The sequence below is a fragment of the Phenylobacterium sp. genome (assembly GCF_031360265.1).
GTDB lineage: Bacteria > Pseudomonadota > Alphaproteobacteria > Caulobacterales > Caulobacteraceae > Phenylobacterium.
The window spans coordinates 1-83,920 of sequence record NZ_JANMBF010000012.1; the positions used below are offsets into that span (position 1 = coordinate 1).

At 69.9% G+C, this 83,920-nt stretch carries 86 protein-coding genes, 2 tRNA genes and 2 pseudogenes; 37 read left to right on the top strand and 53 right to left on the bottom strand.

The genetic code is table 11. The features are described from left to right. Window positions 1-42: 42 nt before the first annotated feature. Complete coding sequence (locus tag RMN86_RS00585; RefSeq protein WP_309603879.1) at window positions 43-963, bottom strand: thioesterase family protein; 921 nt, start codon at window positions 961-963, stop codon at window positions 43-45. Between the two features lie 154 nt (window positions 964-1,117). Here RMN86_RS00585 and RMN86_RS00590 point away from each other — a divergent pair, with 154 nt between their 5' ends. Both RMN86_RS00590 and RMN86_RS00595 read left to right on the top strand, forming a co-directional pair. Continuing rightward, complete coding sequence (locus RMN86_RS00590; RefSeq protein WP_309603880.1) at window positions 1,118-1,948, top strand: cytochrome b/b6 domain-containing protein; 831 nt, start codon at window positions 1,118-1,120, stop codon at window positions 1,946-1,948. Beyond that, complete coding sequence (locus RMN86_RS00595; protein ID WP_309603881.1) at window positions 1,945-2,721, top strand: molybdopterin-dependent oxidoreductase; 777 nt, start codon at window positions 1,945-1,947, stop codon at window positions 2,719-2,721. The genes RMN86_RS00590 and RMN86_RS00595 overlap by 4 nt, the downstream gene beginning before the upstream one ends. Window positions 2,722-2,743: 22 nt before the next feature. On the opposite strand, the gene RMN86_RS00600 is transcribed toward RMN86_RS00595, so the two are convergent. After that, window positions 2,744-4,909, bottom strand: a complete 2,166-nt coding sequence (locus RMN86_RS00600) for a primosomal protein N' (RefSeq protein WP_309603882.1) — start codon at window positions 4,907-4,909, stop codon at window positions 2,744-2,746. 77 nt (window positions 4,910-4,986) lie between these two features. On the opposite strand from RMN86_RS00600, the gene fsa reads away from it, so the two are divergent. Genes fsa through RMN86_RS00615 form a run of 3 tightly spaced genes read left to right on the top strand, consistent with a single transcriptional unit; the run spans window position 4,987 to window position 7,309 of the window. Next, window positions 4,987-5,640 (top strand): fructose-6-phosphate aldolase, encoded by a 654-nt coding sequence (gene fsa, locus RMN86_RS00605; RefSeq protein ID WP_309603883.1) that lies wholly within the window; start codon window positions 4,987-4,989, stop codon window positions 5,638-5,640. 60 nt (window positions 5,641-5,700) lie between these two features. After that, window positions 5,701-6,384: a DUF484 family protein gene (locus RMN86_RS00610; protein WP_309603884.1), complete on the top strand. Its 684-nt coding sequence runs from the start codon at window positions 5,701-5,703 to the stop codon at window positions 6,382-6,384. Between the two features lie 10 nt (window positions 6,385-6,394). Further along, window positions 6,395-7,309, top strand: coding sequence for a tyrosine recombinase XerC (locus tag RMN86_RS00615; protein ID WP_309603885.1), 915 nt, complete (start codon window positions 6,395-6,397; stop codon window positions 7,307-7,309). 10 nt (window positions 7,310-7,319) lie between these two features. Here the strand turns inward: RMN86_RS00615 and RMN86_RS00620 are convergent, their stop codons facing one another. From RMN86_RS00620 to RMN86_RS00675, 12 genes are all read right to left on the bottom strand, one after another. Next, window positions 7,320-8,423 carry an oxidoreductase family protein gene (locus RMN86_RS00620; protein WP_309603886.1) on the bottom strand — a complete coding sequence of 368 codons (1,104 nt, stop codon included), beginning with the start codon at window positions 8,421-8,423 and terminating at the stop codon, window positions 7,320-7,322. Window positions 8,424-8,488: 65 nt separating this feature from the next. Continuing rightward, a complete protein-coding gene (locus RMN86_RS00625; protein WP_309603887.1) occupies window positions 8,489-9,055 on the bottom strand; it encodes a histidine phosphatase family protein in 567 nt (188 codons plus the stop codon). Between the two features lie 73 nt (window positions 9,056-9,128). Continuing rightward, window positions 9,129-9,416: a hypothetical protein gene (locus RMN86_RS00630; protein WP_309603888.1), complete on the bottom strand. Its 288-nt coding sequence runs from the start codon at window positions 9,414-9,416 to the stop codon at window positions 9,129-9,131. A 56-nt stretch (window positions 9,417-9,472) separates the two neighbouring features. Beyond that, the gene (locus RMN86_RS00635) at window positions 9,473-9,895 is read right to left on the bottom strand and encodes a GNAT family N-acetyltransferase (RefSeq protein ID WP_309603889.1); all 423 of its coding nucleotides are present in this window, start codon (window positions 9,893-9,895) and stop codon (window positions 9,473-9,475) included. Between the two features lie 10 nt (window positions 9,896-9,905). Continuing rightward, window positions 9,906-11,315 (bottom strand): dihydrolipoyl dehydrogenase, encoded by a 1,410-nt coding sequence (lpdA, locus tag RMN86_RS00640; protein WP_309603890.1) that lies wholly within the window; start codon window positions 11,313-11,315, stop codon window positions 9,906-9,908. A 65-nt stretch (window positions 11,316-11,380) separates the two neighbouring features. Next, a complete protein-coding gene (locus tag RMN86_RS00645) occupies window positions 11,381-11,839 on the bottom strand; it encodes a hypothetical protein (RefSeq protein ID WP_309603891.1) in 459 nt (152 codons plus the stop codon). Window positions 11,840-12,057: 218 nt separating this feature from the next. Continuing rightward, the gene (odhB, locus tag RMN86_RS00650) at window positions 12,058-13,287 is read right to left on the bottom strand and encodes a 2-oxoglutarate dehydrogenase complex dihydrolipoyllysine-residue succinyltransferase (RefSeq protein WP_309603892.1); all 1,230 of its coding nucleotides are present in this window, start codon (window positions 13,285-13,287) and stop codon (window positions 12,058-12,060) included. Between the two features lie 36 nt (window positions 13,288-13,323). Then, window positions 13,324-16,275 carry a 2-oxoglutarate dehydrogenase E1 component gene (locus tag RMN86_RS00655; protein ID WP_309603893.1) on the bottom strand — a complete coding sequence of 984 codons (2,952 nt, stop codon included), beginning with the start codon at window positions 16,273-16,275 and terminating at the stop codon, window positions 13,324-13,326. An 82-nt stretch (window positions 16,276-16,357) separates the two neighbouring features. Further along, window positions 16,358-17,236, bottom strand: a complete 879-nt coding sequence (gene sucD, locus RMN86_RS00660) for a succinate--CoA ligase subunit alpha (RefSeq protein WP_309603894.1) — start codon at window positions 17,234-17,236, stop codon at window positions 16,358-16,360. A gap of 3 nt (window positions 17,237-17,239) precedes the next feature. Continuing rightward, the gene (gene sucC / locus RMN86_RS00665) at window positions 17,240-18,439 is read right to left on the bottom strand and encodes an ADP-forming succinate--CoA ligase subunit beta (protein ID WP_309603895.1); all 1,200 of its coding nucleotides are present in this window, start codon (window positions 18,437-18,439) and stop codon (window positions 17,240-17,242) included. A 97-nt stretch (window positions 18,440-18,536) separates the two neighbouring features. Beyond that, on the bottom strand, window positions 18,537-19,391 hold the full coding sequence (locus RMN86_RS00670) for a hypothetical protein (protein WP_309603896.1): 855 nt from the start codon (window positions 19,389-19,391) through the stop codon (window positions 18,537-18,539). Next, window positions 19,388-22,768: a glycosyltransferase gene (locus tag RMN86_RS00675; RefSeq protein WP_309603897.1), complete on the bottom strand. Its 3,381-nt coding sequence runs from the start codon at window positions 22,766-22,768 to the stop codon at window positions 19,388-19,390. Before RMN86_RS00675 ends, RMN86_RS00670 begins: the two co-directional genes overlap by 4 nt. 156 nt (window positions 22,769-22,924) lie before the next feature. On the opposite strand from RMN86_RS00675, the gene RMN86_RS00680 reads away from it, so the two are divergent. Beyond that, entirely contained in the window at window positions 22,925-23,692 is a 768-nt protein-coding gene (locus RMN86_RS00680) for a LytTR family DNA-binding domain-containing protein (RefSeq protein WP_309603898.1), read from the top strand. 42 nt (window positions 23,693-23,734) lie between these two features. Continuing rightward, on the top strand, window positions 23,735-24,613 hold the full coding sequence (locus tag RMN86_RS00685) for a MaoC/PaaZ C-terminal domain-containing protein (RefSeq protein WP_309603899.1): 879 nt from the start codon (window positions 23,735-23,737) through the stop codon (window positions 24,611-24,613). Here the strand turns inward: RMN86_RS00685 and RMN86_RS00690 are convergent. Together RMN86_RS00690 and RMN86_RS00695 are read right to left on the bottom strand one after the other, a co-directional pair. Next, a complete protein-coding gene (locus tag RMN86_RS00690) occupies window positions 24,597-25,151 on the bottom strand; it encodes a GNAT family N-acetyltransferase (RefSeq protein ID WP_309603900.1) in 555 nt (184 codons plus the stop codon). The genes RMN86_RS00685 and RMN86_RS00690 overlap by 17 nt on opposite strands. A 6-nt stretch (window positions 25,152-25,157) precedes the next feature. After that, window positions 25,158-26,141, bottom strand: coding sequence for a malate dehydrogenase (locus RMN86_RS00695; protein ID WP_309603901.1), 984 nt, complete (start codon window positions 26,139-26,141; stop codon window positions 25,158-25,160). Window positions 26,142-26,667: 526 nt separating this feature from the next. On the opposite strand from RMN86_RS00695, the gene RMN86_RS00700 reads away from it, so the two are divergent. Further along, entirely contained in the window at window positions 26,668-27,993 is a 1,326-nt protein-coding gene (locus RMN86_RS00700; protein ID WP_309603902.1) for an acyl-CoA dehydrogenase family protein, read from the top strand. A gap of 205 nt (window positions 27,994-28,198) precedes the next feature. On the opposite strand, the gene rimM is transcribed toward RMN86_RS00700, so the two are convergent. The 3 genes and pseudogenes from rimM to ffh all read right to left on the bottom strand — a co-directional run bounded on the left by rimM (window position 28,199) and on the right by ffh (window position 30,875). Continuing rightward, complete coding sequence (gene rimM / locus RMN86_RS00705; protein WP_309603903.1) at window positions 28,199-28,705, bottom strand: ribosome maturation factor RimM; 507 nt, start codon at window positions 28,703-28,705, stop codon at window positions 28,199-28,201. Window positions 28,706-28,719: 14 nt separating this feature from the next. Next, window positions 28,720-29,328: pseudogene (rpsP, locus tag RMN86_RS00710) on the bottom strand (30S ribosomal protein S16). A 23-nt stretch (window positions 29,329-29,351) separates the two neighbouring features. Continuing rightward, window positions 29,352-30,875 carry a signal recognition particle protein gene (ffh, locus tag RMN86_RS00715; RefSeq protein WP_309603904.1) on the bottom strand — a complete coding sequence of 508 codons (1,524 nt, stop codon included), beginning with the start codon at window positions 30,873-30,875 and terminating at the stop codon, window positions 29,352-29,354. A 339-nt stretch (window positions 30,876-31,214) separates the two neighbouring features. Here ffh and RMN86_RS00720 point away from each other — a divergent pair, with 339 nt between their 5' ends. The 4 genes from RMN86_RS00720 to RMN86_RS00735 all read left to right on the top strand — a co-directional run bounded on the left by RMN86_RS00720 (window position 31,215) and on the right by RMN86_RS00735 (window position 33,954). Further along, window positions 31,215-31,793, top strand: a complete 579-nt coding sequence (locus RMN86_RS00720; RefSeq protein WP_309603905.1) for a methylated-DNA--[protein]-cysteine S-methyltransferase — start codon at window positions 31,215-31,217, stop codon at window positions 31,791-31,793. A 49-nt stretch (window positions 31,794-31,842) separates the two neighbouring features. Further along, a complete protein-coding gene (locus tag RMN86_RS00725; RefSeq protein ID WP_309603906.1) occupies window positions 31,843-32,694 on the top strand; it encodes an aspartate/glutamate racemase family protein in 852 nt (283 codons plus the stop codon). Window positions 32,695-32,704: 10 nt separating this feature from the next. Further along, window positions 32,705-33,229: an SRPBCC family protein gene (locus RMN86_RS00730; RefSeq protein WP_309603907.1), complete on the top strand. Its 525-nt coding sequence runs from the start codon at window positions 32,705-32,707 to the stop codon at window positions 33,227-33,229. A 146-nt stretch (window positions 33,230-33,375) separates the two neighbouring features. Then, window positions 33,376-33,954 (top strand): PadR family transcriptional regulator, encoded by a 579-nt coding sequence (locus RMN86_RS00735; protein ID WP_309603908.1) that lies wholly within the window; start codon window positions 33,376-33,378, stop codon window positions 33,952-33,954. A gap of 3 nt (window positions 33,955-33,957) precedes the next feature. Here the strand turns inward: RMN86_RS00735 and RMN86_RS00740 are convergent, their stop codons facing one another. Then, a complete protein-coding gene (locus RMN86_RS00740; RefSeq protein WP_309603909.1) occupies window positions 33,958-36,033 on the bottom strand; it encodes a prolyl oligopeptidase family serine peptidase in 2,076 nt (691 codons plus the stop codon). Between the two features lie 81 nt (window positions 36,034-36,114). Between RMN86_RS00740 and dapF the strand changes: the two genes are divergently transcribed. The 4 genes from dapF (at window position 36,115) to RMN86_RS00760 (ending at window position 39,826) form a co-directional block, all read left to right on the top strand. Beyond that, window positions 36,115-36,954 carry a diaminopimelate epimerase gene (gene dapF, locus RMN86_RS00745; protein ID WP_309603910.1) on the top strand — a complete coding sequence of 280 codons (840 nt, stop codon included), beginning with the start codon at window positions 36,115-36,117 and terminating at the stop codon, window positions 36,952-36,954. Further along, entirely contained in the window at window positions 36,951-38,300 is a 1,350-nt protein-coding gene (mtaB, locus tag RMN86_RS00750) for a tRNA (N(6)-L-threonylcarbamoyladenosine(37)-C(2))-methylthiotransferase MtaB (RefSeq protein ID WP_309603911.1), read from the top strand. The genes dapF and mtaB overlap by 4 nt, the downstream gene beginning before the upstream one ends. Window positions 38,301-38,366: 66 nt before the next feature. After that, window positions 38,367-38,600: an aa3-type cytochrome c oxidase subunit IV gene (locus RMN86_RS00755; protein ID WP_309603912.1), complete on the top strand. Its 234-nt coding sequence runs from the start codon at window positions 38,367-38,369 to the stop codon at window positions 38,598-38,600. Between the two features lie 92 nt (window positions 38,601-38,692). Beyond that, window positions 38,693-39,826: a Re/Si-specific NAD(P)(+) transhydrogenase subunit alpha gene (locus RMN86_RS00760; RefSeq protein WP_309603913.1), complete on the top strand. Its 1,134-nt coding sequence runs from the start codon at window positions 38,693-38,695 to the stop codon at window positions 39,824-39,826. Window positions 39,827-39,842: 16 nt separating this feature from the next. Here RMN86_RS00760 and RMN86_RS00765 read toward each other — a convergent pair. Continuing rightward, window positions 39,843-39,952: pseudogene (locus RMN86_RS00765) on the bottom strand (hypothetical protein); the annotation flags it as partial. Between the two features lie 21 nt (window positions 39,953-39,973). Here RMN86_RS00765 and RMN86_RS00770 point away from each other — a divergent pair. The 5 genes from RMN86_RS00770 (at window position 39,974) to RMN86_RS00790 (ending at window position 43,375) form a co-directional block, all read left to right on the top strand. After that, entirely contained in the window at window positions 39,974-40,315 is a 342-nt protein-coding gene (locus RMN86_RS00770) for a proton-translocating transhydrogenase family protein (RefSeq protein ID WP_309603914.1), read from the top strand. Window positions 40,316-40,412: 97 nt separating this feature from the next. Then, window positions 40,413-40,709, top strand: coding sequence for a nucleotidyltransferase family protein (locus RMN86_RS18110; RefSeq protein ID WP_405041292.1), 297 nt, complete (start codon window positions 40,413-40,415; stop codon window positions 40,707-40,709). Between the two features lie 29 nt (window positions 40,710-40,738). Next, complete coding sequence (locus RMN86_RS00780; protein ID WP_309603916.1) at window positions 40,739-41,050, top strand: HepT-like ribonuclease domain-containing protein; 312 nt, start codon at window positions 40,739-40,741, stop codon at window positions 41,048-41,050. Next, window positions 41,047-42,465, top strand: coding sequence for an NAD(P)(+) transhydrogenase (Re/Si-specific) subunit beta (locus tag RMN86_RS00785; protein WP_309603917.1), 1,419 nt, complete (start codon window positions 41,047-41,049; stop codon window positions 42,463-42,465). The genes RMN86_RS00780 and RMN86_RS00785 overlap by 4 nt, the downstream gene beginning before the upstream one ends. Window positions 42,466-42,508: 43 nt before the next feature. Next, complete coding sequence (locus tag RMN86_RS00790; RefSeq protein ID WP_309603918.1) at window positions 42,509-43,375, top strand: alpha/beta hydrolase; 867 nt, start codon at window positions 42,509-42,511, stop codon at window positions 43,373-43,375. Here the strand turns inward: RMN86_RS00790 and tilS are convergent. The 12 genes from tilS to ruvC form a co-directional block, all read right to left on the bottom strand. After that, window positions 43,372-44,583 (bottom strand): tRNA lysidine(34) synthetase TilS, encoded by a 1,212-nt coding sequence (gene tilS / locus RMN86_RS00795; protein WP_309603919.1) that lies wholly within the window; start codon window positions 44,581-44,583, stop codon window positions 43,372-43,374. The two genes, RMN86_RS00790 and tilS, sit on opposite strands and share 4 nt — an antisense overlap. Beyond that, window positions 44,574-45,428: a tol-pal system protein YbgF gene (gene ybgF, locus RMN86_RS00800; RefSeq protein ID WP_309603920.1), complete on the bottom strand. Its 855-nt coding sequence runs from the start codon at window positions 45,426-45,428 to the stop codon at window positions 44,574-44,576. The genes tilS and ybgF overlap by 10 nt, the downstream gene beginning before the upstream one ends. Continuing rightward, window positions 45,425-45,997: a peptidoglycan-associated lipoprotein Pal gene (gene pal / locus RMN86_RS00805; RefSeq protein WP_309603921.1), complete on the bottom strand. Its 573-nt coding sequence runs from the start codon at window positions 45,995-45,997 to the stop codon at window positions 45,425-45,427. Before pal ends, ybgF begins: the two co-directional genes overlap by 4 nt. 73 nt (window positions 45,998-46,070) lie before the next feature. Continuing rightward, complete coding sequence (gene tolB / locus RMN86_RS00810) at window positions 46,071-47,375, bottom strand: Tol-Pal system beta propeller repeat protein TolB (protein ID WP_309603922.1); 1,305 nt, start codon at window positions 47,373-47,375, stop codon at window positions 46,071-46,073. After that, complete coding sequence (locus tag RMN86_RS00815) at window positions 47,375-48,169, bottom strand: energy transducer TonB (RefSeq protein ID WP_309603923.1); 795 nt, start codon at window positions 48,167-48,169, stop codon at window positions 47,375-47,377. Before RMN86_RS00815 ends, tolB begins: the two co-directional genes overlap by 1 nt. Beyond that, window positions 48,166-48,648, bottom strand: coding sequence for an ExbD/TolR family protein (locus RMN86_RS00820; protein WP_309603924.1), 483 nt, complete (start codon window positions 48,646-48,648; stop codon window positions 48,166-48,168). Before RMN86_RS00820 ends, RMN86_RS00815 begins: the two co-directional genes overlap by 4 nt. 3 nt (window positions 48,649-48,651) lie before the next feature. Then, window positions 48,652-49,353, bottom strand: coding sequence for a protein TolQ (gene tolQ / locus RMN86_RS00825; protein ID WP_309603925.1), 702 nt, complete (start codon window positions 49,351-49,353; stop codon window positions 48,652-48,654). Between the two features lie 62 nt (window positions 49,354-49,415). Next, complete coding sequence (locus RMN86_RS00830) at window positions 49,416-49,880, bottom strand: YbgC/FadM family acyl-CoA thioesterase (RefSeq protein WP_309603926.1); 465 nt, start codon at window positions 49,878-49,880, stop codon at window positions 49,416-49,418. Further along, a complete protein-coding gene (gene ruvB, locus RMN86_RS00835; protein ID WP_309603927.1) occupies window positions 49,873-50,910 on the bottom strand; it encodes a Holliday junction branch migration DNA helicase RuvB in 1,038 nt (345 codons plus the stop codon). The genes RMN86_RS00830 and ruvB overlap by 8 nt, the downstream gene beginning before the upstream one ends. Window positions 50,911-51,086: 176 nt before the next feature. Then, the gene (gene ruvA, locus RMN86_RS00840; RefSeq protein ID WP_309603928.1) at window positions 51,087-51,698 is read right to left on the bottom strand and encodes a Holliday junction branch migration protein RuvA; all 612 of its coding nucleotides are present in this window, start codon (window positions 51,696-51,698) and stop codon (window positions 51,087-51,089) included. A gap of 211 nt (window positions 51,699-51,909) precedes the next feature. Then, window positions 51,910-52,491: a TMEM175 family protein gene (locus RMN86_RS00845; protein ID WP_309603929.1), complete on the bottom strand. Its 582-nt coding sequence runs from the start codon at window positions 52,489-52,491 to the stop codon at window positions 51,910-51,912. Between the two features lie 129 nt (window positions 52,492-52,620). Continuing rightward, a complete protein-coding gene (ruvC, locus tag RMN86_RS00850) occupies window positions 52,621-53,133 on the bottom strand; it encodes a crossover junction endodeoxyribonuclease RuvC (protein WP_309603930.1) in 513 nt (170 codons plus the stop codon). Between the two features lie 217 nt (window positions 53,134-53,350). Between ruvC and RMN86_RS00855 the strand changes: the two genes are divergently transcribed. Both RMN86_RS00855 and RMN86_RS00860 read left to right on the top strand, forming a co-directional pair. Continuing rightward, window positions 53,351-54,055 (top strand): hypothetical protein, encoded by a 705-nt coding sequence (locus RMN86_RS00855; RefSeq protein ID WP_309603931.1) that lies wholly within the window; start codon window positions 53,351-53,353, stop codon window positions 54,053-54,055. A gap of 213 nt (window positions 54,056-54,268) precedes the next feature. Further along, a complete protein-coding gene (locus RMN86_RS00860; protein ID WP_309603932.1) occupies window positions 54,269-54,577 on the top strand; it encodes a helix-turn-helix transcriptional regulator in 309 nt (102 codons plus the stop codon). A 41-nt stretch (window positions 54,578-54,618) separates the two neighbouring features. On the opposite strand, the gene RMN86_RS00865 is transcribed toward RMN86_RS00860, so the two are convergent. From RMN86_RS00865 to RMN86_RS00875, 3 genes are all read right to left on the bottom strand, one after another. Continuing rightward, entirely contained in the window at window positions 54,619-54,987 is a 369-nt protein-coding gene (locus RMN86_RS00865) for an EthD domain-containing protein (protein WP_309603933.1), read from the bottom strand. 86 nt (window positions 54,988-55,073) lie between these two features. Next, on the bottom strand, window positions 55,074-55,769 hold the full coding sequence (locus tag RMN86_RS00870) for a PEPxxWA-CTERM sorting domain-containing protein (RefSeq protein WP_309603934.1): 696 nt from the start codon (window positions 55,767-55,769) through the stop codon (window positions 55,074-55,076). A 240-nt stretch (window positions 55,770-56,009) separates the two neighbouring features. After that, a complete protein-coding gene (locus RMN86_RS00875; protein ID WP_309603935.1) occupies window positions 56,010-56,216 on the bottom strand; it encodes a hypothetical protein in 207 nt (68 codons plus the stop codon). A 238-nt stretch (window positions 56,217-56,454) separates the two neighbouring features. Between RMN86_RS00875 and RMN86_RS00880 the strand changes: the two genes are divergently transcribed. Then, window positions 56,455-58,014 (top strand): AMP-binding protein, encoded by a 1,560-nt coding sequence (locus tag RMN86_RS00880; protein ID WP_309603936.1) that lies wholly within the window; start codon window positions 56,455-56,457, stop codon window positions 58,012-58,014. On the opposite strand, the gene RMN86_RS00885 is transcribed toward RMN86_RS00880, so the two are convergent. After that, complete coding sequence (locus tag RMN86_RS00885) at window positions 58,011-58,196, bottom strand: hypothetical protein (protein ID WP_309603937.1); 186 nt, start codon at window positions 58,194-58,196, stop codon at window positions 58,011-58,013. The genes RMN86_RS00880 and RMN86_RS00885 overlap by 4 nt on opposite strands. An 86-nt stretch (window positions 58,197-58,282) precedes the next feature. On the opposite strand from RMN86_RS00885, the gene RMN86_RS00890 reads away from it, so the two are divergent. From RMN86_RS00890 to RMN86_RS00910, 5 genes are all read left to right on the top strand, one after another. Beyond that, complete coding sequence (locus RMN86_RS00890) at window positions 58,283-58,987, top strand: uroporphyrinogen-III synthase (protein WP_309603938.1); 705 nt, start codon at window positions 58,283-58,285, stop codon at window positions 58,985-58,987. Then, window positions 58,984-59,913 (top strand): mitofilin family membrane protein, encoded by a 930-nt coding sequence (locus RMN86_RS00895; RefSeq protein WP_309603939.1) that lies wholly within the window; start codon window positions 58,984-58,986, stop codon window positions 59,911-59,913. The genes RMN86_RS00890 and RMN86_RS00895 overlap by 4 nt, the downstream gene beginning before the upstream one ends. Next, window positions 59,910-61,385 (top strand): heme biosynthesis HemY N-terminal domain-containing protein, encoded by a 1,476-nt coding sequence (locus RMN86_RS00900; RefSeq protein WP_309603940.1) that lies wholly within the window; start codon window positions 59,910-59,912, stop codon window positions 61,383-61,385. Before RMN86_RS00895 ends, RMN86_RS00900 begins: the two co-directional genes overlap by 4 nt. A gap of 117 nt (window positions 61,386-61,502) precedes the next feature. After that, window positions 61,503-61,578: transfer RNA gene (locus RMN86_RS00905), tRNA-Thr, on the top strand. 149 nt (window positions 61,579-61,727) lie between these two features. Continuing rightward, on the top strand, window positions 61,728-62,186 hold the full coding sequence (locus tag RMN86_RS00910; RefSeq protein WP_309603941.1) for a hypothetical protein: 459 nt from the start codon (window positions 61,728-61,730) through the stop codon (window positions 62,184-62,186). 4 nt (window positions 62,187-62,190) lie between these two features. On the opposite strand, the gene RMN86_RS00915 is transcribed toward RMN86_RS00910, so the two are convergent. After that, on the bottom strand, window positions 62,191-62,970 hold the full coding sequence (locus RMN86_RS00915; protein ID WP_309603942.1) for a Sir2 family NAD-dependent protein deacetylase: 780 nt from the start codon (window positions 62,968-62,970) through the stop codon (window positions 62,191-62,193). A 210-nt stretch (window positions 62,971-63,180) separates the two neighbouring features. Between RMN86_RS00915 and RMN86_RS00920 the strand changes: the two genes are divergently transcribed. Then, entirely contained in the window at window positions 63,181-64,485 is a 1,305-nt protein-coding gene (locus RMN86_RS00920) for an ammonium transporter (RefSeq protein ID WP_309603943.1), read from the top strand. A 44-nt stretch (window positions 64,486-64,529) separates the two neighbouring features. On the opposite strand, the gene RMN86_RS00925 is transcribed toward RMN86_RS00920, so the two are convergent. Continuing rightward, window positions 64,530-64,835 carry a YggT family protein gene (locus RMN86_RS00925; RefSeq protein WP_309603944.1) on the bottom strand — a complete coding sequence of 102 codons (306 nt, stop codon included), beginning with the start codon at window positions 64,833-64,835 and terminating at the stop codon, window positions 64,530-64,532. Between the two features lie 145 nt (window positions 64,836-64,980). Here RMN86_RS00925 and RMN86_RS00930 point away from each other — a divergent pair. Next, a tRNA-Ala gene (locus RMN86_RS00930) sits at window positions 64,981-65,056 on the top strand. 16 nt (window positions 65,057-65,072) lie between these two features. Here the strand turns inward: RMN86_RS00930 and RMN86_RS00935 are convergent. The 8 genes from RMN86_RS00935 to RMN86_RS00970 form a co-directional block, all read right to left on the bottom strand. Beyond that, a complete protein-coding gene (locus tag RMN86_RS00935; protein WP_309603945.1) occupies window positions 65,073-65,834 on the bottom strand; it encodes an alpha/beta hydrolase in 762 nt (253 codons plus the stop codon). A gap of 78 nt (window positions 65,835-65,912) precedes the next feature. After that, entirely contained in the window at window positions 65,913-66,404 is a 492-nt protein-coding gene (locus RMN86_RS00940) for an RNA pyrophosphohydrolase (RefSeq protein WP_309603946.1), read from the bottom strand. A gap of 17 nt (window positions 66,405-66,421) precedes the next feature. Beyond that, complete coding sequence (locus RMN86_RS00945; RefSeq protein WP_309603947.1) at window positions 66,422-67,570, bottom strand: divergent polysaccharide deacetylase family protein; 1,149 nt, start codon at window positions 67,568-67,570, stop codon at window positions 66,422-66,424. Window positions 67,571-67,675: 105 nt separating this feature from the next. Beyond that, complete coding sequence (locus RMN86_RS00950; RefSeq protein WP_309603948.1) at window positions 67,676-68,296, bottom strand: PEPxxWA-CTERM sorting domain-containing protein; 621 nt, start codon at window positions 68,294-68,296, stop codon at window positions 67,676-67,678. Between the two features lie 133 nt (window positions 68,297-68,429). Next, a complete protein-coding gene (locus tag RMN86_RS00955; protein ID WP_309603949.1) occupies window positions 68,430-69,818 on the bottom strand; it encodes a S41 family peptidase in 1,389 nt (462 codons plus the stop codon). Between the two features lie 88 nt (window positions 69,819-69,906). Further along, window positions 69,907-70,767, bottom strand: coding sequence for a peptidoglycan DD-metalloendopeptidase family protein (locus tag RMN86_RS00960; protein WP_309603950.1), 861 nt, complete (start codon window positions 70,765-70,767; stop codon window positions 69,907-69,909). Between the two features lies 1 nt (window position 70,768). Next, window positions 70,769-71,248 (bottom strand): 23S rRNA (pseudouridine(1915)-N(3))-methyltransferase RlmH, encoded by a 480-nt coding sequence (gene rlmH, locus RMN86_RS00965; RefSeq protein ID WP_309603951.1) that lies wholly within the window; start codon window positions 71,246-71,248, stop codon window positions 70,769-70,771. Next, a complete protein-coding gene (locus RMN86_RS00970) occupies window positions 71,245-71,817 on the bottom strand; it encodes a surface-adhesin E family protein (protein WP_309603952.1) in 573 nt (190 codons plus the stop codon). Before RMN86_RS00970 ends, rlmH begins: the two co-directional genes overlap by 4 nt. Window positions 71,818-72,113: 296 nt before the next feature. Here RMN86_RS00970 and RMN86_RS00975 point away from each other — a divergent pair, with 296 nt between their 5' ends. Beyond that, a complete protein-coding gene (locus RMN86_RS00975; RefSeq protein WP_309603953.1) occupies window positions 72,114-73,745 on the top strand; it encodes a glycosyltransferase family 39 protein in 1,632 nt (543 codons plus the stop codon). A gap of 28 nt (window positions 73,746-73,773) precedes the next feature. Here the strand turns inward: RMN86_RS00975 and RMN86_RS00980 are convergent, their stop codons facing one another. The 4 genes from RMN86_RS00980 to RMN86_RS00995 form a co-directional block, all read right to left on the bottom strand. Further along, on the bottom strand, window positions 73,774-74,226 hold the full coding sequence (locus tag RMN86_RS00980) for a DUF3617 family protein (RefSeq protein WP_309603954.1): 453 nt from the start codon (window positions 74,224-74,226) through the stop codon (window positions 73,774-73,776). Between the two features lie 88 nt (window positions 74,227-74,314). Beyond that, on the bottom strand, window positions 74,315-75,523 hold the full coding sequence (locus tag RMN86_RS00985) for a DUF2252 family protein (protein WP_309603955.1): 1,209 nt from the start codon (window positions 75,521-75,523) through the stop codon (window positions 74,315-74,317). Window positions 75,524-75,593: 70 nt separating this feature from the next. Continuing rightward, complete coding sequence (locus RMN86_RS00990) at window positions 75,594-76,733, bottom strand: hypothetical protein (RefSeq protein WP_309603956.1); 1,140 nt, start codon at window positions 76,731-76,733, stop codon at window positions 75,594-75,596. 60 nt (window positions 76,734-76,793) lie between these two features. Beyond that, on the bottom strand, window positions 76,794-77,204 hold the full coding sequence (locus RMN86_RS00995) for a hypothetical protein (RefSeq protein ID WP_309603957.1): 411 nt from the start codon (window positions 77,202-77,204) through the stop codon (window positions 76,794-76,796). Window positions 77,205-77,402: 198 nt separating this feature from the next. Here RMN86_RS00995 and rplU point away from each other — a divergent pair, with 198 nt between their 5' ends. The 3 genes from rplU (at window position 77,403) to RMN86_RS01010 (ending at window position 79,048) form a co-directional block, all read left to right on the top strand. Then, on the top strand, window positions 77,403-78,065 hold the full coding sequence (rplU, locus tag RMN86_RS01000) for a 50S ribosomal protein L21 (RefSeq protein WP_309603958.1): 663 nt from the start codon (window positions 77,403-77,405) through the stop codon (window positions 78,063-78,065). A gap of 25 nt (window positions 78,066-78,090) precedes the next feature. Continuing rightward, complete coding sequence (rpmA, locus tag RMN86_RS01005) at window positions 78,091-78,363, top strand: 50S ribosomal protein L27 (RefSeq protein ID WP_309603959.1); 273 nt, start codon at window positions 78,091-78,093, stop codon at window positions 78,361-78,363. A 148-nt stretch (window positions 78,364-78,511) separates the two neighbouring features. After that, window positions 78,512-79,048 carry a GNAT family N-acetyltransferase gene (locus RMN86_RS01010; RefSeq protein WP_309603960.1) on the top strand — a complete coding sequence of 179 codons (537 nt, stop codon included), beginning with the start codon at window positions 78,512-78,514 and terminating at the stop codon, window positions 79,046-79,048. A gap of 46 nt (window positions 79,049-79,094) precedes the next feature. On the opposite strand, the gene RMN86_RS01015 is transcribed toward RMN86_RS01010, so the two are convergent. Further along, on the bottom strand, window positions 79,095-79,379 hold the full coding sequence (locus RMN86_RS01015) for a zinc-finger domain-containing protein (protein WP_405041293.1): 285 nt from the start codon (window positions 79,377-79,379) through the stop codon (window positions 79,095-79,097). A 94-nt stretch (window positions 79,380-79,473) separates the two neighbouring features. On the opposite strand from RMN86_RS01015, the gene RMN86_RS01020 reads away from it, so the two are divergent. Beyond that, window positions 79,474-80,424 (top strand): ABC transporter ATP-binding protein, encoded by a 951-nt coding sequence (locus RMN86_RS01020; protein ID WP_309603961.1) that lies wholly within the window; start codon window positions 79,474-79,476, stop codon window positions 80,422-80,424. Here RMN86_RS01020 and RMN86_RS01025 read toward each other — a convergent pair. Then, window positions 80,421-80,981 (bottom strand): GNAT family N-acetyltransferase, encoded by a 561-nt coding sequence (locus RMN86_RS01025; protein WP_309603962.1) that lies wholly within the window; start codon window positions 80,979-80,981, stop codon window positions 80,421-80,423. The two genes, RMN86_RS01020 and RMN86_RS01025, sit on opposite strands and share 4 nt — an antisense overlap. A 114-nt stretch (window positions 80,982-81,095) precedes the next feature. Here RMN86_RS01025 and mutS point away from each other — a divergent pair, with 114 nt between their 5' ends. Beyond that, entirely contained in the window at window positions 81,096-83,786 is a 2,691-nt protein-coding gene (gene mutS / locus RMN86_RS01030; RefSeq protein ID WP_309603963.1) for a DNA mismatch repair protein MutS, read from the top strand. Window positions 83,787-83,920 lie beyond the last annotated feature (134 nt).

Genomic DNA, 83,920 nt, shown 5'->3' on the forward strand with positions numbered 1-83,920 from the left:
CGGCGCTTCGATTGCTGAGTCAGATGTGAGGGTCGATCCGGCCTAAAGCGTCAGGCCGGCGATCACCTGGGTATTGGCTGCGGCCAGGGCGTCTTCGCTCAGCGTGATCAGCTTGCGGGTCTGCAGATCGAAGGCCACGGCGATGGCCTCGGCGACCCCCCAGGGCCGACCGGTCTGAGGATCCAGCAGCCAATGGGTCAGCCTGCGGATGCGCGCGTCGCCACCGGACATTCCTGATCGCAGCTCCACCCGGTCGCCGGCGCGGGGCCAGTCCAGGTGCAGCAGCCGGTATTCCACCGCCGCCCCGCCCAGTCTTGCGCCATGATCTTGGGCGCCATGTTCCTGCGCGCCCGCCCGCTGACTGGCGGTGATGTGAGCGACGCCGTCCGACAGCCTGGCCATCATCATCTCGGTGCGCATCCGCCCGAAGACATCGCAGTCCTCGGCGCGGACGGCGCCCAGCGCGGTGCGCTTGAGGCCAAGCTCCTGTGCGCGGACCAGGCTGGCGCGGCTCTCGACCGGCCCCAGGCCCAGGCTGCGCGCCGCCGCCTCGGGCGGGATCTCGACCTTCAGCGCCTGCGCGCGGGCCAGCACCCGCGCCGGCCAGGGAAAGGCCCGCCCGTCGCGCGCCGTCACATGGGCCACCACGGTCTGGAAGCTGGCGGCGATCTCGCCGGAAGCATGGCGCAGGACCAGCAGCAGCCGCGCCTCGCTCTCGCCGATCTCCACCATGCCCCCGGTCATGTGCAGCGCGGCGTTGGGCCGGGCCTCGCGCAGGAAGCGGATGTGCTGGTCACGCACCATCAGCGTCGCCCGCGCGTCGGCGGCGAAGGCCTGCGGCATGCCCATCTCGGCGGCCAGCCCCGCCAGCCCCTCCATCGACCGCGCCACATAGAACCGCACGTTCAGATGGCCCATGGCGTCGCATTCCCAGCTGGCGACGCTGCCTCTCCAGACTTCCACCGCTTCGCCCAATGACCGCCCCCCAGACCTTCGGCCAAGCTTAGGGGCGGGGCCGGCGAACGGCCAGCCCGTCTGCGCGCCACGTAACCTTGGCCGGCTCGCGCGCGAATGGGTTGTGTGCCAGACTGGCGTGCTTCGGGGAGAAACAAACGCCATGGCCAAGCCCGCCAAGGTGCTGGTCTACCGCCACGCCGCGGTGACCCGCCTGACCCACTGGATCAATGTGCTGGCGCTGACCCTGCTATTGATGAGCGGGCTCAACATCTTCGGCGCCCACCCGGCGCTCTACTGGGGCCAGAAGGCGACGTTCGCCCATCCCTGGGTGTCGATGACCGCCGAGCAACAGGGCGACAGGACCATCGGCGTCACTCGGATCGGATCGGCCAAATTCAACACCACCGGCGTGCTGGGCTATTCCGGAAAGCCGGGCGCGCAGGAAGCCGTCGCCTTCCCGTCCTGGGCGACGGTGCCCAGTTACCGTGACCTGGCCGACAGCCGCCACTGGCACTTCTTCTTCGCCTGGCTGTTTGTCCTCAATGGCCTTGTCTACTGGCTGGTCGGCCTGATCAGCGGCCATATTGCCAAGGACATGGTCCCCACCGGCACGGACCTGAAGCCCCGCAACATCTGGCATGAGATCGTCACCCACGCGAAACTCCAGTTCCCCAAGGGCGAGGACGCGCGCCGCTACAACGTGCTGCAGAAGGGCGCCTATCTGGGCGTGGTTCTGGTGCTGCTGCCGCTGATGGTGCTGACCGGACTTTGCATGTCGCCCGGCTTCAATGCGGCGACCCCCTGGCTGGTGGACTTTTTCGGCGGCCGCCAGTCGGCGCGGACGATCCATTTCCTGACCGCCACGGGCATCGTCGGCTTTGTGCTGCTGCACCTGGCGATGGTGGTGGCCTCGGGGACCTGGAACAATATCCGCTCGATGATCACCGGCCGCTACGCCATCGTTCCCGACAAGGAGGAGAGCGCGGCATGACGCCCACGACCCACCGCCGCGGCTGGCTGCAGGCCGCCTTCGCCGCAACCGGGGCGCTGGCGCTCGGCGCCTGCGACAAGATCACCAACACGCCCCAGGCGATCGGATTCCTGCAGAAGGCCGAGGGTCTGACACGCCGCGCCCAGCGGCTGGTGGTTGACCGAAAGGCGCTGGCCCGCGAGTTCGGCCCCGCCGACATCTCCTCCGACTTCAAGCCCAACGGCTCCATCGACCCCACCGACGCCGACTATGTGGCCCAGCGCGACAAGGGGTTCGCCGACTACCGCCTGGTGGTCGACGGCCTGGTGGAGCGGCCGCTGTCGCTGAGCCTCGCCGAGGTCCGCGCGCTGGCCTCGCGCACCCAGATCACCCGCCACGACTGCGTCGAGGGCTGGTCGTCCATCGCCCGGTGGCAGGGCGCGCGGCTGGGGCCCCTGCTCGACAAGGCCGGCCTGAAGAAGACCGCCCGCTACATCGTCTTCCATTGCGGCGACAGTCTGGAACAGACCCTGGACGGCTCGGGCCAATACTATGAGAGCATCGACCTGATCGACGCCTACCACCCGCAGACCATCCTGGCCTACGCCATGAACGACGCCACCCTGCCGGTCGCCCACGGAGCGCCGCTGCGCCTGCGCGTCGAACGCCAGCTGGGGTACAAGCAGGCCAAGTACATCATGCGGATCGAAGCGGTGGACGACTTTGCCCACCTGGGTCGCGGCAAGGGCGGCTACTGGGAAGACCGCGGCTATGAGTGGTACGCGGGAATCTAGAACCCTTCCCTGCGACGCGCCGCTACAGGAAGCTGTAGGGGTCGATGTCGATGGCGACGCGGATCGTGGCCGGCGGTTTCACCCGCGCGCGCCAGGCGGCCATATAGGCCGACAGGTCCACCGTGCGATCCGCGCGCACCAGGAACCGTTTGCGTCGGCGGCCCCGGATTAGCCCCAGCGGCGCGTCGGCTGGGCCATAGACCGCCACGCCGGGCGTGTTGGGCGCGGCCTGGGCCATGCCCTGAACGAAGGCCTCCAGCTGCGCCGGATCGAGCCCCGAGGCGATCACCGCGGCCAGCCGTCCGAACGGCGGAAGGCGAGCGACCTCGCGCTCGGCCATCTCGGCGGCGACGAAGGCGTCGCGGTCCTGGGCGGCCAGCGCCTGCATCACCGCGTGTTCCGGCGCCCAGGTCTGCAGCAGCGCCCGGCCCGGCCGGTCCTTGCGCCCGGCCCGGCCGGTGGCCTGGGCCAGCAGCTGATAGGTGCGCTCGGCCGCGCGCAGGTCGCCGCCCCTCAAGCCGAGGTCGGCATCGACCACGCCCACCAGGGTAAGGCTGGGGAAGTTGTGACCCTTGGCGGCGGCCTGGGTGGCGACCAGGATGTCGATCTGGCCATCGGCCATGGCCTCGATCAGCCGGCGCGCCTCGCGGGCGTCATAGACCGTGTCGGAGGAGAACACCGCCACGCGCGCCTGCGGGAACAGGCTCCTGGCCTCTTCCTCCACCCGCTCGACGCCCGGGCCGATGGAGACCAGGCTGTCGTGCGCGCCACAGTGCGGACAGGCCTTGGGCTTGGGCATGGAAAAGCCGGTCAGGTGGCAGACCAGCCGGCCGGAATAGCGGTGCTCCACCAGCCACGAGTCGGTGTCGGGTGCGGTCATGCGTTCGCCGCAGGCCTTGCAGAGCACCAGCGGCGCGTAGCCCCGGCGATTGAGGAACAACAGCGTCTGTTCGCCCCGCGCGAAGGTCTCGCCCATGGCCTTGACCAGGGGCGGCGAGAGCCAGCGTCCGGCGTCGGGCGGGGTTTCGCGCAGGTCGATCAGGGCGATGTCCGGCAGGGTGGCCGCGCCGTGGCGGGCGGTCAGCCGCAGCCATCGGTAGCGCCCGGTCTCGGCGTTGCGAAAGCTCTCCAGCGAGGGCGTGGCCGAGGCCAGGATCACCCCGGCGTCCTCGATCTTGCCGCGCGCCACGGCCAGGTCTCGGGCATGATAGATGAAGCCCTCCTCCTGCTTGAACGAGGCGTCGTGTTCCTCGTCGACCACGATCAGCGCCAGGTTGGTGAACGGCAGGAACAGCGCCGAGCGCGCGCCGACGACGATCCGGCAGCGGCCGCCGGCGACCGCCTCCCAGACGCGGCGGCGCGCCGGGGGGGCGACGTCGGAGTGCCACTCGGCGGTCGCGGCCCCAAAGCGCGTGGCGACGCGGGCGATCACCGCCTGGGTCAGCGCGATCTCGGGCAGCAGGATCAGCACCTGGGCGGTCGCGTCGGCGGCCAGGACGGCGGCGGCGGCCTCCAGATAGACCTCGGTCTTGCCCGAGCCGGTGACCCCGTCCAGCAGGGCGACATTGAACCCGCCCTCGGCCAGCATGGCGCGCAGCGCGACGGCGGCGGCGGCCTGGCTGGGGTTCAGCGTCGCGCCCGGTCGCGACGGGTCGGGCTCCTCGAAGCGCGCCTGGGCCTCCACCAGCCGCAACGTCAGCACTCCCTCCTCGATCAACGCCTTGACCACGCCGGACGAGACGCCAGCGACGCGCGCCAGGTCGGCGGGGCTGAGCGGCGGGCCGGCGGCGGCGGCGTCCAGCACCCGCGATCGCGCCGGCGTGGGCCGGGCGGGCGAAACCCCGGTCAGGTCGACGACCCGCACGGGCCTGGCCTTCGGCGCGCGCGCACCCCGCAAGGCGATGGCCAGGGGCTGGCCCGGCTCGTCGACGGCGTAGCGCGCGGCCCATTGGATGAACTCCAGCGTCCCTGGCGGCAGCCGCGGCTCATCCAGCCGTTCGGCCACCGGCTTCAGCGGCCGGTTGCCGCCCACCGCCTCGCGCAGGGCTGTCACCACGCCACGCAGCCAGCGCGGGCCCAGCGGGACGCTCACCTGGTCGCCGACCTCCAGGCCCATGCCGTCGGGCTCGGCATAGTCGAACGCCTCGGGCAGGGGCATCGGCAGCAGGACGGAGGCGATACGGCTCATGGGGGGCTCATCCAGAGCCTTTTGCGCTTTGCGCCCGGGCGGCTACAAGCGGCGCATACACAATCAGGGTCTTTGCGATGCAGCTCTTCCTCGACACCACCGACGTGGCCATCCTCAGGGACCTGGCCATCACTGGCCTGGTGGACGGCGTCACCACCAACCCCAGCCTGATCGCCAAGTCCGGCCGCCCCATGCTGCAGGTCATCGCCGAGATTTGCGCCGCGGTCGAGGGTCCGGTGAGCGCCGAGGTGGCCGCCATGGACACTGCCGGCATGCTGGATGAGGGGCGCAAGCTGGCCGCCATCGCGCCCAACGTGGTGGTCAAGGTGCCGCTGACCCGCGACGGCCTGATCGCCACCCGTGAATTCGCCCATGAGGGCATCGCCACCAACGTCACCCTGTGCTTTTCCGCCGCCCAGGCCCTGCTGGCCGCCAAGGCTGGGGCGACCTATGTCAGCCCGTTCATCGGCCGGCTGGACGACCATGGCGCGCAGGGCATGGACCTGATCGTCGAGATCCGGGCCATCTACGACACCTACGACTTCGACACCGAGATCCTCGCCGCCTCGATCCGCAGCTCGAGCCATGTGACCGCCGCGGCGCTGGCCGGCGCCGACTGCGCAACCATTCCGCCCGACGTCTTCAACGCCCTCTTCAAGCACCCGTTAACCGAACGGGGTCTTGATCAGTTCATGAGCGACTGGGCCAGAACGGGCCAGTCAATTCTCTAGGACAGCGCGATTCCAGGCAAAGCCGTCCGGAAGAGCGCCAGGCAGGAATTCGAGGCGCACATGGACGGGTCGCACGGCGGAATCGCAGAGGCCCGGCTTGAGCCCGCTTCGGTGCGGCGCTTCCTGTCGGACAATCCGGAGTTCCTCACCGGCGACGATGGCCTCTTGGGGGAACTTGGCCTGCGGGTCGCAGCCGGCAATGTCGTGGACTTCGGCCCGGCGGTGATGGCCCGGGTTCACGCCGCCCACCAGCGCGAGGCGACCCAGCGCCGAGAGGTCGAGGCGACCGCGCGCGCCAACTTTGCCGCCCAGGCCCAGACCCACGGCGCGGTGGTCGATCTGCTGGACGCTCGCAACCATTCCGACCTTGCCCGGCGCGTGGACCAGCTGGCGCAGCAGCGGTTCGGCCTAGCCGCCGGGATCATCGCGCTGGAGACCGAGATCCATCCGCCGGCCGGCTGGAAAATGCTGGTCGAAGGTCAGGTGGACATGATCCTAGGCGGCCCGCAGCGGCTGGCGCGCATGGGGATCGCGCCGACGGCGCTGGGCTTGTTCGGCGATCGCGCCGAGACCGTCCGATCCGTGGCCATGGTCCGGCTGGCCATCTGGGAACCCTCGCGGCAGGGGTTGCTGGCCTTCGGCACGGCCGACGCGGCCGGGTTCACCGAGGACATGGGCGCCGAGCTGGTGGCCTTCCTCGCCCGCGTCGTCGAGCGCACCGCCGAGCGCTGGCCCATCCTGTGACCGCGCCCAGATGACCGCAGCCGGGGCCCTGGCGCTGTGGCTGGAGCATCTGGCGCACGAACGCCGGTCCTCGCCCCGGACGCTGGAGGCCTACGGCTTCGCGGCCGGCCGCTACATCGGCTTTCTGGAACGCCATCGCGGCGAGGTGATCGCGCTGTCGACCCTGGCCGAGGTTTCCGCCGGCGAGATCCGCGCCTGGCTGGCCCAGCTGCGCCAGGGGGACCGACCGCTGTCGCCGCGCTCGCTCAGCCAGGCGCTGTCGGCGATCCGCAGCTTCCACGGCTTCCTCGACCGGCGCCTGGACGCCCCAAATCCCGCCGTCGCCCTGGTCCGCGGTCCCAAGATCCGACCCGGCGCGCCCCGCCCGGTCAGCGAGGACCAGGCGCGCGGCATGATCGCCGAACCCGCCCTGGACCTCGACCGCGAGGGCTGGGAGGCGGCCCGCGACGAGGCGGTGCTGACCCTGCTCTACGGCTGCGGCCTGCGGATTTCCGAAGCCCTGTCGCTGAAGCGCGACGATGCGCCGCTGACCACGGCCCTGCGGATCACCGGCAAGGGGTCGAAAACCCGCATGGTGCCCGTGCTGCCCGCCGTTCGCGAAGCGGTGGACGCCTATCTCGCCGAGGCGCCCTTCGCGTTGGCGCCCGGCGAGCCGCTGTTCCGCGCCAAGCGTGGCGGGCCGCTCAGCCCCCGCCACGTGCAGGCCGCGGTTCAGGCGCTGCGCGGCCGGCTGGGCCTGCCCGCCAGCGCCACGCCGCACGCGCTGCGGCATTCGTTCGCCACCCACCTGCTGGGCGCCGGCGCCGACCTGCGTTCGATCCAGGAACTCTTGGGCCACGCCTCGCTGTCGACCACACAGCGCTACACCCAGGTCGACGCCGCGGCCCTGCTCGGCGCCTACGCCAAGGCCCATCCGCACGCCTGAGACGGTCGGGTCAGGGCTCGGGCAGCATCTCGCCGGCGTTCCAGTCGACGATCGCGGCCATGGCGCGCGTGATCCAGGCGCGGAACAGCGCCACGCCGCGCTCATTGGCGGTGTCCAGGGTGCCGATGGCCACCACCGGCCAGGCCAGGCCCAGCATCACCCAGAAACGATAGTCGTCGAGGCAGTCGTCCAGGCTGTAGCCCTTCACACCCTCGGCCACGAGGCGGCTGTGATAGATGCCGAGCAACTCCCGCTCGTGCTTGCGCCGCACCTCGACCTCCAGGCTGCCGGTGAGCAGATAGGCCAGGTCGAAGATGCCGTTGCCCTTGAAGATGATCTGCCAGTCGGCGACGGCGAACGGCATGGCGGCATCGCCTGGGCGAAAGAACATGTTGTCGGCGCGATAGTCGCCGTGGGCCATGGTTCTGGGCCGTGCGAAAGCCTCGTCCAGCATGGTGGTCATCTGGACCGTCAGCCGCTCGCCGGCCACGCGCACCCGAGGGTCCATACCCTCGCCGACGAAGGCCAGCACCGCCGGCCAGCACTGCGCGCAGATGCCGCCGAGCCGCTTGAACTCCGGCGAGTTGATCGCCAGAAGCCAGTCGAGCTCGTCCAGCTTGGGATCGCCCCACCAGCGGGCGTGCAGCCGGGCCAGCGCGTCCACCGCCTGCGTCGCCTCGGCAAAGCCCAGCCCCACCACCTGGTCGCCGATCACCGAAGGCGCCAGGTCTTCCAGCAGCAGGACGAAGTCGCGGCTCTTGGGGTCGAAGGCGCTGTGGTAGGCGCGCGGCGCCCGCATCGGCGTGGTCGGCGCCATCTGCTGATAGAACCCCACTTCCTTTTCGTAGAAATTGAAGGCCTCGTCGATCGTCCGCGCGCCGGGATCGAGCGGCGGCAGCTTGGCGATCAGGGTGCAGGGCATGCCCTCCGGCGCCCCCTCGCACTCCAGGGTCAGGCGGCGCAGCGCGCTCATGAAGCCGACGCCGACCGCCAGCGGCTCGGCTCTGAAGCTGACGACCACGCCCTCGCCCAGCAGCCCGTCCTCACGCAGAACCTGAGTGAGCCAGGCCGGCGTCATCGCCTCGGCCGTGGTCGGAAATCCCGGATCGCCCATGCCTGCCCCCCAAGCCTTTTGGCGAACCTATGGGTTTTGACGGGTCTGTCGAATGATTTGCCCGCCTACCGCAGGTGCGCGCGCTCATTCAGGCTGACCACGTTGCGCTGGCCGCTGCCGGCGCACATGTAGCGGTGGACGCTGGTATAGCCGGGCTCGAAGAACAGTCGAGGCGTCATGCCCAGCACATGGGCCGTCCAGACGTTGATCACCCCGCCATGGCAGAACACCGCCACCCGCCGCCCGCGGTTGGCCCCGATGATCTCTTCCAGGGCGTCGACCACCAGCGCCTGGAACGCGTCGATGTCTTCCACGTGGCCGCCCTCGGCGAAGGCTTTCCAGGCGGCGTAGTTCTCGCGCTTGAGCACTTCCATCGGCGTATAGGCGCCCGAGCCGCGATCAAACTCGGCGATCCCGTCGTGCTGTGTCAGGGCATGGCCGGTCAGGGCGGTGAATGGCTGGGCGGTCTGCACGGCGCGCAGCATGGTCGAGGAGACCACCGCATCGACCCCGTCCGGCGCCAGCCACTCGGCGACCTTGCGCGCCTGGTCATGGCCCTCGGCCGTCAGCGGCGGATCGGCGGTGGTGTCCGTTCGCTCCGGCAGTCCGTGACGGACCAGGATCAGTTCCATGTGCGGTTCCCCCTTGAACAACCCACAGCTTGCGGTGGTTCGCCTCGGGCATTCAAGGGGCGGGCGTGGCCGGCTACCGGCCGCCGCCGGCGAAGCGCCCGTCGCCCTGCGCCTGATAGCGGATCACCGCGGGCGCGGCGCAGCCGTCGATGGATCGATCGACGGCGTATTCCAGGTTGGCCTTGGGCAGGTCGGCCAGCCGACGGACGACGCCGGCGGCGCGGTCCTGGGGCCGCATCAGCAGCGCCGGATCGCCGAGCGAGGTCTGCGTCGCGCCGCGTGGCGTGCAGGCGGACGGGGCGGTGAGCGCCAGCCGGTTGGGCAGCAGCGCGGTCGCCGCGGCGAGCAGAAGAGCGATCATCGTGGACCTCCTGTGGCGATCGGCCGAGGTTGGCGCCGCGACGCCGGCGCGCCAAATCAACTTTCGCGCGCCAGCCTCAGCCACGAGATGTCGCTTCCCGGATCGCGGCCCTGTTCGGTGCAGACGAACCCCTCGCGCGCATAGAAGGCCTGGGCGCGTCGGTTGGGGGCCTGCACCTTCAGCGAGACTGGCCCTTCGGCCAGCGCCCTTACGTGGTCGAGCAGGGCCTTGCCGACGCCGCGCCCGCGCGCCTGGACATAGAGCGAGTGCAGGAAATTCTGCGGACGGTAGAAGCCCGCCACGCCGAGGATCTCAGCCCCCTCGACCGCGACAAAGATCTCCTCCTCGCGGGCGGCCCGCAGGAACTCATCGCGGTTGTGGCGGTCCGGAGGAACCCAGGTGAAGGTCTCGCGCAGCACACGCACGCAGAGGTCGGCGCAGGGCCCGATTTCGTGCGGCCGCGCGCGCCGGATCTGCATGCGGCGCGGCTCAGGCCTGCATGGTCCACCCCTCGACGCCCATGGCCGCCTGGCGCAGGGCCTCGGAGCGGGTGGGGTGCGGGTGGCAGGTGCGGGCGACGTCCTCGGAGGCGGCGCGAAATTCCATCGCCACGCAGTATTCGCCGATCATCTCCGACACCTGCGGACCGATCAGGTGGGCCCCAAGGATTTCGTCGGTGACGGCGTCGGCGAGGACCTTCGCAAAGCCCTCGGTCTCGTGGTTGATCTTCGCGCGGCTGTTGGCGGAGAAGGGGAATTTGCCCACCTTGTAGGCGCGGCCCTGAGCCTTCAGCTCCTCCTCGGTCGCGCCGACCCAGGCGACCTCGGGGCTGGTGTAGACCACGCTTGGGATCAGGCCATAGTTCACGTGGCCCGCCTTGCCGGCGATGGTCTCGATGCAGGCCACCGCCTCGTCCTCGGCCTTGTGCGCCAGCATCGGCCCCACGGTGACATCGCCGATTGCCCAGACGCCGGGCGCCGAGGTCCTGCCGTGGTCGGTCTCGATGAAGCCGCGTCTGTCCTGCGTGATCCCCACCGTGTCCAGGCCCAGGCCGTCAGTATAGGGCCGCCGGCCGATGCACAGCAGGACGTAGTCGGCCGCAAGCGTCTCGGCGGCCCCGCCGGCCACCGGCTCGACCGTGACGGCGACGCCGGTCTTCGAGGCCTTGGCGCCGGTGACCTTCGCGCCGAGCTTGAAGACCATCCCCTGCTTGGTCAGCGACCGCTGGAAGGTCTTGGCCATTTCGGCGTCCATGCCGGGCGTGATCCGATCGAGGAACTCCACCACCGTCACCTGCGCGCCCAGCCGGCGCCACACCGACCCCAGCTCCAGGCCGATGATCCCGGCGCCGATCACCAGCAGGCTCTTCGGCGCCTCGGCCAGCGACAGCGCGCCGGTGGAATCGACGATGCGGTTGCCGTCCACCTCGACGCCTGGAAGGCTCGACGGCAGCGAGCCGGTGGCGATGACGATGTTCTTGGCTTCGTGGGCGGTGACCTTTCCGTCGTCGCCGGTCACCTCGACCTTCCCAGGCCCGGCGATGCGGCCCGCCCCGCGCAGCCAGTCCACCTTGTTCTTCTTGAACAGGAACTCGATGCCCTTGGTCAACTGGCCCACCGAGGCCGCCTTCTGGGCCATCATCTGCGTCAGGTTCAGCTTCGGCGAGACCTCGATACCCAGCTCGGCGAAATGGTTGGCTGCGGCGTCATACATCTCCGAGGCATGCAGCAGCGCCTTGGACGGCATGCAGCCGACGTTCAGGCAGGTGCCGCCCAGCGTCGCGCCACCGTCCACGCCCTTGTCGACGCAGGCGACGCGAAGCCCCAGCTGGCCGGCGCGGATCGCGGCGTTGTAGCCGCCGGGACCGCCGCCGATGATGATCACGTCGTACTGGGCCATGGGGTGCGTGCCTGCCAAGGAATGTGCGGCCCAGATACAGCCGTTCGGCCGTCGAGGCGAGCGCCCTAACCCGTCCGGTCGCGCCGTTGCTCGGCCCACCAGATCAGGGCGCCGACCGCCAGCAGCAGGGCCAGCCGGTCAAGGTCGAAGCGCGCGGATCTCGCAAACAGCCGCTGCGCTTCCGGGCCGCGCAGCATCAGCCACTGGAGGCCAGCGTTGAGCAGGATCGCGGTCAGATAAAGTCCCACCGTGGCGCGGCGGCGGATCAGCCGCCAGGCGACGACCAGCAACCCGGCGACGCAGGCCGACCATACCCCCAGCTGCCACCACGCGGTCTCAGCCCACACCGGGACCATGCGCGCCGCGGGCCCGGACACGGGGTGGATCAATCCGAGCTTGAAGCCGGCGTAGCCGATCAGCGGCAAGCCGCTCGACAGGGCCTGGAGCAGAACCACGCCGGCCAGCACAATCCGCAGGAACATCATGGCGCGGGGCGCCGGAACCGAGGTTGGTGACTCACTCATCGCCCCCACTAATCGTCATCACCCGACTTGGCGAAACCTCTTGCCCCTCTTGCTCGTCATCACCCGGCTTGTCCGGGTGACCTATGATCTCCGCGATGAATGCGAGAGCGCCGCGGCGCCACCAAGTCCGAATTGCCAGCACGGCGACCATGGGTGGCCCGGACGAGCCGGGCCATGACGATATGTTGCAAACTCAGCAAGCTGATCAGCTTGGCCCCCTAAAGATCGAGCAGCAGCCGCTGCGGCTCCTCGATGGCCTCCTTGACGTGCACCAGGAAGGTCACCGCGCCCTGGCCGTCGACCACCCGGTGGTCGTAGCTGAGCGCCAGGTACATCATCGGCCGGATCACCACCTGGCCGCCGACGGCCATCGGGCGGTCCTGGATCTTGTGCATGCCCAGGATGCCCGACTGCGGCGCGTTGAGGATCGGCGTCGACATCAGCGAGCCGTAGACCCCGCCGTTGGAAATGGTGAAGGTGCCGCCCTGCATGTCCTCGATGGCCAGCTGGCCGTCGCGGGCCTTCTTGCCCAGCGCGCCGATGGCCTTCTCGATGCCGGCCAGGCTCAGCGCGTCGGCGTCGCGGACCACGGGGACGACGAGGCCCTTCTCGGTGCCGACAGCGACGCCGATGTCGTAGTGGTTCTTGTAGATCAGGTCCGTGCCGTCGATCTCGGCATTGACGTCGGGAACCATCTTCAGGGCGTGGATCACCGCGCGGACGAAGAAGCTCATGAAGCCCAGTTTGACGCCGTGGGTCTTTTCGAAGGCGTCCTTGTAGGCCGCGCGCATCGCCATCACCGCGCTCATGTCCACCTCGTTGAAGGTGGTCAGCATGGCGGCGTTGTTCTGGGCTTCCTTCAGCCGGCGCGCGATGGTCTGGCGCAGGCGGGTCATCCGCACCCGTTCCTCACGCTCGTGGATCTCGCGGGGGGCCAGGGGCGCCGGAGCCGGGGTCGGCGCCTTGGCGCGTGCATCCAGCGCCGCCAGCGCGTCACCCTTGGTGATCCGGCCGTCCCGGCCCGTGCCGGCGATGGCGGCAGGGTCGAGACTGTTCTCGGCGACCACGCGCTGGGCGGAGGGCGCCATGACCGGCTCAGCCACAGCTGCAGGGGCAGCCTTCAGGGCGGCGGGCGGCGTGGCGGCGGGCGCCTCGACCTTCGGGACTTCCGGAGCCGGCGCAGCCTTGGCGCCATTGGCCTTCGGAGCGGCCGCGCCCTCGGTGATCCGGCCAAGGACCGCGCCGGGTTCGACCGTCGCGCCCTCCTCGGCGGCGATTTCCGACAGCGTCCCGTCGGACGGCGCGGCGACCTCCAGGCTGACCTTGTCGGTTTCCAGCTCGACTAGGATCTCGTCCTTGCGCACCGCGTCGCCGGCCTTCTTCGCCCAGCGCGCCACCGTCGCTTCGGTGACGGATTCGCCCAGCGCTGGCGTCATGATGTCGGCCATCGGGGATGCGCTCCTTGCGGTCTCTAAAGGTCAAATTCAGGCGAAAGCTTCGGTGAGGAAGGTTTCGAGTTCTTTCAGGTGGCGGGTCATCAGGCCGGCGGCGGTGGAGGCCGAGGCCGGACGGCCGACATAGCGCGCGCGCCGGGCGTTCACGGCGAGCCGCTCCAGCGTCAGCTCCAGCCAGGGATCGACAAAGGTCCAGCCGCCCATGTTCTTCGGCTCTTCCTGGCACCAGACCAGTTCGGCGTTCTTGAACCGCTTCAGCGCGTTGGACAGCGACTTCAGCGGCCAAGGATAGAATTGCTCCAGCCGCAGGATGTAGATGTCGTCGCGTCCGGACTTCGCCCGCTGTTCGATCAGGTCGAAATAGACCTTGCCGGAACAGAGAAGCACCCGGTTGACTTTGTCGTCGGCGACCAGCGTCACCCCGCCCACATCGCAACCGGCCTCGGCGCCGTCGATCATCACCCGATGGAAGCTCGAGCCCTCGGCCAGGTCGGCCAAGTTGGAGACCGCCCGCTTGTGCCGCAGCAGCGACTTGGGCGTCATCACCACCAGGGGCTTCCTGAACTCGCGGATCATCTGACGGCGCAGGGCGTGATAGTAGTTGGCCGGCGTGGTCGGGTTGATGACCTGCAGGTTGTCCTCGGCGCAGAGCTGCAGGAAGCGTTCAAGCCTGGCCGACGAATGCTCCGGACCCTGGCCCTCGTAGCCATGCGGCAGCAGCATCACCAGGCCGCTCATCCGCAGCCATTTCCGCTCGCCGGACGAGATGAACTGGTCGATGACCACCTGGGCGCCGTTCACGAAGTCGCCGAACTGGCCTTCCCACATGGCCAGCGTATTGGGGTCGGTGAGCGAAAACCCGTATTCGAAGCCCAGTACCGCCTCCTCCGACAGCGCCGAATCCAGCACCTCGAAGTGGGCCTGGCCGGGCCCCAGGTTGCGCAGCGGGAAATAGACCTCCTCGGTGGTCTGGTCGACGACCCCGGAATGGCGCTGGGTGAAGGTGCCGCGCACGCTGTCCTGGCCCGACAGCCGCACCGGATAGCCCTGGTCCAGCAGGGTGGCGAAGGCCAGGCTCTCGGCGGTGGACCAGTCGAGGCCCTCACCCTTCTCGATGGCCTCACGGCGGCCGGCGATCACCCGCTCGACGGTCTTGTGGACGGCGAGCCGCTCCGGCGTCGAGGTGATCCGGCGCCCCAGGTCGAGCAGCTTCTGCCGGGACACGCCGGTGACGCCGCTCTCCTCCGAGCCGGGAAGCTTCAGGCCGGACCACTTGCCGTCCAGCCAGTCGGCCTTGTCGGCGTGATAGACCTTGCCGGCGTCGAACTCGGCGTCGAGGAAGGCGTCGAACTCGCCGATCCAGGCGTCGACCTCCTCCTGGGTGGCCACGCCCTCGCCGACCAGACGGGCGGAATAGAGGTCGCGGACCGAGGGGTGCTCCTTGATCTTGGCGTACATCAGGGGCTGGGTCATCGTCGGGTCGTCACCCTCGTTGTGACCGAACCGGCGGTAGCAGAACATGTCGATCACCACGTCCTTGCCGAACTGCTGGCGGTACTCGATGGCGACCTTGGTGGCGAACACCACGGCTTCAGGGTCGTCGCCGTTGGCGTGGAAGATCGGCGCCTCGACCATCAAGGCCACGTCCGACGGATAGGGCGAGGAGCGGCTGTTCTTCGGGCTGGTGGTGAAGCCGATCTGGTTGTTGACCACGAAATGCACCGAGCCGCCGACGCCATAGCCGCGCAGCTGCGACAGCGCGAAGCATTCGGCGACCACGCCCTGGCCGGCGAAGGCCGCGTCGCCGTGCATCAGCAGCGGCAACACATGGCCGCGGCCGGCATCGGGATTGCTCCGCAGGGCGAAGGCCTGTGTGGCGCGGGCCTTGCCGATCACCACCGGGTTGACGATCTCCAGGTGGCTGGGGTTGGCGGTTAGCGACAGGTGGACGGAGTTGCCGTCGAAGGCGCGATCCGACGAGGCGCCCAGGTGGTACTTCACGTCGCCCGAGCCCTCGACGTCGGAGGGCAGCGACGAGCCGCCCTGGAACTCGTGGAAGATCACCTGGTAGGGCTTGCCCATCACCGCGGCGAGCACGTTCAGGCGCCCCCGGTGCGGCATGCCGATGATGATGTCCTTCACCCCCAGCGCGCCGCCGCGCTTGATGATCTGCTCCAGCGCCGGAACCAGGCTCTCGCCACCATCCAGGCCAAACCGCTTGGTGCCGGGAAAGCGGCGGTGCAGGAACTTCTCGAAGCCCTCGGTCTCGATCAGCTTCTTGAGGATGGCGATCTTGCCCTCCTTGGTGAAGACGATCTCCTTGTCGCGGCCCTCAATGCGGGCCTGCAGCCAGCCTTTTTCCCTCGGGTCGGAGATGTGCATGTACTGCACGCCGATGTTGCCGCAGTAGGTGCGCCGGACGATCGCCAGAATTTCCCGCAGCGTCGCCGTCTCGAGCCCGAGCACGAAGTCCAGGAAGATGGTCCGGTCGAAGTCGGCCTCGGCGAAGCCATAGGTCGCCGGGTCAAGCTCGGAGGCGTCGCCGGGCGTGGTGGCGATGCCCAAGGGGTCGAGGTTGGCCTTCAGGTGGCCGCGCATGCGGAACGCGCGGATCATCATGATGGCGCGCAGGCTGTCGAGCGTCGCGGCGCGGACGGCGTCGGTGGAGGCGGCGGGCGCGCGCTCGGCGATCTTCACCGCGACCTTGGCGTCCATGGCCGGCCACAGGCCGTCGAGCGCGGAGAGCCAGTCGGGCCGGGCGGGCGGCGCGGCGGCGCGGGTCCAGGCCGGCTGTTCGGCGGCGCGCTTCACGTCGGCGGCGGAGTCGTGCAGCGAGGCGAAGAAGGCCCGCCAGGACGGATCGACGCTGGCTGGGTCCTGCGACCAGCGCGCGTACAGATCCTCCACGAAGGCTCCGTTGCCCCCGTACAGGAAGGAGGTCTCGGCGAGAACCTCGTTGATCAGACCTGCGTCGTCCGCCATGTCGTCCGCTTTCCCGAGCCGGGCCGCGGAGCTTCTAACCAAAGGAGCCGAGCGCGGACCGCTCTAACGCTTAAGTTGGCCCTCAGGCGCTTTTCAGCACGTCCAGGAGGGTTTCGCCCAGTTTCGCCGGCGAGGGGGAAACGCGGATGCCCGCGGCTTCCATCGCGGCGATCTTGTCGTCGGCGCCACCCTTGCCCCCCGAGATGATCGCGCCCGCGTGACCCATGCGCCGCCCGGGCGGCGCAGTGCGTCCCGCGATGAAGCCCACCATAGGCTTCTTGGTTGGTGAATTCTTGATGAACTCGGCCGCGTCTTCCTCGCCCGAGCCGCCGATCTCGCCGATCATGATGATCGATTCCGTCTCCGGATCCTTGAGGAACAGGTCGAGCATTTCGATGAACTCGGTGCCCTTCACCGGGTCGCCGCCGATGCCGACGGCGGTTGTCTGGCCGAGCCCGACCTGGGTTGTCTGGAACACGGCCTCATAGGTAAGGGTGCCGGACCGCGAGACAACGCCCACCGATCCCTTGCGGAAGATGTTTCCCGGCATGATGCCTATTTTGCATTCATTGGGGGTCAGCACGCCCGGGCAATTGGGTCCGATCAGCCTGGACTTCGAGCCGCACAGCGAACGCTTCACCCGCACCATATCGGAGACCGGGATGCCCTCGGTGATGCAGACGATCAGCGGGATCCCCGCGTCGATGGCCTCCAGAATCGAGTCGGCCGCGAACGCCGGCGGCACATAGATCACGCTCGCGTCCGCGCCCTCCTGGCGCATGGCCTCGGCGACGGTGTCGAACACCGGCAGGCCGATATGCGTTGTCCCGCCCTTGCCAGGGGTGACCCCGCCGACCATCTTCGTCCCATAGGCGATCGCCTGTTCGGAATGGAAAGTGCCCTGCGCGCCGGTGATGCCCTGGCAGATCAGCCGGGTGTTTTTGTTGATCAGGATCGACATGGTCTACTGAGCGCCCCGCACGGCCTTGACGATCTTTTCCGCCCCGTCGGAGAGGTCGTTGGCGGCGATGACGTTGAGGCCGCTCTCGTTGATGATCTTCTTGCCGAGCTCGGCATTGGTGCCTTCCAGGCGCACCACCAGGGGTACGCTGAGGCCCACCTGCTTGACCGCGGCGACCACGCCCTGGGCCAGCACGTCGCACCGCGCGATACCGCCGAAGATGTTGACCAGGATCCCCTTCACATTGGGGTCGGCCATGATGATCTTGAACGCCGCGGTGACCTTGGCCTCGTCGGCGCCGCCGCCCACGTCGAGGAAGTTGGCGGGCTCGGCGCCATAGAGTTTGATGATGTCCATGGTGGCCATGGCCAGGCCCGCGCCGTTGACCATGCAGCCGATCTCGCCGTCGAGCGCGATATAGGAGAGATCGTATTTCGACGCCTCGATCTCCTTGGGATCTTCTTCCGTTTCGTCGCGCAACTCGCGGATGTCGGCGTGGCGGAACAGGGCGTTGTCGTCGAACGACACCTTGGCGTCGAGCACCCTCAGTTGGTCATCCGCCGTGACGATCAGCGGGTTCACTTCCAGCATCGCCATGTCCTTGGCGACGAAGGCTTCGTAGAGCTGGCCCAGCAGCTTGGCGGCCTGTTTGGCGAGGTCATTCTTCAGGCCGAGCGCGCCGGCCAGCGCGCGGCCGTGGTGGGGCCAGACGCCGGTCGCCGGATCGATGGAGAAGGTGATGATCTTCTCCGGCGTCGAGTGGGCGACCTCCTCGATGTCCATGCCGCCCTCGGTGGAGGCGACCACCGAGACGCGGGAGGTCTCGCGGTCCACCAGCAACGAGAGATAGAGCTCGCGCGCGATGGCGGCGCCTTCCTCGATATAGAGCCGGTTGACCTGCTTGCCCTTCGGCCCCGTCTGATGGGTCACCAGGACGCGGCCCAGCATCTCCGTGGCGCTGGCCGTGACCTCCGCCACCGACTTGACGACCCGAACCCCGCCCTTGGCGTCGGGGCCGAGGCCCTCGAAGCGGCCCTTGCCGCGGCCGCCGGCGTGGATCTGCGACTTCACCACATATACCGGCCCGCCCAGCTTCTTGGCGGCGTCTGTGGCTTCAGCGACGGTGAAGGCGGCAAAGCCTCGCGGGACCGCCACGCCGAACTCGGAAAGGACGGCCTTGGCCTGGTGTTCGTGGATGTTCATGAGGCTGGGATGCGCGCTCTAAATCTGCCGCCTCGCCTGAAAAGCGAGTGGCCGGGTTATAGGCGCCGCACCTGCTGAAGACAACCACGCCGCGACCCTAATCCGCCGGCGCCCGGTAGATTGCGTAGTGCGCGCCGTCCCGCCGGTGAAAGTAGAGCCACGCCCCGTCCGGCGAGAGGGCCGGGCCCTCGACGAACCCGTCGATCGCCAGGCGGCGCGCCGGGCCGAACGGCGAGCCCTTGTCGGGTCGCGTCGCCAGGTAGAGCGCCGGGACCCCACGCTGCACGTCACGGTCCATGCGGGTGAAGAACAGGCGCAGGTCGTCGGCGGAGATGCAGGGCGCATAGACCAGGCCATGGACATTGACGTTGCGCAGCAGCCGCTGGCTGTCCGGGTCGCGCTGGAACCCCTCGCCGCGCCGCGCCGCGACCACCAGATGCGCCCATTTCGGACGCCCGAAGCTGAACCGGCTGTCGACGAAATAGAGCGCCTCGCCATCCGGGCTGACGTCGACGTCGAAGTTGACCATCCCAGGCACACCCCTCGAGACGCCCGGAACCAGCTCCACGCCGGAAACCCGGCCGTCCAGGAACCGGCCCCGATAGATCGTCGAAGCGGTCCGGGCATAGCTGCGCAGAGAGACGAAATAGAGATTGCCCAGCCGATCGGTGGTCGGCGTTCCTTCCAGGGAGGCGGTGTTGGCCCCGGCGATCTCGCCCCGGAACTGGAACGTCAGGTCGTCGAGACGCTCGGCGTAATAGAGGTTGGTGTCGGTCGGCGGCAGGTTGAGGTTGTTAAACAGCAGGTAGCGCCCGTCGCGGGTCAGGTGGGGCTCCATGGCCTCCCCCGCATAACCCCGGATCGTCACGGCCTGCGGCGGGGCGTGGGTCGGGGCGTCCGCCGCCGCCAGCAACAGCGACCCGGCGAGCGCCAGCGCCGCGGGCAGGATCACCCCGCGCCTTCGAACCCGGCCGTGGCGCGGCGTTCGAGCTTGCCCCAGCTGACCCGGCCGCCGTGCAGGGCGACGTCGATCGCCTTGACCACCACATAGTACATCAGCTGGCGGTAACCGAGCCGCTGCACCGGCAGCCAGATCAGGTCGGGCCAGGGCGCGCGGCGCTCCAGCGCCATGCCCAGCGCGCCGGCCGAGAGGTCCAGGAAGATGAACGCCGCCCAGTAAAACAACGGCCGCGACAGCTCGTCCGGCGACCACTCCACCGGATGGAAGGCCCAAGCGTAGGTGGCGGAGATCGCGGCCCAGACGATGGCCAGATCCACCAGCGGCGCGATGGCGGTCATGATGATCTGGAACAGCCAGATCTGTGGCAGGGCGATAAACCCAAGCACCGGGCGCTTGGTGTCGAACAGCGCCGCGCGGTGTTTCCAGATGCATTGCAGCGTGCCGAACGACCAGCGGAAGCGCTGTTTCAACAGACCGGCCACCGTCTCCGGGGCCTCGGTATAGGCGCGCGCCTCGGGATCGAACTCCACGCGCCAGCCGGCCCGCTGCATGGCCAGCGTCAGGTCCTGGTCTTCAGCTAGCGTGTCGTCGGGATAGCCGCCCAGCGCCTCCAGAGCCGCCCGCCGCCAGGCGCCCACCGCGCCCGGCACCACGGTGACGGCGCCCAGCGCGGCCAGCGCGCGCCGCTCCAGGTTCTGGGCGGTGACATATTCCAGCGCCTGCCAGCGAGTGATCAGGTTGCGGCGGTTGCCGACCAGGGCGTTGCCGGCCACCGCGCCGACGCTCGGATCGCCGAACCAGCGGGCGAGCTTGGCCAGGGTGTCGGAGGGGAACAGCGTGTCGGCGTCCAGCGCCACGATCACGTCGCCGCTGGCCTTCGCAAGGCCCTTGTTCAGTGCGCGGGCCTTGCCGCCATTCTCGAAGGCCATGAGCGTGACGCGCGGCTCGTCGGCAAAGGCCTTGCGCACGACCTCTGCGGTATGATCTTGCGAGCCGTCGTCGAGCACGAGCACCTCGATCCGCGCCCAGTTTGACGCCAGGATCCGGCGCACCGAGCTCTCGATCACCTTTTCCTCGTTGAAGCAGGGAATCAGCACGCTGATCAGCGGCCCGGTGACCGGGTCGGGCATCGGTGGGGTGCGCGCCCCGATGGTGAAGCGGTGGACAAGGGCCAGGACCCCGAGCAGCAGCAGCCGCAGCACCCCCAGCACGATGGCGGTGATGAACAGCGCGCGCAGGATCATCTCCACCCCGTGGAAAAAGCCGAAGCCCATGCGGTCGAGCAATAGCTCAAAGGTGGTTCGGCTGGTCGGCGGCATCACCTCGGCGGGAGTCATGCCAGCCAGCTCGCCGACGGTGACCAGCCGGTAGCCTTGTGCCCGCAAGGCGTCGATCAGCTGAGGCAGCGCCTCGACGGTGCGGCTGCGGTCGCCGCCGGAATCGTGCAGCAGCACCACCTGGCCGGGCCGCACCGTGTCCTTCAGCCGGCTTAGCACCACGCTGACGATCCGCCCGGGCGTCGAGGCGTCGGGATGGTCCCAGTCGTCGGGGTCGATCCTCAGGCCGACGGTCATGTAGCCTTGCGCCTGGGCGGCCAGCAGGGGGGTCACTTCGCGTGGTGTCGAGGGCTCTGCGTCGCCGAAGTACGGCGGGCGGAACAGCCGCATGGATCGGCCGGTAATGGTCTCGAACAGGCGTTGCGTCGCCGAAAGCTCGACGGCCGTCTGGGCGGCGGGCACCTGGCCGATGTTGGGATGGGTCCATGTATGACCGCCGACATCGTGGCCCTCGCGCACCTCGCGCTCCACCAGGCCCGGATTGACCGACATGTTCTTGCCGATCAGGAAGAAGGTCGCCGGCGCGTGCTTGGCCTTCAGGACGTCCAGGATCTTCGGCGTCCAGCGGCCGTCCGGACCGTCGTCGAAGGTCAGCGCCACCCAGCCCGGATGCGCGCCATAGCGTTGCAGCACGTAGGAGGTGGGCATCACCTCGTAATTCTCGCCGGAGATCAGGCCGGTGTCGGAATCGATCTCCAACGAACGGCGTCCGGGGGTCGGCGTGGATTCCACGTGCAGCACCTCGCCGGTACCGTCAAAATCGACGTCGACGCCGGGTTTCAGCACTTGCAGGCCGTCGGGGGTGGCCTTGCCATAGTTGTGGCGCATCACCTTCCAGATCAGCTGGTCCTCGCCGCCCATCCGCCACAGCGCATAGCCTCGGGGCCGGAAACCGTCCGCGACCTTGACCTGGTTGAAGAAGGTCGCGGCGTCGAGGAACCAGACGCTGTGCTTGCGCCCGCCGTCATCCACATAGCCGAAGGTCGGGTTGAGCGAGTTTTCCTCCATCTGCGCCTGCGCCTCGGCGTCATGGGCCTTCTGGGTCGCCTCGTTGAACAGAATGGTCTCGGCCTTGCCTGGCCCCTTGGCGTCCTTCAGCGTCCAATCGTAGCCGTAGGCGCCGAGCGCCAGGATGGTCTTGGCCGGATCGAGCTCTCCCATCCGCTCGGCGAGCGTGGTCTCGAACCAGTCCTGCGCCGCGGCGGGGCCCGGCTCGCCGCCGCCCCAGTGCTGGTCATAGGCCATCAGGATCAGGGTGTCGGCGGCCGCCTGCAACCGCTTCAACGGCCAGCTGTCGTCAGCGAAGGGGCAGGTGACCCAGACCTCGCGCCCGATCGGCTTCAGCGCCGCCCGGGCCTGAGCGATGAACGCCGGGTAGGCCTGGGCGCCGGCCGCCGATAGGTTCTCGAAATCGAAGACGTAGCCCGCGTAGCCGCGCTTCTGGGCTTCCGTGACCAGGTGTCCAATCAGCGTGGCGCGCGCCGCGGCGTTCATCACCACGGCATCGCCCGCCGGACCGTTCCAGGTGCTGGTGGCGGAATTGTAGTTGAAGATGCCGGGCAGGATCGACGGCGGACGCTTGGCCGAGGCGATGATCGCGCGGGCCTGCGGGTCCGAGGTGATCGTCACCTCGCCGGCTGACCCGGAGAGAGCGATCCACTGCGGCGAGACCACGTCCAGCTGATTGACATGGTCGGCAAGGGATTCGCGCGAGCTCTCGTCCCAGGTGACATAGAAGCCGACCGAGAGGGGCCGCGCGGGACCGGCGGTGGCGGGCTCGCCGGCGCGGGCGCGCGGGTGCGGAATCCGGTTCCACAGGGCTTTGCCCCTCAGCTTGTGGGCGGTTTCCACGTGCAGCGCCGACAGGACGTAGGGGTCCTTCAGGGTGAGGTTCGGAAGGCGCGGAGCAAACGCCAGGGTGGCAAAGAACGCCGCGGTCAGCAGGGCCGCGACCGAGGCCAGCAGCCCGCCAAGCAGCCGCATACGCCGGGCGCGCCGTCCGGTCGGATCGTGGAAGATGAGGTCGGCCATATCGGCGCGGGGCGGCCCTGGGTGAATCGGCCCGACTTATGCCTCGCCATCGCGGCTTAAGCTAGGCGGCGGCCGGTCTGGCGAGGCCTGCGTTTGCGAAACCGGCGACACCGCTTATCTGCGACCTTAGACGCTGTGCCTGGGAGGCCTCGGCCAATGGCCTCGATCCCGAAATTGCCGCGCCGGGGATCCGGCGTCGACGCGGCCGGGTGGCTGCGCAGCTTGGCGATCGCCCTGCTCGCGGCGATCTTCCTGGCGACCGCCGGGGCTTTCGGATCCTACGCGGCGCCGGTCAGCCCGCGTTTCGGCTACTGGATCGGGTTGATGCTGCTCGGTTCGCTATGGGGCACGCTGGTTTCGCGCTTTGTTTTCCGCCCGCGCGCGCGGGCCTGGCCGACCTGGGCAAGGGTGATCATCGCCTCGCTGACGATCGCCATCCCCTTCTCGGCTATCGTGGCCATGGCCGGCCGGATCGCCCTTCACATCCACTATTCGGCGGAGGCGATTCCAGGGCTGCTGGCATCGGTCACCGCGGTCTCGCTCGTCATGGTGGCGATCAATGTGCTGGTCGTTCGCGAGGCGCGCGGGGTCACCTCGGCCTCGACCGAACCGCCGAAGTTCCTCGATCGCCTGCCGTTGAAGCTGCGCGGGGCCGAGGTGTGGGCCATCGAGGCGCAGGACCACTATCTGCGACTGCACACGTCCAAGGGCCAGGACCTCATCCTGATGCGGCTGTCGGACGCCATCGCTGAACTTGAGGGGATCGAGGGCGCCCAGGCGCACCGCTCCTGGTGGGTCGCCCGCGACGCCATCACCGCGGCGCGGCGCGGCGACGGCCGCGCCACTCTGACGCTGAAGGACGGCGCAGAAGTCCCGGTCAGCCGCACCCACGCCCGCCTGCTGCGCGAGCGCGGCTGGTTCTGACGCACGCGGCCGGCGTAGCATTACGTATCCCGGAGACCCGACATGCCGTTTCCCGCCGACCAGCTCGGCCTTCAGTTAGAGCCGAAGGTCTCTGACATTTCCGCCCGCGCGATCCTCGCCTACGCCGCCGGGGTGGGTGCGTCGGAACCGCCCTATCTGGACGACGCCCAGGACGGCGGGCTTCGCGCCCTGCCCTTTCAATGCGTCTCGCTGGAATGGCCGGTGCTGGTCTCGATGCGTCACGCGCTGGCCGCGGCCCTATCGCCGGATGAAGCGCGCCGCGGAGTCCATGCGATGCAGGACTCGACCTTCCATCGTCCGATTCGGCCGGGCGACCGGCTGGTCACCGAGGGACAGCTGGTCGCGGTCCGGCCGCTGCGGGTCGGTGCGTTTACGCTTTGCCGCCTGATCACCCGCGACCGCGACAGCGGCGACCCGGTGACCACCACCTGGACCAGCTCGATCTATCGCGACGTCGCCCTTGATGGCGCGGCCGGCAGTCTGGCCGAGCCCCCCGCCCTCGCGCCGGAAGTCGACCGGTCTCCCGGCCCCGACGCTGAAGAGACGGTGATCCCCATCCCCAGGGAGATGCCGCACGTCTATTCGGAGTGCGCCGACATCTGGAACCCGATCCATACCGAGCGTCAGGTGGCGCTGGCGGCGGGCCTGCCGGACATCATCCTGCACGGCACCGCGACCTGGGCGCTGGCCGGACTGACCCTCCTGCGCCGCTATGCCCGGGACGACGTCGGCGCGCTGAAACGGATCACCGGCCAGTTTTCCGGCATGGTCCTGGCCGGCGAGCCGATCACGGTCCGCCATGAGCGCGGCGCGTCCGGCGCCATCGTCTTCGAGGTGCGGACGGCCTCCGGCGCCACGGCGATCCGCCAGGGCGCCGCCTGGCTCACGCCGGGCGGTTGAGGCGTCGGCCCAGCCACTGCGCGCGGGTCTGACCCCAGGACTCCACCGCCATATCCTCGTAGGGCGCCGGCATCGCCGCCGGCCCCCAGAGCGTCGAGCCCAGTTTCTTCGCCACCGCCTGGGAGGCCGTATTCGCCGGCTCGATGGTGTGGATCGCCTCGCGCCAGCCCAGCACGTCGAACGCATAGTCCATGCAGGCGCTGGCGCCCTCGGTGGCGTAGCCCTGGCCCCAGGTGTCGCGGCTGAGCGCCCAGCCGACCTCGGTGCCCGGCCAGCCCTCGGGCTGCCAGGGACCCAGCCGGCCGATCCAGCGGCCGCTGGACTTCTCGATCACCGAGAACATCGAAAACCCGCGGATCGACCAGGCGCCGAGCACCGAGCAGAGGCCCCGCCAGGCCACCGAGCGGGCCTGGACGCCGCCGATGTGGCGCATGGTCTCCTCGTCCGCGGCAAAGGCCGCCCAGGCCTCGAAATCCTCGGCGGCGGGCGCCCGCAGGATCAGCCGATCGGTCTCCAGAACGGGCGGCGGCGCAAACATCGGACCCTAGGCCAGCATGTCCTTGACGGTGTCGCGCTCGCCGACCAGTTCGTCATTGGTCAGCGCGATCTTGCCCTTGGCGAAGTCGTCCATCTCGTAGCTGTCGATCACTTCGTGGCCGGTGGCCGTGGAGCGCACCGGCATGCCGGCCCAGACGCCCTCGGCGAAGCCATAGCGGCCCTCGCTGTTGACCGCGACGGAGTGGACCTTGCCCGGTGTCGCCAGGTCGCGGACGTGATCGACCAGGGCGTTGGCCGCCGAGGCCGCGGAGCTGACGCCCCGGGCCTCGATGATCGCCGCGCCGCGCTTGCCGACGGCCGGCAGGAAGTCGGTCTTCAGCCAGGCCTCGTCGCCGATCACCTCGGCCGCCGGCTTGCCGCCGATCTTTGCATGGGTGAAGTCGGCGAACATGGTCGGGGAATGGTTGCCGTAGATGAACAGGTCGCTGACCGCGTCGATGGCGACGCCGGCTTTCTGGGCCAGTTGCGCGCGGCCGCGGTTCTCGTCCAGCCGCACCATGGCGGTGAAGCGGTCCTTCGGCAGGCGCCTGGCCTGGCTGGCGGCGATCATCACATTGGTGTTGCAGGGGTTGCCCACCACCGCCACGCGGCAGTCGTCGGCGGCCACCGCGTCGATGGACTTGCCCTGGGCGATGAAGATCTTGCCGTTGTCCTTCAAGAGGTCGGCGCGCTCCATGCCCGGTCCGCGCGGCTTGGAGCCGACCAGCAGCGCCCAGTTCACGTCCTTGAAGGCCACGTCGGCCTCGCCGGTCAGCACCAGGCCCTGCAACAGCGGAAAGGCGCAGTCGTCGAGCTCCATGGCCACGCCCTTCAGCGCCTTCTGCGGACCTTCGACGGGAATTTCCAAGAGCTGCAGGATCAGCGGCTGGTCGGCGCCGAACATCTGGCCCGACGCGATGCGGAACAGGAGCGCATAGCCGATATTGCCCGCCGCGCCGGTGACCGCCACGCGGATCGCTTGCTTGCCCATGCTGCTGCTCCTGCTTGCTGTTGCGGCGGGTGCGTAGCCCAGCGACGGTCGGGCCGCAATGCCGGGGCGTCCCCAAGATGTCCAAAGCTTAACTGGAAACCCGGGGGCCGCGTCCCTATCTGAGTGGCATGTCGCTGCTGTTCAAACTGCTCCCGTCATTCCTGGCGCTCGGCCTGGCCGCCGGGCTCTTGATGCTGAGCGCCCACGGGTCCCTCTACGCCTGAGCTGTACCCCGGCGGAAAGGGGCGGGCTCAGCGTTCAAATATACGACATTTTGCTGAATCCATTAAGCAACGTCATGGCCCAGCTTGTCCGGGCCACCCAGGATCTCCGTGCTGCCGAACTGGTTCGCCGCCGCCGAGGCGCGTCTGCCTCCATGGCGGCGATCATGGGTCGCCCGGACAAGCCGGACGATGACGAGCAAAGAGGAATTGATTGAGTCACAGCCCCGGCGCGATTGAAACGCTTGTTTGACTTCCCCCGATGGGCCAATGCTGGCGCAAACAGACCTGCCGGGAGAAACCAGATGAGCGAGACCCTGAACAAGCCGACCGCACAGTCGAGCTTCAACCTCAATCCGCAGGACGAGCTCAACGATCTGCGGATGTCGGCCAAGGCCCTGCCGCTGCTGGAGCACGTCAAGCGCTTCATCCGCGAAACCGTCGAGCCGATGAGCCAGGAGTTCCATCGCCTGGGCGAGGGCAACCCGGACATCTGGTCCTATGCGCCCGGTCAGCTGGAGTGCCTGGAGAAGGCCAAGGACAAGGCCAAGGCCGAGGGCCTGTGGAACTTCTTCCTGCCCAACGCCGAGACCGGCGAGGGCCTGTCGAACCTCGACTACGCCTATATCGCCGTCGAGCTCGGCAAGAACCGCATGGCCTCTGAGACCATGAACTGCGCCGCGCCCGACACCGGCAACATGGAAGTGCTGGAGCGCGTCGGCACGCCGGCCCAGAAGAAGCAGTGGCTGGAGCCGTTGCTCGAAGGCAAGATCCGCTCGGCCTTCGCCATGACCGAGGTGCACGCGGCCTCCTCCGACGCCAAGAACGTCAACACCCGCGCCACCCTGGTCGGCGACGAATACGTCATCAACGGCGAGAAGCACTACATCTCCGGCGCCGGCGACCCGCGCTGCAAGATCATGATCACCATGGTCCAGACCACGCCGGACGGCCCGCCGAACCTGCGCCAGTCGCAGATCCTGGTGCCCACCGACGCGCCCGGCGTGAAGATCGTCGGCCCGATGAACGTGTTCGGCGATCCCGACGCGCCGCACGGCCACATGCACATCATCTTCGACAACGTCCGCGTGCCGAAGGAGAACATGCTGCTGGGCGAGGGCCGGGGCTTCGAGATCAGCCAGCTGCGCCTGGGTCCCGGGCGCATCCACCACTGCATGCGCGCCATCGGTTCGGCGGAAAAGGCGCTGGACCTGCTGGTCACCCGCGGCCTGACCCGCGAGGCGTTCGGCAAGCAGCTGGTCCAACTGGGCGGCAACCTGGAAATCATCTCCCGCGCCCGCATCGACATCGAGGCCATGCGCCTGATGGTGCTGAAGGCCGCCAAGGCGATGGACGTGCTGGGCAACCAGGAAGCCCGCGTCTGGATCCACATGGTCAAGGCCATGGTGCCGGAACGGGTCTGCCAGATCATCGACCAGGCCATCCAGATGCACGGCGCCCTGGGCGTCTCGCAGCACACTCCGCTGGCGCGGATGTACACCTCGACCCGGACCCTGCGCATCGCCGACGGCCCCGACGAGGTCCACCACATGGTCGTCGGCCGCAACGAACTGCGCCAGTACCGCGAGATGCCAGCCGACCCGTCAACGGCGGCCATCTTCCGCAACTAGATGTGAGCCCTCAACAGGTTCGCTCAACCTGATTGGATTAGAAGGGCTCCACAAACGGACGACGACCCCGTCCCTTCCCGGCTGACCGGAGGCAGGTCAGCCGGGACAGGGTCCAGGGCGCCCGGCGGTCAGCCTTACGCATGGTCGTCGGGTCTGACGCCATTGGCGCGACCCGGAGGGGTGAGGGCGTCGGGACGGGGACGTTCTACTCCGTCTCGTCAGGCTTGATGGCGACAAGGGTCCGTTCGGCCATCCGCACCTGCGGCACGGCGTGCTTGGTGAACGGCAGCCACCAGCTTTCACCGGCCGGCGGCGCGATTTCCAGCAGGTCGCCGGCGCCGAAGTCGCGGACCGAGCGGACATGCCCCAGGGCCTCGCCGCCGGCGCTGACCACCGACAGGCCGATCAGGTCAGCGACATAGAATTCGTCCTCGTCCTCCACGGCGGGCAACCGGGCGCGGGGGATGTAGAGCCGAAGGCCGCGCGCGGCCTCGGCTTGGTCGCGGCTCTCGATCTCCTGCGCGCGGGCGACGACGCCGCCCATGGCGATCCGGCCGGCGGTCAGCGTCAGGCCGGGCGAGCCGTCCTCGCGCAGCAGGTTTCGATAGTCCACCAGCGTCAACGGCTGCGCGGTAAAGCTGGTAATGCGAACCTCGCCGCGGACGCCGAAGGCGCCCGCGACACGGCCCACGAGGATCAGGTCTTCGCTCAAGCGCGAGCGCCGGATCAGCCTTCGGTCGGCGCGTCAGCCACGGCGTCCGGCGCGGCTTCGGCGGCCGGCTCGTCTGCGGGGGCTTCGGCTGCGGGAGCCTCGGCGGCAGGGGCCTCGACGACGGCTTCTTCTGGGGGCGCGGCTTCCGCGGCGGGTTCAGCCGCCGGGGCTTCCTCGGCGACAGGCCCTTCAGCGGGGGCCTCGGCGGCCTGGGCTTCCTCGACCACCGGCTCGGGCTCCGGGGCCGGCGGCGGGTTGTTCCTGGCTTCCTCGATGGCGGCCAGGCGGTCGGCTTCGCGCTTGGCCTTTTCCTCGACCCGTTCCTTGGCCTTGGTCCCCGGCTGGCCCTTGTTGGGGTTGTTGCCGTGTTCCCACTTGACGATGTCCAGCTTGCCGAGCTCGCGGGCCACGCGGTCGGTGGGCTGGGCGCCCTTGCTCATCCATTCGGCGATGCGCTCGACCTACAGCACGACGCGGTTGGGGTCGTCCTTCTTCAGCAGCGGGTTGTAGGACCCCACCTTCTCGATGAAGCGGCCGTCGCGGGGCGAATGGCTGTCGGCGACGACGATGGAATAGTAGGGGCGCTTCTTGGCGCCGCCACGGGCGAGACGGATCTTCAGCATCGGTGGTCCTCTTGAACTTTCGGCTATTTCTTGAAGGGGTTGAAGCCCGGCGGCAGACCGCCAAGGCCCGGTAATTTGAAGCCGCCATCGCCTTGCAGCTTGGCGGCCATTTCTTCGATCTCAGCCTGCGAGGGCATCGGCATCCGGCCGCCGCCCATGTTTTTCATGCGGTCCATGCCGCCGCCGCCCCCCAGGCCGCCGGGGCCCCCCAGCATCTGAGCCATCTGGGCAAAACCCTTGCCGCCGCCCTTGCTCATCATCTTGAAGGCGTCGGCCATCTGGCGGTGCTGTTTCAGGAGGCGGTTGACCTCGGCCACGTCGACGCCGGAGCCAGCGGCGATGCGCCGCTTGCGCGAGGCCGCAAGGATGTCGGGCTTCTTGCGTTCCTGCTTGGTCATCGACGAGATGATCGCCGCCTGGCGGTCGACCATCTTGTCGGAGATATTGGCTTCGGCGATCTGCTTCTTGATCTTCTGGACGCCGGGCAGGAGGCCCATCAGGCCCTCCATGCCGCCCATCTTCTTCATCTGCTGAAGCTGCTCGGCCATCATGTCGAGGTCGAACTGACCCTTGGCCAGCTTGCGGGCCATGGCCTCCGACTTGGCGGCGTCGAAGTCCTGCGAGGCCTTCTCGACCAGGGCGACGATATCACCCTGGCCCAGGATGCGACCGGCCACCCGGGCGGCGTCGAAGACTTCCAGCCCGTCGATCTTTTCCGAGACGCCGAGGAACTTGATCGGCAGGCCGGTGACCGCGCGCATCGACAGTGCGGCGCCCCCACGCCCATCGCCGTCAGCGCGGGTCAGCACCAAGCCCGTCAGCGGCAGGCGCTCGTGGAACGCCTTGGCAGTGCGCACCGCGTCCTGGCCGGTCAGCGCGTCGGCGACCAGCAGGGTTTCCGAGGGCCCCGCGATCCGCGCGATCTCGGCGGCCTCGCTCATCATCGCCTCGTCCAGCGTAGTGCGCCCGGCGGTGTCGAGGATCAGGACGTCGTAGCCTTGCAGCCTGGCCGAGCTCATGGCGCGGCGCGCGATGTCGGGGGCGGACTGGCCGACGACGATCGGCAGGCTCTCGACACCGGCTAGCACGGCCAGGGTCGCCAGCTGCTCCATGGCGGCCGGCCGGCGCGTGTCGAGCGAGGCCAGCAGGACCTTCTTGCGCTCCTTGACCAGTTTCAGCGCCAGCTTGGCCGCCGTGGTGGTCTTGCCCGAGCCCTGCAGGCCGGCCATCAGGATCACGCTCGGCGGATTGAGCGACAGGTTCAGGCCGATGGGCTCGCCTTCCCCGCCCAGCATCTCCACCAGGCCGTCGTAGGTGATCTTGACCACCTGGTCGGCGGGCCGCACCGAACGGATCACCGCCTCGCCGGTGGCGGCCTCCTTGGCCCTGGCGATGAACTCGCGGACCACGGGCAGGGCGACGTCGGCCTCGAGCAGGGCCACGCGCACCTCGCGCAGGGCCTCATCGACATCCTTCTCCGACAGCACGCCCTTGCCGCCGAGGCGGTCAAAGACGCTGGAGAGCCGATCTGTCAGTGCGTCAAACAAGTCGTTCGTGGTCCTTAGTCTGATAGTCCAAACGCAGTTGACCCCCGTGCACGATTGCGTGGACGGGGGGCCTCGCCGCCCTCGTCCCGCGTAAACGCGGGGGTCGTGGCGGTAGAGGGCGCTGACCGAAGTTGGCGCCGGAAGGGCGCGCTTATGCGCTCAAAGGGGCGGCGTGGTCAAGGAAGGTAGCTTGGCTGAGCCATGGCGCGCGCGCTCCACAGCAAAATCTTCATGTGTCGCGTTCGGCCAGCATCGGCACACGCCTCCCAGCGCTTCGCGGGGAAGGTAAGTGTCCGAAAACCGCCAGTGGATCGCTGCGAAATCCGCTATGCTCAGCTCATGACGCACTACGCCCTCTTCGAAACCGCAATCGGCTGGGCCGGGGTTGCCTGGGCCGACAGGGGGCTGGTGGGCGTGCATCTGCCGGACGCTTCACCGGAGGCCGCGCGCCGGAGCTTCCTGCGCCGCCACCCTGACGCCGTGGAGGCCGCGCCGGCGCCGGAGATCGACCGGGCCATCGCCGGCATCCGCGCGCTGCTGACGGGCGAGGCCAATCCCCTGCTGGACGTCGCCATCGACACGACCCAAGTCCCGGAGTTCAACGCCCGGGTCTATGCGATCGCCCGCGCCATACCGCCTGGCGAGACCCTGACCTATGGCGAGATCGCGGTGCGGCTGGGCGACAGGCTGCTGGCCCGCGACGTCGGCGCGGCGCTGGGGCAGAACCCTTGGCCGATCGTCGTGCCCTGCCACCGCGTCACCGCGGCCGGCGGCAAGCTCGGCGGCTTCTCCGCTCGCGGCGGGGTCAACACCAAGGTCAGGCTGCTGGCTATCGAGGGCGCACAGGTGCTCCAGCCGCGGCCGGCGAAGGCCCCCGCTACCAAGCCTGAGACGCCGCAGGCGGACCTCTTCGGCTAGGCCGCCGATCGCCGTGGACGCCGCGCCCCGCCCCGGCTAACACCGCCCTATGGCCATCGGCGTCTTCGATTCCGGCGTGGGCGGGTTGAGCGTCCACCACCGGCTGGTGGAACGGTTCCCGGACGCCGACTTCGTCTATCTGGCCGACCAGGCCAACACCCCCTATGGCGGACGGCCCGGCGAGGAGATCGTCGAGCTGACCCGCGCGGGCTGCGAGGCGCTGTTCGCGCGCGGCTGCGACCTGGTCGTGCTGGCCTGCAACACCGCCTCGGGGATTGCGCTGCGGCGCCTGCAGCAGACCTGGCTGCCGGGCTATCGCCGGACCCTGGGTCGGCCGGTCAATGTGCTGGGGATTATCGTGCCGACCATCGAGGCGGCCACGGGTCTGCCCTGGGAACACGAGGCCGAGCGGCGCGGCGACAAGGTCGAGAAGCTGGACGTGCTGGCGGTGTTCTCGACGCCGGCCACCGCGGCCTCCAGGGTCTATGAGATCGAGATCGACAAGCGTCGGCAGGACGTGGCGGTGTTCTCGCAAGCCTGTCCGGAGCTCGCCGGGATGATCGAGGCGGGCGCCCCGCGTGGCGAGCTCGCCGCCGCTGTTCAGGGCCATGTGACGGCCATCACGCGGCGCATCGGCCGCGCGCCCGACCGCGCGATCCTCGGCTGCACCCACTATGAGATCGTCGCCGACCTGTTCCGCGCGGCGCTGCCGGCGGGAACGCCGCTGATCCACCAGCCCCAGGCCACCGCCGACGCCCTGGCCCGCTATTTCGAGCGCCACCCGGAGTTCGCCACGGGGTCCAGCGGCCTGCGCCGGTTCCTGACCACCGGGCGCCCGGGCGCCCAGTCCAGCCTGGTTGAAGCCTTCTGGGGGGCTCCGCTAAGCTTCGAGCCGGCTTGAGGAGACCTCGATGAGACCGTTGATCGCCGCGGCGTGCGCCGTCACCCTGCTGGCCGGAGCCGCGCGGGCCGAGGTCACCGATCGATCCGCGGCCGGATTCGAGGTGACCGAGACGGCAAGCATCGCCGCACCGCAGGCCAAGGTCTGGAAGGCGCTGATGCAGCCCGGCCGCTGGTGGAGCAGCCAGCACAGCTGGTCCGGCGACGCCAAGAACCTGAGCATCGATCCCGGCGGCTGCCTGTGCGAGCGGCTGCCCAAAGGCGCGGTCCGGCACATGATGATCGCCTATGCCGACGGGACCTCGGAGCTGCGGCTGTTCGGCGCGCTCGGTCCGCTGCAGTTCACCGGCGCCTCCGGCCACCTTGGCGTGGTGCTGAAGACGGCCGGCGCCGCGACCGACGTGGTGCTGACCTACGATGTGGGCGGCTACGCCAAGGGAGGCCTTGCCGAGCGGTTCGCCACGCCGGTTGACAAGGTGCTGGGCGAGCAGCTCGGTCGGCTCAAGAAATATGTCGAGACGGGCAAGTCTGACTAGCCGGAGGGCTCAATCGTTGGCTTCGACGGGGTTGAGCCGGCGGCTTCGCGATTAAAAATAGTTTAGACATATCGAAATATGGTTGCACGTTCGAAGCGGTCTAGATATATCGATATGGTCCCGACAAAAGGAGGGGACTTATCGTTATGCACAGACACCATCACTTTCACGGCGGCCACGAACATCGCGGCCGTCATCCCTGGGCCAGCCACATGGCGGCTCACATCGGCGGGCGCGGCCCGCACGGACGCCATCGCGGCGGCCGCATCGGCCGCTTCCTGGAGCACGGCGACCTTCGCTTCATCGTGCTGGCCCTGATCGCCGAGCAGCCGCGCCACGGCTATGAGCTGATCAAGGAGCTGGAAGACCGCACCGGCGGCGCCTATCGGCCCTCGCCCGGCGTCATCTATCCGACCCTTGCGCTGCTCGAGGACGAGGGCTTCATCCGCCCGGCGGCCGGCGAGGCCGGACGCAAGCTCTATGAGGCCACCGACGACGGCCGCGCGGCGCTGGCCGCCAACCAGGCCGGCGTCGACGCTGTCTTCGGCCGCATGGCCGAGGCCGCCGAGGGCGCCGACACCACGCGCCCGCGCATCGCCCGCGCCATGACCAACCTGGGCATGGCCCTGCAGCAGCGCCTGGCGCGCCGTCCGATCACGCCGGAGGAGATCGACCGCATCGTCGCCATGATCGACGACACGGCGGTCGCCATCGAGAAGACCTGAGCCTCAGTCCATCAGCTTTTGGGCCAGGTAGACGTAGTGTCGGGCCCAGCGGCGGGCGTTAAGCTCCGGATCGGCGTCGTTGGCGTGCCCGCCGAAGGTCTGCTCGTAGTAGAGATAGGGGAGTCCCATCGCTTCGAGCCGGGCGGCGAACTTGCGCGGATGGCCCGGGTGCACCCGGTCATCGCGGGTGTTGGTGGTGATGTAGGGCTCGGGGTATTTCACGCCGGCCTTGAGGTTCTGGTAGGCCGAGTACTTCTCGATGAAAGCGCGATCTGCCGGTACGTCCGGGTCGCCATATTCCGCCACCCATGAGGCGCCCGCCGACAGGTGGTTGTAGCGCAGCATGTCGATCAGCGGGCTCTCGATGACGACAGCGTTCCACAGCTCCGGATGCTGGGTCATCGAGACGCTCACAAGGATGCCGCCGTTCGACCGGCCATAGATGCCGAGCCGTCTCGGCGAGGTGACCTTGCGCGAGAACAGGTCGCGGGCCACGGCTGCGAAGTCGTCAAAGGCCAGCTGGCGCTTGTCGCGCAGGACGGCGTCGTGCCAGGCGGGGCCGAACTCGCCGCCGCCGCGGATGTTGGCGATCACATAGGCGCCGCCCCGCTGCAGCCAGATCCTGCCCATCTCCGGCAGGTAGACCGGCGGCTTGGCGACCTCGAAGCCGCCATAGCCGTAGAGGATCGTGGGCGTGGATCCATCGGCCTTCATCGCCTTTGGCCGCACCAGGAAATAGGGGATCTTCATTCCGTCCGTGGACGTCGCCCAGTGCTGCTCGACGATGTCCTTGCCGCCGTCGAAGCGGGCCGGCAGCGTCTTCACCCTGGCGATCCTGCCGCCGTCGGCGTCGGCCAGCCAGAGCGCGTTGGGATCGAGGAAGCCCTCGGTGGAGACGAACAGCCGGTTCGTGTCGTCGTCGGCGCTGACCAGGTTGATGTTGGCCTCGGCCGGCAGGGCCAGGCGCCGCCCCAGCCAGACGCCGGCCTTGTGGTCATAGACGTCGACGACGCCCTTGACGTCGGCCAGCAGGATGATCGCCAGCCGGTCCTTTGTGCTCGCCACCTCCTGCACCGCCTCGCGCGGGCCGGGCTGGAACACCAGCTGCGGCCTGGCGGCGGCGGGGTCGCGCTTCAGTTCCGAGAGGTCGTAGGCGATCACCGCGCCGGCGGCGAAGGTCTTCCAGGCGGTCTTCAGGCTGAACACCGCCTGGCCATCCACATAGGTCTCGAACTGCGCCTTCAGCGGCAGGGGGATGCGCACGGGCCCCGCTCCGGACAGCAGGCTGTACTCGCTCTCGAAGAAGGTGACGGCGCGCCGGATCATCACCGCGTCGGCGTGACCGCTCGCGCCATAGAGGACCGTCGGCGCCGAGGAGACGTCGGTGGGCAGGCCTCGGAACACCTCGCGCGGCTCAGCGCCGCGCCCGACAGTCTTCACCGCAAGAGGGTAACCGGACGTCGTCACCTCCGAAGGCGTCCAGGACCGCGCCATGGCGAGGGTGTCGTGGTCGATCCATTCGCCGCTCTGCTTGCCCTCGGCGAAGCGGAAGCCGCCATCGATGAACTGCTTCTTCACGGTGTCGAATTCGCGCAGCTCCACGGCGTCGCCGCCGCCGTTGGAGAGCGCCACCAGGCACAGGGTCCGGGCCGGTCGCAGGCAGTCGGCGCCCTTCCAGAACCAGCTCTTGACCTCGGCCTTGGACAGCGCGTCGAGGTCGAGAATGGTCTCCCAGACCGGGGTTGCGGTGCGGTAGGACGCCTCGCTTGTGTGGCGCCAGACGCCGTGCACGCGGGCGGCGTCCTGCCAGAGGTTGTCGATGCCGCCGGCGCGGAACTGCGGCGTCGCGATGCGGTCCTGCGCGGTGAAGATCGCGCGCGCCTCGGCGTGAAAGGTTTGGTAGCGCGGATCGGTCTCCAGCCGCCCGGCGGTCCTGGTGTTCTGAACCCCGACCCAGGCCATGGCGCGGGCTGACCCGATCTCCTCCAGCCACTGGAATGGGTCGGCCGGCGCCGGCTGGGCGCGGACGGCGGGACCGGTCAGCGCCACGGCCGCGAAGGCGCATAGGAGAGCTTTCATGCCGCTATTTTAGTCCTGGCCGCTCGGGCTTGTCTTCGGGCGCGTGCCTTGCGCAACGTCTTCGCCTATAGGTCCGGCCCCATGAGCCGTCCGTTCCTCAAGATGAACGGGCTCGGCAACGACTTCGTCGTGGTCGAGGCCCGCAGCGCGCCGTTCGCACCGAGCGCCGAGACCGTGCGCGCCATCGCCGACCGGGCGACCGGCATCGGCTGCGACCAGCTGATCGTCATCGAGCCCCCCCCGGCCAGGCAGACGGGCGAGGGCGTCGATGCGCGGGTGCGGTTCTGGAACGCTGACGGCGAGGAGATCTCGGCCTGTGGCAACGGAACCCGCTGCGTCGGCTGGCTGCTGATGCAGGCGTCCGGCAAGGACCGCGCGGTGATCGAAAGCCGCGCGGGCCTGCTTGTCGCCACCCGGGCGGGCGAGCGGCTGGTCAGCGTCGACATGGGCAAACCCGGTCTCGACTGGACGGAGATCCCGCTGGCGGCGGCGCACGACACCGCCGCGCTCGATGTCCGGCTCTACGAGCACCCTGCGCTCAGCGGGCCGCCGGGCTGCGTCTCCATGGGCAATCCGCACGTGGTGTTCTTTGTCGATGACCTGGGCGCCGCGCCGATCCGCCAGGCCGGTTCCGTCATCGAACGCCACCCGCTGTTCCCTGACGGGGTCAACGTCGGCTTCGCCCAGGTGCTGGATCGCGACCGCATCGGCTTGCGCGTCTGGGAACGCGGCGCCGGCCTGACCCGGGCCTGCGGCACCGGCGCCTGCGCGGCCCTGGTGGCGGCGGCGCGTCGTGATCTGACCGACCGGACCGCGACCGTCGTGCTGGATGGCGGCGAACTTCTGATCGAATGGCGCGACGACGACCATGTGATCATGACCGGCCCCGCCGCCGTCGACTTCGCGGGCGAGCTGCCATGACCCCGGACGTGGACGTCCATCCCAAGGACCTGGATCCCGGATACGTCGCCAAGCCGCCGTTCCGGGATGACAATTCCGCCGGCGGGGCCGTCGATATTGTCACCTTCGGATGCCGGCTGAACGCCTATGAGAGCGAGATCATCCGCAAGCAGGCGGCGGCCGATGGCCTGACCGACGCCATCGTCTTCAACACCTGCGCGGTGACCGGCGAGGCGGTGCGCCAGGCCCGACAGGCGATCCGCAGGGCGCGCCGCGAGCGGCCGGGCGCGAAGGTGATCGTCACCGGCTGCGCGGCGCAGATCGACCCCGCCGCCTTCGCCGCCATGCCCGAGGTCGACCTGGTGCTGGGCAACGCCGAGAAGAGCGCGGCGGGGTCCTACGTCCCGGCGCCCGAGCTCGGCCGCGTGCGGGTCAACGACATCATGAGCGTGCGCGAAACCGCCGGGCACCTGATCGACGGGTTGAAGGACCGGGCGCGGGCCTATGTCGAGGTGCAGAACGGCTGCGACCACCGCTGCACCTTCTGCATCATCCCGTTCGGTCGGGGGAATTCGCGCTCGGCGGCGGCCGGCGAGGTGGTGGCCCAGGTCCGGCGCCTGGCCGCCCAGGGCTATCGCGAGGTGGTGCTGACCGGGGTCGACGTGACCAGCTGGGGCGCGGACCTGCCCGGCGCGCCGACGCTGGGCCAGCTGGTGGCGCGGATCCTCAAGCTGGTCCCAGACCTGCCGCGCCTGCGGCTGTCGTCGATCGACGCGGCCGAGATCGACCCGGACCTGATGCGCTGCCTGGCCGAAGAGCCCCGGCTGATGCCGTACCTGCACCTGTCGCTGCAGGCCGGCGATGACATGATCCTGAAGCGCATGAAGCGTCGCCACAGCCGCGCCGACGCGCTGCGGCTGATCGAGACCGTGCGCGCGGTGCGGCCGGATATGGCCTTCGGCGCGGACCTGATCGCCGGCTTCCCCACCGCGACCGAGGCGATGTTCGACAACACCCTGTCGCTGGTCGAAGAGGCGGGGCTGGCGTTCCTGCACGTCTTTCCATTCAGCCCGCGCCCCGGCACGCCGGCCGCGCGGATGCCGGCGGCGCCGCGCGCCGAGGTCAAGGCCCGCGCAGCCCGCCTGCGCGCCGCCGGCCAGGCCGGGCTGGCGCGTCACCTGGACCGTCAGGTCGGCCGCACCCTGAGGGGTCTTGTCGAACGCCCCGATCTTGGCCAGGGCGGCCTGGCCCGCGCCGAGGATTTCACCGAGATCGTCTTTGCCGGCGCAGCGACCGTCGGCGGCATCGTCGCGCTGACCGTCACCGGCCACGACGGCCGGCGGGTCCTGGCGCAGTCCGCCGCTTGAGCGGGCCGCCGGTCTCGTGTAGCACCCGCTGAACGCGCGCAGTGTTCACAGACAGCAGAGAGTCCCATGGCCGGTCCGGCATCCGACTACCACCGCGGCGACATGGACATCGCCGAGCAGGTCTCGACCTTCCATCTGGTGATGGGCATCACCAAATGGGGCTCCCTGGTGCTGGCGGCCCTGCTGCTGTTGCTGGTGGTCTGGTTCTGCACCCAGGCGGGTTTCATCGCCGCCCTGATCAGCGGTCTCGCGGTGGCCGTGCTCGGGACCCTGCTGCTGCGCGGCGGCGGCGGGCACTAGGCGCCCGGCGCCGAGCTTCCGGTCATTGTCTGGACGACACTCCGACGCGCTCCTAGGGTGCGGCGTCGCGTTCTAGGGAGACTTCGCCGACCATGGCCGTCATCGCCGTCACCAGGGAACGCCGCGCCGGTGAGACCCGCGTCGCCACGGTCCCCGAGACGGTGAAGAAGCTGATGGCCTCGGGATTCCAGGTGGTGGTCGAGGCCGGCGCCGGGGCCGCGGCCTGCTATCCCGACGCCGACTATCAGGCCGCCGGCGCAAGCCTGGCCAAGACCGCCAAGGAGGCGCTCGCCAAGGCCGACATCCTGTTCAAGGTGCGCGCGCCTGAGGCCGAGGAGATCGCCGCGATCAAGGCGGGCACGCTGGTGGTCGCCACCCTCAATCCCTACCAGGACAAGGCGGCCCTGGCGGGCCTGGCCAAGGCCGGCGCCACGGCCTTCGCCATGGAGTTCGTACCGCGGATCACCCGGGCCCAGGTGATGGACGTGCTGTCCTCCCAGGCCAATCTCGCCGGTTATCGCGCGGTGATCGAGGGCGCGGAGGCCTATGGCCGGGCGATGCCGATGATGATGACCGCGGCCGGCACCATCGCCGCGGCCAAGGTGTTCGTCATGGGGGTCGGCGTCGCCGGCCTGCAGGCCATCGCCACCGCGCGGCGGCTGGGCGCGGTGGTCACCGCCACCGACGTCCGCCCCGCCACCAAGGAACAGGTGGAAAGCCTGGGCGCCAAATTTCTCGCTGTCGAAGACGAGGAATTCAAGAACGCCCAGACCGCCGGAGGCTACGCCAAGGAGATGTCGACCGAGTACCAGGCCAAACAGGCCGAGCTGGTCTCCACCCACATCGCCAAGCAGGACATGGTGATCACCACCGCCCTGATCCCCGGCCGCCCGGCGCCCAAGCTGGTCTCCGCTGCTCAGGTGGCCTCGATGAAGCCGGGCTCGGTGCTGGTCGACCTGGCCATCGAGCAGGGCGGCAATGTGGTCGGCGCCAAGCTTGGCGAGGTTGCGGTGACCGGGAACGGCGTGAAGATCCTCGGCGTCGCCAACCTGCCTGGCCGGATCGCGGCGGACGCCTCGGCGCTCTATTCGCGCAACCTGATGGCCTTTGCCGGCCTGTTCCTCGACAAAGAGGGCGCGTTCGCCCCGGACTACGACGACGAGATCCTGAAGGCGGCGCTGGTCACCCGCGACGGGGCAATTGTGCATGAGGGGCTGAAGGGGTGAAGATCATCCCGTCTGGCCAACAAGAAGTGTCATCCCGGACGGCCGAAGAGCCGATCCGGGACCCAGGGGCTGCCGCACTGCCCGTGCTCCTGGGTCCCGGCTCTCCGCTTCGCTGCGGCCGGGATGACGGGAAAGAGTAGGTCTGCAATGGACGCCGTCGATCCCACCGTCTTTCGCCTGGCGATCTTCGTGCTGGCGATCTTCGTCGGCTACTATGTGGTCTGGAGCGTGACACCGGCCCTGCACACGCCCTTGATGGCGGTGACCAACGCCATTTCCTCGGTGATTATCGTCGGCGCCCTGCTGGCGGTCGCCGCGCACGCGCCGGGCGGCGAACTCACCCGCAATGTGATGATTTCCAAGGGCGCCGGCGCGGTCGCCACAGCCTTCGCCTCGGTCAATATCTTCGGCGGCTTCCTGGTCGTCCGGCGGATGCTGGCTATGTACAAGAAGAAGGCTCCGGCCGCGAAGAAGGATGGCGCCAAGTGAACGCCAACCTCGCGGCCGTCCCCGGCCTGGTCTCCGGCGTCCTGTTCATCCTGGCGAGGTCTCACACGAAGACTTCGGCCAGCAGGAGCGGCTCCACATGACCGTTCGACTCCTGGATCAGGCCTTGGCCGCGATTCGCGCCCATCGAGAGGATGCACGAGCCCGCGGCATTGAGCTGCTGGGTGTCGTAGGATCGGTCGCGCGGGGCGAAGCGGGTCCCGACAGCGATGTCGATGTCGCCTATGCAACGGTGGGCCAGCCCTCCCTCTTTGATCTGGGCGGCATTCTCATGGACATTCAGGACGATCTTCAGCGTCGCGTCGATCTGGTGGATCTTGCACGTGTGAAGCCACGCTTTCGGGTCGATATGGAACGCGATCTTGTCCGCGCATGAACCCACGTGACCGCAGCCGGATGGAGGATATGGCGTCGTTCGCCGCCGATGCTATCGACTTGCTTGGCGACAGGGACGCCGCCGCGCTGCTCTCAGACAAGCGCACGCGGTACGCAGTGATCCGAGCCGTGGAAATTGTCGGCGAGGCCGCATCTAAGGTGTCCGCCGAAACACGTGCGGCGCTCCCAGACCTGCCATGGCGGGAAGCAATTGGCATGCGCAATTTTCTGATCCATGACTACCACGACTTGGACTTGGTCGCCGTCGTGAAGGTCGTCCGCGACCATCTTCCGCTGCTGGTCAGGCGGATCGAGGAAGCTCTCAAGGAAGACCCGCAATGAACGCCAACCTTGCGGCCGTCCTCTATCTGGTCTCCGGCGTCCTGTTTATCCTGGCGCTGCGGGGCCTGTCGTCGCCCACCACCAGCCAGGCGGGCAACCGCAATGGCATGATCGGCATGGCCATCGCCGTCGGCGTGACCCTGATCACGCTGTTCAGCCAGGGCAAGGTCGATCCCCTGACGCTCGGCCTGATCGTCGCGGGCGTGGCCCTTGGCGGCGGCGTCGGCGCGGTGATCGCGCGGCGCGTGGCGATGACCTCCATGCCGCAGCTGGTCGCCGCCTTCCACAGCCTGGTCGGCATGGCCGCCTGCCTGGTCGCGGTGGCCGCCATCCACACGCCGCAGGCCTATGGCATCGCCGGGACCGACGGCGTCGTGCATCTCCAGTCGCTGATCGAACTGTCCCTCGGCCTGGCCATCGGGGCGATTACCTTCACCGGCTCGGTGATCGCCTTCGCCAAGCTGAACGGAAACATGAGCGGCGCGCCGATCCTGCTGCCGGCGCGACACCTGCTGAACCTGGCGATCGCCGCCGGCATCGTGGTGCTGGTGGTTCTGCTGGTGATCAGCGGCGGCGCCGCGCTCTGGGCTTTCTGGGGCGTGTTCGCGCTGAGCCTGCTGCTGGGGGTCACCCTGATCATCCCCATCGGAGGCGCCGACATGCCTGTCGTGGTCTCGATGCTGAACAGCTATTCCGGCTGGGCCGCGGCGGCGCTGGGCTTCACGCTCGAGAACACCACCCTGATCATCACCGGCGCCCTGGTGGGCTCGTCCGGGGCGATCCTCAGCTACATTATGTGCAAGGCGATGAACCGCGGATTTGTCTCGGTGATCCTGGGGGGCTTCGGCGGCGAGGAGGTCGGCCCCGGCGCCGGCGGCAAAGTCGAGACCCGGCCGGTCAAGCAGGGGTCCGCCGAGGATGCGGCCTTCATCATGAAGAACGCCAGCAAAGTGATTATCGTCCCCGGCTACGGCATGGCGGTCAGCCAGGCGCAGCACGCGCTTCGCGAGATGGGCGACCGTCTTAAGGAAGAGGGCGTCGAGGTGAAATACGCCATCCACCCGGTCGCCGGCCGCATGCCCGGCCACATGAACGTGCTGCTGGCCGAGGCCAACGTCCCCTATGACGAAGTCTTCGAGCTGGAGGACATCAACGCCGAGTTCCCGACGGCGGACGTGGCCTTCGTGATCGGCGCCAACGACGTCACCAACCCGGCCGCCAAGACCGACCCCACCAGCGCAATCTACGGCATGCCGATCCTTGACGTGGAGAAGGCCCGCACCGTGCTGTTCGTCAAGCGCGGCATGAGTTCGGGCTACGCCGGCGTGGAAAACGAGCTGTTCTTCCGCGACAACACCATGATGCTGTTCGGCGACGCCAAGAAGATGGTCGAAGGCATTCTCAAGAGCCTGTAGCAGCCAGGACCGCGAGGGCGCCGCGCGCTCAGGAGTCGTTGCGATGTCCAAAGCGCGATCGGATCCTTCCCGGGGTGAGATGATCGACATCGGCGGTCGCCGACTGCGCGTGGTCAAGGACGGCCCGGCTGGACCCCGGCCGACCGTGGTGCTTGAGCATGGCGCCTTTGGCTGCGCCGCCGACTGGGCCGTGGTGCAGGCGCGGTTGGCCGCCAAGGGGCTGGCGAGCCTCGCCTATGACCGCGCCGGTTTGGGCTATTCCGATCCCGGCCCGCGCCACCGGGACGGCCATGCGATGGTCGCCGACCTGGACGCCCTGCTGCGGGCGCTGCGCGAGACAGGGCCGATTGTGCTGGTCGGCCATTCGATGGGCGGTCTGACCACCCGGCTCTTCGCGCTGACCCATCCGGAGCGGGTTGCCGGCCTGGTGATGGTGGACGCCGTGACGCCGGAGATCCTGGCAATCCCGGCCGCCGCGCGGGCCTTTGACGCGTTCAGCCGGATCCTGACCGCGGTCCGCTGGCTGGCGAGGGCGGGACTCATGCGCCCCGCCACGCTGATCACCGGCGACACGATCGGCCTGCCGCCCGAAGCGTCCGCGGAAAAGCGCGCGATCCAGGGGTCGGCCAGCCACGCTCTGTGGGCCGCCGAGGAAGTTCGCCAGTGGCGGGCCCTCGCCACCCAGGCGAGCGCCGCGGCCCTTCCGCCTGGTCTGCCGGTCGCGGCGATCACCGCCGGCGCCAGGACACTGACCGCGCTCAAGGAGACCCAGGCGATCGCGGCGCTGGCTTGCGCCAACGGCTATATCGAACAGGTGCCGGGCGCTGGCCATGCCAGCCTGCTGGGCCGGCGCTTCGCCGACCCGGTTGTCCGCGGCGTCGAGCATGTTCTGGCTGCCGTCCAGCGCTAGACCGGTTCGCACGCAATGCGGCCGCAGGCCGCCAGCAGGCGGTCGTGGGCCAGCGGGCGCGCGTCAAGATCGTCGAAGCCGCCATCCTCGCGGACCACGGCGGGCAGGGTCGCCCCGGGCCGCGCCACCACCTCGATGGCGCGCTGGGCGCTGACCTCGAACCGGCCGTCCCACACCCCCGTGGCGCCGGCCGCCAATCGCAGCGGCGCCAGGCCGCCGCGCGCAACCTCACCGGGTTCGCGCCGAATGCGGACCTGATGCGGATCGGCCTCGATGCGGGCGCCGGCAAGGGTGGCGATGAAGCTGGCGTCGGCCAGCAATCGCGCGGCGACGTGATCGATCTGGCGGCCCCGCGGCGGTCGATCATTTCCCCCGGCGCAGAGACAGGCGATCGATACGAGTCGCCTGCGGGCGTCAGCCGTGGCCTCGCGGAAAGCCAGGCGTGGAACCAGAAGATCCCCGGTCGCGCCGTCGGCCCGGCAGGACCCCGCCAGCACCCGAATCTCGACGCCATCCTCGGGTGAGATCGACACCAGGGCGTCATCCGTCGCCCCCCCGGCCAGCGCCTTGCGCGCGCGGGATCGGGCGTAGGTCAGGTCGGCGTTGGCCGGATCCTCGATCCAGGATTCGCCGCGGGCATGAAGCCAGGCGCGAATCTGCTGGCGCCGCACCGTCAGCAAAGGTCGCAGCAGAAACACCTCGCGCCCCTGCGGCCAGGCTGGCGAAGGCGCCCACTCGCGCGGCTCCGGCGTGGTCGAGCCCGTGGCCCGCATCCGACGGGCTTCGGCGATGTCGTCGGCGGTATGGCCCATCAGGATTGCCCGTGCGCCGGCTTCGCGCGCCGTATCGGCCAGCAGGGCGTGTCGCGCGGACCGGGCGGCGGCGGGCAGGCCGGCGGCGGGTTTGCGGCCCTCCCAGGCCAGAGCGTTGAACCGGGCCCCCAGCCGGGCGGCCACGGCGGCGCAGTCGCGGGTCCACCCGGCGCTCGCCGGGTTCAGCCGATGAGCGACGGTGAGCACCAGCAGCCGCCGGCCCGCCGCCGCGGCCCATGCCGAGGCGGTCAACAGCAGCGCCAGGGAATCTCCGCCGCCGGAGAACGCCACGGCGATCGGGGCGGCACGATCGCGCAGAAGGCGGCGGTCGAGGATCGCCCCGACCGTCTGCTCCAGGTCTGGGGTGGCGACTGTGTGGCGGGGCCCTAGCCGCACTTTGCTTGGGCGCGGATGGCCGCGGCGTGATTCACAACGGCGGGCGGCGCTTTGGGGTATCGCCGGCCAAGCTCAGCCAGTGTCTGACAGGCGTCGCCGGGCTTCTTCAGGCTCACCAGCGCGCGCGAAAGCTCCACCACCGCATCGGGCGCCCAGGCGGTCTTGGGCCAGTCGCGGATCGCACCGATAAAGGCGCTGGCGGCCCTGGCGTAGTCGCCTCGCACCAGCAGGGTCTTGCCCCACCAGTAGCGGGCCTCCGGCGCGCGTGGGGTATCCGGATACGTGGTGACAAAGGCGCCGAACGCCGCCTCGGCGGCGTCGTAGTCGCCGCCGAGCATCAGCTGCCGCGCCTGGGCGAAGGCGTCCGCCGAGGCGGCCTTGGGATCAGGCGGAACGGACTGGACGGGGGCCGGCGGCGTGGCGGCCGCCGCGACCTCGGCGGCCTTCTGCTCATCGGCCGCCAGCCGATCGCTGAGCAGCTTGACCTGCGTCTGCAGCGCCGCGGTCGCCCGCCGGGCCTGATCGAGTTCGTGGGTCGTCACCTCCAGCGAGCCGTTGAGCCGGGTCAGCGATTGCTCCAGGTCGCTGATGTGGTTGGCCTGTTCAGCCATCCTCGCATCGGTGTCGGCCGGTTGGACCACCACCGGCGCGCCGGTTTTCTGGCCTTTGAAGACGATGTCACGCAGCTCGCGAACCACCCTCTCCATCCTATCGACCCGCTTGGCGTCGCGGGCGTCCAGAGGATCGTCCATGGGCGTCTGCGCCAGAGCCGGCGTGAACGGCGCCGCCGCGGCCAGCGCCAAGGCCGCGGCGGCGCCCAGCAGTCGCAGGCGAGCCCGGCTCATGGCATCCGGGCGCCGGAGATCACCGCGGTGCGGGCGTTGCGATTGTGGCTGTCGGCCGCGTCGCCCGAGCCGACGTCGACGGGCTTCTCCTTGCCGAAGGAGACGGTCGAGATCCGCGCCGCCTCGACGCCGTGAGAGACCAGGTATTCGCGCACCGCGTTGGCGCGCCGGGCGCCCAGGGCGAGGTTGTATTCCCGCGTGCCGCGTTCATCGCAATTGCCTTCGATGCGCACCTGGACGGCCGGATAGCGCTTCAGCCAACCGGCCTGGGCCTCGAGCAGGGGCGCCGCGTCGCCACGCACCGAATAGCTGTCGAAGTCAAAATAGACCCGGTCGCCGACATTGATCACGAAGTCCTTCTCGGACCCGGGAAGCGCGCTCTCTGTCACAGGTTCGACGCGCGGCGGCGCCGTCGGCGCTCGCGGCGGTTCCGGCGGCGCCTGCTGCAGTGGGGCAGGCGCGGTGGTCGGATAGGCGGGCGGCTTGTGCGCGCAGGCGGCGAGCGACAGGGCGGCGCTGGCGGCGAGCGCCAGCCGCAAGGCGGTTCCGGGCAGGCGGATCGTGACCATGGAAGAGGTCTCCTTCAAGGGTGCGCGTGAGCGCGAGGCTGAGAATCTGGCGGGCAACCCCGCTTCGCAAGCATCAGTTCAACAACGGTGACCAAGCCGGGTCCGATCCGGCGCCAGGATAGGGCATGGGCTGCAGGATACGGCCGGTGACATCGACGCTCCAGAGCCTGGAGGCGCCGTCCGCCGTTTCGCGGCTGAACATCAACACCCGGCCGTTGGGCGCCCAGGCCGGACCTTCGTCGAGATAGCTGGATGTCAAGATCCGCTCATCCGTGCCGTCGGCGCGCATGACCCCGATGTGAAATTCGCCGCCCACCTGCTTGGTGAAGGCGATGAACTCGCCAGTCGGGCTCCAGACCGGAGTCGTGTAGCGCCCTGCCGCGAACGTCAGCCGGCGCTGGTTCGATCCGTCGGCGGCCATCACATAGAGCTGCGGCGAGCCGGAGCGGTCGGAGTTGAAGACGATTCTGGCGCCGTCCGGAGAAAAGGAGGGCGAGGTGTCGATCGAGGGGTCGGTGGTCAACCGCGCGGTGGTCCGGTTCTTCAGGTCCATGACAAAGATGTCTGAGTTTCCGCCACGCTCCACCGAGAAGGCGACCTTGCCCCCGTCGGGGGAGAAACGCGGGGCGAAGACCATGCCCTTGAAGTCGCCGAGGCTCTCGCGTCGGGTGGTGTCGAGGTTGAGCAGATAGATTTTCGAGCCCTCGGGCCGAAGCTCCATATAGGTCAGCTCCTGGCTGGTGGCGGAAAACCGGGGGGTCATGATGATCGCCGAGCCGTCAGTCAGATAGGAGGGGTTGGCCCCGTCCTGGTCCATGATCGCAAGGCGCTTGGTCTTACCGCCCCGCCCGCCGGTCTCGGCGACGAACACCACGCGGGTGTCGAAATACCCCTTCTCGCCGGTCAACCGCTCGTAGACCGAATCGGAGATCTTGTGCGCCACGCGCCGCCAGTTCTCCGGGCTGGAGGCGAATTGCAGACCCAGAAGCTGCTGCTCGGCGAAGACGTCCCACAGGCGAAAGTCGACCTGCAGGCGGCCGGCGACCACCGTGACCTGGCCGTTCACCAGGGCCTGGGCGTTGATCTCCTTCCAGGCTGGGAAGCGGGGTTGGACGGCGGCATTGAGGTCGCGCTCGACGAAGCTCGCAGGGTCCAGGGGGCGGAACAGGCCCGAGCGTTGCAGGTTGGCGGCAATGACGCCCGCGATGTCGGCGCCCACCTGGCCGCCGCTGAATGCCGGCACAGCGATGGGCAGCGGCTGCACGTCACCGCGGTTGACGTTGACTTCGATCTCGGCCCGCGCGGCAGCCGGAATCAACGTCGCGGCGGGCAGGGACGCCAGCGCCGTCAGCAATGCGCGTTTTGAAAGGAGCGTCATCAGGAACAGGCCTCGCGTGCGTTGAAGTTGACCGCGATCCGGTCGCCGTAGAATTCCCGGGGCAGGGCCCGAAAGGGCGCGGCGGCGTAGACGGCGCGCACGGCACGCTCGGCAGAGGCCTGGGCGACGGCGTTGTGGGCGCCCTTGATCTGCGAAGCGACATCGCCAACCACCTGGCCGCCGGCGCCGATGACGAAGCTGACACGGACCTGCACCTCGCGACCGCCCTCGACCTCGCAGTTGGGATTCCAGCGCCGCTGTAGTTCCTCGGTAAGTCCGTTCATCGCCGCGGTCGAGAGGCTGGCGCCCAGCGCGGGCCGGGCCACGGCCGAGGTCCCGGGACGCGCCGGAGCCTTGGCGGCGGACGATGGCCTGGCAGGCGCCGGCCGGACCATCTTGGAAACGCTGGCCGAGAGGGCGTCGAGGTCGAGAGCCTTCTGCTGCCTGGCTGGCGGAGCGGGCCGGGCCGGCGCGGGCGCGGGCATCGGCTTGGCCACGGTGGGCGCCGGCTTGGGCGTCGGGACCGGCGGCGCGGGTTTCGGCGCGGGCGGCGGGGCGGTCGATTCCAGTGGCGCGTCGGGCGTCGGCTCGGCGGCCTGGGCAGCCTGCTCAACCGGCGCCGGTTCGGCGGGGCGCGGATCGGGCGCGGGTGATCGGGCGACCAGGGTCACGGGTACGATCGCCCCCACTTTCAGATCGCGGGTGAAATTCCAGGAGACCATCAGCAGGGCCGCGACGCTGGCGTGCAGCAGCACCGAGCCGACCATCGCCGGTGAGAGCTCCTGGCGGATCATGGCGCCGCCTTGGCGCCCGACGAAGGGCCGCCGGTATCGGTGATCAGGTTGATCGAGGTGAAGCCCGAGGTCGACAGCGACGCCATCACCTGGGCGACGACAGCGTAGGCCGCCTTCCCGTCGGCGCGGACGTAGAGCGGTCTGGCCCCGCCGGGGCCCGCCATCTCGTGCAGGCGCGGCGCGAGGTTGGCGAAGGCGACGGCGTCGTCCTTGATGAAGATCGAGCCGTCGGCGCGAATCGACACGGTCAACGGCTCGGACTGATCCTGCAGAGAGCCGGCCTCCGTCTTCGGCAGCTCCACGGGGACACCCACGGTCAAGAGCGGCGCGGAGATCATAAAGACGATCAGCAGCACCAGCATCACGTCGACCAGCGGGGTGACGTTGATCTCCGACAGGGCTCCGCGCCGACCGCGCCCGCGGCGCCGGCGACCCCGGCCCGCGCCGGCCGCGAAGGCGTCGTTGGCCGAGAGCGCCATGCCTCAGACCCGGTCCGCCAGCCGCCGCTGGATGGCGGTGGAGAGGTCGTCAGCGAAGCCTTCGAGGCGGCCGGAGAACTTGCCGGCGGCGGTCGAGAAGGCGTTGAAGGCGATGTAGGCCGGGATCGCGGCGACGAGGCCTATGGCGGTGGCGAACAGGGCCTCGGCGATCGAGGGGGCGACCACGGCCAGCGAGGTGTTCTTCTGGATGGCGATCGACTGGAAGGCGGTCATGATACCCCAGACCGTGCCGAAAAGTCCAATGAATGGCGAGGCGGTGGCGACGATGGCCAGCGACCCCAGGCCCAGTTCAACGCGGGCGGACTCGCGCGCGATGGCGGCGTCCAGCACGCGGTCGATGCGCTGGATCAGGAACGCGGCCTGGGTGTCGGTGCTGAGACCCTTGGCGCGGGACTCACGCCACTCGCGCAGCGCACCCTGGAGCATGCGCGGCAGCACGTGGCGCGGGCGCTCGCCGGCGTCGGCGGCGACCTCCTCAAGACTCTTGCCGGAGGCCACGGCGTCCTCGAAGGCGTTGGCGGCGCGATTGAGGCTGGCGAAGCGGAAGGTCTTGTCGAGGATCACCGTCCAGGACCACAGCGACGCCACCGCCAGGCCGATCATGACCAGCTTCACCACCCAGTCGGCGCGCAGGAAAAGGGTGATGAAATTGAAGCTGTCAGGCGTGATCGCGGTATGGTCCATGCGTCGTCCAGGCGTTCCGTGGGATCGGCGAGAGAGGGTGGTGGCGGGCCGCGGTGGCGATCTTATGGCGAACCGGTAAACAGCGGTTCGAGGGCGGCGACCATCCCCGGCGGCGGTTTGCGCGGGCGGCCCTTCAGGTCGATGCAGGCGGCCTCGACGGCGGCGGTGGCGATCAGCTCGTCGCCCTGCTGGCCCGCCCGGGTGATCCGTTGACTGACGAAGAGCCGGGGGCCCTTCACGGCGTCATAGGTGGTGCGCACCAGGAGCGCATCGTCGACGCGCGCGGCGCGCTTGAAATCGACGGCTATGCGGGTGATCGTGAAGGCCGCCGGATCCGGGCGCGCCAGCAGGGCCGAGTGGCTGACGCCCACCAGCCGGAAGAAATCGCTCCGTCCACGTTCAAAATAGCGCAGGTAGTTGGCGTGATAGACCACGCCGGTGAAGTCGGTGTCCTCATAGTAGATGCGCACCGGAAGTTGGTGCTCGCGCCCGACGATGCGGCCGGCGGAGGGCTGGTCCTCACTCATCCTCGAACAGCTCCCCCGGCTGCTCCGCCTGGGGGGCGGGGGACGGCGCGGCGAGGCCCAGGTGGGCGTAGGCGCGGGCGCAGGCCACGCGGCCGCGCGGCGTGCGCTGGATGAAGCCCTGCTGCAGGAGGAAGGGCTCGATGACGTCTTCAACCGCGTCGCGGGCCTCGGCGATGGCGTAGGCGAGCGTCTCCACCCCCGCCGGGCCGCCAGCATAGTTCTCGATCAGGGCGCGCAGATAGCGGCGGTCGAGCGCGTCGAGGCCCATTTCGTCGACGTCGAGGCGGGCCAGGGCGGAGGCGGCGGCGGCGCGGTCGATCAGCTCGATCCCGTCGGACGCGGCGAAGTCGCGCACCCGGCGCAGCAGGCGGCCGGCGACGCGCGGCGTGCCCCGGGCGCGGGCGGCGATCTCCTCGGCGCCGTCCGGTTGCAGCGAGAGCCTCATCTTGCCGGCGACCTGGGTGAGAACCTGCCGAAGCTCGCCGGGGGTATAGAACTCCAACCGGATCGGGATGCCGAACCGGTCGCGCAGCGGCGTCGCCAGGAGGCCCGCCCGGGTGGTGGCCGCGACCAGGGTGAAGGGCGCGAGATCGATGCGGATCGAGCGCGCCGAGGGGCCTTCGCCGATCATCAGGTCCAGCACATGGTCCTCCATGGCCGGATAGAGGATCTCCTCGACGTTGGCGGGCAGCCGGTGGATTTCGTCGATGAACAGGACGTCGTTGGGCTCAAGGTTGGTGAGGATCGCCGCCAGGTCGCCGGCCTTGGCCAGCACCGGGCCGGAGGTGGCGCGGAAATTGACCCCCAGCTCGCGGGCGACGATCTGGGCCAGGGTGGTCTTGCCCAGGCCGGGGGGGCCGAACAGCAGCACATGATCCAGCGCCTCGCCGCGCGCTCTGGCCCCGGAAATGAACACCTGGAGATTGGCCTTGGCCCGCTCCTGGCCGACGAATTCCGACAGCGTCTGCGGCCGCAGCGCCTTGTCACGGGTCTCCAGCGGGGCCGGTTCGGGGGAAACCAGGCGGGTCATGGCCTAGATCCTCCCCGAAGGGGGAGGTGGATCGCGGCGAAGCCGCGAGACGGAGGGGGTTTCACCCGCCGACTCCGCAACAGCTGGCATCCCGAGCACCGGAGAGGAAACCCCCTCAGTCAGTCTTCGCTGACAGCTCCCCCTGGGGGGGAGCAACTGGATCGAGCTGGAAATCCTCACCGGCCCAGCTCCTGCAGCGCGGCCTTGATCAGGGCCCCGGCCTCGGCGGCGTCGCCGAGCCGCAGGTTGGCCTGTTCGACCACGCGGCGGGCGGCCGGTTCGGCGACGCCCAGCCCCATCAGCGCCGCGACCGCCTCGCCCGTGGCCGACGGCGGCCCGGGCGCGGCCGACGCCGAGGCGTGCAGCGTCGCCACGATGCCGTCGCCGATCGGCTTGTCCTTCAGTTCGGTGACGATGCGCAGCGCCAGCTTCGGCCCGACCCCCTGGGCGCGGGCGACGGCCGCCTGATCGCCGCGCTGGGCGGCGGCGCTGAGCTCGGCCGGCGGCAGCACGTCCAGCACCGAAAGCGCCGCCTTCGGCCCCACCCCCTGGATGGTCTTCAGCATGACAAAGGCGCGGCGCTCATTGCGGTCGAGGAAACCATAGAGGGTCATGCCGGTCTGTTCGCCCCACTGGCTTTCGATGTGCAGGGTGGCGGCCTCGCCCATGGCCGGCAGCCGGCCCAGCGTGCGCGAGCCGCAGCGCACCACATAACCGACGCCGGCGACGTCGATCAGCGCCTCCTCCTCGCCCACCTCGGCGACCACGCCCCACAGGCGGCCGATCATGGGCGGCTCCGGTCCCCGGCACGGCCTACGGGGCTGCGCCCCTCCGTTGGCCGGGGATGACGAGCCTTAATGTGAATCACGTTCAGCATCTGTTCCAGCATGCCGTAAACCGCGTCGCGCCGCTTGAAAATCATCAATGCCCAGGCGCGGGCGTTTGGAGGCTTGCCAAGCCGCCGTAAGCACCGGCTCGCGGCGGGTCAGCCGGTGCGGGTCAGCCGGTGCGGGTCAGCGGCAGCATGTGCAGCAGCGACGAGGCGACGATAGTGGCCAGGGCCGCTGCCGGGTTGACGAAGCTGAGCGCCATGGCGGCGAACAGCATGACCAGGGTCAGCGCGCCGACGATCTGCACCCGCGGCCCGTTGAACGCCCGGCGCGCGGCGGGGTCGGCGATCTCGGCGGCGACCAGCGCGCGCAGGACCGCGAAGCTCGCCCCGCACACCGCGAGCACGCCCGCATAGAGCGCGGTGGGGAACGCGCCCAGGCCGGTCCGGCCCATGTAGGCGGTCGAGAACGGGATCAGCGAGATCATGAACAGCAGCACGATGTTCATCCAGACGATCCGTTCCCGCGTCCGCGGCAGCCGGCGGATTATGTGGCGGTGATTGACCCAGTAGGTGGCCACGAAAGCGAAGCTGATCAGATAACCCAGGAAATCGGGCCATGAGCGGAGGATGGCGCGCCAGTGCGGATCGACCGGCGGACGCAGCTCCAGAACCATGATGGTGATGATGATGGCGATGATACCGTCGGAGATCGCTTCCAGCCGGCCGGGCGTGATATCGGGGCCGCTCATCGCCTGTTTCGTCATGGGCGGATGCGGCGCTGCCGCGCGGGTTTCGTCAAGTTTACAGCTGGTGTGCTCATCGGCGCCGAATTGCTCCGGAGCCCGTGTCAAGCGCATGCGACCTTCGGAATCGGGACACTAGGCGGCGCCGAGGAAGGTGCGGGCGCGGCGCGCGTGGGCGTGGGCGATGGCCACGGCCAGGGCGTCGGCGGCGTCGGCGGTGGTGGCGCCGGCGGTGGGCAGCAGGCGCGCGATCATGAACCCGACCTGGGCCTTGTCGGCCGCCCCCGTCCCCACCACCGCCTTCTTGACCACCGTGGCGGCGTATTCGGCGACCGCAAGCCCCGCGCGCGCCGGGGCCAGCAGGCAGCAGGCCCGCGCGTGGCCGAGCTTCAGGGCCGACTGGGCGTTGGTGTTCATGAAGGTCTCCTCCACCGCCGCCTCCTGCGGTTCGTGGGCGTCGATGACCTGGGCGATGGCCTCGAACAGCACCAGCAGCCGCTCGGCGAAGGGGAGGGTCGCGTCCGGGGCGATCACCCCATGGGCGATGTGGGTCAGCCGCGCGCCCTCGATCGCCACCACGCCCCAGCCGGTGCGGCGAAGCCCCGGGTCGAGGCCGAGGATGCGGACGGAGTGATTCGCAGCGTTCATCGTCTGTTCCAGTGTGGCGCAGAGAAGGGCGTTGGGGAAGGGTTTAGGAAGCGCGGGCTTGATGAAACCGAGATGGCGCAATCCATCACGGTTCATGATGTTGAACGATCCGCCATGAGATCTAAGCCGGCGTTTGCGCGGCGTTGAGTCTTTGACGGCCGCCTTTCTATGTTCTATATTTGTTCTTACATCCCGCCGCTTCGCGGGGGAGATATGTGTGGTTCGCTTCCCCTCTCAGCGCACGCTGGCGCCGCAGGAGCCGCCCGGGCTCTATGTCTCGACCTATGACGTGAGGCTGGGCGCGGCGATCTGTCGGCGGCTGGCGGCCGGGGAGAGCCTGCGGGCGATCTGCCGCGATGATCCGAAGATGCCGACCGAGAAGACGGTGTGGAACTGGGCGCGGGCGCACCCGGAGTTTCGTCTGATGAAGGACCATGCGCTGGGGGTCGCGCGGGCCGCGTCGCTGGCGGCGCAGGGCGCGCGGGATCAGGCGAGCCGAGCGGCCGTGCGCCGGCGCGCCTGGAACGCCGGCGTCGACGGCTATTGCCAGGGCGTCGCCGACGAAATCCTGCTGCGGGTGATGCGTGGCGAGGGGTTGAGCGAGGTCTGCCGCGACCCCGGCCTGCCGTGTGTCGGGACGGCCTACAACTGGATGCGGCGGTATCCCGACTTCCTGGAACAGTACCGTCGCGCCAAGGCCCTGGCCCCGGAGATAATGCTGGAGGAAGCCTGCGAAGAGCTGCCCTGGCTCGGCGAGCGGGCGTCCTGGCCGATGCTGCGCCGCACGGTGCGGGCGGTGGACAGCCGCGCCGGGCGCCGGGCGCTGAAGCGCTATGCGCCCGCACCGGCGGAGGTCGCGGCGGGGCTGCGGGTGGCCATCGAAGCGCCGGACGGCACGATCGAGGTGCTTTACGAGGGATGACCATCGGCGGGGCTGAAGCGTCCGGCGCCGTTGCGTCGACCCGCGTTCATCCAGCGTTCAAGTGACAGGTCGGCAAGGTGGCGCGGCGGGGGCGGCGGCGAGTCGCGCCCGCGAGTCCGGGATCGTGTCCGGGCGGCAGAAGGGCGCGACGATTTGCAACCTTTTCCGCACTGACCCGTATCTTTGTCACGGCAGTTTCGGGATTTGAGGCGAATGCGCGACCAGGAAATCTACCAGCTGATCGGTCGCCGGCTGCGCGCGCGGCGGCGGCTGCTGGCGCTGACCCAGGGCCAGGTCGCCGCGGCCTGCGGCCTGCGGTTCCAGCAGATCCAGAAGTATGAGGCTGGAATCAACGCCATTTCGCTGGCCCGGCTGGTGACCCTGTCGCAGGTGCTGCGTGCGCCGCTCGCTGAGCTGCTGCACGGCTTGCAGGAGGCGGCTCTGGAGGCAGGCGGGGACGCTGTGACCGACGATGGGCCGCGCCGCCGCCCCGCGCGCGAAGGGGCTGAGCTGAGCGTCTGACCGGTACGGCCAGGCAAGTTCGCACAGCCCCGCACGCGCGACTATCCGACGATCGACCTCTCCTGGCCCCACCAGAGCGGGCTCTTCGGCAGGTCGATGAAACGGCGCTCGTCTTCCAGCAGCAGGGCGGAGGCGGCGCGAGCGTCCGGCCGCTCGGCGTTGGCCGCCAGGGCGTCGAGGCTATCGAACCACAGCTCGGCGACGCCGTCGTATTCGGGCGGGGCCCGGCGGCTGGTGCGCAAGGGGGCGCTGATGTCCGCCGCCAGGCTGTGCAGCTGCACATAGCGGCGGATGCCCAGCGTCTCGGCGACGCTGGCCACCAGGGGGCCGTGGGTGTCGAACCAGTAGTCCTGGAACGCCTCGCGGCTGAGCTGCGGCAAGCGGGTCAGGCAGAAGGTCAGCTTTATCATCGAGGGGTCCAGGGACGGGGCGGGGCGAGAACCCGCCGAGCTTGGGCGCAAGCCGGCCCGGCGGGAAGCCCCCCCGACCTTGGACCTCAGGCGGAGAGCAACTGCTGGCGGCGGCGGCGCAGCACCGCGCCGATGCCGCCAAGACCAGTGATCATCAGACCCCAGGCGGCCGGCTCGGGGACGGGTCCGCCCGTGCCCGGCGGGACGGCTTCGAACACGTTGCGGGTAAAGGTGCAGGCGGCTTCGTGGCCGGCGCAGGTCTTGGCGATGGTCGCAAAACCGAACGTCGAGGTCGCCGCGTCATAGCCTTCAAACTCGAAGACGGCGTTGTAGAAGCTGTAGATCCCCCCGTGCACCGCGCCGGCCGCCGGATTGAAGGTCCCGAACAGGAAGCTTCGCGACGCGCCCGGCGCCAGGTCGAAGTTCACCGGATTGATGAAGCTGGGCGCGGCGTAGTTGAAGCTGAAGGCGTAGGCCCCGGCGCCGCAGCCGGCGGTGAACGTGCCGCCGCACTCATAGCCGTTGTTGAGGAACACCCGCGGGAAGCCGGCGACCTCCGGCGGCAGGGTGGCAGGCGAGACGATCGCCCCGCTGGCGTCGGTGGTCAGGCGGTCGGAGGCCGCGTCCAGCGACAGGGTCACCCAGACCGGGATCGCGACATTGTTGGCCACCGTGGCGGACGGGGTGTCGAAGCTGAGCGTGCCGATCACCGCGGCCCGGGCCTCGGTGGCGGCGCCGAGCGCGATCAGCGCTAGGGCGGTGGAACGAAGTTGACGCAACATCTGATGAACACTCCGGAACCCGAGACAGGACTGGCGGAGCAAACATCACGGGAAGGCCGGCGGCGATACCTCCCGGTTCGGGGAGGGTGACCGGGGTTGGCGGGGCTTTTGCACCCGGACCGGGCCCGCGACCGAGGGATCGCGGGGCCCCTCTTGAGCAAGGACTGGGCCGCCGTGGCCGCAGGGCCGGGGAGCGCGTGGCAGGCGCCTCGCGGACGACCGCATCGGGCCGTGGCGCGCTCAGACGCGGCCGGCGAAGCCAGGCTGCTGCGCGAACTTGTCGGTCCGGGCGATCTCTCCCTCGGCTGCGAGGTTGCGGTCGGCGACCTGGATCGTGGCCCTGACCGTGTGGGTCTGGGCGTGGACCGCGGTGGTCAGGGCGAGAGCGGGAACGGCGGCGAGCGCCAGGCTGGCGATGCCGGCGACTTGGGCGACGAAGTTCTTCATGGGTCTTGTCCCTGGTGCGAAGGCTCGTGGCGGTGCGGGCCGCCGATGACCAGGGAATACTGAACGATGCTGAGATAGTCCCGTGAAGCTTGCGTAATGACCTGGAATTCACAAACTTAACGGCAGTTCACGACATGAACGACTTGTCATCATCGCCGAGCCCCTGAGCGCTTCATTGGCCCGGCGCCGCGCGGGCGGCGTTCGAGCGCTCTTGCCGAGCGCGTCGGGGACGGGAAGAGTGGCCGCCGGCCGCGCCGGCCGCGCCGGCCGCGCCGGCCTGGCCGGACGCCGCCCCTTGAAACCCGCCGATCCTTCAGGACCCCGCATGGCCGACGAGATGATGTCCCTGGGCGCCAAGCTTGCGCAGCACGCCCGGTTCCAGCCGAACGCCCCGGCGGTGAGCTGCGGCGAGGCCACCGTGACCTATGCCCAGCTGCACCGGCGCACCAACCGGCTGGCGCGCGGCCTGGCGGCGATGGGAGTCAAGCACGGCGACCTGGTCACGCTGGGCCTGCCCAACGGCGTGGGGTTCGTCGAGGCCTGCTATGCGATCTGGAAGCTGGGCGCGACGCCGCAGCCGGTGTCGTTCCGCCTGCCGAAGGGCGAGCTGGAGCAGATCGCGGAGCTCGCCGACACGCCCCTGGTCATCGCCGACTTCAAGCATGCGATCGACCGGCCGCTGGTGACCCTCGCCGACATCGAGGCCCGCGCCGCCGACGACGCCGACCTGCCCGACGCCACCGCGCCGATCTCAAAGGCTCCGACCAGCGGCGGCTCGACCGGGCGGCCCAAGCTGATCCTGTCGGGCCAGCCGGGGGAGACCCTGGCGCAGACGCCGGAGATCGGCGGCTGGCGGATGAAGGCCGATTCCATCGCCGTGCTGCCCGCGCCGCTCTATCACAACGCCGGCTTCGGCATGATGATGGCGGCGATCGCCATGGGCTGCCACCTGGTGGTGATGCCCCGGTTCGACCCCGAGGCGACCCTGGCCGAGATCGAGGCGCGGCGCGCCACCTGGGTCTATCTGGTGCCGACCATGATGAACCGCATCTGGCATCTGCCGGACGCGGCGCGCGAGAAACACGACCTGTCGTCGCTGGAAACCCTGTGGCACCTGGCCGCCCCCTGCCCCGCGTTCCTCAAGGAGGCCTTCATCCATTGGATCGGGCCGGAGGTGGTGATGGAGCTCTATGCCGGCACCGAGGCGCAGGCGGTGACCATCATCTCCGGCGCAGAGTGGCTGGAACACCGGGGCTCGGTGGGCAAGGTGAGCGTCGGCGAGATGAAGGCCGTCGGCGAGGACGGCGCCGACCTGGGGCCGCGGCAAGTGGGCGAGATCTATATGCGCCGGCCGGAAGGCAGCCCGCCGACCTATCAGTACCGGGGCGCGACGGCCAAGGTGATCGCGGGCGGCTGGGAAAGCCTGGGCGACATCGGCTGGTTCGACGAGGACGGCTATCTGTACCTGGCCGACCGGCGCACCGACATGATCCTGGTGGGCGGCTCCAACGTCTATCCCGCGGAGATCGAGGCGGCGCTGGAGGAGCATCCCCAGGTGCAGTCGGTGGCGGTGATCGGCCTGCCCGACGACGACTTCGGCGCCACCATCCACGCCATCGTCCAGGCCCAGGGCCCGGTGACGCCGGAGGATCTGAAAGCCCACCTGGCCGACCGGCTGGTCAGCTACAAGCAGCCGAGGTCCTACGAGTTCGTCGACGAACCGCTGCGCGACGACGCCGGCAAGGTGCGCCGCTCGGCGCTGCGCGAGGCGCGGATCAAGCCCAAAGCGACGGTTTAGCGCGACATCCAGGGCTTGGATTTCGACGAGGACCGGGCGGCGGCGGCCTGTTCGCGCTGGAACCTGCCGCCCCGGGGCGGCTTGGGCCGGGCGTCGATGGCGGCGGTCTTCAGCCGCAGCGCGCGCTGGATCGGAGTCTCGCCCATGTGAGCGTCTTCGGCGGGGGCATCGTCATGCGGCATCGCTGGAAGTCCTTCGCTCTGGCGCCGAATGGCTCCGGCTCTTACGGTTTGCGCAAGGTTAAGCCAATCCGCGCTAAAAGGCTCCCATGGCCCGCCGCCGTCAGAAGATCTGGATCACCCGCGCCCAGCCGGGGGCAGACGCCACCGCCGACCGGGTCCGCGCGCTGGGGCACGAGGCTCTGATCGGTCCGCTGCTGGCGGTGCGCAATCTCGATGACGTCGCCGTCGATCTGGACGGGATCGCGGCGCTGGCCTTCACCAGCGCCAATGGGGTGCGCGCCTTCGCCGAGCTTTGCGCCGAGCGGGCGCTGAGGGTCTTCGCGGTCGGCGCGGCCACCGCCCAGGCGGCGCGTGCGGCGGGGTTCCGGCTGGTGCTGTCGGCCGACGGCGACGTGGACGCCCTGGCCGAAGGCATCGGCCAGCGGCGCGGCGAACTGCGCGGCTGCGTGCTGCACCCTGGAGCCGCCGAGCCGGCCGGCGACCTGGCCGGCGCGCTGCAGCGCTACGGGGTCGAGGCGCGTCGCCTGATCCTCTATGAAACCGGCCCGGTGAAGCTGGACGCCGAGACCGCCGCGCGGCTGGTGCTGGCCGACGCGGCCCTGCTGCATTCCCCGCGCGCCGCCCAGGTGCTGGCCGCCCTGCTGAAGGCCCATCCCGCGCCCAGGCTGCGGGCGCTGGGCCTGTCCAAGGCGACGGTCAGACCGCTGTCGCGCACGCCGCTGGCCGAGCGCGCCTTCCCCTCGATGCCGCTCGAAGCGGCGCTGCTGAACCTGATAGACCGCCGCCCATGAGCCCGTCCCCCGACCCGTCTCCCGACTCGGCCCCCGGCTCGGCCCCCGACTCGTCCCCCGGCTCGGCCGACGCCACCGCGCCCAGGGATCCGGCCGCCTACCGACCGCGACCGCTGCTTGGCGTCAGCTTCTGGGCGATGATCGCCTTTGCCGTGCTGTGCGTGCTGGCCGGCGTGGCGATCGCCAATTTCGGGCCGCGCCTGCTGTTGCCAAAGCCCTCGATCGGGCCCCCCGGGCAGGCCGCCTCGACCGTCGAGACGCCGCAGGGCGGCGCCCTCACGCCCGCCGCCAATGCGCCGGCTGTCGCCGCCTTGCCCACGCCCGATGTGGCGCGGCTCGACGCCCGGGTCGCCAGCCTGGAAGGCCGCCAGGCCCAGATGTCCCGGGCCGCCGCCGCGGTGCTCGCCGCGGCCGCGGTGGCCGAGGCCTCGCAGTCCAGCGGCCCCTTCGTCGAGGCGCTGGCCAGCCTGCGCGCGCTGACGCCGCCATCGGCGGAGTTGCAGGCCCTGGCGCGACTTTCGACGGCCGGCGCCCCCAGCCGCGCGGCCCTGGCCGCCAGCTTTCCGCAGGCCGCCGCGCGCGCCGCCAGCGCCGCCCAGGCGCCGGGCGAGGGCGCGGGCCTGCGCGCCCGCATCGTCTATGCCCTGTCGCGCGTGGTCAGCCTGCGCCGGGTCGGCGACGTGGCCGGCGCGGGCGCCGACGCCGTTCTGGCCCGCGCCGAGCGGCAGGTGGAGGACGGCGACCTCGACCGCGCCCTGCACACCCTCGACGCGCTGCCGCCCGCCGCGCGCGAGGCGATGGCGGACTGGCGCGGGCGCGCCGAGCGACGCACCGAGATCGACCGCAACGCCGCGGCGCTGCGCGCCCGCGCCCTGCGGGGTCTGGTCGGCGAGGCGGCTGTGGGCGAGGCGGGAGCCGGCGGATGATCCGCGCCGCCCTGGTCATCCTGGTTGTCATCGCCGTCGCGGTCGCCAGCCTGGCGTTGAGCGGCGACGCCGGCCGGGCCAGCGTCGTCTGGATGGGGTGGCGGGCCGACATGACCGCCTCGGCCCTGACCCTGATCGTGCTGTTCGCCGCCCTGGTGGCCGCCCTGGCCTGGCAGACCCTGCTGTGGATCCTGGCGGCCCCCCGGCGCGCCGAGCGGGCGCGGGCCGAAAGCCGCCGGCGCCAGGCCAATGAGGCCCTGACCGGAGGGTTTCTCGCCGCCGCGGCGGGGGACGGCCCGGAGGCGCGGCGGCTGGCGCGCAAGGCCGGCGAACTGGCCGACGAGACGCCGGGCCTGGTCAGGGTTCTGGCCGCCCAGGCCGCCGAGGCCGCCGGCGACGTCCCCGCCGCGCGGGCCGCCTACACCGCCATGCTGGGCGTCCCGCAGATGCGGCTGGCCGGCCACAAGGGACTGATGCAGCTGGCCCTGGCCCAGGGCGAGCGGCAGACCGCGCTGCGGCACGCCCAGGAAGCGTTTGGCGAGACCCGCAACGCCCGCTGGGCCTGGCGCGTGCTGCTGGAGTCCCGCCTGGAGGCGGCCGACTGGATCGCCGGACTGGAGCTGGTGAAGAACGCCCTGGACCGCAAGATCGTCCCGCCAGTGGTGGCCGAGCGCGCCCGCGCCGCCCTGCTGGCCGCGCTGGCCGCTCAGGGCGAGCAGGCCACCGACCCCAAGGTCCGAGCCCAGGCGCTGGACAGCGCCGTCGAGGCCGCCCGGCTGCGGCCCGGCTTTGCGCCCGGCGTGGTGATGGCCGCCCGCCTGCTGGCCGCCCATGGCAAGCTCGGGCGGGCGTCGGCGGCGCTGGAACAGGCCTGGAAGGCCGCGCCGCACCCGGCGCTGTGGCTGGCCTATCGCGACCTGAACACCACCGAGACCCCGCGCGATCGCGCCCGGCGGCTGAGCCTGCTGGCCGCCCAGAACCCCACCCACCGCGAGAGCTACATCCTGGCGGTCGAGCGGGCGCTGATCGTCGGCGACGCGGCGGCCGCCGGCCTGGCGATGTCCGCGCTCGACGCCGCCCCGCTCACCGCGCGCATCGCCGGCCTGAAGGCCCGCGTGGCCTTCGCCGCCGGCCGGCCGGATGAGGCCAGGCTGTGGCTCACGCAAGGCATGGCCGCCCCGCATGAGCCGGACTGGTCCGACCTCGATCCAGAGGGTCGCGCCTTCGCCTACCAGGCGTCGGACTGGGCGCGGCTGGCGATGACCTACGCCGAGACCGGCGAGCTGATCCACCCGCGCCACGAGCGTTCCGAACGCGGACTGGGCGAACTGCCCAGTCTGCCGATCGCCTATGCCGACGCCGCGTCCTTCCTCACCGTGGAGGGGGGTGAGCCGGTGCTCTATCCGGTGGACGGCGCGGGCTATGAGGACGACGAGGCGGGTGCGGCCGAGCCCCCGCCTGGCCCCGTGTGACGTTTCTCGGGACCGAGGCGGCTTGGCGAGCGGGCGCGGAGCCGCTAAACAGGCCGTCCTTCGCGGCCGGGCCTGCTCCGACCGCCGCCGGATTGAAGACCCGCAACGGGAACCAGGGCCGCCTTAGCTCAGCTGGTAGAGCACCGCATTCGTAATGCGGGGGTCGCGTGTTCGAGTCACGCAGGCGGCACCATCCGGCTTTGCGCCGCGCGCCTTGCAGCGCGTGCGCGGAGACACCGCGCGTTAGGCTCTGGCGACACAAGATGGGGCGTGGAGGGCCCCGGAGCGTGACCCGCCGCGTCGGCCGCGATATGGGGTCACTGGCCAATCAAAGGAGTTTCCATGCGCAGTCTGACCGCCGCGACGTTCTCGGTGCTGGCCCTGGTCGCGACGGCGCCGGCGCCGGCGATGGCGGCGGCCCCGCCCGCTGGCGCGGCCTCGCCCCTCATCGCCGACGTGCGGTGCCTCTTGACCATGGCGGCCTTCGGAGGCGCCAAGGAGCGCCAGCAGGCGGCTCAGGTGGGCGTCTATTTCTTCCTCGGCCGGATCAGCGCGCGCGCGCCGGGGCTGGACCTGGGCGCGGCGCTGAGGGCCGAGGCGCCCAAGCTCGGGCCGCAGGAGCTGCAGGTGGAGCTGCGGCGGTGCGGGACCATGGTCGAGGCCCAGAGCACCGGGTTGCAGGCCGCCATGTCGACGCTCGGAGGCAAGCGCGCCGCCGGACCGGCCGCGCCGGCCAGGCCCGCCGCGCCAGCGACCGCCGCCACCCCGCCGGCGCCTGCCGCCCCGTCCCCACCGCGCTGAGGCTTCAGGACGGCGGCGCGTTCGCCGGGACAGCCGCGGTCATCGCCGGGCCGATCTCGTCGTGCAGGACCAGGTCGGCATAGGGGTCCAGGTCGGTGGGCTCGCGGTTGACGATGGCCAGCGCCGCGCCGTGGCGTTTGGCCAGCAGCGGAAAGCCTGCCGCCGGATAGACCACCAGGGACGAGCCCAGCACCAGGAAGAGGTCGCAGTCCAGGCTGGCGGCTTCGGCGCGGGCCATGGGTCCGGCCGGCATGGCCTGGCCGAAGGAGATTGTGGCGGTCTTCACCAGCCCGCTGCAGGCCCGGCACCGGGGGATCTGGCCGACAGTCAGGAAGCGTTCGCGCAGGTCCTCCAGCTCATGGCGTTCGGCGCAGTCCAGGCACGTGGCGTAGCTGGCGTTGCCGTGCAGCTCGATCACCTGAGCCGGGGCGATGCCGGAGGCCTGGTGCAGGTTGTCGACGTTCTGGGTGATCACCGCGCGGGCCTTGCCCTGGGCGACCAGCCGGGCGACCGCGGCGTGTCCGGCGTTGGGCTGGCGGCCCACCCACCCGGCGCGGCCGGAAAAGGTCCGGGTCCAGGCCTCGCGCCGCATCGCCGGGTCGGCGACGAAGTCCTGGAACTGGATCGGCTGCATCTTGCTCCACACCCCGCCGGGGCTGCGGAAGTCGGGGATGCCGGATTCGGTGGAGATGCCGGCGCCGGTGAACACCACGATGCGCCGGGCGTCAGCGATCCGGCGGGCGAGGTCGGCGCGCGTGGCGCCTGAGGACTTATCTTGAAGCATGCCGCTATTCTGGCGCGGATTGCGGTCCGCGCGCCAGATCAGGTGGGTGTGCGCAGCCTCAGCCGGTCGAGCCATCGGCCGGCGAAGGCCCGCAGGTCTGGTTTTCGGCGCGGGCGTCGAATTGCCGCTTTTCCAGGCGCCCGGCTTTGCCGATAGTGCCACCAAGGCCGCCGGACGGAACCAGGCGGCCGGCAGGGTGGGGAACGGTCGATGAGCAGAACACGGAGCCTCGCGCTGGGCGCGATCGTCGCGGGCTTGGCCGCAGGGCCGGCGGTGGCGCAGAGTCCGCTGGCGCAGGGGCCGCTGGCCCCGGACTCCGGCCACACCGCCTGGCTGCTGAGCGCGACGGCCCTGGTGCTGTTCATGACCCTGCCGGGGCTGGCGCTGTTCTATGCGGGCCTGGTGCGGCTGAAGAATGCGCTGTCGGTGATGGCCCATTGCGTGGCCATCGCCTGCCTGGTGTCGCTGCTGTGGCTGGCCGGCGGCTACAGCCTGGCGTTCTCAGGAACCGGCCCGCTGATCGGCGATCTGGCCAGGTTCGGCCTGCCGATGGGCCGCGCCGCCCTGGTCGGCAGCGTGCCGGAAAACCTGTTCTTCATGTTCCAGATGACCTTCGCGATCATCACTCCGGCGCTGATCGTCGGCGCGGTGGTCGAACGCATCCGGTTCAGCGCGGTGCTGCTGTTCTCAGGGCTCTGGGTGCTGGTGGTCTATGCCCCGGTCGCCCACTGGGTCTGGGGCGGCGGCTGGCTGATGGGCCGCCACGTGATGGATTTCGCCGGCGGCCTGGTGGTCCACGCCACGGCCGGGACCTCGGCCCTGATCCTCGCCTGGCGACTGGGGCCGCGCGACGGGTTCCCGCGCGACCTCTCGCCGCCGCACAACCCGGGCATGACGATGATCGGCGCCGGCATGCTGTGGGTCGGCTGGTACGGATTCAACGCCGGCAGCGCGCTGGCGGCCAACGCCGACGCGGCCGCGGCCCTTGTCGCGACCCATCTGTCGGCGGCGACGGCGGGCCTGGTCTGGGCCTTGATCGAGTGGCGGCGGTTCAAGCGCGCCAGCATGGTCGGCCTGGTCACCGGCGTGGTGGCCGGGCTGGCGACGATCACTCCGGCCTCCGGCTTCGTCGGGCCGTGGGGCGCCGTGGCCCTCGGCGCTGCGGGCAGCGTGATCTGCTATCAGGCGGTCGAGCTGGTGAAGCAGCGGCTGAAGATCGATGACAGCCTCGACGTCTTCGCCGTGCACGGGGTGGGCGGCATCCTGGGGACGCTGCTGGTGGCTGTGCTGGCCTCGACCCGGCTGGGCGGCTCCGGCTACGCGCCGGGGGTCGACATGTCCGCCCAGGCGGTGACCCAGGTGCTGGGCGTGGCGGCGACGGTGGCGTGGTCGGCGGTGGCCACCCTGGTGCTGGCCTTCGTGGTCAAACGGATGGTGGGCCTGCGCGCCCGCGACGAGGCCATCGAGGAAGGTCTCGACCTCTCCGCCCACGGCGAGCGGGCGTGGAATCCCTGACGCCCTGACCGGGCGATCAGGGCCAGGCGATCAGGGTGACGCGATCAGTGCAGGGCCGCGATGATCGGCCCGAACACCAGCGGCAGCAGATACTGCCGGATCCCCTGGATCACCAGGAGGACGATGATCGGGCTGATGTCGACGCCGCCGATGGCCGGGATAACCTTCTGCACCGGCCGCAGGATGGGCCGGGTCACCGCGTCGAGGAAGCGGGCGACGTTGTAGACGAACGGGTTGCGCAGATTGATCACGTCGAAGGCCACCAGCCACGACAGCACCGCGCTGACGATGATCGCCAGGATCAGCAGGTTCAGCAGGTTGTCGACGATGAAGTAGAGGAAGGAGCCCATGGCCTCGCTTCTAGCGGGCTTTGCGGCGGAGACAAGGCGGCCCGTGCGGCGGCCCGTGCGCCGGCCGGATGCGGGGCGGCGTCGCGCCGGCTTGACAGAGGCGGCCGCAAAAGGGTTATTCCGCGCCTTCCTGGGTCTTACCCTGGGGGCCGTAGCTCAGATGGTAGAGCGCCTCGTTCGCAATGAGGAGGTCAGGGGTTCGATTCCCCTCGGCTCCACCAGGACCTTTCCGCCACCTCAGGCGGGGATGCAGACTTCCGCGGTCAGCCAGGCCAGGGTGAGATCGGCGACGGCTTCCCAACCGGGTTCGCCCATCAGCCAGTGGCTCATGCCGGGCATTGGCCTGAAGCTCGCGCCCAGGCGCTCGGCGGTCGCCCGCGCGGTGGCCGTGGAGTGCACCACATCGCGCTCTCCGGAGACGACGAGGGTGGGCGCCGACATCGGACCCGGGCCGACGCTGGTGGTCATGAAGGGGTCCAGCCACCAGTTCAGGGTCTCGCGCACGGCCTGGGCGCTTTCCGGCCGCAGCCGCGCCACGGCGGCCTCCCGCTCATCGGCGGGCATCCGGTCGAGGCTGTAGGTGCGCATCAGGCCCCGGTCGGGGGTGAGCGCGCCGGAGGAAAAGGCGCTGAGCATCTGCACGCCGAACGCCGTGGCGGCCTCCTCAAGGCTGGAATGGGCCACCCCCCAGGGCGGCGAAGGCGCCAGCAGGACCAGGCCGGCAAGCGCCGCGCGCCGCGCCGCCAGCTGCGCCACCAGTCCGCCCATCGAGTGGCCGAGCAGCACCGGCGGCGCGTCCAGTCCGGCGCAGAGCCTGGCGATGTCGGCGGCGTAGTCGCTCATCGAGACCCCGCTGACGGCGTTGAGATCGTCCCGCGCGCCATGACCGCGCAGGTCCGGCGTGAGCACCTCGAAGCCCGCCGCCTCGAACGGCGCGCCAAACCGTTCGAACGCCCAGCCGCCGCAGAAGGCGCCATGCACCATGACAATGGCTGTCATTCATCCCCTCATCCCCGGCGGCCCGCCGGCATCCGCGCCGCCACCTTAGGGCCAATCGCGCCCGCGCCCGCGGAAAAATCAGCCTCGCGGACGCTCGGCGGCGAATTCGCCGAACGCTTCGACCACGCGATCATAGGACGCGCGCTTGAACGGCACGATCAGTTCCGCGGCTTCCGCCAGGTGGGCCCATCGCCAGGCCGCGAATTCCGGCGGCGGGTGGGCGGCCAGATCGAACTCGGCGTCCTCGCCGTCAAAGCGGAAGGCGAACCACACCTGCTTCTGTCCCTTCCAGCCGCGCATCGCCTTGGGACCGCCGTGACCGGGGGGGAAATCGTAGGCCACCCAGCCTTCGGTCCGCGCGAGAAAGCTGACCTGGGAGGCCCCCGTCTCTTCAGCCAGCTCGCGACGCGCGGCGGTTTGCAGGTCCTCGCCGGGATCGACGCCGCCTTGCGGGAACTGCCAGTTGTAAGGTTCGGGCGCGCCGGCGCGGCGACCCAGCCAGACGCAGCCATCGCGGTGAAACAGCACCACGCCGACGTTCGGCCGATAGAGCGCGAGATCCTGGCTCATGGACCCGCGATCTTAGCCTATTGGTGGGCGAGGGCGGAAGCCGGTGCGAGCTGGAACCCGCGCGGGGCCAGACCCCGCGACCACAGGGCCACCTTGTCCAGAGTTACCGGATAGGCTGAGCCGGACCCCAGCGCCTGGCCGCGCTGCAGCGCGCCGGCCTCCAGCGCCACCAGCTGCTGGTCTATGGCCGCCGGGCTTAGCTGGTCGTCGATCGTCCGGTCCGCAGTCCCGCGCAACGCCGGCCCACCGGTGCGTCGCGCGGCGACGCCGTCGTCGAAGAAGGCCAGGCCGCGTCCGCGAAGGGCGGCGGTGAGCGTCCGGTAGGGGCCATCCGAGGCCAGGAAACGCGACCCCTGGGCGTTGCTGACGCCGAAATAGCCAGTGGCTCGCGACAGCACCCACTCCAACCCTCGCAGGGTCTCCGCGGGCGGGGCGGCCGCCATCAGGGTGTTGGGGCCGGGATCGTTGTCCGGATAGTCCACGGGCTCCATCGGAGCGGCGATCAGCACCTCGTGGCCGTGGGCGCGGGCCATGTCGATCCAGCCCTGCAATCCCTCGGCATAGGGCGTGAAGGCGAGCGTGATCTCCGCCGGCAGGGTCTCGATGGCCTGGCGGGTGACGCTGCTGTTCAGGCCCAGGCCGCCGATCACCAGGGCCACCATCGGACGTCCGTTGGCGGCGAAGGGGCGCCGGTAGGCCTGGAAGGGGGTGCGCCCGTCCTGGGCGATGATCGGCAGGGGACCCAGGGGGCCGGGCGCGAAGACCCCTGCGATCGGCGCGGCCGGCAGCGGCGCCCCCGGCGCCAGAGGCGGCGGCGGCGCGGCCGAGCGGCTCGCGGCGGGCGCGAACGCGGCAAGCGGCCGCTCGGAGAGGCGGATCACGTCGCGGCTGACAATCGCCGGCCCGTGGCGGACCACGAGCATCTCGCGCCACCCTCTGGGCGCATGGGCCATGGCCGACCCCAGCGCCAGCCGCACGCCCAGGTGGGGCTGGCGCGTCCCGCCCAGCGTCATCGCCAGCGCCGCCGCGGCCGCAACCAGCAGCATCGCGGCGACGGCGACTCCCAGCGGGCGGCCGGCGATGGCCCCAGGCAGCTTCAGGCCCAGCCGCAGGGGCAGGCTGGGCATCGAGGGGAGGGCGAGGCGAGGAAGGGTAAGGCTGACCACGGCTTTGGATGCTCCTGGCCGGGAGTCTCCCAAGACAGGGTTAACGATGGCGAAACAGAGTTAGCGATCGCGTCCCGCGGTCCCGCGACGGGACAGGACCGGCTCTCAGGCCGGATGAGCGTCCGGCAGGCGCCGGGCGCGGCGCAGGGCCAGGCCCAGCCCGGCGAAGCCGGTCAGCAACAGGGCCCAGGTCGTCGGCTCAGGCACGCCGGTCGGGAAATCCACCGGGTCGGCGGGGCCGTAGACGACCCCCCAGTAGAGGTCGAAGTTCATTCCGCCGGACTTGAAACTGGTGTTGATCACCTCGCCCGCGGTGCGGTCCTCGAAATCCACCAGCCCCGCGCCGGCGGCGTCGGTGGCGTAGCGGATGTTGTCGAGGGCCAGGTAGCCGTCGCCCGGCATCTGCGAAAAACGCACGGACCTGAGGCCGCTCCAGCCGATGGCGCGGGGATGAAATCCGTAGCCCACATCGAATGTCATGCTGTCGGTGTGGCTGTCGGCGAACAGGCCGAAGATGGTCTCCGATTGCGCGCCGGCAGGATTGTGCGGACCCAGGGCAAGGTCGAGGGAGGCCAGGTCGAACGCATCCCCCGAGACGGTCGACATCACCAGCGGATCGACCGCGAAGCCGAAGACGTTGGAGGTCAAGGCCGCGCTGGCCTGGCCGCTCGCGCCAAGGGTCATGGCGGTCGCCAGGGCCGCACCGGTCAGAATTCGCCTGAACATCACACCGCTCACTCGAGGGCCTGTGGCCCGTTACGGCGCCCCCTATAGCAAAGTCTGCAAGCCCTGGGCCAGCGGAGTCCCCCCGTGCGGGAATTTGCCGCCGGACCGCCCGCCCGGTGTTTCGCCGACCCGGCTACTTCGGCGAGGGGGTTTTGACCTCGGCGACGCGGGCCTTGGGGCCCAGCACCTCGGCCAGCCGCGCCGTGGGCTTGGGCAGTTTCGGCGTGGCGGCGACGGAGCCATAGCGCAGCACATCCTCGGCGCGGGCCAGCTGGAAGTCCTTCTTGGGGTCGAAGCTCTCCGGCGGCGCTTCGGCCGGGGCGTGGGCCCCCTTGCGGACCTTGCCCTCGTCGGCGTTGAGCGCGTTCTTGAACGAGGCTTCGGAGAAGCCAAAGGCGCGGTTGGCGATCGTCTGGGCCTCGTCCCGGGTGGCGGCGACCTCCAGGTCCGGTTCGATGCCGGTCTTCTGGATCGAGCGGCCGGAAGGCGTGAAATAACGCGCCGTGGTCAGTTTCAGCGCCCCGTCCAGGCCACCGCGCAGCGGGATCACCGTCTGCACCGAGCCCTTGCCGAAGCTGGTCAGCCCGACCAGTTCGGCGCGCTTGCGGTCCTGCAGGGCGCCGGCGACGATCTCGGCCGCCGAGGCCGTGCCGGAGTCGATCAGCACCACCATGGGCAGGCCGCCGGTGATGTCGCCGGGCCGGGCGTTGTAGCGTTCCACGTCGCGCGGATCGCGGCCCCGCTGGCTGACGATCTCGCCGCCTTCCAGGAACAGGTCGGAGATGCCCACCGCCTGGTCGAGCAGGCCGCCGGGATTGCGGCGCAGGTCAAGGATCAGGCCCTTCATCTTCGGGTTCTTGGCCTTGATCGCGGCAAAGGCGGCTTGCGCCTCGTCGGTGGTCTTCTCGTTGAAGCCGGAGACCCGCAGGATGCCGTAGTCGCCGTCGAGCCGGGCGACGGCGGTCTTCTGTTTGATGACTTCGCGCACGATCTTGACGTCAAAGGGATCGGACTTCTCGCGCGCGATGGTCAGGGTCACCGTCTCGCCGGGCTTGCCGCGCATCTGCTTGACCGCCTCGTTGACCGACAGGCCCAGCACGCTCTCGCCGTTGACGCCGGTGATGTAGTCGCCGGGCTTGACGCCGGCGTTGGCGGCGGGCGTGCCGTCCATCGGCGAGATCACCTTGACCACCCCGTCCTCGCTGGTGACCTCCAGGCCCAGGCCGCCGTATTCGCCGCGCGTCTGGTCGCGCATGTCATCGAAGCCTTGCGGGTCCAGGTAGCTGGAATGGGGATCCAGCGACGTGAGCATGCCGTCGAGCGCGGCGTGGATCAGCTTGGTGTCGTCGACTGGCGTCACATATTGGCGTTCGACGATGTCGAGCACGTCGCCGAACAGGCCGAGCATTCGGTAGGTATTTGCCCGGGGCTGGGCCGCGGCCGTGGCATGCTGGCTGAGATAGGCCATGGAGCCCGCGCCGAGCACGAAGGCCGAGACGCCGATCAGGAGGTACTTCTTCATCGCCAGCCGTTGGCTCCCTTGCGGCCCAATCCCGTCCGCGGACGGGGACCGCCACCGATACGAGCCCCCGCGAGCGCTTTTCAGGCGCTCAGCCCGCTTTTCTGGTCAGCCAGCGCGCCGGATCGACGGGCGAGCCCTGCTCTCGAACCTCCAGGTAGAGTTCCCTGGGGGCCTTCTGGCCGTCCGATTGTCGACCCTGCGGCATCCATCCGACAGCCTGCCCCGCCGCGACAGATTGACCGACCGAAACGCTCGTCTGCTCCAGGCCAGCAAGCACCAGATGGTATCCGCCGGCGAGTCTTAATATCAAGATCACGCCCCAACCCTTCACCGGACCTGCGAATTGCACAGACCCCGGGCCAGGACTGGCGACCCGGGCCCCACCGGCGGCGGCGATGGTCAGGCCGTTGGCGTGGCCACCGCTGGCCAGCGCTTCTCCGAACCGACGCACGATGGGACCCGGCGTGGGACTAGCCAGGCTTTGCGGCGCGGTGATGGCCGCCGCGGGGGCGCCCCCCGCGACCGATCCGCGCAACGGCCGGCTCGGGCTGGCGTCGGCCCGTTCGCTTTCGTTGGTGAACAGCGCCTCGCTCTCCACTGCCGCCAGCCGCCGCTGGCGCATCATCTCATTGGCTTCGTGGGCGTAGCCGCTGGCGCGCAGCCGCAGGCCAGGAGTCATCGCCTTGACCAGGATCGCGGCGCGGACCGCGTCCTTGGCGTCGCGGGGCGAGACCAGCAGCGCCGGCGGCGGGTCGCGCCGCAGCTGCTCCAGCACCGACAGCAGGCGCGCCAGCTGGCTCATGTTGCGCGACTGCTCGACCGAAAGCTGGGTCTCCTCGACATTGAGCCGCGCCAGCCGGTCGGCGGTCGCGGCCACGGCCGCCGCCCCCAGCGCCAGGCTGGCGATGATCGCCGGTGCGACCAGCGGAAGGATCAGCGCGGTCTTCATTTCAGTCTCGATGATAGGGCGAACCGCCCAGGATGGTTACCGCCCGATAGACCTGTTCGGCCAGCATGGCGCGCGCCAGGGCGTGCGGCCAGGTCTGCGGCCCGAAGGCCAGACGCCCGTCCGCCGCCGCCAGCAGGGCCGGATCGAGGCCGTCGGCGCCGCCGATCAGCAACACCAGCCGGCGGACGCCGCGGTCGCGCAGCGCCGCGATCTCCTCGGCGAAGGCGCGAGACGGCCGGGCCTGACCGTGTTCGTCACAGGCGATGACCCATTTTTCCCCGACAGCGGCGTCGGCCAGGTGGGGTTTCAGCGCCAGGGCCTCGGCGGCCTTGCCGGGTTTCCTGGCCTCGATCTCCACCACCTCGACCGGGCCCAGGCCAAGCGCGCGCCCCGCGTTGGTGGCCCGCGCGAGATAGGTCTTCACCAGCTCGGTCTCCGGCGAGCGGGCCAGCCTGCCGATGGCGAGGATGGAGATCTTCAATGGGCCTTGTGGGGTCGGGGTTTCGTTTTCGCGGCGCGCGCGCGCGCGGGCGTCACCGGCGTGGTCGGCTGCAGCGGCGGCAGCGGCGCGGCTTCGTCCCAGGTCCGCATCAGCGCCAGCACCAGCTGGCTCACCGAGGAGGCCGAGACCATGCCGCTGCGTCCGGCGCCGTCGCAGATCACCCGCAGAGCCGCGTCGCCCTCGCTACCATCGTCGATCGGGTTCCAGGCGGGGTCGGCGTTGTCCTTCTGCAGAATCATGACGCCGAACCGCGAATAGACCGACAGGCTGCGCCAGCGAATCCGCCGCCCCGCACAGTCATATTCGTTCAGGGTGCGCACGTAGCCCGGCTGTCGCGGCCCGCCCGAGACGATGCTGCGATGCACGCTGACGTCCCAGGCCCGGTGCAGCTTTCCCCCCAGGGATTCCACCGTCTGGGGATTGAGCACGGTGACGATGTCGGCGTCCGACCGGGTCACCGCATAGAGGCTCGCGTGGGCTGGCGGCCCGCCGATCAGGGCCGCACAGGCGGTCAGAACAATCCATCTTGCGCCGCCGTCCAGGGTCATCGTCAGCTCGCGTCCAGCCCGCGTCGCGCAGGATCGACGCCCCGAATAGCGCCCGACCCGTCAAATTGACGTTACCCGCGCGGCCGTGCGCACGATAGGTAGCGTGCGCTCCGGCGTTCCCGCAGTTCGAAAGTGTAGCGCCCGGTGGAAGATATGGACCGCATCGCCACGGCGCGCCCGGGGCGCCCGATGAGGCGTCCGCGCCGGCCTGACGTCATTGCGATAGTGCAGGCCGCCGGCCTTCGAAGACGATCGCGAGCCATGATCCCGCCACACCGCGCGAAAATCCGGACGACGTGACCGCCCTTTCCAGCAAACCACACGATCAGACCGGGGTCGGCGGACTGACCGCGACGAACACCGTTCTGCTTCTCATCGCCGGTTTCACCCTGCTGCGCGTGGGGTCGGCGATGCTGATCGGGCTCGGCGTCGACGAGGCCTACACACTGGCGATCGCGCGGCAGCTTCAACTGTCCTACTTCGACCACCCGCCACTGCACCTGTGGATCGTGCATCTGTTCGGCGCGGTGCTGGGCTACGGGCGTCTGGCGCGCCTGCCCTTCATCGCGCTGTTCGCGGGTTCGTGCTGGCTGCTGTTCCGACTGACCGGGCGACTGTTCGGAGAGCGGGCCGGCGCGTGGGCCGTGCTGACCCTGAATCTATCGGGTTTCTTCACCGTGGTCGCCGGCTCCTGGGTGTTGCCGGACGGCCCGTTGATCTTCTGCCTGGTGGCCGCCGCCGGCCAACTGGAGGGGCTGCTGTTCCGACCCGGCCCCGACGCGGCGGACCGCAGGATCTCGCTCCGGGCCTGGTCGGTCGCGGGCCTGTGGATCGGATTGGCCGGGCTGTCGAAATACCAGGCGGTGCTGTTCGCGGCGGGCCTGGTTGTGTTTCTGTTCGCGACCGCCCGCGGCCGCGCCTGGCTGCGTCGGCCCGGCCCCTATCTGGCGGCCCTTATCGCCGTGGCGATCGTTTCGCCGGTGATCATCTGGAACGCGCAGCATCAATGGGCCTCGTTCGCCTTTCAGGGCGGACGGGCGGCGGCGGCCCACGGCTTGCGGCCCCTGGCGCCCGGGTTGGCGTCGCTCGGCCAGGCGGCGCTGCTGCTGCCGTGGATTTTCGTCCCCCTGATCTGGGCGGCCTGCCGCAGCTTGCGGCCCGAATGGACAGACCAGCGCAGGGGGTTCTGCCTCGCCTTGAGCCTGCCCGGCATTGTCCTCTTCACCCTGACGCCGCTCTGGGGCCAGCCCTCCCTGCCGCACTGGGCGATGCCGGCGTGGCTGTTCCTGTTTCCCTTGCTTGGACAGATGCTGGCCGAGGCCGCCGCCTGGCGGCGCTGGCCGAGAATATGGGCGGCGGCGTCCTTTGTGGCGCTGGGCGCCCTGTGGACGGTTCTGCTCAGCGACGCCTCAACAGGTTGGGTGGGGCGCACCTGGCCGAGGGTCTTCGCCAAGGGAGATCCGACGCGGGAATTGGTCGAGTGGGGACCGCTCGCGCGCCAGTTGAACGATGTGACGGTGCTTCAGGGGCGCACGCCGTTCCTCGTCTCGATGAAGTGGAGCGAGGCCGGCCGGCTCGCCCCGATGGCCCCGGCCGGGGCGCCGGTCATGGTGTTCTCTGACGATCCGCGAGGGTTCGGCTACAGGCGCGACGTCGGAGCCCTGATCGGACGCGATGCGCTGATCGTGGTGAAGCCCGAGGACCTCGCCGACGGCCTGTCCTGGATCAGGCCCTGCTTCGGGTCCGTTGAACCTTTGAAGGTGGCCATCATCGGCCGCGGCGGCCGCCCCGAACTGCAACTCCACCTCTTGGCCGGCCACGACCTCCAGCCCGCCTGTTCGCAGTTGGGCAGACCCGGCAAGGCGGCGCTCGCCCAGTGGCGCGCGCTGAAGGCGCGTCCGGCGCCATCCCGTCCGGCCAGCGGATGACCGGGGCCGCGGCCCCTCGACTGGCGACCTATCGCTTCGTTGCCTCCGCGGGGCAGACGTCGGCGATGCGGCGGGCGTCGGTGATCCCCGCACCCCGCAACGGCACGCCCGCGATCCGCGTTCGCAGCCTGGCCTTGAGCTGAAATGACGTCGGCGCATAGGTCCCCTCAGCGCTGATCTGGGCGACCTGGCCGTGGGTTTCGACGCAGGTTCCCTTCAGCGTCAGCCGGCCGTCTCCGACCTCCCGCGTCGGGTAAGTACAGGCGTAGTGGGCATTGCTGGGACCTTGCAGAACCCCTGAGATGTCCGCGGCGGTAAAGCACTTTCGTTCCACGGTCCGGAAGTGGAAGAGGAATATCCAGGTGTTGGTGGTCTCCCAGTAGCCTGGCAGCGGAGCGGCGGCGTCCGCCGGATGAGCGGCCGGCGGACGCGCCAACACGATCAGGGCGGCGGCGGCCAGGGCGGCTGTGGAAGGCGACATCGGGCAGGGCGGGCTCCGGGGGCGGCGACGGGAACCTTCGCCGCGCGGGCCGTTCGGCGCAAGGGCGCCCCCGGTGGCGGACGGCCGCTCACGCCGCCCTGGCCTCGAGCGCGTATCGGCGGCAGTGATTCAGATAGGCCGCCTCGTGGCTCTGAATCAGCTCGACGATCGCCGACCAGAGCCAGGACGGGGCGTCCAGCGTCTTGGACCGGTTGCGCGACAGCTCCGCCAGCCAGCCCGCCTTGGTGGCGGCGTCCATCTGCCGGGCATGGGCGCGGCCGACCACCAGGGCCAGGTAGTGCGCCGCGCGCACCGCCTCCGCGCGGGTCAGGTTCTCGATATCCAGCTTGAGGTCCTGCGGCGTCAGCTCGCGGATCACCACTTCCCGACGCAACAGCTTGCCGGCCAGCATGCGCCTGCCGAGGAAAGGCGACAGGGCGCGGGCCCCGGCGACCACCCGTTCGGCGTTGTTGGCGGGCATCTCGGCGTCCGGCGCGCGCGGCGCGGCCGCGGCCGCCGCCTCCTTGATGTCGATCAGGCAGGTCTCGGACTCGCCGTCCTCCCCGCCCACGCCGACCAGCAGGGCGTAGCGCAGCCGTCCCAAGGAGCTGCAGCCCTTCATCCAGTAGGCGCCGTCGAGGATTTCGATGGGGGCGTCGTCCGGCCGATGCTGCAAGCTCGTGACCAGTTTGCGCAGGCCCTCGTCGTCCGTCAGGGCGGTCAAGGCCGCGCGTTCGGCCTGCGAAAGCGCCCAGAACCGTTCGCCCAGCGGGATGGCCGGCCGCACGTCCTCGATCCGCTCGCGCGCCAGATGTTTCCAGCGCCGGGTCAGCGCCTGCTTCAGCACCCGGCGCACCTCCCGCGGCGCGCGATCCGTGTCCGGGGTCAGGGTCTCGCCCTGCAGGCCCGCCTCATAACCCTCGACCATCTGTTCGACCATCAGCGCGGTGGTGACGCCCGGCAGATTGGAGCCTCGCGCCGCCGTGGCCAGCGACAGGCCCAGGCGGATCAGGTCGTGCGCCGGATTGCCGATCACCGTCTGGTCGAGGTCGCGGATCTGGATCGCCACCTGGCCACGGGCGCTGGACACCGGGCCCAGGTTGCCGGAATGGCAGTCGCCGCAGATCCATACCGCCGGTCCGTGGGGAACGCGCCCAGCGCCGGCCTCCAGCCATTCATAGAACTTCTCGGTCGATCCGCGCACGTAGGCGTGGGCCGAACGGGTCATTTTCTCGCGCTGGGCGTCACGCAGGATCGCGGCGCGTGCGTCGGGATCGGGGGAACTGAACCTGGCCATGCTGCACGGTGAAGCTCACCGCGCGCCGGAAGGTTCCCCGCCGGCGTTCGGGCCAAGTTCGCGGCGAGGATCAGGCGGCGTAGCTCAGGGGGTGCGGTTCGGCGCCGAGGCCCTGCTCGAAGTCCTGCAGCAGTTCCAGGATCTCGCCCATCGACGCCATCAGCGGCTTGCCCTCCGGGAATCGGTAGCGCCAGAAGGTGGCCACATGGCTGAGCGTGCCGGCGCCTTCGCCCAGCGCCATGAACATCTCAGGCGAGGCCAGCAGGAAGTCGCGGAAGGCGATGGCGTTGCCTTCGGTCAGCTGGGCGAACACCCCGTCATAGGTCCTCAGATAGCCCATCACCGTCTTGACCTGACCCTCCATGGCGCCGCGCAGCCGCAGCTTCATCTCGTCGATCAGCACCATCAGGTCGCGGTCGCGCGGACCGATCACCCGCAGCTTCATCACCTCGACCAGCACCTCCTTGAGCCGGGGCCAAAGGGTGTTCAGCACCCATTTGTAATAGAGGAAGCCCTTCCAGCTGAAGATCCCCTCGCGATAGCTCTCGCCCTCGAGCTGCAGGGTCAGGCGCAGCGGCTCCAGCCGCTCGTCGGTCTTCGACGACAGCAGCGCCTCCACCAGCCGGCCGGTGGCCCCGCCGGAGCCCGATCCGCCGTAGGCCAGCTCGATCAGCCGGGCGATCTCGCCGCCGACGAACCGCTGCATCTTATCCACGTCGCCGGGCGAGATGTCGAAATGGGTGGGGCTGACCTCGAAGCCGCGGCGTTTCATGTGCTCGCGCAGCAGGAACGGGTCGAGCGAGGGCAGCTCATTGAACGCCTCGAGGATTTCAACGTCGCGGACCATCTCCTCGGTCCCGCCGCGCAGTTCGGCGAGCACCGGCAGCCAGCCCTTTTCGCCGACGAACACGGTGCGTCCGCCCAGCGCCAGGTCGGACTTGTCGAACGGCGCGATGACCTTGGTGGCGGTGCGCTGCAGACCCTCGAACAGATCCGTCTCTTCGGCGCGCAGGCGGTGTTTCAGGACCACGCAGCTGTTCAGGATCGGGCTTTTGAACAGCGGCGCCGCGGCATGTTCGGGGTTGCCGGCGTTGCGCACGGCCAGGGCGGCCAGGTTCAGCACGCGGCTGGTGGACGCGGTCTTCTCCAGCCCGCGCAGGCTGCGATAGATGCGCTCGTTCGAACCCGCCACGTGGGACCATCCGGTCAATACGGCCGCTTCTGCGACCTTCATCAGGGCGCACCATCGGCGCGAAACCCGAAAGGAGGGTTAAGGACAGTCTGACGGGCGGTCGGGAGCGCCGCCCGGGTCGCGGTCCCGGTCGCTGTGCGAGTCGCTGTGCGAATCTGGCGGGCTGACGATATGGGCGCTGATCTCCCCCGTCGGGTCCTCGCCCTTCAGGAACACCCAGGTCAGGGGCCGGACGGGACTGTGGCGGATCTCCACGCCGTCGTACCAGGCCAGGTCCAGGGCCGGATCGGGATCGAGCCGGATCGCCGTCTCACCGCCCTCGACGATCAGCCGGGTGAGATCGGCGCGACTGCATTCGATCCACGCCAGCTGCAGGCCCCGACCCCGCAGCTCAGCCAGCTTTTCGTTCAGGGCCTCGGTGAGTCGCCAGGGCTCTGCCTGGGTCTCCGGCGCCGGCTCGCGCCGCGCCTGCTGTGGGGACATCGACATGCCCCCATGCTAACGCCTCAGCTGAGTCGGCCAAATACCAGGTTCGCTGAAGGGCGAGAACGACGCCGTGCCAGGCTTTGGCTCTCGCGTTGACACTCCGGCCCCCATGCGTATAAGTCCCGCCCTCTCGCCCGTGGGCCATCTCGCGGGCGCTTTCCGTTTTGCACAGACACTTAAAAGAATTCGAAGGCTGGACCGATGTACGCGGTGATCAAAACCGGCGGCAAGCAGTACCGGGTATCCCCCGGCGATCTGATGGTCGTTGAAAAGCTCGCGGGCGAGCCCGGCTCGGCCGTGGCGTTCGCCGAGGTGCTGATGGTTGGCGAGGGCGACGCGGTTGTCGTCGGCGCCCCCACGGTGGCCGGCGCATCGGTCTCGGCGACCCTGATCGAAACCCGCAAGGGCGAGAAGATCAAGATCTTCAAGAAGATCCGCCGCCAGGGCTATCGCCGCACCGGCGGGCACCGCCAGCACGAGACCGCCCTGCGCGTCACCGGCATCACCGGCGCCGACGGCAAGGAAACCAAGTGGGACGGCAAGGTCGAGCTGATCACCAAGGGCGAACTCGACGCCCGCGCCCGGGGTCTGGTGTTCATCAGCCCGGCCGCGCAGGCCGAAGCCGCCGCGGCCGCCAAGGTCCAGACGCCTCGCAAGGCGGCTGTCGCCAAGCCGGCCAAGGCCAAGGCCGCCCCCAAGGTCGTAGAGGCCGAAGCGAAGGTCGACGCTGCGCCGAAGAAGGCCGCCGCCAAGCCTGCCGCCGAGAAGAAGGCTGCCGCGCCCAAGGCGGAGGCCGCGAAGCCTGCGACGAAGGCCGCCGCGGCGAAGCCCGCCGCCATCAAGAAGGACAAGTCGGCCAAGTAGGGCCGGCTAGGTTTAGGAGAGCACCATGGCTCACAAGAAATCAGGCGGCTCCTCGCGCAACGGGCGCGATTCGGCTGGCCAGCGCCTCGGCGTGAAGAAATTTGGCGGCGAAGCGGTGCTGGCCGGCAACATCCTCGTGCGCCAGCGCGGCACCAAGTTCTGGCCGGGCGACAATGTCGGCCTCGGTCGCGACCATACCCTGTTCGCCACTGCCACCGGCGCGGTGAAGTTCATCACCAAGCGCGACGACCGAACCTACGTCAACGTGATCCCGGCGATGCCGGCAGCAGCCGAATAGCGGAACCCACCTTTCTCCGGTTCCGCCCCTTCAAAATGGCGGACCGGACAGACGAACCTTCGCGGGGAGTCCGGTCAGCCGGGCTCCCCGCTTTCGTTTTGGTCCCTGATCGCCTCCCGCAAAGGGCGTGACGGGTCGGGAGGTAGATATGTGCGCTATCGAAGTGTCCCCTGTCGTTTCGACGGAACGTCTGATCCTGCGTGGGTCGGTGCGCGGCGACGCCGTCGCGCTCGCCCATCTGGCCGGTGATCTCAATGTGTCCGGCATGACCACGTCCATGCCCCATCCCTACGCCCTGGCGCATGCGGAAGACTGGCTCGACCGGGCGATGGCGTGCGACTGGGCGCGCGAGGCGCTGTTCGTCCTCGAACACCGCAACTTCGGCGTGGTCGGGACCGTGGGGTTCGACCACCGGCGCGGCGATCGCCCGGAGCTCGGCTTCTGGCTGGGCCGGCCGTTCTGGAACCGGGGCTACGCCACCGAGGCGGTGCGCGGGGCGCTGAAGTGGGTCAAGCGCGACTGGCGCCGGCACGTGGTGGTTGCCGGCCACTTCGCCGACAACCCGGCGTCGGGGACGGTGCTGTGCAAGGCGGGCTTCCTCTACACCGGCGACGTCGAGCCGCGCGCCTCCGTGGCCCGGAGCCGCAGCGACGTGCCGACGCGGATGATGGTCTGGCTGGGTTAGACGCTGCTCCCGGTTGGCTTTCCGCAAGCCAGCCGAGGAACGGCGCCTAATCGTGGCTGGCCGGCGCCAGTCGCTCATCTTCCGGGCCCGCGCGGCCTGAGGCCAGCACGAAGCGGCGGTCGCAGTAGGGGCACTCGACAAAGGCGGCCACGCCCATCTCCAGATAGACCCGCGGGTGGCCCAGGGTTCCGCCGACCCCGTCGCAGGCGACCCGGCCGGACGTCACCACGATGATCTCAGGAGGCTGCAGGTCGGGCGCCAGCCCCGGCTGGGCCGGCATCGGCTCGGGCCGGGCCTTGCCAGGCGCCTTGATCGGAGTTTTGCGAGCCATCTGGTCGTCCTTGTTGGCGTAGGCACGCCGCGCGCCTAGGTATGCGAGCGCGGCTTTCCCAGTCAACGCAGGGATGGCAATCGAATGGAACCGAATGGACCTTCCTGACTACGCGATCGAGGCCCGGGGCCTGGTCAAGACCTACGCCGCCACCAAGACGACGCCGGAAATGCAGGCGCTGAAAGGCATCGACCTGGCGATCCCGCGCGGCTCGATCTTCGGCCTGCTGGGCCCCAACGGCGCCGGCAAGTCGACCTTCATCAACATCCTGGCGGGCCTGTGCCGCAAGACCTCGGGCACGGTCTCGATCTGGGGCCGCGACATCGACGAGCGGCCCCGCGACGCCCGCGCCGCCATCGGGGTGGTGCCGCAGGAGATCGCCGCCGATCCGTTCTTCACCCCGCGCGAATCGCTGGAGGTCGCCGCCGGCATGTACGCCGTGCCGAAATCCGAGCGCCGGACCATGGAGCTGCTCAACGCCCTGGGCCTGGGCGACAAGGCGGGCGCCTACGTCCGCCAGCTCTCCGGCGGCATGAAGCGCCGGCTGATGGTGGCCAAGGCCATGGTCCACAACCCGCCCGTGCTGATCCTCGATGAGCCCACCGCCGGCGTCGATGTGGAGCTGCGCCGTCAGCTCTGGGCCTATGTGCTGGAGCTCAACCGCAAGGGCGTGACCATCGTGCTGACCACGCACTACCTGGAGGAGGCCCAGGAGCTGTGCGACCAGATCGCCATCATCAACCGGGGGCAGGTGGTGGCCTGCGAGCCCACCACAACCCTGCTTGCCCGCATGGACACCCGCAAGGTGCTGGTGACGCCCGAGGAGCCGATGACCGCGGCGCCGGCGCTGGCCGGGTTCGAGACGGCGCTGCTGGCGTCGGGCGGCTTCTCGGTCACCTACCGCACCGGCCAATCAACGGTGGAACAGATCCTCGCCGCTATCCGCGCCGCCGGCCTGCACATCAAGGACATCTCCACCGAGGACCCGGACCTGGAAGACGTGTTCGTGTCGCTGACCTACGCGGCGCCGGAGGCGGTGGATTAGCAAGGGCCCCGTTGCGGGAGGGACGTCAGCTTCCCGATGTCCGGCCACCGATAGGCCACCTCGTAGAGCAGCCGCCCGCCCGGACCCGGCTCCTGCCGCGCCGCCTCAGGCTCGCCGCCCAGGTGTTCGTAGAAGCCGCGGGCGCGCAGGTTGTCGCGCAGGACCGAGATCCTCAGCGAGGTCGCGCCCCGGGCGGCCAGGGCGCGGGCGGTCTCGACCATCAGTCGCTGACCCAGGCCGTGGCCCTGGGCCAGACGCAGGACGTAGAGGGTGGCGATCTCGGCCTCGCCCCCCTTCTCGATTGGCGCGACGCCACGCCGCGACAGGCCGCCCTGCGCATAGCCCACCAGCCCGTCGCGGGCGGCGGCCGCCAGGGTGACGGTGTCGCCGGGCGCGGTTAGGGTTCGCCGAAAGCGGCGCGAAAAGCCCGGCTCGCTCATCCGCGCCAGAAAGGCGTCCGCCAGCAGGCCGCGGTAGGTCTCGCGCCAGGACGCCACATGGACGCGCGCCAGGTCCTCGGCGTCCGACGGCCCGGCAGGGAAGACCACGAAGCTCACGACCGAAGCTCCACCAAAGACCACATCCGTCCACAGCTTGGGCCTGTTCGCCCCGGGTTCAAGACCTCTCGGGGGCTGTAGGACTCACTTTCCTCCGATAGCGTCCCCACGTCGATGAACGCCCAGACCCCTCACCACGAAGCCGACCCCGCCGCCGGCGCCTCGCCGGTCATGGCGCAGTATTTCACGGCCAAGGCGCGCCAGCCCGACGCCCTGGTGTTCTTCCGCATGGGCGATTTCTATGAGCTGTTCTTCGACGACGCGCGCAAGGCCGCCGCCGCGCTCGGCATCACGCTGACCGCGCGCGGCGTCCATGCCGGCCAGCCGATCGCCATGTGCGGGGTGCCGGTGCATGCGGCGGAAGCCTATCTCGCCAAGCTGATCCGCGCCGGGTTCAAGGTCGCCGTCTGCGAGCAGATGGAAAACCCGGCCGAGGCCCGCAAGCGCGGCGCAAAGTCGGTGGTCCGCCGCGACGTGGTCCGCGTGGTGACGCCGGGCACGCTGACCGAGGAGGGCCTGCTCGATGCGCGCGGATCCAACCGGCTGGCGGCCATTGCGGTGCGCGGCGGCCAGGCGGCCGTGGCCAGCGTCGAGCTTTCCACCGGCGAGGTCGAATGCCAGGGAACCAGCGTCGCGGGCCTGGCCTCGGCGCTGGCGGCCCTGGGTCCCTCGGAGATCCTGGTTCCCGACCGGCTGTTCGCCGACGAGGCCATCGCCAGTGCGCTGAAGTCCGCCGGCGGCTTCGTCCAGCCGCTGCCCCAGGCGTTGGCCGAACCGGCGGCTTCGGAAGCCCGGCTGAAGCGGCTCTATGGGGTGGAGACGCTTGACGGCTTCGGCGCGCTTTCCGGCGCGGAGATTTCCGCCCTGGGACTGATCGCCGCCCACCTTGAGACCACCCAGGCCGGCAGGCTCCCGGCGCTTTCGGCGCCGCGCCGGGCCGGCGAGGCCGACGTCATGGCCATCGATCCGGCCACCCGCGCCAGCCTGGAGATCGAAAAGTCCACCTCCGGCTCGCGCGAGGGCTCGCTGCTGGCGGCCATCGACCGCACGATGACGGCGCCGGGCGCCCGCCTGCTGGCCGCCCGGCTGGCCCAGCCGCTGCTCGACCCCGCCGCCATCGACGCCCGCCTGGATGCGGTGGCCTGGTTCTGCGACCACCGCGCGCAGCGGCAAAGGCTGCGCGAAGCGCTGAAGGGCCTGGGCGACATGGCGCGCGCGCTGTCGCGTCTGGTGCTGGGCCGCGGCGGACCTCGTGACCTTGGCGCTTTGCGCGACGGCCTGGCCATCGGCGAGGCGGCAGCCGGCCTGTTCGTCTCCGCCCGTGACCCGCTGGTCGAACTTCCCGCCGAAATCGCCCTGGCCCTGGCGGCGCTGACCCCGGCCGGGCGCCCCGATCTCGCCCGCTTCCGCGCCCTGCTGGTCGAGGGCCTGGGTTTCGACCTGCCGGTCCAGGCCCGCGACGGCGGCTTCGTCGGCGAAGGCGTCCGCCCCGAACTCGATCAGGCCCGCGCGCTGCGCGACGACAGCCGCCGCGTGATCCTGCAGCTTGAGGCGCGGCTGGCGTCGGAGAGCGGCGTGGCGCTGAAGATCCGGCACAACGCGGTGCTGGGCTATTTCGTCGAGACCACCGCCAAGGCCGGCGAACCGCTGATGACGGCGCCGCTGAACGCCACCTTCATCCACCGCCAGACCCTGGCCAACCAGGTGCGCTTCACCACGGTGGAGCTGGCCGAGCTCGACGCCCGGATCGCCCAGGCCGCCGAGCGCGCGCTGGCCATCGAGCTCGACACCTTCGAGGCCTGGCGCGAGGCTGCGACCCAGGTGGCCGCCGACATCCAGGCTGCAGCCGGCGCCGCCGCACGCCTGGATGTCGCATCGGCCATCGCCGAGTGGGCCGAGGACGTGGGCGCGAGCCGTCCCGTCGTCGATCGCTCCACCGCCTTCGAGGCGCAGGCCGCCCGCCATCCGGTGGTCGAGGCCGCCGTGCGCCGCGCCGGCGCGGCCTTCACCCCCAACGACTGCCGGCTCGATGGCTCCGGCGCCGGCGGCCCGCGCCTGGCGCTGGTCAGCGGCCCGAACATGGCCGGCAAGTCGACCTTCCTGCGCCAGAACGCGCTCTTGGCCGTGCTGGCCCAGGCCGGCTGTTTTGTGCCCGCCAAGCGACTGCGGCTGGGCGTTGTCGACCGCCTGTTCAGCCGCGTCGGCGCCGGCGACGATCTAGCCCGCGGCCGCTCCACCTTCATGGCCGAGATGGTCGAGACCGCCGCCATCCTCACCCAGGCCACCCCGCGATCCCTGGTGATCCTCGACGAGATCGGCCGCGGCACCGCCACCTACGACGGCCTGGCCATCGCCTGGGCCTGCACCGAGGCGCTGCATGAAGTGAACCGCTGCCGGGCGCTGTTCGCCACCCACTACCACGAGCTGGCCGTGCTCGAAGGCCGGCTAGCCTATGTCGCCAACCTGTCGCTCAAGGCCAAGGAGTGGAACGGCGACCTGATCTTCCTACACGAGGCCGGTCCCGGCCCTGCCGACCGCAGCTACGGCGTCCAGGTGGCCAAGCTGGCCGGCGTGCCGCCGCCGGTGGTCACCCGCGCCCGCCAGGTGCTGGAGCGCCTGGAGCGTGAGGCGGCGGGGCCGGCCAACCTCGACGACCTGCCGCTGTTCGCCGCCACGGCCCCCGGCGTCGCCGAACGCTCGGGTCCAAGCCCCGCCGAGGAAGCCCTCCGCGCCCTGGAGCCCGACGGCATGAGCCCGCGCGAAGCCATGGACGCGCTCTACCGGCTGAAGGGGCTGCTCGGATGAATTCGCCTGCGCGGGCGATTGTCGCTGGCGCCTGGCGCCCTGTCGGGTTCAACATTCTGCCAGTCCGCCGCGCGGCGGCGCTACGGAGACGACCATGGATGACGCCGGCCTGATCGATATCGCCCGGGAGGTTC

Coding starts and splice junctions, on each gene's coding strand:
- RMN86_RS00935 (WP_309603945.1), bottom strand. CDS start 65,834: ATGACAGCCATTGTCATGGTGCATGGCGCCTTCTGCGGCGGCTGGGCG.
- dapF (WP_309603910.1), top strand. CDS start 36,115: ATGAGCCGTCCGTTCCTCAAGATGAACGGGCTCGGCAACGACTTCGTC.
- RMN86_RS00895 (WP_309603939.1), top strand. CDS start 58,984: ATGAGCCCGTCCCCCGACCCGTCTCCCGACTCGGCCCCCGGCTCGGCC.
- RMN86_RS00960 (WP_309603950.1), bottom strand. CDS start 70,767: ATGAAGACCGCGCTGATCCTTCCGCTGGTCGCACCGGCGATCATCGCC.
- RMN86_RS01020 (WP_309603961.1), top strand. CDS start 79,474: ATGGACCTTCCTGACTACGCGATCGAGGCCCGGGGCCTGGTCAAGACC.
- RMN86_RS00780 (WP_309603916.1), top strand. CDS start 40,739: ATGGCGTCGTTCGCCGCCGATGCTATCGACTTGCTTGGCGACAGGGAC.
- RMN86_RS00770 (WP_309603914.1), top strand. CDS start 39,974: ATGGACGCCGTCGATCCCACCGTCTTTCGCCTGGCGATCTTCGTGCTG.
- lpdA (WP_309603890.1), bottom strand. CDS start 11,315: ATGGCCCAGTACGACGTGATCATCATCGGCGGCGGTCCCGGCGGCTAC.
- RMN86_RS00940 (WP_309603946.1), bottom strand. CDS start 66,404: ATGAGCCAGGATCTCGCGCTCTATCGGCCGAACGTCGGCGTGGTGCTG.
- RMN86_RS00925 (WP_309603944.1), bottom strand. CDS start 64,835: ATGGGCTCCTTCCTCTACTTCATCGTCGACAACCTGCTGAACCTGCTG.
- ruvC (WP_309603930.1), bottom strand. CDS start 53,133: ATGAACGCTGCGAATCACTCCGTCCGCATCCTCGGCCTCGACCCGGGG.
- RMN86_RS00815 (WP_309603923.1), bottom strand. CDS start 48,169: ATGATCCGCCAGGAGCTCTCACCGGCGATGGTCGGCTCGGTGCTGCTG.
- RMN86_RS00675 (WP_309603897.1), bottom strand. CDS start 22,768: ATGGCCGACCTCATCTTCCACGATCCGACCGGACGGCGCGCCCGGCGT.
- RMN86_RS00875 (WP_309603935.1), bottom strand. CDS start 56,216: ATGAAGAACTTCGTCGCCCAAGTCGCCGGCATCGCCAGCCTGGCGCTC.
- sucC (WP_309603895.1), bottom strand. CDS start 18,439: ATGAACATCCACGAACACCAGGCCAAGGCCGTCCTTTCCGAGTTCGGC.
- RMN86_RS00630 (WP_309603888.1), bottom strand. CDS start 9,416: ATGATCGCTCTTCTGCTCGCCGCGGCGACCGCGCTGCTGCCCAACCGG.
- RMN86_RS00635 (WP_309603889.1), bottom strand. CDS start 9,895: ATGCAGATCCGGCGCGCGCGGCCGCACGAAATCGGGCCCTGCGCCGAC.
- ybgF (WP_309603920.1), bottom strand. CDS start 45,428: ATGAGCCGGGCTCGCCTGCGACTGCTGGGCGCCGCCGCGGCCTTGGCG.
- odhB (WP_309603892.1), bottom strand. CDS start 13,287: ATGGCCGACATCATGACGCCAGCGCTGGGCGAATCCGTCACCGAAGCG.
- RMN86_RS00735 (WP_309603908.1), top strand. CDS start 33,376: ATGCACAGACACCATCACTTTCACGGCGGCCACGAACATCGCGGCCGT.
- RMN86_RS00695 (WP_309603901.1), bottom strand. CDS start 26,141: ATGGGCAAGCAAGCGATCCGCGTGGCGGTCACCGGCGCGGCGGGCAAT.
- RMN86_RS00725 (WP_309603906.1), top strand. CDS start 31,843: ATGGCCATCGGCGTCTTCGATTCCGGCGTGGGCGGGTTGAGCGTCCAC.
- RMN86_RS00740 (WP_309603909.1), bottom strand. CDS start 36,033: ATGAAAGCTCTCCTATGCGCCTTCGCGGCCGTGGCGCTGACCGGTCCC.
- sucD (WP_309603894.1), bottom strand. CDS start 17,236: ATGTCGATCCTGATCAACAAAAACACCCGGCTGATCTGCCAGGGCATC.
- RMN86_RS00600 (WP_309603882.1), bottom strand. CDS start 4,909: ATGAGCCGTATCGCCTCCGTCCTGCTGCCGATGCCCCTGCCCGAGGCG.
- RMN86_RS00830 (WP_309603926.1), bottom strand. CDS start 49,880: ATGAGTGAGGACCAGCCCTCCGCCGGCCGCATCGTCGGGCGCGAGCAC.
- RMN86_RS00885 (WP_309603937.1), bottom strand. CDS start 58,196: ATGCCGCATGACGATGCCCCCGCCGAAGACGCTCACATGGGCGAGACT.
- RMN86_RS01010 (WP_309603960.1), top strand. CDS start 78,512: ATGTGCGCTATCGAAGTGTCCCCTGTCGTTTCGACGGAACGTCTGATC.
- RMN86_RS01015 (WP_405041293.1), bottom strand. CDS start 79,379: ATGGCTCGCAAAACTCCGATCAAGGCGCCTGGCAAGGCCCGGCCCGAG.
- RMN86_RS00755 (WP_309603912.1), top strand. CDS start 38,367: ATGGCCGGTCCGGCATCCGACTACCACCGCGGCGACATGGACATCGCC.
- RMN86_RS00655 (WP_309603893.1), bottom strand. CDS start 16,275: ATGGCGGACGACGCAGGTCTGATCAACGAGGTTCTCGCCGAGACCTCC.
- RMN86_RS00785 (WP_309603917.1), top strand. CDS start 41,047: ATGAACGCCAACCTTGCGGCCGTCCTCTATCTGGTCTCCGGCGTCCTG.
- RMN86_RS00865 (WP_309603933.1), bottom strand. CDS start 54,987: ATGATAAAGCTGACCTTCTGCCTGACCCGCTTGCCGCAGCTCAGCCGC.
- RMN86_RS00955 (WP_309603949.1), bottom strand. CDS start 69,818: ATGAAGAAGTACCTCCTGATCGGCGTCTCGGCCTTCGTGCTCGGCGCG.
- RMN86_RS00595 (WP_309603881.1), top strand. CDS start 1,945: ATGACGCCCACGACCCACCGCCGCGGCTGGCTGCAGGCCGCCTTCGCC.
- RMN86_RS00590 (WP_309603880.1), top strand. CDS start 1,118: ATGGCCAAGCCCGCCAAGGTGCTGGTCTACCGCCACGCCGCGGTGACC.
- RMN86_RS00760 (WP_309603913.1), top strand. CDS start 38,693: ATGGCCGTCATCGCCGTCACCAGGGAACGCCGCGCCGGTGAGACCCGC.
- RMN86_RS00720 (WP_309603905.1), top strand. CDS start 31,215: ATGACGCACTACGCCCTCTTCGAAACCGCAATCGGCTGGGCCGGGGTT.
- RMN86_RS18110 (WP_405041292.1), top strand. CDS start 40,413: ATGACCGTTCGACTCCTGGATCAGGCCTTGGCCGCGATTCGCGCCCAT.
- RMN86_RS00900 (WP_309603940.1), top strand. CDS start 59,910: ATGATCCGCGCCGCCCTGGTCATCCTGGTTGTCATCGCCGTCGCGGTC.
- RMN86_RS00690 (WP_309603900.1), bottom strand. CDS start 25,151: ATGTTTGCGCCGCCGCCCGTTCTGGAGACCGATCGGCTGATCCTGCGG.
- mtaB (WP_309603911.1), top strand. CDS start 36,951: ATGACCCCGGACGTGGACGTCCATCCCAAGGACCTGGATCCCGGATAC.
- tolQ (WP_309603925.1), bottom strand. CDS start 49,353: ATGGACCATACCGCGATCACGCCTGACAGCTTCAATTTCATCACCCTT.
- RMN86_RS00625 (WP_309603887.1), bottom strand. CDS start 9,055: ATGGAACTGATCCTGGTCCGTCACGGACTGCCGGAGCGAACGGACACC.
- RMN86_RS00790 (WP_309603918.1), top strand. CDS start 42,509: ATGTCCAAAGCGCGATCGGATCCTTCCCGGGGTGAGATGATCGACATC.
- ruvA (WP_309603928.1), bottom strand. CDS start 51,698: ATGATCGGCCGCCTGTGGGGCGTGGTCGCCGAGGTGGGCGAGGAGGAG.
- RMN86_RS00980 (WP_309603954.1), bottom strand. CDS start 74,226: ATGTCGCCTTCCACAGCCGCCCTGGCCGCCGCCGCCCTGATCGTGTTG.
- mutS (WP_309603963.1), top strand. CDS start 81,096: ATGAACGCCCAGACCCCTCACCACGAAGCCGACCCCGCCGCCGGCGCC.
- fsa (WP_309603883.1), top strand. CDS start 4,987: ATGCAGCTCTTCCTCGACACCACCGACGTGGCCATCCTCAGGGACCTG.
- RMN86_RS00915 (WP_309603942.1), bottom strand. CDS start 62,970: ATGCTTCAAGATAAGTCCTCAGGCGCCACGCGCGCCGACCTCGCCCGC.
- RMN86_RS00680 (WP_309603898.1), top strand. CDS start 22,925: ATGGCCTCGATCCCGAAATTGCCGCGCCGGGGATCCGGCGTCGACGCG.
- RMN86_RS00620 (WP_309603886.1), bottom strand. CDS start 8,423: ATGGGCGATCCGGGATTTCCGACCACGGCCGAGGCGATGACGCCGGCC.
- RMN86_RS00845 (WP_309603929.1), bottom strand. CDS start 52,491: ATGAGCGGCCCCGATATCACGCCCGGCCGGCTGGAAGCGATCTCCGAC.
- RMN86_RS00645 (WP_309603891.1), bottom strand. CDS start 11,839: ATGAGTGAGTCACCAACCTCGGTTCCGGCGCCCCGCGCCATGATGTTC.
- pal (WP_309603921.1), bottom strand. CDS start 45,997: ATGGTCACGATCCGCCTGCCCGGAACCGCCTTGCGGCTGGCGCTCGCC.
- rpmA (WP_309603959.1), top strand. CDS start 78,091: ATGGCTCACAAGAAATCAGGCGGCTCCTCGCGCAACGGGCGCGATTCG.
- RMN86_RS00730 (WP_309603907.1), top strand. CDS start 32,705: ATGAGACCGTTGATCGCCGCGGCGTGCGCCGTCACCCTGCTGGCCGGA.
- RMN86_RS00950 (WP_309603948.1), bottom strand. CDS start 68,296: ATGTTCAGGCGAATTCTGACCGGTGCGGCCCTGGCGACCGCCATGACC.
- RMN86_RS00970 (WP_309603952.1), bottom strand. CDS start 71,817: ATGACCCTGGACGGCGGCGCAAGATGGATTGTTCTGACCGCCTGTGCG.
- rplU (WP_309603958.1), top strand. CDS start 77,403: ATGTACGCGGTGATCAAAACCGGCGGCAAGCAGTACCGGGTATCCCCC.
- RMN86_RS00890 (WP_309603938.1), top strand. CDS start 58,283: ATGGCCCGCCGCCGTCAGAAGATCTGGATCACCCGCGCCCAGCCGGGG.
- RMN86_RS00870 (WP_309603934.1), bottom strand. CDS start 55,769: ATGTTGCGTCAACTTCGTTCCACCGCCCTAGCGCTGATCGCGCTCGGC.
- RMN86_RS00910 (WP_309603941.1), top strand. CDS start 61,728: ATGCGCAGTCTGACCGCCGCGACGTTCTCGGTGCTGGCCCTGGTCGCG.
- tolB (WP_309603922.1), bottom strand. CDS start 47,375: ATGACGCTCCTTTCAAAACGCGCATTGCTGACGGCGCTGGCGTCCCTG.
- RMN86_RS00985 (WP_309603955.1), bottom strand. CDS start 75,523: ATGGCCAGGTTCAGTTCCCCCGATCCCGACGCACGCGCCGCGATCCTG.
- ruvB (WP_309603927.1), bottom strand. CDS start 50,910: ATGACCCGCCTGGTTTCCCCCGAACCGGCCCCGCTGGAGACCCGTGAC.
- RMN86_RS00860 (WP_309603932.1), top strand. CDS start 54,269: ATGCGCGACCAGGAAATCTACCAGCTGATCGGTCGCCGGCTGCGCGCG.
- RMN86_RS00995 (WP_309603957.1), bottom strand. CDS start 77,204: ATGTCGATGTCCCCACAGCAGGCGCGGCGCGAGCCGGCGCCGGAGACC.
- RMN86_RS00685 (WP_309603899.1), top strand. CDS start 23,735: ATGCCGTTTCCCGCCGACCAGCTCGGCCTTCAGTTAGAGCCGAAGGTC.
- RMN86_RS00615 (WP_309603885.1), top strand. CDS start 6,395: ATGACCGCAGCCGGGGCCCTGGCGCTGTGGCTGGAGCATCTGGCGCAC.
- RMN86_RS00920 (WP_309603943.1), top strand. CDS start 63,181: ATGAGCAGAACACGGAGCCTCGCGCTGGGCGCGATCGTCGCGGGCTTG.
- RMN86_RS00610 (WP_309603884.1), top strand. CDS start 5,701: ATGGACGGGTCGCACGGCGGAATCGCAGAGGCCCGGCTTGAGCCCGCT.
- RMN86_RS00700 (WP_309603902.1), top strand. CDS start 26,668: ATGAGCGAGACCCTGAACAAGCCGACCGCACAGTCGAGCTTCAACCTC.
- RMN86_RS00820 (WP_309603924.1), bottom strand. CDS start 48,648: ATGGCGCTCTCGGCCAACGACGCCTTCGCGGCCGGCGCGGGCCGGGGT.